We start from the raw sequence: 110,511 nt of genomic DNA on the forward strand, positions 1-110,511 counted from the left end.
GTGAACGGCAAGACCATCACCTTCCGCAGCGGCTCGGCTCCGGCCTCGTCCGCGGTTGCGGCCGGTTCGGGCGTCAGCGGCAACCTCGTCACCGACGGCAACGGCAACACCACCGTCTATCTCGGCACGGCGGGCACCCCGGCTGCGACTGTCAGCGATCTGTTGACCGCGGTCGATCTGGCCAGCGGCGTCAAGACGGTATCGATCAGCGCCGGTGCTGCGACGATCGCGACCAGCTTCAACCAGACTGCTTCGAGCGTTGGCGGCGGTGCCGTCACGTTGAAGAGCTCGACGGGTGCGGATCTGAGCGTCACCGGCAAGGCCGACCTGCTCAAGTCGCTCGGCCTGACGACGTCAACCGGTGCCGGCAACGCCACCGTCAATGTCAACCGGACCACAAGCGCGGCCTCGCTCGGTGCGACGATTGCGGACGGTTCGACGCTGAACGTCGACGGTCACGTCATCACCTTCAAGAACGCGCCGATCCCGGGTTCGACCGGTGCTCCGAGCGTTCCGAGCGGGTATGGTGCCAGCGGCAACGTCCTCACCGACGGCAACGGCAACTCGACGGTCTATCTGCAGGCCGGCACGGTCAACGACGTGCTGAAGGCGATCGACCTTGCCACCGGCGTGCAGACCGCCACGATCAACGCCAACGGCACCGCGACGCTTGCGACGGCCACCGGCCAGTCGAACTCGACGATCAATACGTCCGGTCAGCTCAAGCTCTCGACCGGTGTCAACGCCGATCTGTCGATCACCGGCACCGGCAACGCGCTGAACGTGTTCGGTCTCGCCGGCAACACCGGCAACGCGACCGCCTTCACCGCGGCCCGCACCTCCGGCATCGGCGGCATCGCCGGCAAGACCTTGACCTTCACCTCCTTCAACGGCGGCACGGCGGTCAATGTCACCTTCGGCGACGGCACCAACGGCACGGTCAAGACGCTCGATCAGCTCAACACCAAGCTTCAGGCCAACAACCTGTCTGCAACGATCGACGCCAACGGCCTGCTGACCATCACCGCGTCCAACGACTACGCGTCCTCGACGCTCGGATCGACGGCGGCGGGCGGTGCGATCGGCGGCACGCTCACTTCGGCGCTGACCTTCTCGACGGCTTCCACCCCCGTCCAGGATGGCGTCGCCCAGACCGCGCGTGCCAATCTGGTGTCGCAGTTCAACAACATCCTGAACCAGATCGACACGACCTCGCAGGACTCCTCGTTCAACGGCGTCAACCTCCTGAACGGCGATCAGCTCAAGCTGGTGTTCGACGAGACCGGCAAGTCGAGCCTGAACATCACCGGCGTCACCTACAACTCCAAGGGTCTGGGCCTCGCCTCGCTGACCGTCGGCGTCGACTTCATCGACAACGCCGCCGCCAACAGGGTGCTGACCAACCTCAACGCCGCCTCGAGCACGCTGCGCTCGGAGGCCTCCAGCCTCGGCTCGAACCTCTCGGTGGTGCAGATCCGTCAGGACTTCAACAAGAACCTGATCAACGTGCTGCAGACCGGCTCGTCCAACCTGACCCTGGCCGACACCAACGTCGAGGCGGCCAACAGCCAGGCGCTGTCGACCCGCCAGTCCATCGCGGTCTCCGCGCTGTCCCTGGCCAACCAGTCGCAGCAGAGCGTGCTCCAGCTGCTCCGCTAACAAGCGACTGAAATTACTGAATAAAGTCGAGCGGCGGGGCCCTTTGCCCCGCCGCTCTTTTCTGCGTCCGGAGGCGGGCGGGGGTGTTCATCCGGCATTAACCCTATCGCTTAAGCCGGCGTTAACCATACTTTAAAGGACACCTCCTAAAACTGGACGAAAGCCCGCTTTGCAGACCCGAGCGGCCGATTCGTATCCGGTTCAAGAGGAAGACTCGCCAATGTCCAACATCGTTCTCTCGGCGTCCGTTCGCCAGAACCTGTTGTCGCTGCAGTCGACGGCTGACTTGCTGGCCACGACGCAGGAGCGGCTGTCGACCGGCAAGAAGGTCAACACGGCGCTCGACAATCCCACCAACTTCTTCACCGCGCAGGGGCTGGACAACCGGGCGAGCGACATCAGCAACCTGCTCGACGGCATCAACAACGGCGTCCAGGTGCTGCAGGCCGCCAACACCGGCATCACCTCGCTGCAGAAGCTGATCGACAGCGCGAAATCGATCGCCAACCAGGCGCTGCAGACCACGGTCGGCTACTCCACCAAGTCGAACGTCTCCACCACCATTCCCGGCGCGACGCCGGCCGACCTGCGCGGCACGACCTCCTATGCGAGCGCGACCGCCAAGAGCAACGTGCTCTATACCGGCGCCGCCGGTGGCGTGACCCCGGTGACGGGAACCGCCGCTCTCGGCGCCTCGCTGGGCTCGAGCGCCGGCACCTTTACCGGCACGGCAGCGCTCGCCGCCGACGGCACGACCGCGCTGTCCGGCACTGCGACGCTGCTCGGCACCACGGCCTCCACCACGTTCAGCACGCCGCCCGCGGACGGCGACACCATCACGGTGAACGGCAAGACCATTACCTTCCGCACCGGCGTCGCGCCGGCCACGCAGCCGACCGGCTGGGGTCTGGACGCCAGCGGCCATATCGCCACCGACGGCAATGGCAATTCGATCGTCTATGAGGGAACGGCGGCTGCGCCAGGGGCGACGATCAACGACGTTCTCACGGCGATCGATCTCGCCAGCGCCGTCAAGACCGCGACCATCAGCGCAGGCGCGGCGACCATCGCGGTGAGCGGCGCGGCCGGTCCCGTCGGTACGCTTCAGGTGGCATCCTCCATCACGGCCGGCGCCGTGACCTTGAAGAGCTCGACCGGTGCTAACCTCAGCGTGACGGGCAAGGCCGATTTCCTCAACAAGCTCGGTCTGACATCCGCGACCGGCGCGGGCAACGCCAACGTGACCGCGAACCGTTCGACGACCGCCGGCTCGCTCGGCACTCTCGTTCAAGACGGCTCGACGCTGAACATCGACGGTCACACCATCACCTTCAAGAACGCCCAGACTCCCCAGTCGGCGGCCAGCGTGACCTCCGGTGGCGTCAGCGGCAATATCGTCACCGACGGCAACGGCAACTCGACGGTCTATCTCCAGAGCGCGACGTTGACCGACCTGCTCAACTCGATCGACCTTGCCACCGGCGTGAAGACCGCCAGCATCTTCAACGGCGCGGCGACCCTCTCGACCACGTCGGGCCAGATTCCCTCGTCGGTGAATTCCAGCGGCCAGCTGTCGCTCTCGACCGGCGTCAACGCCGACCTCTCGATCACCGGCACCGGCAACGCCCTCAGCGCGTTCGGACTCAGCGGCAACACGGGAACGGCGACCGCCTTCACCGCGGCGCGCGCCGCGGGCGCCGGCGGCATCAGCGGCAAGACGCTGACCTTCACCTCGTTCAATGGCGGTACGCCCGTGAACGTCACCTTCGGCGACGGCACCAACGGCACGGTCAAGACGCTCGACCAGCTCAACGCGCAGCTTCAGGCCAACCACCTGACCGCGACGATCGACGCCAACGGCGTGCTCACGGTCACCACCGTCAACGAATACGCCTCCTCGACGCTGGGGTCGACCACCGCGGGCGGCACGGTCGGCGGCACCATCACCGGTGTGCTTGCCTTCACCACCGCGCAGCCGCCAGTCCAGGATCCCGTCGCGCAGACCGCACGCTCCAACCTGGTCAACCAGTTCAACAACATCCTGGCCCAGATCGACACCACCTCGCAGGACTCCTCCTTCAACGGCGTCAACCTGCTCAACGGCGACACGCTGAAGCTTGTCTTCAACGAGACCGGCAGCTCGACGCTCAGCATCAACGGCGTGGTGTTCAATGCGGCCGGCCTCGGCCTCAGCAACCTCGTCAACGGCGTCGACTTCATAGACAACGGCGCCACCAACAGGGTGCTGGCCAGCCTCAACGCCGCCTCGAGCACGCTGCGCTCGGAGGGCTCGTCGCTCGGTTCGAATCTCTCGATCGTGCAGGTGCGCCAGGACTTCTCCAAGAACCTGATCAACGTGCTGCAGACCGGCTCGTCAAACCTGACGCTCGCCGACACCAACGAGGAGGCGGCCAACAGCCAGGCGCTGTCGACCCGCCAGTCGATCGCGGTCTCCGCGCTGTCGCTGGCCAACCAGTCGCAGCAGAGCGTGCTGCAGCTGCTTCGCTAATTCGAGCGCGCAAGCTCGCTACTCGAGATTTCGCGGCGGGGCTAAGGCTCCGCCGTTCTTTTGAGGGAGATCGCTAAGACAGGATTAGCTGAGATCGGCGCGCATCACGCGAAGCGAGTTTACATCGTGCGTGCGTGGATCTAGTTGCGCTGACGAAGAGCTCCGCGACCCGTAATTATCCGGAGTGCTTCCAAGCACGCACGTAAGCAAATCTTAAGCGGTGCTGCCTAGGGTTGGGAAAGAAATCCTTAAGCGCTTACAACGCGCTAGGTAACCTCCAGGGTGTGATTGATGTCGAATTCCGCTGCCTCGGCTTATGCGCGTGTTGCAACGACCACCGCATCTCCTCGCGACATCGAGGCGCAGACTCTGCTCAAGGCCGCGAACAAGCTCCAGGACGCCGTGAACAACGCCGATCCGCTCAGCGAGCAGACTATGCAGGCCCTGATGTTCAACCGCAAACTCTGGACCATCTTCCTGAGCGAGGCGATGCGCGATAACAACCCGCAGCCGATCGACGTCAGGCAGAAGATCGCCAACATCAGCGTGTTCGTGCTGAGCCAGACCGCCGCGCTCCAGATGAGCCCGCAATTCGATCACTTCCGTCCGCTGATCGAGATCAACCGCAATATCGCTGCGGGTCTGTCCGGGCGGCCGTGACGGGAGCTCGTGATGGCCGACATCGCGGGCATTCTTGCGCCCACTATCGGGGCGGGTGACGATCAAGACGCGCAGTTGTGCTTCGGCAATACGAATTTCACGCTGACCGGTGCCGGTCAGACGCGGAGCAGAACTTCGTCACCGATCCCGCGATCTCGACACGCGATCGTCAGGCGCTGACGTCCGTGCTGAGCGGACGCGAGGGCTCGGACTTCATATCCAATGCATGGAAATAGGCCCGCCGGCGCAACATCGCTTCGTCGGGGAACTGGTTGACCACCGCGTCGGTCCTGTCGTTGACGACCTGGAAGACGAAGGATGCGGCCGCCTGGTCGAACACGACCTGGCGCGAGATGTTCTCGTGGTTCGACAGATCATTGCGCACGGGGGCGCTCGTATCCGCCGCGGCGACCGTCTGGCTCACCGGAAGATCGGTTTGCACAGCCTCGTTCGCCGCCACGCTGGACGTCGCTACGATCTGCACGGGGGCCGGGATCCCCACCGGCCTGATGCTGAAATCTGTACTCATGGCAGCCTCCTGGTTGCCTTGATTGAGTCAAATCCCAACCCCTCTCGTAACGCAACCATGGAACGTCAGGACTGAAGACCCGGTCAACAAACGTGCCTAACCGCGCGACGAAATCGCCGCGCGGTTTTTCGTAAAATTGTCGGTTGTTTTCGTGCGCGCTCAGAGCGAGCGGCTGACCGCGAGCGGGGTGATGTGGCGCGGGCCCGGAGCTGCACGCCGCCCGGCGGCCGTATAGGTGTTCGGCACGTTGCGCTTCTGGATCTCGGCATTGACGCCGCGCACGACGCTTTCGGAAACAGCGTGCGCGGTCGCGAGCACGGTGAGATTGACCTGAAGCATGGCGCGGAATGCATCGTGGTGGCGGTGCAGCGTCGAGAGCAGCTCCGGGGCGGATTTCGCGAGCTGCGCCTGGTTCGCCTTCAACTGGCTGACGGCACCGACATAGTTTCGCGACAGCTCCTGCTTCTTGCTCTCGAGCGTCATCGCCTCGCGGACCTTGCCGGCGCGAACGAGCTCGGTCTCGCGCTCGATCAGTCCGAGCAGGGCGCTCATCGCGTCCATCAGGTCTTCGGCGAGCTTGCGCGCCTCGGCGCTGCCCGGCGCAATGTTCGGGCGTTGGGTCTGCATCGGCTGACGTGAGGCGTTGAAGTGGTTCATCTCGTTTGACCTTATGCCGTGCGGATCGTTTTCGCCTGCTGCATGATGAGGGTGCGATAGACCTCGCTGGCGACGCCGACGCCGCCGGCGTTGGCGAAGTTCTTGGAATATTGCTCGGTCAGCATCGAGCGCCACACGCCGGTGCCGGGCGTGTCGCCGAACGGGCCTTCGCCCTTCAGGCCCGAGGTCATCTGCGAGAACATGCTGTTGAGGAACATCGCCTCGAAATCGGTGGCGGTCTTCTGCGCCCTGGCCTGCTGTTTCGGCGAGACCTTCTGCAGGGCGCTGGCGAGGTCGAAATCGGGCCGGCCGTTGCGGCTCTCGACCGAAAAGGCCGAGGAGTTGGCGAGGCGCGGCGTGTTGATCGTGCTGGTCTGCATCACATCACCTCGATGTCGGCTTCGATCGCGCCGGCGGCCTTGATCGCCTGGAGGATGCTGATCATGTCGCGCGGACCGATGCCGAGGCCGTTGAGGCCGTCGACCAGTTGCTGGAGCGAGACGCCGTCCTTGACGACGGCCAGCTTCTTGCCGTCCTCGGTGACGGTGACGGCGCTGCGCGGTGCGACCACGGTGCGGCCGCGCGAGAGCGGGTTGGGCTGGCTCACCTGCGGACTCTCGGAGATGGTGACGGTGAGGTTGCCCTGCGCCACCGCGACGGTGGCGACGCGAACGTCGCGGCCCATCACGATGATGCCGCTGCGCTCGTCGATGACGATCTTGGCGGCCAGATCGGGGTCGACCTGCAGCTGCTCGATCTCGGTGAGGAATGCAACGACGTTGCCTTTGAACTCCGGCGGGATCGAGAGCTGCACTGTCGAGGGATCGATCGGCTCGGCGGTCTTGACGCCGAGATAGTCGTTGACGGCGGCTGCGATGCGTTTGGCGGTGGTGAAGTCGGCGTTGCGCAGCGCCAGGCGCACGTTCGGCAGGCGATTGAGCGCGAACTCGATCTCGCGCTCGATGATGGCGCCGTTGGCGATGCGTCCCACGGTCGGAACGCCGCGCACGATCTTGGCCGCCTCGCCCTCGGCCTGGAAGCCGGAGATCGCGAGCGAGCCCTGCGCCACCGCGTAGACATTGCCGTCGGCGCCGAGCAGGGGGGTGACGAGCAGGGTGCCGCCCTGCAGGTTCTTGGCATCGCCGAGCGCGGAGACGGTGACGTCCATGCGCGTGCCCTGGGTGGCAAAGGCCGGCAGATTGCCTGTCACCATCACGGCGGCGACGTTGCCGGTGCGGATGGTGGCGCCGCGAATGTTGACGCCCATGCGCTCGAGCATCGCCTGCAGCGATTGCTTGGTGAAGGGGATGTTGTTGAGCGTGTCGCCGGTGCCGTTGAGGCCGACGACGAGGCCATAGCCGATCAGCTGGTTCTGCCGCACGCCTTCGATGTTGGCGAGATCCTTGATGCGCGAGGTCGCAGCCGCCGGCGCGACCGACATCGCCAGCGCCGACAGCGCCGCGCAGGCCACCCCGACAATCCTCACCCAACGAACGCCTGGCATCCTCTGCTCCCCGAGGCCCCTCAAATCGGAAAGACCTGCACGACACTCCCATGACGAGCTGGTCCGACGCTGTCCTTGCGAGGGCTGTGCCAAGCCGGTGCAGCAGGGTTAGGTGGCTGAATAGGTTGAATAAATCTGTTTCAACCGGTGTCAGCCGGCGTTGTCCCTGAGGAGCGAAACTGCCGCCCGTCGGCAGATTTTGCCGGGCTGTTTACGCCCCGTTAACCATAAGACGGCGAAGGTGACGGCATCGATCACCCGGATTCCCTCCGATGCGCATCTACGGACCGAACGGCACCACGCTTGGAACGCCGGCCAGCCAGGCCAGGCGGACCGGCTCCGGCACCTTCGTGCTGCCCGACACCTCGTCGGCGCAGGAGACCCGGAGCGCTGCCGCACCGAAGGCCGCCGCCAACATCGATGGGCTGCTGGCCCTGCAAGGTGTCGCGGAGGATCCGATCGAGCGCCGCAAGCGCTCGGTCGCGCGCGGCAGGACTGCGCTCGACGTGCTCGACGATCTCAAGATGGGCCTCTTGTCCGGCAATCTCGACGCCTCGACCGTGATGCGGCTGCGGGATGCCGCAGCGAACCTGAAATCGTCCTCGGGCGATGCCGGTCTCGATGCGGTGCTGGCCGAGATCGAGCTCCGCGTCGAGGTCGAGCTGGCGAAGGCCGGGCAGGCGTAGACGTTATCCGTCACCCTTGAGGTTGTCGCTTCTTCAGCGGCCCTCGAGCGGCGACGGCCCCGCTGCATCTCCGTCCATCCTTCGAGGCTCACGGCGCGATGCTCTTGCATCGCGCCACTCGCACCTCAGGATGACGGACTCCCATAGCGTTTTCTTCGTGGCCCTACGCCGCTTCCTCGTTCTGCCGCGCGTCGTAGCGGCGCTGGGCGGCAAGAACGTCTTTGAGATTTTGCTCGGCCCAATCGCGCAGCGGATCGACCGCGCCGGCAAGCGTCAGCCCGAGCTGCGTGATCGAATACTCGACCGTCACGGGCACGGTCGCGATGGCATGGCGCCTGAGCAGGCCGTCGCGTTCGAGCGATTTGAGAACCTGGCTCAGCATCTTCTGCGAAATGCCTTCGATCGTGCGGCGCAGCTGATTGAAGCGCATCGGCTGCTCGCGCAGCAGCAAGAGGATCAGCACCGCCCATTTGTCGCCGACGCGGTCGAGGATTTGGCGGGTGGGGCAGTTCGCCGCATAGACGTCGGGTTTCATCGTCGGTCCTCGGAGTTGGTTCGGTCGTCGCTTGCGGTTCGGGTGTCGGTCGGCGGACTGGGTTACGCCCTCCGGGTTACCCTCGCGTAATCAGGTAAGCACAAAGTGCTCTCTTAACACCAGCGTTCTTTACGATATCTAGTCTCCATTAGTTACCACAGTAGCAAAGGAGCCTTCCAATGAAAATCGCAGTCGCTGGCGCCTCGGGCCGGGCCGGGTCGGAGATCACCAAGGAACTGTCCCGCCGCGGCCACGCGGTCACCGCCATCGCCCGGAATCCGGAGAAGATCGCGGCCCTGCCGAATGTCACGCCGACCAAGGGGGACGTGCTCGACCAGGCCGGCCTTGCCAGGCTGTGGGCCGGCCACGACGTCGCCGTGAGTTCCGTGCACTTTCTGGCCAGCGACGCGCACAAGCTGATCGGCGCGGCAAAGGACGCCAAGGTTGGCCGTTACCTCGTGGTCGGCGGCGCCGGCAGCCTCGAGGTCGCGCCGGGCGTGAAGCTGGTCACGACTCCCAATTTTCCGGCCCAGTACAAGGCGGAAGCCGAGGCAGGCGCGGCCTTCCTCGACCTGTTGCGGCAGGAGAAGGAGCTGAACTGGACCTTCATTTCGCCGTCCGCGCTGTTCGTCGAGGGGGAGCGCACAGGCAAGTTCCGGCTCGGGACCGATCAGCTTCTCGCAGATGCGAACGGCAAGAGCTGGATCACCTTCGCTGACTACGCCATTGCGCTTGCGGACGAGATCGAGCGCCCGGCCCATCCGAGGCAGCGCTTCACGGTCGGCTACTAGGCCTTCGGCCGCCCCCGAGCCCTCCAGGATAAACCTTCCTGTGCAAGGACTTGGGGGTGCCGGCCAGACTTTCAGGGAAATATTGTCTGTCACATGAGGCCACTATATAAGGCGCGGTTCAACGGACCCTGTTTCCGTTGCGAGTCGTTGCTTAGACAGATAGGCCGCCCTTGGAAAAGTTGAAAAACTACCGACCGACCGAAAAAGAGCCTTTCATGAACGACCGGCAGAAGGAGTACTTCCGTTTGAAGCTCCTCGCCTGGAAGGATGAGATCCTCAAAGAGTCCAAGCTGACGCTGCAAGCTTTGCAGGAGGAGAACGTCAACCACCCCGATCTTGCCGATCGGGCATCGTCCGAAACCGACCGTGCCATCGAGCTGCGTGCCCGCGACCGCCAGCGCAAGTTGATTGCCAAGATCGACGCCGCGCTCCAGCGCATCGAGGACAACACCTACGGCTATTGCGAGGAAACCGGCGAGCCGATCTCGTTGAAGCGGCTCGAGGCCCGGCCCATCGCGACGCTGTCGGTGGAAGCGCAGGAGCGCCACGAGAAACGCGAGAAGGTTTATCGCGACGAATAGAGACGGAGCCGCAGAGATGCGGCTCTCTTGTTTTGTGGCGGAAGGTGCGCGGTTTCGCACCGCGTCCGGCGTTTGCCTGCCGCTTGAATGTTGCCTGTCCGGCGCGTAGATTCGCGCCGCCATGATGATTTGCACCTCCAACATCGCATCGGTCTTCTTCCTGGGTTGAGCGCAGGCGCCTCCGCCGCGGAGGCATTGCGTCCCGCGAGCGCGACTTGCGGATTCCCCAGCGATCGACCCAGCCGGTTCCGCTGTGAGCGGACGACGCGGGCTGGGCGAGACATCGAGAGATCATCATGACGGCCAATCCCCGCGCGTTGGACGACGCGCAGATCGACCAATTCATTCGTGACGGCTTCATTCGGATCGACAACGCCTTTCCGCCCGACCTGGCCGAGGCGGCGCGTGCCATCATGTGGCGCGATCTGCCATGCAGCGAGCACGACCCCGCAAGCTGGACCCGGCCCGTGGTGCGGTTGCCGTACTATAGCGACCCACCGTTCCGGGATGCCATCAACACCGCAGTGCTGCATGCCGCGTTCGACCAGCTCGTCGGGCAGGGACGATGGCGGCCGCGACGCGATATCGGCAGCTTTCCGGTGCGCTTTCCCCATCCGGACGATCCGGGCGACGATGGCTGGCACGTCGATCTCAGCTTTCCCGGCGAGGGCTGCAGCCCGGACGAGGCGCAGGATTTCTCGGCCTGGCGCGTCAACGTCACCTCGCGGGGGCGGGCGCTGCTGCTGCTGTTCCTGTTCTCCGATGTCGGTGACGATGATGCGCCGACGCGGATCCGGGTCGGTTCGCATCTGCCGATGGCGCGTTATCTGGCGCCCGCCGGCGATGCGGGTCGGGCGCACATGATGCTGGAGCGGATGGGAGCCGATTGTCCGGTTGCGGTTGCGACCGGCGCGGCCGGGACGGTCTATCTCTGTCATCCCTTCCTGGTTCATGCCGCGCAGAAGCATCGGGGAACGCGACCGCGCTTCCTGGCGCAGCCGCCGCTGCATCTCGCCGAGCCATACCGGCTGGAGCGGAGGGAGGGCGATTACTCGCCGGTCGAGGTCGCCATCCGCATCGCGCTTGGACGCAATTAACGGACGCGATGCCGTTGCACTCGGCGTTGTGGCGCGTTCCTGCGCCACAACGCGATTGTCGTGCGAGACCGATTGCAGGGATCGCGAAAAATGAATCGCGATCAATGGGCTAGAGTCGAATCCTCCGTGCTCACGTGAATTCGCATGAGAAGCAGCCTTCACTTCAGGTGCGGGACGTTTTGCGAGTCGCATCAAGGAGATCGGCCGGCATCCTGAGACGGCGGCGCAGCGGCTTCACGCATCGCTGCAATCAGGGTCTCGTCCGCGCGGGCGCGTGGGGCTTGCGCGTGGCTCCATAAATACCGGACCAACTCAATATTTCCTTAAGCGGCGGGAGCATCCCGTAATCGACCCGGACGAGCGCCGACCGGCGCTTGTCACGCCCGGGCGGGAATGCTGAAGTGCCGCCCTTGAATGCGTAGCGTGGGAGGCGGCGCCGATGGACAAGATTCTCGAAGCCGCGAAGGCGATCGCGCTGGCGCGCCGCAACCACGCGCCGCTCGCGGCGCTGGAGCGTCCGCCCATGGATGAGGCCGAGGGCTATCAGGTCCAGCGCGCGCTGCACGATCTGCTGCTGGCGCATGCCGGGCCACTGGTCGGCTACAAGATCGGCTGCACCAGCCAGGTGATGCAGGACTATATCGGTATCCCGCATCCTTGCGGCGGCGGCGTGTTCCAGAAGGGCGTGCATGACAGCGGCGCCAAGCTGGCCGCCTCCAACTATGTCCGGGTCGGGGTCGAATGCGAGATCGCGGTGCGGCTTAAGCGCGACCTCGCCGCCGGCGAGGCGCCGTTCACCGCCGAATGGGTCGGTGAGGCGGTCGAGGCCTATCATCCCGCGATCGAGATCGTCGACGACCGCTACGTGAAGTGGGAGACGATGGGCGCCCCGACGCTGATCGCGGACGATTTCTTCGCGGCCGGCTGCGTGCTGGGGCCGTCCGTGCCCCGCTCGTCGGTGCCGGATCTGAAAGCGGTCAAGGGCCGTGCGATCGTCAACGGCGAGGAGGTCAGCCAGGGCACCGGCGCCGACGTGCTCGGTCACCCCCACAACGCGCTCGCCTGGCTCGCCAACCATCTCGCCGCCGAAGGCAAGGGTCTTCATGCGGGGCAGCTCGTGCTGACGGGCAGCCTGGTCAAGACGCTGTGGCTCAAGGCCGGCGACAAGGTGCGGATGGAGCTGGACGGGCTGGGCGTGGTGGAGGTGGAGTTTACGTGAGCTCTCGCCGGCATTGGCGATCTCGTGCCCCGGACGCAGCGCAGCGCCGGGGCCCATGCAGCAGTGTGTTGCTTGGCCTCCTGGGTCCCAGCTCTGCGCCGCACCGCTGACGCGCTGCGACTTGTTCGGGGCACGAGACAGGCGGGGTCCGGCGGACATCAATTTCGTTCTTCATCGCAATCGACACGCCGTCACATCCTCGCGGAAGAAGTTCGCGCCGTCGCGGATGCAGCGATCTCGCTGCAATGACACGACCTGACTCGCGGCCGCTATGGCACACCGCTCAAAATACATGCGGCCTCCGGCAGGGGAGCTACCGGAGGCCGCGTCGTACATCGTCGTTCGCGCCTAGGTTCGCGAACACGATGTGGGAGCTCGGGAGAGACTTAGAAGGGCAGCAGCACGTCCATGACCTGCTGGCCGTAGCGGGGCTGCTGCACGTCCATGATCTGGCCGCGGCCGCCATAGGCGATGCGGGCCTGGGCAATCTTGGTGGAGTCGATGGTGTTGTCGCTCTGGATGTCCTCAGGGCGCACGATGCCGGCCACGATCAGCTCGCGAATTTCGAAGTTGACGCGGATCTCCTGCTTGCCTTCGACGACCAGGTTGCCGTTCGGCAGCACCTGGGTGACCACGGCGGCGACGTTGGTTTGCAGGGCTTCCTTGCGGTCGACGCTGCCCTTGCCCTCGCTGGACGAGGTCGAGTCGGCGGTGAGGATGCGGCCGGGCAGGATCTTGTTGGCCTGGGTGATCGTCTTCGCACCGATAAAGTCGGTGATTCCCGAATCTTCCTTGTTGGTGCGGCTGCGCGAGGTGTCGTTCTCGATGTTGGCCTTGTCCGTGATGTTCACGGTCACGGTCAGGAGGTCGCCGACCTGGCGGGCGCGCTGGTCCTTGAAGAAGGCGCGGCTGCCGTTGCGCCACAGCGAGTTGGGATTGTAGGAGGCGACTTCCGGCTTCGGCATCGGCATCTGCACCGGCTTGTAGCCGGGCTGTGCCGTCGGATTCTCGATGGCCGACAGCTTCGGTTGCTCGCCGATCTGCGACAGGCGGTCGATCGAGGAGCAGCCGCCCAGCGCGCAAGAGCCCAGCAGCAGGGCAGAGATCGCGATGCGACGAAGGTGGAAAGCCGGACTGAACGTGGACATGATTTACTCTGACTTGGCTGGAGCCTGCGAGAGGCGAACTTGCGGAAGCTGGGCTTGGTTGATCTGGGCTTGATTCACCTGGACTTGGGCGATCTGGGCCGGCGAAGTCGGCGCCTCGACCAGGCTCCGGGCGAGGGCCGCGGCCGCAGCCGCGGGGGCGGGCGTTTCGCGCTGGAGCGAGGAGGTCTGCTCGACCGCGGGGGTCATCGGCGCGGACTGGCTCGCGCCCTGGATCGTCACCTGGCCGCGGCCGGTGACTACCCCGGTCAGCGTGCGCTTGGAATGCAGATTGAGCACGCTGACGGTGTCGCCTTCGGCGCCGCTCTCGATCGCCTTGCCGCGCGTGGTGAGATAGAGGCCGGGCGCCTGGTAGATGATGGTCACGCTCTGGTCGCGCACCACGAAGTCGGGCTTGACGATGTCGGCGGCACGGAGCGGCATGCCTGCCCGCATCGCCCGACGCAGCTGCATGCCGACGCTGCGCTCGCGCGAGGCGGGCTCGCCGGTGACCTCGGCCTTCGGCCGGCGCTCCAGCGCGACGTCGGAGGACTTCAGCGTGTCGGCACGGTCGATGTCGCGCGTCAGCACGGCCACTTCGACCGTCTCGATCGCGGTACCGGCGAAGCGCAGCTTGGTCGGAGTCGGATTGTTGTCGTTGGCGATCTCGAAGGCGACGTCGAAGCGGCCGCTGCGGGCATCGTAGCGGGTTGCGACCGGCTGCAGCGCGCCGCTGTTGGCGGCGTCCAACCGCATTTCGGTAACGCCGCGGTCGAACGTGACGGTGATGTTGGCGGCATCGCCGAGGCCGAAGCGGCGCTCGAGCGCCGAGGCGACGGCGTTCTCCAGATCCTTGCCCGCGAGCGTACGGGCGAGGCGGGTGACCTGGACCTCCTTGATGTCGCCGGTCGTCACGCCGATCACCTGCTTGGCGCGGAGCACCGACAGCACCTGCGCGACCGGCAGCGCGCCGGTGGTTCCGAGATCGGGCGAGCGGTAGACCGGGATCGGCGCGGCCGATCCGGCATTGTCGATGAGATCGCCGACCCGCACCACGTCCGAGGTCACGGTGACGCTTGCGCGCAGCGCCGGGGCGGCGATGAAATCGTCCGCCGCCGCGGCCGGCAAGGCCAGCGCGAGCAGGGCGGAGATGGTGGCGAGAGTGGCGCGGATCATCGTCATTGCCTCAGCGGAACAGCGCCGTGGTCGATTGCATCATCTGGTCGGCGGCGCTGATCACCTTGGCGTTCATCTCGTAGGCGCGCTGGGCGGCGATCAGGTCGCTCATCTCCGAGACGACGTCGACATTGGCCTGCTCGAGGCTGCCTTGCGTGATCTTGCCGTAACCCTCGCCGTTCGCGGTGCCGTCCTGCGGCGGGCCGGACGAGGGGGTCTCGGTGAACTGGTTGCTGCCGACGGGCTGCAGGCCCGCTTTGTTGATGAAGCGGGTCACGCCGATCTGGCCGACGATCGAGGAGGTCGAGGAGCCCGGCAGCGTCACCGAGACCTGGCCCTGCTCGCTCACACTGATGCCGGAAGCGTTGTTCGGGATCGTGATGGTCGGCTGCACCGGGTTGCCCTGGGCGGTGACGACGCGGCCCTGATTGTCCATCTGGAAAGTGCCGTCGCGGGTGTACTGGTAGGTGCCGTCGGGCATCAGGATCTTGAAGAAGCCTTCGCCGGAGATCGCGAGGTCGAGATCGTTGCCGGTCTGCGACAGCGTGCCCTGCGTCATGCTGCGCGGCGTGCCGACGGTCTTGACGCCGCCGCCGATGTCGACGCCGACGGGCAGGATGGTGCCCTGGTCCGAGGCTTGCGCGCCGACTCGGCGCACGTGCTCGTAGATCAGATCCTGGAACGCCGCGGTCTGCTTCTTGAAGCCGGTGGTGCGCAGGTTGGCGATGTTGTTGGAGATCACCTGAACGTTGAGTTCCTGTGCCGCCATTCCGGTCGCTGCGGTGTGAAGTGCCTGCATCTCAGTTCTCCCTCAATCAGGCCGGAACGTCGGCGAGCTTCTCGATCGCCGATTTGTGAAGGTCGCTCTGCTGCTGGAGCAGGTTGGCGATGGCGGTGTAGCTGCGCATGACTTCGACCATGCGGGTCATCTCGCCGACCGAATTCACGTTCGACTTCTCGATGTAGCCCTGCTCCACGGTGGACTTGGTGGCGGGCAGCGGGGTCGCGGAGCCGGTGTCATAGAGATTGGCGCCGAGCTTGGTCAGCTTGGCCGGATCGTCGAACGAGACCATGCGGATCTTGCCGCGGATCGAATCGGTCTTGGCGGTGCCCTCGAGCACCGTGATGGTGCCGTCCGGCGCGATGTTGATGTCGTGGTCGGTCGGCTGGAAGGTGATCGGGCCGCCGGTGCCGAGCACGAGGTTGCCGTCGGAGGTGACGAGCTGGCCGGTAGAGTTGAGCGAGAACTTGCCGTCGCGGGTGTAGCGCTCGCCGCCATTGACCTGCACGGCGAAATAGGCGTCGCCGCTGATCGCCATGTCGAGCGGGTTCTTGGTCATCTCCATCGGCCCCGGGCCGACATCGCGGAAGGTGCCGCGGTCCTGCACATAGGAGACACGGCGGTCGGCGCCGATGAAATTGTCCTCACGCGCGTTCGAGTTGAGGAACTCCTCGAACAGCGAATGGTCGGCCTTGAAGCCGTTGGTGTTGGCATTGGCGACGTTGTTGGCGATGACATCCATCTGCCGTTCCAACGTCATCTGCCGTGACAGGCCGATCAGAAGCGCGTTCTGCATCGGAAATCTCCCCTGAGGGGGATCTGCCATTTCGCTCTCCCAAGCGCCTTGGCGGACCCCGTGAACGAGACCTTCAGGTTCTCCCAAACCGGTGGGTCTCGGCCCTCACTCAGCGAAAGCCGTGCCAACCTGGAAAGATTCGCGATTTCAATGTGTTGGCGACTTTCGAGCGGCGCGGGAGGGCGGCAGAAAGGTTCTGTTAGCCATGTCTGCCCGGCAGATTTTTCCTAGCGGAAGCCCGATCGAAAGATTCCGTTAACCATTATTACCGTAGCGTTTGCCATGAAAAGGAGCGCATTGCGCCGGGGCATTTGTATCGCGTCACTGTCTTGAGCCTTCGCTCTTTCGACCCCTTTGAGAGATCCGGGCGCGGCGACCATGGCAGAGAATGAAGCGGAAGGCGGCGCAGCCACCGAGGGCGCGGAAGGCGCTCCGCCGAAGAACAAGCTAAAGCTCATCATCATGGCCGTCGGCCTGCTCGCCATCCTCGGCGGCGGTGCTGCGACCTGGTTCTTCTTCTTCCGCCACGGCGACGACGAGCGTCATGCCGAGGTCGCGCCGCCGCCGAAGCCGCCGGCCTTCGTCGACGTCCCCGACATGATGGTCAACCTCGCCGGCGCGCCGGGCGAGCGCGTGCAATATCTGCGGCTGAAGATCGTGCTGGAGCTGAAGGAAGAGAAGCAGATCGAGGCGATCAAGCCGACGATGCCGCGCGTCACCGACATCTTCCAGACCTATGTGCGCGAGCTGCGCCCCACCGACCTCAACGGGTCCGCCGGCATCTTCCGCCTCAAGGAGGAGCTGACCAAGCGCGTCAACGCGGCGGTCGCCCCGATCCAGGTCAGCGCGGTGCTGTTCAAGGAAGTCGTGGTCCAGTGATGGCGCTGCGGAAGGCAACGGGCTAGCGCCATGGCCGGCAACGAGCAAATGGACCAGGATGCGATTGCCGCCCAATGGGAGGCGTCGCTCGATTCCGAGGATCCCGCGGAGGCCGCAAAGGCTGCCGCCGAAAACGAGCTGTCGGAGACCATGGCCCTGCAATGGGCGGCCATGGTCGAGGACGGCAGCCGCGATCTCGGAAGCGGCAAGAACTCCGGCGAGCGGGTGCTGTCGCAGGAGGAGATCGACAATCTCCTCGGCTTCACCGTCGGCGACGTCACGCTCGACGACCATTCCGGCATTCGCGCCATCATCGACTCGGCGATGGTCTCCTACGAGCGTCTGCCGATGCTCGAAATCGTCTTCGACCGCCTGGTGCGGTTGATGACGACGTCCTTGCGCAATTTCACCTCCGACAACGTCGAAGTCTCGCTCGACCGCATCACCTCGGTGCGCTTCGGCGACTACATGAACTCGATCCCGCTGCCCGCCGTCCTCACCGTCTTCAAGGCCGAGGAGTGGGAAAACTTCGGCATGGCGACGGTCGATTCCAACCTGATCTATTCGATGATCGACGTGCTGCTCGGCGGCCGCCGCGGCACCAGCCAGCTCCGCATCGAGGGCCGGCCCTACACCACGATCGAGACCGAGCTGGTCAAGCGGCTGGTCGAGGTGGTGCTGGCCGACGCCGAGCAGGCGTTCCGGCCGCTGTCGCCGGTGACCTTCACGATCGACCGGCTCGAGACCAACCCGCGTTTCGCCGCGATCAGCCGTCCGGCCAATGCCGCGATCCTGGTGCGCCTGCGCATCGACATGGAAGACCGCGGCGGCAACATCGAGCTGCTGCTGCCTTATGCGACCATCGAGCCGATCCGGGGCGTCCTGCTCCAGATGTTCATGGGCGAAAAATTCGGCCGCGACCCGGTCTGGGAAGGCCATTTCGCCACCGAGATCGTGCAGGCCGAGATCGCCGTCGATGCCGTGCTCTACGAGGCCGAGATCCCGCTCAAGCAGCTGATGCGGCTCAAGGTCGGCGACACGCTGCCGCTGGACATGCGCGCCGACGCCAACGTCACCGTGCGCTGCGGCGACGTCACGCTGACCGAGGGCCGGATGGGCCGGGTCGGCGACCGCGTCGCGATCCGCGTGACGAAACCCTTGCGCAAGCCAAGTACGACACTTGCGATGTTCGAGAAGGTGGACGAGCAGAACAAGATGATGGAGGCCCCATGAACCACTCCCTGGGAATGGCGATCGAGACGCTGGTGGCTATCCTGCTGATGCTGACGATCGTCTACTGCGTCATGCTCAACAAGAGGCTGACGCGGCTGAAGGCGGACGAGCATTCGCTGAAGGCGGTGATCGGCGAGCTGATCACCGCGACCGAGATCGCCGAGCGCGCGATCGGCGGGCTGAAGCTCGCCGTGCGCGACGTCAACGAAAATCTCGGCAGCCAGCTCGCCGCGGCGACGCAGATGTCGGACCAGCTCTACAAGCAGCTCGGCGAAGCCGACAACGTGGTGCGGCGCCTGTCCAAGATCGCGATCGCCGCGCGCCCCGTCACCAATCCGGAAGCGGTTGCCGCGCCCATCGCCAAGCCCTCGACCGCGAAGGCGGTGGCGGCGGCGGCCGAAGCCTTCTCCGAGCGCCGACGGTCCAACGGTCTTGCCGCATGAAGTCAGGGTATGAAATCCTTTCGTAACATCCGCGTCATCCCGGTCGTCCTGGTTGCCGTCGCGGGCCTCGCCACGCTGAAGGTGGCGGGCCTCGCGATCAATGGCGGCTATGTGTTCGACTACAAGCCGAACCAGACCAAGAAATCCTGGGCGCAGGAGAATCTGAACTTCCCGACCGGCCGCGAGGAACCGGAGATCATCACCGGCTCGACCCATGGCGCGCCGAAGGAGGCGCCCAAGCCGGCCGCGCCCGAGACCAAGCCGGAAGGCACCGTGGTCAAGGTCGACGAAGCCCAGCCGCAGGTCTCGGCCTCCGAGCGCGCGATCCTTGAGCGGTTGCAGGCGCGCCGTCAGGAGATCGAGGCTCGCCAGCGCGAGATCGACATTCGCGAAAGCCTGCTCAAGTCGGCCGAGAAGCGCATCGAAGGCAAGGTCGAGGAGATGAAGGCGGTGGAAACCCGCATCTCCGCGACGCAGGCCGAGCAGAAGGCCGCCGAAGCCCAGCGCATGAAGGGCCTCGTCACCATGTACGAGGGCATGAAGCCGAAGGACGCCGCACGGGTGTTCGACCGGCTGGAGATGGGCGTGCTGATCGAGATCGCCTCGGCGATCGCGCCGCGGAAGATGTCGGACATCCTCGGACTGATGTCGTCGGAGGCCGCCGAGAAGCTGACGGTCGAGATGGCGCGCCGCGCCAATGGCGGCGGCGGCGATCAATCGGCCTCGGCGGCGGAACTGCCCAAGATCGACGGCAAGCCGACGCAAAAGCCGAATTGAGGGCGCGAGGCGAACAGTGCTATCGCGGCCGGACGCGTTGTGGCGTGGTCGTTCGACCGAATCCCAGCGGGACGCCTTGCGTGCCTAATTCACGAAGACCTGTTGCACCCTCCGAGCAGGCTGGCGCCACTGCTTCTCCACCCGAGGAAGAATATCTACCTGCTGCTTGATCGGCGGCGCCTCCGTGACGCGAGTCACGAGCTGCAGCGTGCTATGGCAACAGGAGCACTCGAATGTTTTCAGGGCATATCCTCTGGCAATCGGAACGATCGCGACGACGGTTCTTGCCCTGCTACACACAATGCAACCGGCTTCTCCGTTCATTGATTACCCCCGAAGCTAACCAATCCGACTTGCATCGCCGAGGTCACATCTGATTCAGAGTCGCGCGCGGACCGCAACGTCCCGTAGGTTGTGAGAGCGTGCGCCCAGCAACTCGTCAGCCGACAGATCGAATTCCCGCGGCGGATGCAGTCGAACCAGGGGGCACCCTCTGAGACTGCGATGAGTTGACGCGCGCAGGTGTGAACTGGCGTACAGTGGCGCTCAAGGCGCGGTCCTACGCTTCGGCCATTGGCAATCGGCGGCGCAGGAGAAGGCCATGAACTACTCGTCCGCAGCAGAGCGCGTCATTGAGGCCATCAACCGGCTGCTCATAGCGGCGATGACATCCGCGTGGACATCCGCCCTGAGCCATCAGCATTCAGCTCCGCCAGAAGTTGACGACGGCTACGATGAAGACTCGTCTCTCGACGAACAGAGCTCCTCGGCGCCGGAAGGCGCCGACAAGCAACACTGAAGACGCAATCGACTTGAGCGTCATAGGATTAGATCGTGCAACACATGGCCGTGAACCGTTCCTGCCCCGTGAGGTGGGTCAGCATCGGATGGCGACGTTTCAGGCATGAACGCCAGCTCGGAGCCATGGAATCCCTCAGCCTGCCCGTGCTGACCGACGAAGTCCGAGGGATGCTCCAACACTGCGCTGTGCAGCGAGCCCGGCGAAGCGTCATCTGTAAACTGGAACGAGCCGCCGGGCTGCGGCGGATTGGCGGGCTTGGAGCCGGACGCTCCCTGGGACGGGTTGTGCTGCTCCGCCTCGCTTGACGGCAAATGGTTGGCGCCGCCGCTCGCTGACTTCAGGAGGCTTGGGTTGGGCGTCGTGTCTGCGGCTTCATCGCTGGTATGATCATGGGCATGAGCCGCCTTGGCGGCGCTTCCCGGTGGCAACGTGCCGTCGTCAGCAAACCTGCCCCCGGCGTGGTGTTCGGCAGCGTCATGGACAGAATTCAGCATGGCGACCGGAATGTCGGGCACCTGGCCGCTCGCGGCAATCGCGCCGCTTTTGCCAGCCATTGAGGCCGCGTCGAGCCCGGTCAGGTTGTCGAATATAAAGCTGGTCTCCGTGTGTGTGAGGATGTGCTGCACGATCACCGCCAGTGCGCCGGCTGAGGGAGGTGCCGCGTCGCTGCGCAGCGGCTCGATCGCGAGCGTTTGCACTTCGTCTGAACTGGAGAAGCTGGAATATTCGGTCCGTCCGATCTGGTCCCAGCTCGAATCGAGGCTGTAGACCGGCTCGGTCGATTGGATCGTCGAACTCTCCACCGCGAGAAGCGTGCCGTCGATGCTGCCGAAATCGGACGAGACTCCGGAAGCGGTCGTCGCCACGGCGCTTGCGTCACTCTGCGCGGTTGCGGTGAGGTCGAGCAGTTCGCCGGAAGCCGCCATCACAGGTGCCGCTGCTGGCGCCATGATGAAGTCCGACGCGTCGATCGTTGCAATCCCCTGCAAATGAATTTCGAGCAGAGCGGAATCGCCAACGTGCAGGGTCTGGTCGGTTGGATTTACGTACACGATCGTTTCATTCGCCGCGCTGTCATAGAGCCAGGCGATCGTATGTGGCGGCACGGCCGTGCTGGTTGAGCTCAAGGCCAATATGACAAACCCAAGCGCGCCGAGAGCAGTCAAGTCGATCTTGTCGGCCCCCGAGGCGAAGTCGGTGATGGTGTCGAACTGGCTTGCGTTGGAATCGGCTACGAACAAATAAGCGAAGCGGTCGTTCCCATTGCTGCCGGTGAGTTGATCCGCGCCAAATCCACCGGTTATGGTGTCGCTGCCGTTATTGCCGTTGATTGTATCGCTGCCCGAGCCGCCGTAGATGGTGTCATCCCCATCATTGCCTTTGATCGTGTCATTTCCCGAGCCGCCGTAGAGAACGTCGGCTTTGCCGGTCCCGTTGACGGTGTCGCTGCTGGCCCCTGCGTAGATGATCTGACCTGTACTGCCGCCGCCGGCAATGGTTTCGCTCTCCGGCGTTCCATACACGTTGGGTGGATCGGAGATCACTGCAGATCCGGTGGCCAGGTTATCAAAATCGTTGGGGTCAGCGTCACTGGCGCCATCAATGGCGACGGTCACCGTCTGCGTCGTACCGTCGATGGCAGTTACCGTGAATGTGTCGGTCAACATGTCGCCGACGTCGAGCGCCTGAACCACGCTGTTGTTATTATCAAGAGTGTAAGTCCATACGCCGGCCGCGGTCATCGTGAAGGTACCGTATCCGCCGTCACTTGCTCTCGAAGAGACTGCGGTGAACGTGTTCGGCGCGTTGTCGACGTCTGTATCGGTGAGCGTGCCCGTCGCGATCGGAGCGCCAGATGAGAAGGTTCCTGCCTCGGTCACTGAGCCGGTCGTGGAGCCAAGAATGAGGGCCGCGTCGTTGCTGCCCTGAATGGTGATCGTCACCACCTGCGGCGTGCCGTCGAGGGTCGTGACCGTGAAACTGTCGGTGAGCGTGCCGCCGACATTGAGCGCCTGCACCGCGCCATTGGCGTTGTCGAGCGTGTAGGTCCACACGCCGGCGGCGGTTAACGTAAAAGTGCCATAACCATTCGTGCTTGCCCTGGGTGAACTCACCGCCGTGAAGGTGTTAGGCGCATTGTCGAGGTCGGCGGCAGAGAGCGTGCCAGTTGCGCTCGGGCTGCCGGGTGACGCATTGGCAATGCCGCCCGCCTCAGTCACCGAGCCGGCCGTGGTTCCTGAAACGATGGCCGCATCGTTGGTGCCATGGATGGTGACCGTCACGACTTGGGCAGTTCCGTCCAGAGTGGTGACTGTGAACGTGTCGGTCAGTGTCTCGCCGGTATTGAGCGCCTGCACCGCGGCGTTGGCATTGTCGAGCGTGTAGGTCCAAGCGCCGGCGGCCGTCATGGTGAAGGTGCCATAGCCGGCGGTGCTCGCCGTTGGCGAGGCGACTGCCGTGAAAGCATTTGCAGTCGTGTCGACGTCGGTGTCGGTGAGGATGCCGGTCGCGGTGGGCGTGCCAGGGTTTGCATTGGCGAGACCGCCAGCCTCGATCACTGCACCGGTCGTCGCGCCGGAGATGATGGCGGCATCACTGGCTCCGTGGATCGTGATCGTCACCACTTGGGCGGTGCCGCCGATCGTGGTCACCGTAAAGTTGTCGGTGAGCGTGTCGCCGGCGTTGAGCCGCTGCACCGCGAGATCGGCATTGTCCAAAGTGTATGTCCACACGCCGGACGTTGTCATCGTGAAGGTGCCATAGCCACCGGTGCTCGTGGTTGGCGAACTCACTGCCGTGAATGTATTGGGCGGATCGTCGACGTCGGTATCAGAAAGGGTGCCGGTCGCAATCGGCGTGCCGAGCGCGGCATTGTCTATGCCGCCGGCCTCGACGATCGAACCGGTCGTATTGCCAGAGATGATTGCAGCGTCGTTGACACCGTTGACGGCGATTGTGAACGTCTTGCTCGCGGAGGTGAGGCCGTCGGAAACCGTGATAACGAAACCGTCGGTCGAGGGCGATTTCAGCGCGTTGATCGCGACGCTGTTGGGCACGAACGTGTAGGCGCCGCTCGTACTGTTGACGTAGAGCGTCCCGTACGGACCTGGCTTTGACAGATCGTATGTCACTCCTTCGAGGATCGTCTCGTTTGCGGCCGCCCCAATGACACCAAAGGTCAGCTTGGCGCCGCTGCTGGTGCTGCTGGCGGCGAAAACTCCGCTCGTCGGAGTGAATGTATCAAACACCACCGTATCGAGCTCGGTTGGCCCCGCTCCGGTGCTGAGCGTCGGCGGCACAGGGTCGAGAATGGGAATAACGAATGGTGACACTGGGGCCAGCAGGTTCTGCGGCGCGGGCGCATCGGATGGAATGAAATTGATTGGCTGCAGCGACAGGGATTTGACAAAGGGTGGTGTGCTCGATCCGCGTGGACCTTGCCCGTCTGTGAGATTGGCGAGCACGTCCTGCTGAGCGGCGCGCAATTCGTCCATGCGAGCGGCCGTGTTCGTGACTTGGTTGACACTGATGGTGGATCCCACCTTCTTGAGGACGATCGTCTCGCCGGGATCTTCGACGATGATGTGTCGCGGGATCCGCTCCTTGGTCACGAGCTCGAATGCGCCGTGGGCAAGGTCCTTGTAGGTAATGGAATCGTCATCCAGGAAAGTGACATCCGGATCCGCGGCTTCGGCATCTTGCGCGGTCGAGAAAGTCAATGCTGCCAGCGTCAGCATCCCGAAACCGCCCGCGTGGCTCCGGGCGCGAATGCCTGCAATGGGCGTATTCACCTGGAGCGCCCCGCCTTTTGCCAGTCGGCCCGGTACGAAACTGAAGCTCCCTCGGGTCACGTCGAACAGGGCCGCAAGCGGCATGCCGCCGACGTCGAAGACGAACTCGCTCAGCTCAACGTGAGTGCCGCAGGCGATGTTGAAAAAAGTGCCGTCGACGAAGCGAATTGTGATCTGTCCGTCGGCATCGCTCTCCAGCACGTCGCCCCTGTAGATCGGCGCACCAGCTACCGCTTGTGTGGCGATGCCGCTTGCTCGCGTAAGCGTACAGCGACCGATCACCGTATGAATATGGCCGATGAATTCGGCGGGCAGGGCCATGGTGGCCCCGTTGTCAACCTGGATGCCGGAAGCAACTGACATGGCTCGCCCTCGCCTGGGTGATCGTTTCAGGCTCGGCGTGCCGCCTTGCTCGGGGTCCTCGCCAAGGCACAAAATTTCCTAGCGCTGGCAGCCCCGAAGGCTTGCCCGCCGAAAAATCAAGTCTGAGAGGGAGATGCATTGCGCCGGGGACAACGAAGCGTACCGCTATTCCCCGCCGTGCCCCTCCCGCCAATGTGATTAAATTGACAAACGAGATGTATTTAATTTGTGGCGCTCGCTTGGCGCTGGATATAAAGTAGTCCGGTTAATAAGATTAAACAATAATTATATTCATTGTAGCGGCGTTGCGCGGTTCAAAAAATGGACCGCCGATAGCGGCAAGATCTTCTCAGAAAGGGGGGATCATGTGCAGACCTGCGATAGCCGCTCTTGCGACCCTCCTTGTTGTGGCGCTTGGCTGTTTCTTGCCGAGTGCGGCTCGAGCGCAAATCGATTCCGCCAAGCCCGCCGTCGCTACCGCGTCACCGAAACCGATTGGGAAGGTGGTAACGGCCGCAGGCTCGGTCACCATCGAACATGCGGGCGCAGTGATCGTTCAGGCGAATGTGGCGAGTGACCCCGGCCGGGCCAACGCCGGTGACCCCGTATATCTTGGTGATGTGGTGCAGACCGGGGCCGACGGCCGAGTCGGCATCAATTTTACCGACGGCAGCTCGTTCAATTTATCGAGCAACGCCCGTATGGTGCTGGATCATTATGTATATGAACCGGCCGGCAAGTCCAATGCGAGCCTATTCAATCTCGCCAAGGGAACGTTCACTTTTGTTGCAGGCAGCGTCGCAAAGACAGGCGACATGAAGGTCGATACCCCTGTCGCCACGCTCGGGATCCGGGGCACGACGCCGCATATCGAGATTTCGGATGATGGGTCGGTCAGATTCTCTACCTTGATCGAAGAGGGCAACAGCAAGCTCCTGAAGAAGCCGCCGACATCCGCGGCGCCGGAGCCCGATCGAAGCGGCAATCGCAGGCTCAACATCTGTCGGGGATGCTGAGAAACCGGCCTGGCCCGAAGGCCGTCTTGATGCCGCAGCGCCGGCCGGGCAGAAATCAAGATTGGTGCTTCGCTCGCTGTCGGAGTGGGACGTTTGGTGTGGCAATGACCGCAAGAGCCGGTTTCATCAACGCGGTGATGCTCGTTCTTATTATTGTGCTGTCCAGTTCGTCTGGCTGGGCGCAGAAGCCGAAGAAGGGCAGCTCCCTCACGAGCATTGAACTGTGTAACAGCTCAGACCGCGTGTCACCCGAAGTTCGGATCGATGGCTGCACGGCGTTCATCGAAGCGGGCGAGGGAACGGTGAACGGCTTCGTTATCGCCTACAACAACAGGGGGAATGCCTATAGCGCTAAAGCCGACTACGAACGCGCGATCAAGGATTTCCTCGAGGCGACGAGGCTTGACCCGAACTATGCGAAAGCCTTCAACAACCTCGGCGTAGCCTATCTGAGAGCTGGCGCGAACGATCTAGCGATCGGCGCTCTTGAGGAGGCGCTCAAGCTCAACCCGAACTATGGCGCTGCCTATGCTAACCGCGCGGCAGCCTACTTGAAGACGAGCGCGTTCGACCGCGCAGCGCGGGACTATGACGAGGCAATTCGCCTTGATCCGAAGCTGGAGGCGGCGCGGAGCGGCCGCTGTTGGACCCGAGCCGTCCTTGGCGCTTTACAGGCTGCGCTGGAAGACTGCGATATTGTGCTTCGATCGGAAACAAACAACGCGGCAGCATACGACTCGCGAGCTCTTATAAATCTGAAAATGGGGCAATTCTCCGCGGCTATAGATGACTACAACTCAGCGCTGCGACTCGTGCCCAAGCTTGCCAGCGCGCTGTACGGCCGAGGGCTTGCCCGATTCAAGCTCGGCGACACAGACGGTGGCCATAGCGACATCTCCGCGGCTAAGAGGATCGATGCCGCAATTGACGAAGCCTTTGTCCGCTATGGGGTACCGTGAAGGGACTGACCATGCGCGACAGCACCGTCGTGCCGGCCTTAACAAGTCCTTAACCATCGGCGTCTCAAATTCAAATCCAGCGGATCCGTCGACGCTCGATGCGGCACGGCGTGCAGCCCCCAGAGCAAATCAAGATTTAGCATTAACAAGTCCTTAATTGGCGAGACCTACAGTCGAGGGCAGGGGCCGGCGCCAGGACCGGCGTCGACCGTCGAAACGGAAGAAATGCCGCCAATGGCGCGAGAGGCTGCCGCTGGATTTGTGTCGCGAGCCCGCGCTTTCGCGCCGGGCCTGTCGCGTCATGTCCGCGCGGCGGGCATGCTGGCGGTCTGCCTGCTGATCGGCCTCGGTGCGCCGGTCCGGGCGGCCGATCCCGTCAGGGGCGAGGCGACGTTTTCGGCCGGCGGCGGCTTTGCCCGCCTCGTCATCAAGCTCGGCGAGGACGTTCCCTCCGAGGTGGCGACCGCGGGCTCCATCCTCATCATCCGCTTCGACCGGCCCGTCGACGTTCCCGTCGACCGCGTGCCCGAAGGCGCCCCCGATTACATCAATTCCGCGCGCCGCGATCCCGATGGCACCGCCATCCGCCTGTCGCTGGCGCGGCGCGTCACGGTCAACACCATGAACGCCGGCGAGCGCACCTTCATCGACCTCTTGCCCGAGGGCTGGAAGGGGCCGCCGCCGAGCCTGCCGATGGACGTCGTCAAGGAACTCGCCGAGCGTGCGCGCATCGCCGAGCGCGCGCTGCGCGCCCAGCGCGCCGCGGCTGAGACCAAGAAGCGTCCGGCGATCCGCGTGCGTGCCTCGGTGCAGCCGACCTTCGTACGCTTCGTGTTCGAGATGCCCGACGGTGTCGGCGTCTCCTCCGTGCTCAACGAGCAGAAGCTCACGCTGGCTTTCAATGCCAACCTCAATTTCGATCTGGCGGACGCGGTCGTCGCGGCGCCGCCAAACGTTGCCTCGATCAAGCAGAAGGCCGACATCGACCAGACCCATGTCGAGATCGCGCTGATCGGCGATTCCGACGTGCATTCGTTCCGCGACGAGAAGAACTACATCGTCGACGTGTCTTTCCAGCCCGACAAGGGCAAGATTGCCGCGACGCCCGAGGCGGCGCTCACACAGATGAAGCCTGCAGGTCACGGACCTCAGCCGTCGCCCGACAAGCCGGCGGCCGAGAGGCCCAAGGACGCCCATCGCGAGATCGTGCCGCCGACCTCCGAGACGATCGCGCGCGAAGCCAAGATCGACGTGAAGCCGGAAGCGCCGGCGGCGACGCCGTCAGCCGAAGCGCCGAAACCGGCGCCGGCTCCCGCGACCGAGGCGGCGCGCGCTCCTGAGGCGGCCAAGGAGGTCGCGAAGGAAATTGCGAAACCGGTGCCCCCAGCTGCCGAAGCTGCGACCGTACCGGCCAGGCCCGCGCCGGCCGACGAGGCCGCAAAGGAGCCGGTCAAGGAAGCCGCCAAAGAAACTGTCAAGGAAACTGTCAAGCCTGCGCCGCAGCCCACGGTCGCCGGCGTCGATGCGCGTCGCGACAGCGACGGCTTGCGCGTGACGTTCCCGATTCAGGTTGCAACGGCCGCGGCCGCGTTCCGCCGCGGCGATACCGTCTGGCTGGTGTTCGATACGCTGAAGCCGATCGACGTCGAGGCGATCCGCGCCAAGGGCGGCGCGATGATCGGCGAGGTCGGGCGCGTCCCTCTCGACAAGGGGCAGGCGGTGCGCATTCGTCTCACCCGTCCGCTGGTCTACTCGCTGGCGAGCGAGGAGGTCGGCAAGGAGACCAACTGGCTCCTGACGCTGGCCGACAAGATCCAGTCGACGCCGCTGCCGCTGATGATATCGCGCAACATCACCGACCCCGCGCTTGCCAACATCGCGATCCCCTTCGCCAACCCGGGCCAGTTGCACAAGCTTACCGACCCCGACGCCGGCGACACGCTCTATGTCGTCACCGCGCAGCGGCCGGTGCGCGGCTTCATCAAGCGGCAGGACCTCGTCGATCTCTCGCTGCTGGAATCCGCGCACGGCATCGCGATCCGGCCGAACTCCGACGAGATCGGCGTCGAGGTCGGCGCCGACAAGGTGATTCTCGGCAAGAAGGGCGGATTGACGCTGTCGCCGGTCGACATCGCGGCCGAGCGGGCGCCGACCGCGGTGCGCCCGGTCTTCAGTCCCGAAGGCTGGCGCAGGGGCCAGTCGGAAAACTTCATGGCGCGCCAGAGCGAGCTGATGACGGCGATCGCGGCGGTCGAGCCGGCGCTACGCTCGCTGCCGCGGCTCGACCTCGCGCAGTTCTACATGTCGCGTGCGATGTATTACGAAGCCAAGGCCGTCACCGACGTCATGCTGGCCGATCCCCTCAACAAGGAGGAGAGCGGCGCGCTGATCATGCATGCGATCGCCAGCATCCTGATCGGCCGGCCGGCGCAGGGCCTGAAGGACCTCGCCAATCCCGTGATCGGCAACAGCCACGATTCCCAGCTCTGGAAGGCGCTCGCCTTCGCGCGCCAGGGCAAATGGGCGGACGCGCGCGAGAAGTTCAAGAACGTCGAATTCGCCATCGCCTCGCTGCCGCTCGACATCCAGCGCATCGTGACAATGGACGCGATGCGCGCGTCCCTCGAGGTGAAGGATTACGCCGGCGCTTCCAAGCGCCGCAGCGAGCTCGAAGTGGTCGGCGTCTCGCCCGAGGCCGCGCCCGGCTTCGCCGTGTTGCGCGGCCGGCTCGCCGAGGCGCTCGGCCACGACAAGGACGCGCTCGACGACTACAAGTTCGCAGCCGCCTCGGCCGACCGGCCGGCGGCGGCGGAAGCCAAGCAGCTCGAGATCGCGCTGCGGCAGAAGCGCGACGAGATCGGCAAGGAAGACGCGCTGCGCGAGCTCGAGACTCTGTCCATGACCTGGCGCGGCGACTCGATCGAGGTCAAGACGCTCCAGATGCTGTCGCGGATGTATGCCGAGAGCGGTCGCTACCGCGACGCGCTCACCGCGGCGCGCACCGCGACGAGGCTCCAGCCCAACGCGGAAGCCTCCCGCCAGGCGCAGGACCTCGCCTCCGAGCTGTTCACGCAGATCTTCCTGGGACCGAAAGGCGACGAGCTGCCGCCGGTCGAAGCGCTCGGCATGTTCTACGAGTTCCGCGAGCTGACGCCGATCGGCCGCCGCGGCGACGAGCTGATCCGCCGGCTCGCCGACCGTCTCGCCTCGATCGATCTGCTCGACCAGGCCGCCGAGCTCCTGCAATACCAGGTCGACCATCGCCTCGAAGGCGCCGCGCGTGCCCAGGTCGCCGCGCGCCTGGCCATGATCTATCTCGCCAACCGCAAGCCCGACATGGCGATCACCGCACTGCGTGCAAGCCGCATCAGCGATCTCTCCGGCGAACTCAGGCAGCAGCGCCTGCTGCTGGAAGCGCGCGCGCAGAGCGACGTCGGTCGTCACGATCTCGCGCTCGACATCGTCTCCAACGTCGCCGGGCGCGAAGTGCTCCGCCTGCGCTCCGACATTTTCTGGGCGGCCCGGCGCTGGCGCGAGGCCGCCGAGCAGATCGAGCTCTATTACGGCGAGCGCTTCCGCGACTTCAAGCCGCTCAACGCGGTGGAGAAGAGCGACATCATCCGCGCCGCCGTCGGCTATGCGCTCGCCGACGACTCGATCGGCCTGTCGCGCTTCCGCGAGAAATACGCGCCGCTTATGAGCGAGAGCGCCGACCGTCTCGCCTTCGACATCGCCAGCAAGCCGGCCGCGGCCTCCAGCGCCGAATTCGCCGAGATCGCCAAGCTCGCCGCCAGCGTCGACACGCTCGACGGCTTCCTGCGCGAGATGAAGCAGCGCTTCCCCGACGCCTCCGCCCGCGCACCAGCCCCACCCCACGCCAAGGACGAAGCCGAGCACACCGGCTCACTGCCCACGATTCCCGTGGTGCGGCAGATCAAGATGACGCGGTAGGCGCCCTCCGCGCGAAGCGCGGCCCGTGACGGCTCGACATTCTCCGCCATTGCGAGCGAGGCGAAGCAAGGGCTCCTCGCAATGACGCGGAGGGGCCGGAAGTGAATCCCGGTGGCGGAGAGGTTGCGGCGGCGACGTGGTGCCGAGCTCGCCGTCACCCCCCGTAGCTCTGCACCAGGCTTCCCGCCACCAGCGACCAGCCGTCGACCAGCACGAAGAAGATCAGCTTGAACGGCAGTGAGATCGTTGCCGGCGGCAGCATCATCATGCCCATCGACATCAGCACCGAGGCGACGACGAGGTCGATGATCAGGAAGGGCAGGAACAACAGGAAGCCGATCTCGAAGGCGCGCTTCAGCTCGGAGATCATGAAGGCGGGGACGAGGATGCGAAGCGCGAGGTCGTCGGGGGTGGCCGGCGCCGGTTCGCCCGACAGATCCAGAAACAGCCTGAGGTCCTTCTCCCGCACGTTCTTCTGCATGAAGCCGCGCAGCGGGACGGAGGCGCGCTGCAGCGCGTCCTCGACGCCGATCTGGTTGGCGACGAGCGGGCGGATGCCGTCGTCGTAGGATTTCTGCAGCACCGGGCCCATCACGAAGAAGGTGAGGAACATGGCCAGCGCGATGATCACCGAGTTCGGCGGCGCGGTCGCCGTACCCATCGCGGTGCGCAGCAGCGACAGCACGACCACGATGCGCGTGAACGACGTCATCATGATCAGGATCGACGGTGCGATCGACAGCACGGTGAGCAGCGCGATGAGCTGGATCGCGCGCTCGGTGACGCCGCCACCGCCAGCGCCGCCGCCGAGATTGATGCTGATGTCCTGCGCATGCGCAAGGCCTGCGAGCGAGGCCGCGACTAACAGGACAGAAAGGAAAACAACTCTACGCGGGAGGGACGGCAGCCTCACGAAGACGGCTTCGGACGGCCGAGCAGCGAGGCCATCTCGTCTTCGAGATTTTCAAAGCTGGTCTTTTCCGCAGCCGGCTTCGGCGGCGGGGCCGGCGGCGCCGCCGGCTCGCTGCGAGCCGCCCGCGGGGGAGCGGCCGGCGGCTCCGGCGCGACGGGCGGCGCGACCGTTTCGCCGGCGGGTCGGCGCAGCGCGGCCTCTAGCCGCTGTGCCATTTCCGCAAGGTTCTGCTCGGCGCTGGACGGGCCCGCGGCGGGTGCCGGCGGCGGAACGGGCGGAGCCGGCGGAGGAGGAGGCGGCGGTGCAGCGGCGCGCTCGGCCCGCACGGGCGGCATTTTCATCGGCTCGCTCTGGCGCGGCGGCCTCGGCATCAGCGGCGGCTCGCTGCGCGGAACGCGCGGCGGCAGCGGCTCGGGCCGCGGTTCGCGCTCGGGGCGCGGCGCGATCGCATCGGCCGTGAAGCCGGCCAGGGGATCGCTGCGGCGTTCGGCCAGCGCGGGGGCGGGCCGGCGCACCTCGTCGGCGAAGGACGGGCGCGAAGGCCGCGGCGGCGGCTCGGGCATTTGCGGCTCGGGATGATCGAGCAGCTCGGGCCGCGGCGCCTCGTCGGCCCAGCCGCCGGAATCCGGCATCGGGGCAAGGCGCGGCGGCTCGGCGGCGTTGGGACGCTGGGGGAGCTGATCGCGGCCATGTGCGGCACGAACGATGTTGGGCTCGACCACGATGTCGGTGGGACCGCCGATCATCAGGAGGTGCTCGACATTGTCACGCCGGACCAGCACCAGGCGGCGCCGGCCGTCGACCGCGGCGGCATCGATCACGGCAAGCCGGGGCATCCTGCCGCGCTGGGTGTTGGCGCCGAGCCGGCTGGTGGCGAATCGGCGAACCAGCCAGGCAGCGACGCCGATCAACGCCAGAACGACGATGAACGCGACGATGAAGGTGATAGGGCTGCCTTGCATACTAGTCCCCGACAAATGGCGCTGCTCTCGTGCCCATGGTCGGATACGCCAACCACCGGCCTACGATGCCCCAAACTGCGATTTCTTAACGTCCCACGGCAAGTTTTGCCGTCCCCAACTCTTAATAACCCATGAATCGCTCGATCCAAAACGACTTCTTGGGCTGTGCACGGCCCGCCAAACGGTTGGGTTAATGCTACTTTTGGCGGCGTCGGATCACGGGAGCGACGGAATCGTGTCCCGCTCGGGGACATCCGTCGAGGGTCCCTTAACCAGCTGTTAACCATACAGGCGGCAAATTCTGCCTAGCTGCGGACCTCGAGGTCCGTACCAGGCGGAAGGAGCCGCGACGATGTCCATCAACGACCTCCCGGTACTGTCGGCGCTTCGCACCAAGATGCAGTGGCACCAGGAACGCCAGCGCGTCCTGTCCGAGAACGTCTCCAATTCCGACACGCCCAAATTCCGGCCGCGCGACCTGGTCGAGCCGAAGCTCGACAAGAGCGGGGCCGTCACGGGCTCGATGGGCCCCCTCGCGCTGACCCGCACCAGTGGCTCGCACATGACGCCGTCAGGCGCAGCGTCCGGATTCGACCAGAACAAGAACGCGGGCTTCGAAACCCGCCCTGCCGGCAACGCCGTCAATCTCGAAGAGGAGATGATGAAGGCCGCCAGCAACCAGATGGACTACGCGGCGGCGACCTCGCTCTATTCGAAGAGCCTGCATCTGCTCAAGACCGCGATCGGCAAGGGCTAGCGGCATGATCCGGGAACAGAACAGCTAGGGGAAGCGCATCATGGCCAATGACAGCAGTGACTTTGCCCGCTCGATGGCGATCGCGACCTCCGGTCTGCGGGCGCAAGCCGGCCGCATGCGGGTGATCTCGGAAAACATCGCGAATGCGGATTCGACCGCGCAGACCCCCGGCGGCGACCCCTACCGGCGCAAGGTTCCGACCTTCTCCTCCGCGCTCGACCGCACGCTCGACGCGCAGGTCGTCACCCTCGGCAGGATCAAGCCCGACCAGTCGAACTTCCGCGTCAAATACGAGCCGAACAATCCGGTCGCGGACGCCAGCGGCAACGTCAAATACCCCAATGTGAACTCGGTGGTCGAGATGACCGACATGCGCGACGCGCAGCGGTCCTACGAGGCCAATCTCAACATCATCAGTGCGACGCGCCGGATGATCCAGCGCACGCTCGACATCCTCAAGAGCTGAACAGGACAATTGAGCCATGGCATCACCGACAATCGCCGCCAATGCTTACGCCAACCTCGCCCGGGTGCTCGAAAACAGCGGCGCCGGTGCCGGCAAAGGCAGCGAGGCCAGCGGGCAATCCTTTGCCTCGCTGCTGAAGGACGCCGTCGGCAGCGTCATGGAATCCGGCCGCAAGTCGGATGCGCAGACGGTCGCGATGGCCTCCGGCAAGGCCAACGTGATGGACGTGGTGACCGCGGTCGCCGACACCGACGTCGCGGTGTCCACGCTGGTGTCGGTCCGCGACCGCGTGATCGCGGCCTACGAAGACATCATGAAGATGCCGATCTGATTTGGGGGCAGGGTGCCCGCCAAGCGTCATTGCGAGCGCAGCGAAGCAATCCAGAATCTTTCCGTCGCACCACGCTGGATTGCTTCGTCGCAAGGGCTCCTCGCAATGACGGGGAGGGCCGGACAATCCTCTCCGGGACGGTGGGGATGAAACTTGAATAAGGAATTCTGCAAATGACCGGCCCCGAAACCCTCGACGTCGCGCGCGATGCCATCTGGACGATCGTGATTGTGTCCTCCCCCCTGATGGTGGTCGGTCTCGTGGTCGGCGTCATCGTGTCGCTGTTCCAGGCGCTGACGCAGATCCAGGAGCAGACCCTGATCTACGTGCCGAAGATCCTGGCCATCTTTGCCACGATGCTGCTGGCGCTGCCGTTCATGGCCGACGCGCTTCATTCCCACATGCTGCGGATCTCGTCGCGAATCATCGGCGGCTGAGGCAAGATGCAGCAATTATGCGCATCGACGTCTCGCTGCTGCCGGCGCTCGCCGCTTCCTTCATGCTCGCCTTCGCCCGGGTCGGCGCGATGGTGATGCTGCTGCCGGGGCTGGGCGAGACCAATATTCCGACGCGGATCAAATTGTCGATCGCGCTGCTGCTCACGCTGATCATCCTGCCGCTGCATCGCAACGCCTACCAGGTCGACATGGGCTCGCTGGCGCCGCTCCTGGTCCTGATGCTGCATGAGATCGCGATCGGCATCGTGCTGGGCGCGACGGCGCGCGTGACGCTGTCGGCGCTGCAGGTCGCAGGATCGGTGATCGCGCAGCAGATGGGGCTCGGTTTCGTCACCTCGGTCGATCCGACCCAGGGGCAGCAGGGCGTGCTGGTCGGCAACTTCCTGACCATGCTGGGGGTGACGCTGCTGTTTGCCACCGACAGCCATCACCTGGTGATCGCGGCGCTGAACGAAAGCTATACCATCTTCTCGCCGGGCGAGACCGTGTCGAGCGGCGACGTCGCCTCGCTGGCCACGCGTGCCTTTGCCGCCGCGTTTCGCCTGGGCTTGCAGCTCTCGGGGCCGTTTCTGGTGTTCGGCCTCGTCTTCAACATCGGCCTCGGCGTGCTGGCGCGGCTGATGCCGCAGATGCAGGTCTATTTCGTCGGCGTGCCGCTCTCGATCTTCGCGGGCTTCCTGGTGCTCGCCGTGGTGCTCACGGCGATGATGGGCACCTTTCTGGATTACTTCATCGGTGTCATGCACCAATTGATGCCGCTCAGGTCGCGATAGATCGATGGCAGAAGACAGCGATCCAGAGAGTCAAACAGAAGACCCGACGCAAAAACGTCTGGACGATGCGCTCGAGCGCGGCGACGTCGCCAAGAGCCAGGAGATCAACACCTGGTTCATGATGGCGGGCGGCACGCTCGTGGTGTCGACCTTCTCGGGCTCGGTGGGCAGCGGCTTGCTGACGCCGATGCGCAATTTGCTCGCCAATTCCTGGATGATCAAGACCGACGGCAAGGCCCTGCTCGCGCTGATGCAGCAGATCGAATTCGCCTTGCTGGCGGCGGTCGGCGTACCCCTGCTGATGCTGGTGCTGGCGGCGATCGCCGGCAACATGCTCCAGCACCGCCTGGTGTGGTCGGCCGAATCCCTCAAACCCAAATTCAGCAAGATCTCGCCCGGCGCCGGCTTCAAGCGCATCTTCGGCAAGCAGGCGGCGGCGAATTTCCTGAAAGGTCTCGGCAAGCTGATCGCGCTCGGCGTCGTCATGACCATGATCCTGTGGCCGGAGCGGCATCGCATGGAGGCGATGGTGAAGCTCGATCCGGCCGCCATGCTCGGCGCCAGCACCAGCATGACCATTCATCTGCTCGGCGCGGTGGTCGCAGCGCTCGCGGTCATCGCCATCGCCGATTATTTCTTCCAGTATCGCAGCTGGTTCCAGCGGCAGAAGATGTCGCTCCAGGAGATCAAGGAAGAGTTCAAGCAGTCCGAAGGCGATCCGCACATCAAGGGCAAGATCCGGCAATTGCGGCAGCAGCGCGCCAAGAAGCGCATGATGGCGGCGGTTCCCAAGGCCTCGGTGATCATCACCAACCCGACCCACTATTCGGTGGCGCTGTCCTACGAGCGCGGCATGTCGGCGCCGATCTGCGTCGCCAAGGGCGTCGACAACCTCGCCTTCAAGATCCGGGAGATCGCGCGCGAGCACGACATTCCGATCGTGGAGAACGTGCCGCTGGCCCGCGCGCTCTACGCCACCGTCGAGATCGACCAGGAAATCCCGACCGAGCACTACCACGCGGTAGCCGAAGTGATCGGCTACGTCATGCGGCTGAAACGCGGATTTGGCGCGGGGCGGGGATAAAACACCCGAAAAGTACCGGAAGTGGCCGTAATCTGGGAATCAGCGTACCTTTCGGCGCTGCTGCCCTTGCACCTCAGGGTCCGATTCAGGCAGGGAGGACCCCACGCGCCCGTGGCGCGTTGATTCTCTGCCGACAGGCCGCGCCAGCTTGAGATGACCGCCGAGACCGACCACGACCTCACACGCGAGCCCGTTGCGGCGCACGAGCCGTCGCCGCGGTCGGGCAGCATTGCGCTGGTGCTGCTGGTGGCCGCCGGCCTCGTCGCCGTCGCCGTCGGACTGATGACGCTCGGACGGGTGCAGGCGCAGCCCTATATCCTCGGTGTCCTCGCCGTGCTGGCGATGGTCGGCCTGTTCAACCTGTTCGCCTTCGCCGCCGGCATCGTCCGCTTCGCCGACCGCAATCTCGACGATCCCATCATTCGCCGCATCTCCGATCATGCCTTCGACGGGCTCGCGGTCACCGATGCCCGCGGCCACGTGGTCTATTCCAATGCCGCCTATCTGACGCTGACCGGTGCCAGCGGCCCGCAGGACGTGCGCCCGGTGGAACGCGTCTTCATCGGCAATCCCGATGTCTCCGAGGCCGTGTTCCGGCTGCTGAAGGCCGCGCGCGAGGGCAAGCGCCAGCAGGAGGAGGTGCGCATCTCCGGCCATGACGGCAGCCAGGGCCGCTGGCTGCGCATGCGCGTTCGCCCGCTCGGCACTGAAAAGCGCGAGGCCAAATACGCGGTATGGTCGATCGCCGACATCACCCGCGACCGCGAGCGCCAGGAGGACGTGTTCCAGGAGCTCCAGCACGCCATCGAATATCTCGATCACGCGCCGTGTGGCTTCTTCTCGGTCAATCCGGCCGGCGAGCTCGCTTATGTCAACGCGACGCTGGCGAACTGGCTCGACTACGACCTCGCCGAGATCGGTTCGGGCGGCCTCAAGCTGACCGATATCGTCTCCGGCGACGGCGCCTCGCTGCTGACGTCGATCGTGGCGGTGCCGGGCGAGGTGAAGACGGAAGTCTTCGACATCGACCTGCGCATGCGCACCGGCAAGACCATGCCGGTGCGGCTCTATCACAAGCTCGCCTTCGGCGCCGACGGCGCGCCGGGGCCCTCCCGCACGCTCGTCATCAGCCGCGCCCGCGACGAGCGCAGCGATCCCGACCGCGCCGCCGAAGTGCGCTTCATGCGCTTCTTCGACCATACGCCGATGGCGATCGCGACCGTCGACCGCGCCGGCAACGTCGTGCGCGCCAATGCCCGCTACGCCAAGCTCGGTCAGGCGCTGGGGCTCGACAGCGCCTCCAAGTCGATCTTCCGCGCGGTCAATGCGCGCGACCGCCACCTCCTGATCGCGGCCATCAACCAGGCCGCCGAAGGCCAGGCCGACATCGCGCCGGTCGAGGTGGCGCTGGAAGGGACCAAGGAACGCTGGGGCCAGTTCTTCGTCACGCCGGTCGATTCGGCCGAGAACGACGCGGAAACCGCCATCGTGCACATGCTCGAGACCACCGAGCGGCGCGCGCTGGAGAACCAGATCAACCAGTCGCAGAAGATGGAGACGGTCGGCCAGCTCGCCGGCGGCATCGCCCACGACTTCAACAACGTGCTGTCCGCCATCATGATGGCGAACGACTTCCTGCTGAACGCGCACAAGCCGACCGACCCGTCGTTCCAGGACATCATGCAGATCAAGCAGAACGCGACGCGTGCCGCGACCCTGGTGCGGCAGCTGCTCGCGTTCTCGCGGCGGCAGACGCTGCGGCCGCAGGTGCTCGATCTCGGCGACGCCTTGAGCGATCTCACCATGCTGCTGCGCCGGCTGATCGGCGAGAAGGTCAAGCTCGACCTCGTCCACGGCCGCGATCTCTGGCCGGTGAAGGTCGACGTCTCCCAGTTCGAGCAGGTGATCGTGAACCTCGCGGTGAACGCACGCGACGCCATGCCCGACGGCGGCAAGCTGATCATCCGTACCGCCAACGTCACCACCGAGGACGCGGGCAAGCTTGCCTACAAGGGCATGCCGGCGGCGGATTATGTCCGGATCGAGGTTGCCGACACCGGCACCGGCATCCCCGCCGACATCCGCGACAAGATCTTCGAGCCGTTCTTCTCGACCAAGGAAGTGGGCAAAGGCACCGGCCTCGGCCTGTCGACGGTCTACGGCATCGTCAAGCAGACCGGCGGCTTCATCTACGTGGACTCCGAGCCGGGGCAGGGCACCTCGTTCCACATCTTCCTGCCGCGCCATCATGCCGAGCCGGAGGTGCAGGTCGAGCAGCCGGCTGTCGCCAGCGCGACCAATGGCGCCGCGAAGGAAGCCGCCGCCGTCGAGGCCAAGCCGCGCACCGATCTTACGGGACAGGGCACCATCCTGCTGGTCGAGGACGAAGAGGGCCTGCGCGCGCTGAACGCCCGTGGCTTGCGCTCGCGCGGCTATACCGTGGTCGAGGCCGAGAACGGCGTCGAAGCCATGGAGATGCTGGAGGAGCAGAGCGGGGCGATCGATCTCGTCGTCTCCGACGTCGTCATGCCCGAGATGGACGGCCCGACGCTGCTGAAGGCGATGCGGGAGAAGAACCCCGACATCAAGTTCATCTTCGTCTCCGGCTACGCCGAGGACGCCTTCGAGAAGAGCCTGCCCGAAGGCCAGCAGTTCGACTTCCTGCCGAAACCGTTCACGCTCAGCCAGCTCGTGGCGGCGGTGAAGGAGACCATGACGAAGCAGGGGTGAGGGCGCGCTCTCGGCGCGCATCCCCACCCCCGCCGGTAACTGGTGACCACGGTTCCCTTCCACGGCCAAATCCCCGTCCAATATGGGCTTTTGCCACATCCCCGCGACTGAGGGCCGCAGCCACAAGTTCCGAAACCGGCTTCACTTTTCGGCAAGTCTGCCCATCTTAAGCGCACGTCCCCATGCCGGGGATTTGGGAAACGAACATGAATTTCTCGCTACGCTCCCGCAGTCTCTTCAAGACGATCGCTGTCGTGCTGGCGCTTGCGCTGCCGACTGCACTGGCGATCTCGTCCGCCGACGCGCGCGTCGGCGGCGGCTCCTCGTCGGGGTCACGCGGCTCGCGCACCTATTCCGCTCCGCCCTCGACCTCGACGGCGCCGGGCTCGGCCTCGCAGTTCAACCGGACCTACACCCAGCCGGGCGCAGGCATGAACTCGGCTGCTGCCGCACCCGCGCGCGGCGGCCTGTTCGGCCGCGCCGGCGGCTTCATGGGCGGCCTTGCGGCCGGCTTCCTCGGCGCCGGCCTGCTCGGCATGCTGTTCGGCGGCGGCCTGTTCGGCGGCCTCGGCGGTCTGTCCTCGATCCTCGGCCTGATCATCCAGATCGTGCTCGTGGTGCTGGTGGTGCGGCTGGCGATGTCCTGGTGGCAGCGCCGTCACTCGCCGCAGGCGGCCTATGCCAATGCCGATGCGGGCGCAGCTCCCGGACCGCAGCCGAACCAGCGCAGCGGCCTTGGTGGCTTCGGTTTCGGCGCCAATGCCAACAATGCGCCGCTCGAGATCAAGCCGGACGATTACGAGGCGTTCGAGCGCTTGCTCGGCGAGGTTCAGACGGCCTGGTCGAACGAGGACGTGGCCAAGCTGCACACGCTCGCGACGCCTGAGATGGTCTCCTATTTCGAGCAGGACCTCGCCCAGAACCGTGCGCGCAACGTCGTCAACAAGGTCACCAACGTCAAGCTGCTGCAGGGCGACCTCGCCGAAGCCTGGCGCGAAGGCGAGACCGACTACGCCACGGTGGCGCTGCGCTTCGCGCTCACCGACAAGACGCTGGACCGCAACAGCGGCACGCTCGTCACCGGCAGCGAGCAGCCGGGCGAAGTCACCGAGGTCTGGACGTTCGCCCGCCGGCCCGGCAGCGGCTGGGAATTGTCGGCGATCCAGCAGACCAACTGATCGCAATGCGATTGAAGACAAGGGCGTCGTGCTTCGGCACGGCGCCTTTTCTTTTGCGCTCCTGCATCGCGGCATCGGAATAAGTGGGGGCGCACCGGGTTGAAATCTGGCGGCCAACGACAAACAGAACGGACAAACAGAACGGGAGGACAAGATGATCCGTATCAAGAGATCCCTGGCGATTTCCGCGCTCGCCGCGGTCCCGCTTGCATGGCTTGCGGCACCGTCGGCGCAGGCGCAGTCGGCCGACATGACCTTCTTCGTGACCTCCAGCGGCCCGGGCAAGGGCGCCGATCTCGGCGGCCTGGAGGGAGCCGACGCGCAGTGCCAGAAGCTGGCTCAGGCCTCCGGCGCCGGCGCCAAGCCCTGGCGCGCCTATCTTTCGACGCAGGCCGCCGACGGCAAGCCGGCCGTCAACGCGCGCGACCGCATCGGCAAGGGACCGTGGCAGAATGCCAAGGGTGCCGTGATTGCCAAGGACGTCGCCGAGCTGCACGGTCCCGCCAACAACCTCACCAAGCAGACGGCCCTCAGCGAGAAGGGTGAAGTCATCAACGGCAGCGGCGACACGCCGAACCGGCACGACATCCTGACGGGGACGCAACCCGACGGCACCGCGTTCGCCGCCGGCGACGACAAGACGTGCAAGAACTGGACGTCGAGCACGCAAGGTGTGGCGGTGGTCGGTCACGCCGATCGCAAGGGCCTGCGCGACGACGAACCGTCAAAGTCCTGGAACAGCTCGCACCCCTCGCGCGGTCCCGATGGTGGCTGCTCGCAGGCCGATCTGAAGAGCACCGGCGGCGACGGGCTGCTGTATTGTTTCGCTGCGAATTGAACTGACGGGCGGAGCTCTTTCCTCCGTCATTGCGAGGCGCTCGCGACAAAATTGCGTAGCAATTTTGCGCTGATACGACGAGGCAATCCAGAGTCTTTCCGCGAGACAATCTGGATTGCTTCCGCCTTCGCCAAGGCTTCGGCGGACAAGTCGCCACGCGCAAATGACGGAGGATGTCGTACATCCGTCTCGCCCTGACGGAACCTCCGGCTGCATGTTACATTGGTCCGATCGCTCCCACGCTCACGGACCCCTCCCATGAAATACGAGCTCTACTACTGGCCCGAGATCCAGGGCCGCGGCGAATATGTGCGGCTGGCGCTGGAGGAGGCGGGCGCGGCTTACGTCGATGTCGCGCGCGGAGCGCGCGGGACGGCGGCGATGATGAAGATGATGGACGCGCAGAAGGGCACGCCGCCCTTTGCGCCGCCGTTCCTGAAAGCGGGCAAGCTCGTCATCGGCCAGACCGCCAACATCCTGCTCTATCTCGGCAGCCGCCATGGACTCGCGCCGAAGACGGAGGCCGGAAAGCTCTGGGTGCACCAGCTCCAGCTCACCATCACCGACTTCGTGGTCGAGATCCACGACACTCATCATCCGCTCGGACCCTCGCTCTATTATGAGGACCAGAAGGCACCGGCGAAAAAGCGCACGGCCGACTTCTGGGACGAGCGGGTGCCGAAATATCTCGGCTATTTCGAGCGGCTTCTCGACGCGAATGGCGGCGTCTATGTCACGGGCCGCCGGCTCACCTATGTCGATCTCTCGCTGTTCCAGCTCGTCGCGGGGCTGCGCTATGCCTTTCCCAAGCGCATGAAGGCGTTCGAGACGGACATTCCGGGCCTCGCCGGCCTGCACGATCGGGTCGCTGCGCGGCCGAACATCAAGGCCTATCTCGCAAGCCCGCGCCGCATTCCCTTCAACGAGCAGGGCATCTTCCGCCGCTACCGCGAGCTGGACGGTTAGCGGTTCGGACGGGAAAAGGATCAGCCCTCACCAGACGCCGGGCACGAGGCGATAGCGCACCCGCGCCGCGTATTCGGTATAGCCCGGCAGGCCCGCGCGCAGCGTGCGCTCTTCGATGGAGATGCGGACTGCGAACAAGGCGACGAAGAGTGGCAGCATCGCAAGTCCCCACCACGACCCCAGCAGCAGCGGGAGGCCTGCGAAGAACAGCACCATGCCGCTGTACATGGGGTGGCGGACATGGGCATAGGGACCGGTCGAGATCACGTGCTGCGCACGCTCGGTCTGCAGCTTCACCACGGGGGCGGCGAATGAGTTCTCGCGGAAGACCCACATGGTGAACAGTGTCGAGGCCAGGAACAGCACGAGGCCGAGCGTCTGCAACGCAGTCGGCATGTCGGAAGATTGAAAGCGCCGGTCAAGCCCCATCACGACCAGCCAGGCCAGCATCACGAAGACGAAGGCCGTCATGAACATCTTGTCGGCGGCGGGCTGATCCTTTTGCAGCACCGGGCGCAAACGTTCGGCCAGCAACGCCGGATCGATCCGGTAGAGCCACCAGCCGCAGAGCGGGCCGAGGAGCGCGGAGGTGGCGAGGGACGTCCAGGCCGACGGCCACTGCAGTGTTCCCGCGGATGCGAACAGCACCGCGCCCATGGCGACGACGAAGACCGTGTTCTGCAACAGCAGGCGTGCGATCATGCGCAGGTCCCGGGTGAGCGGCGCACGATATTGGTGCAGCTATCCGGCAAAGATGCGGCCGGACGCGCGAAAGGCCCGATCGACCGGATCGGGCCCCTCCGTGGCAAGCCTGCTCAGGCCAGCTGATCGATCCGCGTGCCCTGACCCGGTGGCAGCGGCACGGGCGGCTGCGGCTTGTAGGTCGGGTCGGCGTCCTTGGTCTTGGTCTGATCGTCCTGCTGCTTGGTCGTGTCGTAGCTGGGAACCACGATCGCGATCGGCGGCGGTGCTACGGTAGAAACCTTCATCCGCAAATCCTCACACATGGAAACAATTGAGCCTGCCCTGCGAGGCGCGAAAATTCCTTCAAGGCAATCGTTAAAATGCGAGGGAGTTGGTGGTGAGACGGCTATTTTTGGGCTTCATCCACGCTGAGCGAGAGCGATGACAATTCTCTCCTCGTCATTGCGAGGAGCTCGCGACAAAATTGCGTAGCAATTTTGCGCTGATGCGACGAAGCAATCCAGGCTGTCACGGTGGAAAGATTCTGGATCGCTTCGCTGCGCTCGCAATGACGACGGTCGGATGCACGAAGCCCGTGCGGCGAGTTTGTAGCAAGCGAGAGGTTGAGCCGCCGCCTATTCGTCCTTGCCGCGCGTGATCGCGATCGACGCGTCCGTCTTGGTGCGCGTGCATTCCATGTTGAGGCGCCGGTAGCGCATCGTGATCTTGTCGCCGCGGAGCAGGCCCATGCGCTTCAGGCAGCGTGTCGCGCCGGTCGTGGTGTCGTCCTTGGTCACGGTGAAGACGATCGCCGCCATCGACCCCACCAGCCCGTAGAATTCCGGCTTGGGCTTGCGATCGCCCTTGGCATAGAGCTCGATCGAATATTTGTCGCCGCGGCAGGCGACCGACAGCTCCTTGGCCGCCGGGTGCGAGAGGTAAACGACGTTGCGTGCCCGGAAATTCACCTTCAGGCGGTCGACCTGGTTGGCCAGCTCCTTGGCGCTGTCATCGCAGCGGTCGGCCCGGGCCGGCGAGGTGAGGGTCACAAGGCCGGTGATGGCGGCGGCGACCAGGATCGCGCCGCGGACGTTTAGTTTCAATGTCATGATGAAAAGCCCCTTAGGGCGCGCATTCAAGCGTCGGCGGACGCGAAGCGCAAGGGTGGGGTCCGGCCTTTCCACGTGCTGCGCCACGCCTTCCCAAATGCCCGCGCCGCCCTCTCTCATGCGTCCCGGTCCCTTCCTTTTCCGTCCAAAATGGGCTTAGAACGCTTCTATGCGAGGGCCCGCGCGTGGCCCCAAACCCCGGATTCGCCCATGAACGCCCCGACCGCCTTCCCCGACCAGTCCAAGCCCGTTCCCCCCTACAAGCACACCCCCCTGTTCCCGCTGGGCAAGGACGAAACCCCCTACAAGAAGATTTCGTCCGAGGGCGTCCGGGTGGAGAAGGTCCTGGGGAAAGACATGCTGGTGGTGTCGCGCGAGGCGCTGCGGGCGCTGTCGGAGGCGGCTTTCGGCGACATCAACCATTATTTGCGCCCCGGCCATCTGAAGCAGCTCCGTGCCATCCTGGAGGACAATGAGGCCAGCCCCAACGACAAGTTCGTCGCGCTGGACTTCCTGAAGAATGCCAATATCGCGGCCGGCGGCGTGCTGCCGATGTGTCAGGACACCGGCACCGCGATCATCATGGGCAAGAAGGGCTGCAACGTCATCACCGACGGCGATGACGAGGCGGCGCTGTCGGAAGGCGCGCGCGATGCGTACCTGCGCCGCAATCTGCGCTACTCGCAGGTCGCGCCGCTCTCGATGTACGAGGAGAAGAACACCGCCAACAACATGCCGGCGCAGTGCGAGATCTATGCCGAGGGCGACGATGCCTACAAGTTCATGTTCATGGCGAAGGGCGGCGGCTCCGCCAACAAGAGCTTTTTGTTCCAGGCAACGCCCTCGGTGCTGACCAAGGACCGGCTGCTCGCGTTCCTGAAGGAAAAGATCCTGACCCTCGGCACCGCTGCATGCCCGCCCTATCACCTCGCCATCGTGATCGGCGGCACTTCGGCCGAGCTCTGCATGAAGACGGTGAAGCTTGCCTCGGCGCGCTATCTCGATGCGCTGCCGACCCACGGCTCGCCTGACGGCAACGCCTTCCGAGACGTCGAGATGGAGAAGGAAATCCACAAGATGACGCAGTCGCTCGGCGTCGGCGCGCAGTTCGGCGGGAAATATTTCTGCCACGACGTGCGCGTGATCCGCATGCCGCGTCACGGCGCATCGCTTCCCATCGGGCTCGGCGTGTCCTGCTCGGCCGACCGCCAGGTGCTCGGCAAGATCACCAGGGACGGCATCTATCTCGAGGAGCTCGAGCACAACCCGGCGCAATATCTGCCGCAGGTCGAGCAGTCGCTCGGCGGCGAGGTGGTCAAGATCGACCTCAACCAGCCGATGAAGGACATTCTGGCGACGTTCTCGAAATATCCGATCAAGACCCGCGTCTCGATGACCGGCACCATGATCGTCGCGCGCGATAGCGCCCATGCCAAGCTGCGTGAGCGGCTGGAGAAGGGCGAGCCGCTGCCGGATTACTTCAAGAACCATCCGGTCTATTACGCCGGGCCCGCCAAGACGCCCGAAGGCTACGCCTCCGGCGCGTTCGGTCCGACCACCGCCGGCCGCATGGATTCCTTCGTCGACCAGTTCCAGGCCGCCGGCGGCTCGATGGTGATGGTGGCCAAGGGCAACCGCGCCCCCGCCGTGCGCGAGGCCTGCAAGAAGTATGGCGGCTTCTATCTCGGCTCGATCGGCGGCGCCGCGGCCAATCTCGCCGAACACTGCATCAAGAAGGTCGAGGTGCTCGAATATCCCGAGCTCGGCATGGAAGCGATCTGGCGCATCGAGGTCGTCGACTTCCCCGCCTTCATCATCATCGACGACAAGGGCAACGACTTTTTCAAAGAGTTGAATTTGGGCTGAGGCTAGTTCACCTCGCCCCGCTTGCGGGGAGAGGTCGGACTTTGCGCGTGGCGCAAAGTCCGGGTGAGGGGGACTCTCCACGAGTCCAACTGTCGCCGTCCTTGCGGAGACTCCCCCTCACCCCAACCCTCTCCCCGCAAGCGGGGAGAGGGAGAATACTCAACTGCAATTTGTGACCTGGTTGGAGCACAGCGCGCGCCACCAGCCGCGCACGCCGTCGTGACTCTCGACCAGCCCCCAGAAGCCGCTGCAGGCCAAGAGGCGCTTCGGCCCGCCGTCGCCGTCGATCGGGCCGCCGAGCTCGCGCTGCGCCGGCATCCATTTAGCGTCGACGAAGGGCGCCTGGAACAGTCCGCCCGCGCGCGTGTAGCCATTGGCGTAATTGGCGCCGACCTTGTTGGAGGCGACCCAGCCACGCCCGGCATAGGGCTTTGGCGCGTTGCGCGGATATCGCTTCTCGTCCTCGTAATCCTTGCCCGGCGGCTTGGCCCCTTCGATCAGGAACCAGCCGTTCTTGAAGCCGATGATGCGGAATTCGGTGAGCCAGCCGCCGTCGGGCGTATTCTCGGCGCCGCCGAGCTTGAGCCGGTAAGGCGGCGGCAGCGTGCCGAGCACGCGCCCTTGCACCGACGGTTCGGCGCGCACGTTGAGGCCTTTGGGATCCTGGTCGATGGACCAGGCGCCGAGAGCGCAGGGCTCGGCGCCCTCGGGCAGCGATGAGCGCTTTTCGGCGAGCTCGGCGTGCAGCTTGGCGAAATCGCTGTCGTCGTCATCGCGATCGTTGCGCGGCTTCAATTCGGCTGAGACCGCGCGCGTCGCGTCCGGCGTCAGCGTGACGACGAGGCTCTGACGCGCGGCGAACACGCTGGCCGGCGTCTTCGGATCGTTCGATGTCGCGGGATAGACGGCGAGATAGCCGGTCGCACCTTCCGTGCGATAGGCGAGGCCGGCGACGTAGCCCGCCGGCACCAGGGCGAGCGCCCTTGCGCGCCACGCCGGTTCGGTGTCGTCCGCGCGCGCCGCTTGGATCGCGACGCACAGCGTCGTCGCCGCGATGAGACGGAGCATGCGCATGATCGCTGCGCGGCCTTACGCGCGCGCGCCCGTGAACGGGAAGCTGCCCATCGGGCCGATGCCCATCTCGCCGCTCATGCCGTCGCCGGAGACGGTGCCGGTGAATTCCAGCGTGAGCGGCATCGGTTTGTCGATCGAGACCTTCCAGGACACATTGTCGCCGGAGACGGTGCCGTCGAAAATCTCGGCGGTATTGCCTTCCGCGCCCTGCGTGCCCGTGAGCGTGCCGCCCGCGGCCTTCAGGCTCAGCGTCGCCTGGCGTTCGCCCATCGGCGTCGTCATGGTCAGATTCCAGTTGCCGTCTACGGCCATTCCCGTCTCCCGAACAAATCCCGGCGGACCGCGACGATCCGCGGTCAGTCCCGAGCGAGCCTATAACCCAACTCGCAGCTCCTGCCTAACGCCCGAATAGGGCATTTAGGCGCGGGCGGCGGCGCGCCGGCGGCTGGTGACGATGAGCCTGAGAACGACGTATTGCAGGGCAAAGGCCAGGATCTTGGCGCCGCCGGCGACGACCGTGAGGTAGAACGCCCAAAGCTTCAGATCGCCGGTGGAGGCGACGACGATCATGCCGGCGCCGAGCACGAACATCAGCGCGGCCCAGGCATAGCCCGCAGCCGTCACATATTCCGGAACGGTCTCGACGACCATCGGCGGCATGTAGCGCAGCATCCAGCCGCGCTTGAGCATGATGAGGCCGATCGCGAAATGCGCGATCGAAGGCTTGGCCATCATGAAGCGGGGATCGTTGGTCAGCAGCGTGATCGTGCCGAGGCCGACGACGAGCGCGAGGCTCGCATACGTCATGTAATTGAGTTGCTGCCCCTTGATGCGCGCGTGGATCACCTGCGCGACCGCGCCGGCGATCGCCACCGACGTCGCCAGGATGACGTTGTCGGTGACGAGATAGATGACCAGGAAGAGGATGGCGGAGAAGAGATCGGAGGCGAGGCGGGCGAATACGTCCTTCATCGTCAATCCTGTTCAGCGGGCGTTCGGCAATGCGCGGGCCGGCGTACCGTACTTGATCTGGCGATACTCGGGATACCATTTTGTGAAGTAAACCGCGCTGTTCCGAGCGGCGAAGGCGACGGCAAGGCTCGACCAGAGCGGTAGGCCGGGGACGTAGATCAGCACGAGATTGGCGGCCGCCATCAACAGCACGGCGACGGTCCAGGCGCCGGTGATGACGTAATTGGCATGGAGAAAGCCGGGCATCGCCGCGGTCTCGGCCGGCACCGCTTCCAGCGCATATTGCAGCGTGAAAGGACGGCGGACCAGCATCGAGCCGAGCGAGATGACGAAGATGCCGATGTCAACCGCCAGCTTGACGCCGAGCGTGCCGAACTGCGGATCGAGTAGCGCGAGGTAGAGCCCGATGGCGGCGAACACGACCGCCGAGCCCGCGGGCAGGGTCTTCACCGAGCGGCCGCGCACGACATCGATCGCGACGGTTGCGAGGCAGATCGCGGAGGCCGCGAACACGCTCCAGGCGGCTGACGTCACCATCATCAGAAAGGTGAAAACGCCGTAGGGCGCGAGGATCAGGAAGATCGCCATGGGCCGCCTCGGTCAGGAAAATCTTTACGATGTAAAGATCGATAGTTCAGGAGCGCCGCCGGGTCAAGTGAAATCTTTACAGTGTCAAAATAACGTAGGCGGCGTGTAAAAGCTGAATGGCCGCAGTCGCTTGGTCGGACACCTCTGCGGCGATTTCGGCCCACGGCAGGTGCGACAAAACGGGCAGCGCGCAGGCGATCGCGAGGCCGAGGGCGAGCAGGATGCCGCCGTTGAAGATGACCTGGCCGCTCCGCCACAGCCGGATCATATGGAGGGCAGCCACGGCGCAGAGCAGTGCGAGGACGGCAAGGAGGTCGGGGGTAATTGCGGGCATCTGCATGCGGTGCCTCCTTGGTGACACGTCCGTGCTGCGGCTTCGGGGCGCCCCGGAATGACGGGCGCTACTGCGCGCCCACCCAATTGCCGTGAAAGCCATCGGGCACGCGGTGGCCGAGCTGCACCAGCGCGACGGGACCCGCCTCGACATCGGTGGCGTTGAACACCGCGAGGTCGCTGCGGTTCTCTCGCGCCCGCCAGATCACTGCGAGCAGCCAGCCGTCGCCCTCGGTCGCATCCTTCGATCGCTCGACGAACACAGGCTCGGAGATGGTGTCGCCGGCGGGCAGCAGATAATGGCCGAGCCGCCTTCCGTTGCCGTCGACATGGACGACGCCGGAGAGCGCGCCGAACATCGGCAGTTTCGGATTGGCGCAGGCGTACCAGCCGTGACGGTTCTTCAGCCCGGCGCGGCGGTCGTCGATGCGGGGGAATTCGCCGGTGAGATCGTCAAGGTAGGTCTGCTGGAAGCGGTCGGTATTGCCTGAGAGGTCGAACGTCCAGCGGCAGTGCCGGGCGCGCGACTTCTCCGGATCGGTCGGCCGACCGTCGGGATGCGGAAACAGCGGCGCTTCCTCGAACTGCATGACGTCCGCGACGATGCGATTGTCGTCCTCCCACGCGTTCATGACGTGGAAGACGTAGCAGGCTTCGGCACGGAACCAGACGATGTCCTTTGCCGCGCCGCTGCGCTTCATCACGCCGACATAGGCGCCCTTGTCCGGCTCCCAGGCGTAGGGCGGCCGCCCGCTCATTGCGCGCTCCATGCTGCCGGTAATGGGGAGGATCGGAAACAGCACATGGTTCGCGGTGACGATGAAGTCGTGCACCATGCTGGCATAGGGCGCCTCGAACCGCTCGAAGCGAGTCGCCTTGCCGGAGGCATCGATCGAGCCGTAGGAGAGGGCAGAGGTCAACGGCCCGGCGGCGTTGTAGCCGAAGAACACGAGCTCGCCGGTGATGGGATCGATCTTCGGATGCGCGGTGAAACTGCCGGCGACGCGGCCCTGATAATTGTGATAGCCGCGCGTCGCCAGCGTGCCCGGCTCGATCTCGGTCGGTAGATGCGCCTCTTCCAGCGCGAGCAGCTTGCCGGCATGGAAGATGATATTGGTGTTGGCGACGCCGCCGTCGGTGAGATCAGCCGGCGCATCCGGCAGCTTGCGGCCGAAGCCGCCGAACAAAGCGCGGCCGGCGTCGTGCTCGGCAAGCCATTTCGGCGTGCGGACCCAGCGGTTGCGGTAGCTGGCGCGGCCGTTCTCGAGGTGGAAGGCGTGCAGCATGCCGTCGCCGACGAACCAATGCGCGCCGGGCGAAGAGAACTGCGGATTGGGACCGTTGCGATAGAGCGTGCCGTTCAGATCCTGCGGCAATTCGCCGATGATCGTCAGGAATGGCGCGTCCGCCTCGAACGGGATCGGCGCGATATTGTTCCGGCGCTCGGCGATGGCGTCGTGCTGCACGGGCATATCCTCCGTATCTTTACATCGTAAAGATCAAATAGCGTCGATTGCCAATCCGGTCAAGCGAAATCTTTACACTGTCAATATTGCGTCATATAGCTTGCAAATGATCAAGACCGACACCAAGAGCGAAGCCGCACGAAGGCCGCGTGCCTCCAGAAAAACGACGTCGACCGCGGCATCGCGTCCGGCACGCCGGACCACGAACGCGAAGACTGAGGCGCCATACCATCACGGCGCCTTGCGCGAGGCGCTGCTCCAGGCCGCCGAACGGGTGCTGGAACGCGACGGGCTCGCGGGCCTCACACTACGCGCGGTGGCACGCGAGGCGGGCGTTTCGCACGCCGCGCCCACCCATCATTTCGGCGATCTCACCGGGCTTCTGAGCGAGCTTGCGGCGGTCGGCTTCTGCCAGTTCAACGCAGCGATGGCCGCGTCCTGCGATGCCGCCACCACGCCTCTCGAAGCCGCGCTGGCGCGCCCGAAGGCCTATGTCGCCTATGCGCAGGCCCATCCCGGGATGTACGGCATCATGTTTCGCACCGAGCGGCTGGATTATTCCAGGCCCGCACTGCACGAGGCGGCAGAGGCCTCTTTTGCCGGGCTTGCCAATGCCGTCGGCATGATGCGGCAGGAGCAAATCAGCGGCGACGCGCTGACGCTGAACCAGGGCGCCGCCATCGCACGCGCCTGGTCGATGGTGCACGGCTTCACCATGCTGCTGCTCGACGGACGTCTCGAGGACATCCTCGAGCGGTTGCCCGAGGGGACCACGGCCGAACGCCTGCTTGAGGCGATGCTGACCGCGCCCGTGTCCCCGAAGCATCCCGTATAGCGCCGTTTGGGGTGCCTAGCGCATCGTCGCAAGCTCGACGGCGCGGCCGCGCGTGCCGATGATCTTCACCTCGTCCTTGCCGCAGGCGAAGCCACGGGCGAAATCGTCCGCGGCCTTGCGCGCAAGCTCATTGGCAGTGGGATTGGCGATCGCATCGACATAGGCGACGTGGCAGACCGGGCCGGGCGGCAGCCGGGTCACGACCAGCATGGCTTTGGTATTCGGCCGTCCCTGCTTGTCGGGATCGCTGTTGTCGGCAATGTGCCAGCGCTGGATGATCGCAAACGGCTTTGCGCCCACCGCGCGCCATTCGATCGTGGTCTCCGACGAATTGAACGGCGCGAACCGGGCCTTGGCCGCCGGTTCCTCGGCGGCTTGCTTGCGATTGCGGCCGACCGAGACGATTTCGCGAAGATCGTCCTCGGCAATCAGCACCAGGAGGCCGTTCATGCCCGGACATGCCCGCGCGGTACTGCCGTCGAGCTCGCTGGCTCTACCGATCTGGCTGCAATCTTTCGGCGCCGTCGAGGTGTAGATGCTGCCCACGGATTGGGCCTCGGCGCTGTTCAGGCCGATGCAGGTCATCAAGACGGCAAGACCTGTGCTGGCGTGGTTCATCATGAGGCCTCGAGGGAGTGGGAACTTCGTCCCATCAGACGTCTTGATTGTGGGCAAGGTTCAAACTGCGACGGGATATACCTGACAGCGCCGCGGAATCGTTCTAGAAGAGCGGCTTCGCTTGGGCTTCTCCCGCCTCGTTCGCGTCCTCATTCTCTCGATCATGCCAGCCATCTCGAACAAACCTTATCGTGTCGGCCGCTCCAAGACCGGACTCGGCCTCTTCGCCACCAAGCCGATCAAGAAAGGCACAAGGATCATCCGCTATTTCGGACCGATCCTGGATTCGCGGATTCCAGCGCACGACGAGATCGAGAACAAGTACCTGTTCGAGCTCAACGGCCGCTGGACCATCGACGGGTCGGTGCGCAAGAATCTCGCCCGCTACATCAATCATTCCTGCCGGCCCAACGCCGAGTCCGACGTCCGGCCGCGCGAGCGCAAGGTGTTCATCCGCGCCATCAAGAACATCGAGCCGGGCGACGAGATCAACTACGATTACGGCACCGATTATTTCAAAGCCTATCTGAAGCCGATCGGCTGCAAGTGCGATTCCTGCGAGAAGAAGCGCAAGAAGCTGCGCGCCGAGGCGCGGGCCGAACGTGCCAAGGTGAAGGCGCGCAGCGAGCGCAAGGCCGAGAAGGCGGGCGCGAAGGGCCTTGAGAACAAGGCCGCCAAAAAGAAGAAGCTCAACGGTCACGCCGTCGGCAAGGCCGGTGCGCGGGCGTAGCCTGCGCTTCCAGCTCCGCTGGTATGCTAAGAAGGAGCGCATCGTCAGGTGTCATTCCGGAGCGATGCGCAGCATCGAGCCCGGAATCTCGAGATTCCGGGCTGGTGCGCGAGCACCAGACCCGGAATGACGGTGACTTGACGGTGACTTGGCCTCACGCCGCCGCCACGCTCCCGCTCCTCCGCAATCCCACATATTGCAACTCTGCGAACACGCCCGTGGCGATCGCCTGCGCAACGACCATGAGCTGGCCGGCGAGGTTCGGCGACACCGCGCCGGAGAGCAGTAGCGCGATGCTGCCGACGGTCCAGGCCGCGTTGCCGACCACGACCAGCAGCACGAGCGCCTTCGCCACGGCGGCGCGCGAAGCGAGCCAGCCGACCAGCGCGGCGTAGGCGATCAGGAACAGGCCGGTCTCGCGCAGCAGCGCCTCGGGCAGGTTGAACAGCGCAGCGAACGTGCTCGCGCCGAAGGCGAAGCCGAGGGCGGCGACGCCGCTGAAGACGGCATCGGCCAGCAGGGCGCGGCGGAGGAAAGTGGATGCAACGATCATGGTCGGTCTCCTTGCTTGGGGGGTGAGGTCGAGTTCACTGCCGTCCGCGCCACCAGGCGCGGAGCCGGCGGGCGAGACGGTAGGGGCAGAGGCTTCTGCCGACGCCGTGCTCGAAGGCGATGACCTGTGCGACCACGTAATCGCCGGTCGAATGCACCAGCGGCTCGGGCATGTTGAGGCTGCGCGCCAGCATGCGGGTCGCGAGCGCCATGGCCCAGGGAACAAGGTGGTCGGCGATGGTCCGGTAGAGCAGCAGCGCGATCATGGTCATCTCCTATTGAACCGAAGATGCACGCGCCGGCTCCCCAATTCGATTACCTCGGTGGTAATGGAAGCACCGAAATTCGCATGCTAGATTTTCGGTCATGAACGCACATGCATCCACGGCACGTACCGAACGCAGCCAACCGGTCCATATCGGCGACCATTTGCGCGAATGGCGGCAGCGCCGCCGCATGAGCCAGCTCGATCTCGCGGGCGAAGCCGAAATTTCGGCGCGTCACTTAAGCTTCGTCGAGACCGGCCGCGCCGCGCCCTCGCGCGACATGGTGCTGAGGCTCGCCGAACGCCTCGACGTGCCCCTGCGCGAGCGCAACGTGCTGCTGGTCGCGGCCGGCTATGCGCCGGCATTCCAGCAGCGGCCCCTGGAGGATCCTGCCTTGAAATCAGCCCGCCAGGCCATCGATCTCGTGCTCAAAGCCCATGAGCCCAATCCCGCGCTCGCAGTGGACCGGCACTGGAACCTGGTGTCGGCCAACCGCATGGTGGCGCCGCTGCTCGACGGCATTCCCCAGCGGCTGCTCGGCCAGCCCGTCAACGTGCTGCGCCTCGCCTTCCATCCCGAGGCGCTGGCGCCGCGCACGGTCAACCTCGCGGAGTGGTGCGGGCACCTCCTGGAGCGGCTGCACCGGCAATGCGAGGCGACCGCGGACCCCGAGCTGATCAAGCTCTACAACGACCTCAAGAGCTATCCGATTCCGGCGCGCGCGGGGCCACTGTCGAGCGACAATGTCGCGATCCCCTTCAAGCTGCGCCACGAGGGCGAGATCCTGAGCTTCTTCTCCACCACCATGGTTTTCGGCACGCCGGTCGACATCACGCTGTCGGAGCTGGCGCTGGAAACCTTCTTCCCGGCGGACGAGCGCACCGCCGAACGGCTCAAGCAGATGGCGGCCAGGCTGTCATAGCGGCGTTTACAGACGGTAGCCGCCCCCACATAATCCTCGGGATGGATACACGCGCGTTCCGGCGCTTGCGGCCGGCCAACCCTGTCGGCGATCTCCTGCGCGGCTGGCGCACGCGACGCAGCTTGAGCCAGGCGGACTTGGCGTTCGAGGCCGGCATCTCGATCAAGCATCTGAGCTATGTCGAGACCGGCAAGGCGGCAGCAAGCCGGGACATTCTGCTGCAGCTTGCATCCGCTCTCGATTTGTCGCTGCGCGACCGCAATGCCCTGCTCGAGGCCGGCGGCTTCGCCCGGCAATTTGGCGAGCGCGATCTCGCCGCGCCCGAGCTTGCCGACGCGCGACGTGCCATCGATCTTCTGCTCCGGCGGCACGAGCCGTTTCCCGCGATCGTTACCGATCGGCGCTGGAACGTGAAGCAGGCCAATGCCGCCGCAACGCGCCTGATGACCATGCTGCTTGGCGCTGAGCGCATGCAGCGGCCGCTCAACCACATGCGGATGTTCCTCGCGCCGAACGAGCTCAAGCCGTTCGTCGAGAACTGGCCGGGCGTCGCGGCGGCGCTGCTGGCGCGGGCGCGCCATGAAGCGATGGCCGCGCCGCTCGACGAGGCCTTGCAATCGACCTGGCGTGAATTGATGCGGCTGCCGGAGCTCCCCGCGGTCGGGATCGGCGATCACGCCGTTCCAGGGCCGCTCTGCGAGGTGCGCCTGCGCAAGGGCGATGTCGGCATCGGCCTGATCGGCGCGGTCCTGACGCTCGGCACGCCGCAGGACGTGACGCTGCAGGAGCTTCGCGTCGAGATGTTCATGCCGGCGGACGCCGCGTCCGAGGCCGCCCTGGTCGCGCTTGCGGCTCAGGACGCCTGAGCTTGCGCGGCGTCGCGCCGCTCGAAGCTCATGGCCTGCATCACCTCGGCAAACGGGCCCTTGCGGTCGCTCAATGTCGCCGAGGTGAGGCCGGCACCGTTGGCGCCGACGCGCGTGGCGGCGCGGATCAGGATCCATTCGCCCTCCGGCGGGCGGAAGAAATAGAGGCTGATCTCGGGGTTGATGAAGGTCCAGTCGCGCATGTCGACGATCTGAGCGACGCCGCTGGAAAAGTCCGCGGCCTGCACCGCCTGCAGCAGCGGCGTGTTCGGCTCGCCCTCGACCAGCGGCGCATCGAGCCGCATCCAGGCAGCCGCCGGTCCCGGCTTCTCCAGCGCGCCCTCGATCAGCCGGACCGTGACGTTCTGGAAATAGCGGCTCCATTTCTGTGCGAAGGCCGGCGGCGGCACACCCGCCTCGGGCGCCTTGTCGGCCGCCGCGGCCCTTGCGAAAGGATCGGCGGGCGATTCTCCGCTCGGCGCGGTCAGCAGCGCCGTACAGCGGCCGATCTCGGTTTCGCCGTCCATCAGCCGCACCTGCAAGGTCTTCGCCTTGCGGCCGTCGCGCAGCAATTCGGCGACGGTCGTGAAGGCACGCAGGCCCGCCGGTCGCCACAAATCGAAGGTCAGGCGCCGCACCGCAAAGCCGGAATCGACGGCAAGACGCTCGACCTCGCGGGCCATCAGGGCAGTCGTGGCGCTACCCTGCAACATGTCCGGCGACCACGGCCCGCCGGCATGCTCCGTGGCCCGGAACTGATGGCCTTCCGGCTTGAAAATGGCGCTCATCGCGGTCTCCCTTCCTGATCCCAGGCTTGATCGTGGCCGCGAGTATCCCGGCGGGCCGGAGCCGTCACAATAACCGCAGAGGTGCAGTCGTGAGCCATGCAGGAGGGGTGCCTTGCGCCGTCCCCGGTTCGGCTTATCTTCCGGCGAACCCGTGACCCCGCCCGAAGGAGGCGCCTGACATGAGCACGCTGAAACCGCTCCAGATCGACGTCGTCTCCGACGTGGTGTGCCCCTGGTGCTATATCGGCAAGCACCGGATCGAGAGCGCGCTGGCGCTCGTTCCTGATGTCCCGGTCAAGCTCAATTTCCGTCCCTTCTTCCTCAATCCCTGGGTGCCGCGCGAGGGCATCAGCCGCGAGGCCTATCTCACCCAGAAGTTCGGCTCGGTCGAGGCCTATAAGGGCATCGCGGGGCGCGTCGTTGCGGCCGCCAGCGAGGAGGGCCTCGTCTACAAGCCCGAGCTGGTCGCGCGTCAACCCAACACCACCGACTGCCATCGTCTCATCCTGTGGGCGGAAGCGATTGGCAAGGCGCCGGAGATGAAGCAGCGCCTGATGGAGCTGTATTTCCGCGACGGCGGCGATCTCACCGATGTGAACGTGCTGGTGCAGGCGGCCGCCGATATCGGCCTCGATGCCGACGACGTGCGCAGGCGCCTTGCCACCGACGAGGACGTCGCGCGCGTCTCGGCGGACGCCCAGGAGGCCGCCGAGAAGGGCATCTCCGGCGTGCCGACCTATGTCTTCGCGCAGAAATACGCGGTCTCCGGCGCGCAGGATCCGAACCTGCTCGCGCGCGCCATCCGCCAGGTCTCGGCGGAGATCAACGCGCAGGCGGCGGAATAGTCTTCGCTTATTTGCGCAGGCGGCGGATTAGGCCTCGCGCGGTCACATACGCGGCGTTGCGGCCGAGCAACGCTCCGTGAATGAGCGCCACGACCGGATCGTGCCGCCGCAGCGGGACCAGCACGTCGCCGACTGCGAAACGTCCCCGCCAGATCGGGTTGATCATGGGATGATCGGCGCTCGCGGTGGAATCGGCGCTGGCGATGGCGGGATCGGCGCAGAGATGACGGGTGAGCTCGAGCGTGAGCTGCACGCCCGGTGAATATCTGGCAAAGCGCTCGTCGATGCCGAGCTTGAAGAAGAAGGCGCGATCCTGGTGGCGCAGCACGATGCCGGCCGCCACCGGTGTCGTGCCGGCGCGAAGCGTGATGATCTCGCACTGCGCGGTTTCCGCCAGCGCCGGCACGGCGTGGCGGATGAAGGCCGCATCGCCGGCATGCTGGACCAGCGCGGTGCCGCGCTTGCCTTTCCAGCCGCTGGCCTCGAGCTGCAGGAACGTTTCAAGCGCGGGCCCGATCTCGTCGGGCCGGCGTGCGACGTCGAACGTGACGGGGCCGTGCTCTTCGAGGCGATGGCGCAGGCGGCGCTGCTCCTTGAGCTTCTTGCTGCCGAGCGCCTCGCGCAGCAGCGTTTCGTCGTCCTGCGTCGCGTCGAGGCTGGCGCGGAGGTAGGAGGACAGGATGCGCGGCTTCAGTCCGTCGCGGCTCAAGGCCTGCTTGAGCGCATTCATCGCAGCGCCGTCGAGCGCGACATCGTTCAGCACGAGCGCATGCGCGCCGGCCTTGCGCGCCTGCTGCAACACATGCGTGGCTGCCTCGATCGGAGCGTCGCGATCGATCAGCGGGCTGCACAACGTGCCGTAGGGGTGCGCGCTCACCAGCGCGGGCAGAGGAATCTTGCACGCCCGCCACAGCGAGATCACCGGCATCAGTCCGATCAGCCGCGACGAAGTCTTGGCGAATGCAGGCAATGCAGAGGCGTTGGTGCGGCTCCGCGCGGTGGCGCTGACGGCAAGCGCCCAGGCGGGCAGGTAATACCCGTTCGGCTCGATCGCCCGCTGCGCGAGGGCGCGCCACTGGCCGGGGTCGATCGCCGTGAGCGGGACGCGCGCGGTCGCGGCGTCTTTTGCAGATGCCGGATGGAGCGCTGCCTGCTGCGCGATGTCGACCACGTCCCCTCGTCCCGTTCACGCGGGCAAAGCCTGCGTCACGGGGCCATGCTTAGCGCAAAGATTGGAAAATACCGTTGGCGCGCCGTCTCAATTCGAACGGTAATGTTAACGTCTCATTGAGCATACGTTGCCGGATGCTCAATGCGGACCCTACTTGTCGCCGGGCAAGAAATGGTCGCGGGCGCTCGCCCGGCCACCGCTGGCGGTATCGGTGATCGTGACCTCGAGATCGCGCGAGGTCTTCGGCAGGTCGGCGGGCCCGACCTGCACCGACAGCCGGACCTCGCGGGTCTGGTCCTGCCCGACCTCGACGACGGGCTTGCCATCGGGCGCGGCCTCGATGCCGGCAACGCGAATGGCTGCGCCGGGCAGCCCGGAGACCTCGATCGCGAACGATCGCTGTGCGCCCTTGTTGAGAATGCGCACGGTGTAATCGTTGCGGACCCCGCCATCCGACAGCTGGACGAACAACGGATTGCGCTCGTGCAGCACGTTGACGTCCATGGTCGCGCGCGTGGCGAGCGTGTACAGCATGATGCTGCCGACGATGGCGATCGCCGCGGCGTAGATCACCGTCCGCGCGCGGACGATGCGATAGATCGGCGGCTTGCCCTCGCGCCGGCGCTGCATGTTGATGTCGGTGTCATAGCCGATCAGACCCTTGGGCCGGCCGATCTCGCTCATGACGTTGTCGCAGGCGTCGATGCATAGGCCGCACTGGATGCAGCCGAGCTGGATGCCGTGTCGGATGTCGACGCCCGTCGGGCAGACATTGATGCACTGGTGGCAATCGACGCAATCGCCGGCGAAATCGCCATGGGCGCGGGCAGCCTCTGCCTTCTTCACCGACATGCGCGGCTCGCCGCGGTCGCGGCGATAGGTGACGTTGAGTGCCCATTCGTCGGTCAAGGCCGCCTGGATGCGCGGCCACGGGCACATGTAGATGCACATCTGCTCACGGGCGTGGCCGGCGAAGACGTAGGTCGTTGCCGTCAGGATGCCGATCCAGAGATAGGCGATGAACGGAGCCTGGAAGGTCGCGAGCTCCTTCACCAGCGTCGGCGCATCGTCGAAATAGAGCACCCAGGCGCCGCCGGTCCACCAGGCGATCATGATCCAGAGGAAATGCTTCAGCGCGACCTTTCGGATGTGGTCGAACGTCCAGTAGCGCTTGTCGCCCTGCATGCGCTCGCGCCGGTCGCCCTCGACCCAGCGCTCGACCGCATAGAACAGGTCGGTCCACACCGTCTGTGGGCACAGATAACCGCACCACAATCGCCCCGCGACCGCGTTCATCAGAAACAGCATCATCGCCGCGAGGATGAGCAGGCCGGTGAAATAATACACCTCCTGCGGCCACAGCTCGATGAAGAAGAAATAGAAGCGGCGATGCGGCAGATCGATCAGCACGGCCTGATCGGGCAGGCCGGGGCCGCGATTCCAGCGCACGAACGGCAGGAGATAATAGATCCCGAGCGTGACGCAGAGGATCGCCCATTTGATGCGGCGGAACGGCCCGTGGACCGACTGCGGATAGACCTTTCTACGCTTCTCGTAGAGAGGCCCCTCGATGAAGGTGTCGTCGGTCATGGCAAATTCCCCCGCATCACAGGCTGTATCTGCGCGTTCAGGAGAACGCGCAGCCGCTGCTCAGGCCCAGCTTCCTGAATACGATCGCCGCCGGGCAGAAGCCGGTGAACGAGGCCTGCAACATGTTCAGCCCGGCAAACGCCGTCAGCAGATACCAATACGCATTCACATAGGTGCCCAGTGCGAGACCGAGCAGGACGACGAATCCCGCAAACGCGAGGACGGCTTTATCGACATTCATGGCAGGCTCCTTTTTTGATCTTGCGACGTTACGAACGGGTCAGATTGGCTTCGGTCCAGGCAACGATGCTGCGCGCATCCATCGCGCCGGAATGGCGGGCGATCTCGCGGCCGCCGCGCATCAGCAGCAGCGTCGGAATGCCGCTGACGCTCAGCCGCGACGACAAGGCGGGTGCGTTGTCTGAATTCAGCTTCAACAGCCGCACGCCGGGCTCGAGCTGTTGCGCCGCGCGCGCGAACATCGGGGCCATGGCACGGCAGGGCCCGCACCATGGCGCCCAGACGTCGACGAGCACGGGAATGTCGTTGCTGGCGACATGACGGCCGAAAGCGGCTTCGTCCACCTCGATCGGCTGGCCGGTGAACATCGGCTGGTGACAGGCGCCGCAGCGCGCACTGTCCGGTGCGCGCTCGGCGGGCAGGCGGTTGATGCGCCCGCAATGTCCGCAGACGATCTGGCGTGTCGTGCTCATGTGCCGGTTCGGACCTCCTTGATCTTGGCGATGTTCAGCCTGTCGAGCAGGAAGCGCTCGTAGAACGGCTCGCTCTCGCCGCGCCGCATCTTGCGCAGGAAGTATTTCTCGAAGGCGACCTTGGCGAAGTGCACCCATTCGCCCTTGGAGGACCAATTGACGTTGCGCGGCGGGATCTGCGGCTGCGCGAGGAAGGCGACGCCGGAATCGCCGAAGTCGGCGAGGCAGATCGCGTTCCAGGTTGGCTGCGCCGTCGGTACCTTGCCGCGGAGCAGGGCGCCGATGTTGATCGCGGTCGCCGTCACCATGGATTCGATCATGAAGCCGGTCTTGGGCACGCCCACCGGCACGGGCGTCGCGCCGACCGGCGCGATCGCAACGCAGACGCCGACTGCAAAGATATTGGGAAAGGCCGGGTTCTGCTGATGCTTGTCGACGATGACGAAGCCGCGCGGATTGGTCAGCTTCTCGATGCCGCGCACCGCTTCGACGCCGCGAAAGGCGGGCAGCATCATCGAATAGGCGAATGGCAGCTCATGAGCCTTGCGAGACGTGCCGTCGTCGGCAAATTCCTCCACCGACATCACGCCGGGGGCGACATTGTCGACGCGGGCGTTGGTGATCCATTTGATGTGCTTCTCGCGCATCTCGCTTTCCAGGAGACCCTTGGTGTCACCGACGCCATCGAGACCGAGATGGCCGATATACGGCTCCGAGGTGACGAACGTCATCGGCACCCGGTCGCGCAGCTTCCGCCGGCGCAGTTCGGTCTCGAGGATGAAGAGAAACTCGTAGGCCGGGCCGAAGCAGGAGGCGCCCTGGACAGCGCCGATCACGACCGGGCCAGGATTGGCCGCGAGCTTCTCGAGGGCGTCACGGGCATGCGCGGCGTGATCGACGTGGCAGATCGACTGGGTATGGCCCTGCGGCCCGAGACCCGGAATCTCGTCGAACGCCAGCTCGGGACCGGTCGCGACGACCAGATAATCATAGTCGATCGACGTGCCGTCACCGAGCTCGACACGGTTCTCCTCGGGGTGGACGCGCTTTGCGCCCTGCGTCAGCAGCCGCACGCCCTTGCGTTTCATGACATCGGCGAGATCGATCTCGATCTCTTCGCGCTTGCGCCAGCCGACGGCCACCCACGGATTCGAGGGCACGAAATGATAGACCGCGCCTTGCGAGATGACGCTGAGGCGGTCCTCCTTTCGCAACTGGGGCAGCAATTCATAGGCCATCAGCGTTCCGCTCAGACCGGCTCCGATTACGACAACTTCCGCCATGGGTATCCTCCGTTGGACCAGGCCGCTCCGCCGGTTAAGTTCCGGCCGTCATGCAGCGCTTGACGATATATTCGTAATTGCGTATATACGCAAGTATGAAAATAAATAGTCAGGTCATGGAGCGGGCGGCGGATCAGGCGAGCGAGTTGCTCAAGGCGCTGTCGAACCGTCACCGTCTGCTGATCATCTGCCAGCTGATTGACGGCGAGCGGTCGGTCGGCGAGCTGGCCGAGTTCCTCAGCCTGCGCGACTCCACGGTCTCCCAGCATCTTGCGCTCCTTCGCAAGGATGGCCTGGTCGCATCCAGGCGCGATGCGCAGACGATATTCTATTCGATCGCCAGCGAGCCGGCGCGCGAGATCCTGAAGACGCTTTACCAGGTGTTTTGCGCGCCGAAGTCCAAAAGGACGAAGTGAAGCCTAGGAGAATGCGGGCAGGTGCGCCTTGCGCGAGATCAACGCGCCTTCGCCCGACGTCGATGAAATGAGAGGGCACCGCGGCGCGGTGTGATGAACCCGATGACGACACGGATGTGTCCCTTGCAATATCTGACGCGCCTGGGACTTATCGCCGCGTGGGCGGCGATCGGAGTACCGGTGGGGCACGCTGCCGCTGCGGGAACGCTCTCCGTTGCGCAGCAGACCGTCGCCGACGAGAAGGCCGTCTTCGCGACCGTCGAGAGCATCAGCGTGGTTCCCGCCCGCGGCCGCATCGGTGGAACCGTCGTTCAACTTGAGGTGCGGGAAGGCGATCGCGTCACCGCCGGCCAGGTCATCGCGGCCATCGGCGACGAGAAGCTCGTTCTTCAGATGAAATCGCTGGACGCCCAGATCGAGGCGCTGCAGGCGCAGGCCAACCAGGCGCAACTCGACTTCACCCGAACCGAGGGGCTGGTCGAGCGCGGTATCCTGCCGCGGATCAAGCTGGACGAGCAGCGCACGGCGCTCAACGTCGCCGACAACGGCCTGCGCGCCAGGACCGCGGAGCGTGCCGTCATCAACGAGCAGCTCAACCAGGGACAGGTGCTCGCGCCGGCAGACGGTCGTGTGCTGAAGAGGCTGATCACCGTGGGATCCGTTGTGCTCGCGGGCGATCCGATCGTGACCGTCGCCCAGCAGAATTTCAAGCTGCGGCTGCGCGTGCCGGAGCGCCACGCGCGCTTCCTCAAGGCCGGCGACAAGGTCCGCGTCGATGGCGCGGAGCTGGCGGGAGAGGCCTCGAAATGGGGCGTGATCGACCTCGTCTATCCTCAGATCGAGGAGGGGCGCGTCATCGCGGATGCGACGGTCGAGGGGCTCGGCGAATATTTCGTCGGCGACCGCTTGCGGGTCTGGGTCGCCGCGGGAACGCGAACGGCTTTCGTCATCCCTTCGGGCTATGTGACGACGCGGTTCGGCATCGACTATGTCCGGCTCCGGAAAGGCGACGAGACGGTCGACGTGCCGGTGCAGCGCGGCCGCGACATGCCGACGCCTTCGCTTCCCGACGGCCTCGAAATCCTGTCGGGCATCCAGGCCGGCGACCAATTGGTGCAGCCGTGAATCTCGGACTGTCAGGACGGTTGACCCGGTCGACCATCGCATCGCCGCTGACCCCGCTGTTCCTGATCGGGGCGCTGGTCGTGGGGCTGATCGCCGTCGTGGCGATCCCACGCGAGGAGGAGCCGCAGATCAGCGTTCCCATGGTGGATATCCGCGTCAATGCCGACGGCCTGCGCGCGCCCGACGCGGTGGAGCTGGTGAGCAAGCCGCTGGAATCGATCGTCAAGGGCATCGACGGCGTCGAGCACGTCTACAGCCAGACCGAGGACGATCGCGTGATGGTCACCGCGCGCTTCCTGGTCGGCACCAAGTTCGAGGATGCCATCCTGCGGGTGCACGAGAAGATCCGCGCCAACCTCGACCGCATTCCCGTCGGCATCCCAGAACCGCTGATCGTCGGGCGGGGCATCAATGACGTCGCGGTGACGGTGTTGACGCTGTCGCCGAAGCCGGAGGTTGCCAGCCGCTGGACCGACAAGGATCTGTACGAGCTCGCCGACAAGCTGCGCGCGGAGCTGATGAAGGTCGACGATATCGGTCTGACCTACATATCCGGCGGCGCCGCGCAACAGATCCGGGTCGAGCCCGATCCGGAGAAGCTGTCGCTGTTCGGCGTCACGCTTCAGCAGCTCGTGGCCAAGGTCAAGGACGCCAACCGCTCGTTCCTGGCTGGGCAGGTTCGCGATGCCGGCATCGTGCGAGGCGTCGCGGCGGGGCAGACGCTATCCGGCATTCCCGACATCGGACTATTGCTGATCACGAGCCGCGACGGCCGGCCAGTCTATGTCAAGGACGTCGCCTCCGTCGTCGTCGGTCCGAGCACCATCGAGCATCGCGTCTGGACGGATTCGCGCGGGGCCGCCGGGCAGTGGGCGCGCACGCCCGCCGTCAGCCTCGCGCTGGCCAAGCGGGCCGGCGCCAATGCGGTCGTCGTGTCCGAGAATATCGCGGGGCGCCTCGAAGGATTGAAGTCGCGCCTGATCCCCGAGGACGTCCAGGTGACGGTGACGCGCGATTACGGCGAGACCGCCAACGAGAAGGCCAACGAGCTGCTGTTCCACCTCGGCCTTGCGACCGTCTCGATCGTCGTCCTGATCGCGATCGCGATCGGCTGGCGCGAGGCGCTGGTGACGTTCGTCGTGATTCCCACGACAATCCTGTTGACGATGTTCGCCGCCAATTTGATGGGCTACACGATCAACCGCGTCAGCCTGTTCGCGCTGATCTTCTCCATAGGCATTCTCGTCGACGACGCCATCGTCGTCGTCGAGAACATCGCGCGGCACTGGGGCATGCGCGACGGCCGGCCGCGCCTGCAGGCCACCATCGAGGCGGTGGCGGAGGTCGGCAACCCCACCATCGTCGCGACGCTGACCGTGGTCGCCGCGCTGCTGCCGATGTTGTTCGTGTCGGGCCTGATGGGCCCCTATATGGCGCCGATCCCGGCCAACGCGTCGGCCGCCATGCTGTTCTCGTTCTTCGTCGCGATGGTGGTCGCGCCCTGGCTGATGCTCAAGCTCGCGCCGAGGGGCGAGGTTGCCTCAGCGCACGCGGAGCACGACGAAGGCCGGCTCGGCCGGCTCTACCGGCGTTTCGCCACGCCGATCGTGCGGAGCAAGCGGTCGGCCTGGATCTTCCTGCTCGGCGTCGGCATCGCGACGCTGCTGTCGATGACGCTGTTTGCGACCAAGTCGGTGACGGTCAAGCTTCTGCCGTTCGACAACAAGTCCGAGATCGCCGTGGTCGTCGACCTGCCGGAAGGCGCGAGCCTGGAGGCGACCGAGCGTACGCTGTTCGGCGCGGCCGCGATCGCGCGGCAATTGCCGGAGGTCACCTCGCTGCAATCCTATGCCGGCACGCCGGCGCCGTTCAATTTCAACGGCCTGGTGCGGCACTATTATTTGCGCCAGAGGCCCGAGCTCGGCGAAGTGCAGGTCAATCTGGCTGCGCGCGGCGAGCGCAAGCGCGCCAGCCATGAGATCGCGCTCGAGCTGCGCGAGAAGCTGAAGGCGCTTGATCCACCCGCGGGCACCAGCATCAAGGTGGTCGAAGTGCCGCCCGGGCCGCCGGTGCTGTCGACGCTGCTCGTCGAGGTCTACGGTCCCGATGCGACCACGCGCCGTGCGGTCGCGGCGGAGCTCAAGAAGGTCTTCGCGGAAGTGCCTTTCATCGTCGACATCGACGATTCCATCGGCGAGAAGCGGCCACGGCTGCGGCTCTCGATCGACCAGGACCGGCTCGAATTCTTCGGCGTCGAGCAGCGCGACGTCTACGACACGATCCAGGCGCTGTTCGGCGGCACCTCGATCGGCTATTCGCATCGCGGCGAGGACCGTAACCCGATCGAGATCGCGGTGCATCTCGGAAAGCGCGATCTGGTCTGGGACGAGGCGCTGGCCTCGACGCCGGTGCCGGCCAACACCTTGCCCGGCAGCAAGACGGTGGTCGAGCTCGGTCAGGTCGTCAAGGCGACCATGGAGGAGGGCTCGCCGACCATCTTCCGCCGCGACGGCCGCTTCGCCGACATGGTGATGGCCGAGCTCGCCGGGCGCTTCGAGGCGCCGCTCTACGGCATGCTCGCGGTTGCCGATCGTGTGGATGCCCATGACTGGGGCAAGCTGCCGAAGCCGGCGATCAGCCTGCACGGCCAGCCATCGGACGAGTCGCGCCCCACGCTGCTGTGGGACGGCGAATGGGAGATCACCTGGGTGACCTTCCGCGACATGGGTGCCGCCTTCGGCGCGGCCATCCTCGGCATCTACGTGCTGGTCGTCGCCCAGTTCGGGAGCTTCCGTCTGCCGCTCGTCATCCTGACGCCGATTCCGCTGACGCTGATCGGCATCCTGATCGGGCACTGGCTGCTGGGTGCGCCGTTCACCGCGACCTCGATGATCGGCTTCATCGCGCTCGCCGGCATCATCGTGCGCAACTCGATCCTGCTGGTCGACTTCATCAGGCACAGCGGCGGGGACGGCAAGTCGCTGCGCGAGGTGGTGCTGGAGGCCGGCGCGGTCCGCTTCAAGCCGATCCTGCTCACCGCGCTTGCGGCCATGATCGGGGCCGCGACCATCCTGCTCGATCCGATCTTCCAGGGATTGGCGATCTCGCTGCTGTTCGGGCTGGCCTCGTCAACGCTGCTCACCGTGCTGGTGATTCCCGCGATCTACATCGCCTTGCGCGCGCCGCGTGAGGCTCCGACCACCGCCAAATCCAGCTAACGAGGGTCCAATGGACAAGAACTACGTCGACATCACGAGGAACATCTCGGCCAACCTGAAGAAGCTGCGGAGCGACATTCCCGACACCATGAAGGGATTTGCCTTACTCGCTCAGGCCGCCACGCGCGACGGCGCGCTGGACAAGAAGACCAAGGAACTGATGGCGCTGGCGCTCGGCGTCGCCGCACATTGCGACGGCTGCATCGGCTTTCACGTCGAGGCGCTCGTCAAGCTCGGCGCGAGCCGCGAAGAGATCGAGGAGACGCTCGGCATGGCCGTCTACATGGGCGGGGGCCCCTCGCTGATGTACGCTGCGGATGCGATCGCGGCGTACGAGCAGTTCCAGCAGCAATCGACCGCCGCATGACGTCGGTCGCCTCGTAGTCGGGGGCATACGAACGGGACCGGGCGAATAGTCTCGTCCGGTCCCGAACCATCAAGCCTTCGCGGATTACCAGCGGTCGTCGACGCCCACGCCGACGCTGACGCCAGGCGCGCGAATGCCGACGCCGGCGCGCGGCCCGTCATCCCAATCGCGATGATAGGTGCGGCGCTCGTAATAGCGTTCGCGCGGCATGTAGTTGTAGGAATCCCGCACGATCACGCGCGAACCGCTGCGCGTGCGATAGCAACGGCCGGCGTCATCGCAGACGAGCCGCACCTGCTGAACGAGATCCGGATTGGTGTACTCGCTGGTCGTGTAGATATCGGAAGCCTTCGCCCCCGTGACGGCTGCCAAGGCGCCCACGCCCGCCAACAGCGCAATCGTAAATGTCTTCATCATGTCCTCCTCGAAACTGCCCTCGGCGGTAACAAGAAGGGGAGGCGGCGATCGTTCCCCGCCGCGATGCGCGTTTTTCCCGGAACCGGCGGGTCGCGACGGTTCCTAAAGCGCGATGCATTAGGATGATTCGTCGTCGCGCCTTAGGTTGTTGTTTAGGCATGATCTTTTCGGAAAACCGCTGCGCACTTTTCCGGATCATGTTTTAGGCCGGCTCGTATGTCTCGGTCCCGCAGATGTCGTCGGCTTCCGCCCGCCGGCGGTCCACGACCTTCCCGCCGTTGATCGTCACGATGTAGGTCTGGGCGCCCAGCGAGGTGCCGGTTGCGGAGGTGAGCTGCGCGCGGACGCAGGCGGTCCAGCCCGGTCCGCGCAGCTCGCGATGGGGCGGGGCGACGTGCACCTCGCGCGGATAGGAGGTGGCGAGGAAAACCACATCGATCTGCTCGCGCACCACACGCTTGACGTCGGGAGGCGCTTCGGGCGGCGGTTGCTCGGCCTCCTTCATGCGCATGAACTCAGGCACCGGCGCGCGGCTGTCGGCAAAGCCGCAGGCACCGAGCGCGAGCGCGCCGGCGAGCAGCGCCGCATGAGCAATGATCCGTAACATCCGTGAAAGTCCCCTGCGGGCCAACAGATAGGCACGAATGCGGTCCGCCGAAGTCCTTGCCGATCAAGATTTGCTGAGGCCTCCACAAGCCCTAGAACCCGCGGCATTTGCTATTCCGCGATTGCGGGCTAGTTTGTGCCGCGCAATCATCATCGCCTTGTGGATGCGATGCGAACGCTCGTTCACATCGCGCGCGCTATTGCACAAAGGCGAGGCCGACGCGCTTGTCACTGCGCCAAACTGTGCGACAATTCCGTACGAACTCGTCGCGCGCGATCGAGAGCGTGAACGATTGCGGCAACGTGACGGGAGCGTCGAGGTCGATCGCCGCGCCGCCGGCCGACATGTTCCGCACCGTGCAGGCGATGCCGTTGTTTTCGAAGGTGATCGTTCCACCCTTGAAAACACGGTGACGCTGCGCTGTACGTTTCTCGATCATCGGCGTCGGTCCATCACGATGATTATGGAGTAATGCATAGAGATTATGGAGTAATGCATAGAAATTACGTTGAACTAAACTCAATATCGGCGCTGCTCGCACGGCGCTTCAGACTTCGTTTACGACGTTCGAGCGGAGAGCCTCTCCGCCGATTTCCCTGCAAGCCTTTCTTTTATGGCGTTACGGCGCCGATGGAGATTCCGATGAAGACCACGCTTTCGCTTCTGTTCGCCGTTGCGCTCTCGCTGTCGTCGATGCCCGCCCACGCCGTCAAATGGGACCTTTCGACCATGAGCTGCAAGCAGTTCCTCGAGAGCGGCGAAGACAATATCCAGGTCGTGCTGACCTGGATGGATGGCTGGTACAAGGGCGACGAGGACAACGCGATCATCGACACCGACGTGTTCATCGCGAACGCCAAGAAGTTTGGTGCCTATTGCGGAAAGAATCCGACAGCCAGCATCGTCACGGCGGCTGACGAAGTGCTCGGCAAGTAACGCGATGCGCGCGGACCGAAGCGCGATTGCGGTCGCGCCTGGGTCTCCTGCCTCGATGTCTCCTACCTCGATGTCTGCTGCCTCGATGCGATCGTGATGGAGAGCCGCGCTGCGCTTTGCGCTCACGCGGCTCTCGCTTTTTCGATCAGCCCGGCAACATCGCGAAAGCGCTGGACACCATCGCGGCCGGCTTGTTGTCGGTCGCCGAGAGCAGCGTGACGCGGCCAAAGCTCATGGTGCGCCCGAGCCGCACCACGCGCGCGTCCGCCAGTACGTCCGACGAGGACACCGCGCGCATGAAATGCGTGGTCTGGTCGACCGTCGTCATCGGACGATAGCCGCGATTGGCCGCAAGGATCGCGATCACCATCGCGGTGTCGGCAAGCGCCATCAGGGCCTGGCCGCAGACCACGCCGCCGTTGCGGCACAATCGCTCCGAAAACGGCATGCGCAGGAGTGCGCCCGGCTGCCAGTCCGGCTGGTCCGCCGGCTGCGCGTGCTCGAGGCGCTCGACCGCGAGGTTGAGATCCTGGACCCAGGGCGCAAAAACCTCGCCGAGGATGCGTCTGGCGTCGGGGAGGCCGAATTCGGCGTCTGGCTGCCTTTGCATTGCTGTCGCGCTCTCCTGTATTGCCGGATGTTTCGTCCCATTGTGAGCGCATCGGCGCAGCAAAGTCACCCGGTCTCGCGGCGGTCCCGTCGGCTTGAAAATGCCTGACTTGGCCCGGTATGATGCCTCGCTTGGGAACGGGTGGATGATGTTGCGTCGGTGTGTCCTCGTCTTTGGTATGATCGCGCTCGGCCTCGCGCTGAGCGGGTGCACCAGATGTGGCCCGATCTGGGACGATTGGCTGCATGGGCCCAAATCGTGCCGGTCGGATCGGCTCTAGCGGCACCGAACGGCCCCGGCGCGGGCGATCCCTGCCTCATGGATGATCAAGGAGTAGACGATGAAGCTTTTCCGTATGGCGGCGGTGCTGCTGGCAGCGCTGGCGGGACCTGCCTATGCGCAATTGCCCAATATCAATTTGATGCAGGACGGCCCGAGCAAGACGCCGGAGGAGAAGGCGGTCGAGGCCGAGCGCGAGAAGGCCTACAAGGAAACGCTGAAGAAGATCCCGGATTCCAAGTCGTCCAGTGATCCCTGGGGCGGCATGCGCGCCGATCCGCCGAAGCAGCCGGCGGCGCCGAAGGCATCGGCCGCAACCAGCGCGCCGAAGAAGACCAAGAGCGGCACGGCCGCCAACTGACGACAGCTTCGTCCGGGGGCGGCACAGGCCTTCGGACAGGACTCCTCTTCGGCCGGCCCACGCCCTACATTTACCTCTGAGCGTAGTGCGTAGAGGAGGACAGGACATGGCCGATCGTCCGCGGGATCTCGCCGAGCGGATGGCGCGCCGGCGCAAGGCGCCTGGCAAGCCCGGCCAAACGATCGGCGACGGCTTTCTGCGCGAGACCTTCACGCTGCCGCGCGCGGCGGCGCGGGAACGGGCCCAGGCCTTCTTCGCCCGCTATCCCAAGGCCGGCTATATGAGCGCGGTCGAGACCTGGCGCGAACTGCCCGGCGGCGACATCGAATTCACCATGCGGCGGCTGCCCAGCGCGGACTGAAGCCTGCCTGCTCGAGGGGCTCTTGCTAGTCGAGGGTTTCGGCGACGATGCGGATCCGGAATACCGGCTCCTTGGCCTCGTCCAGCAGCTCCATGTGCCATTCGGAATTTTCCTGGAGCTTGCGGGCAATGCCGGCGGTCATGTCGGCGCAGACATTGGTCATCTCTTTCCAGGCCGAATCGCGATCGGCGAATTCCGTCGCCTGGTCGGCGCAGCCGGAATAACGGCCATTCCGGATACGAAAGAAATAGAGCGGCATGGCTGGCACCGATCGCGCGTGACGGCCTCGCCCCCAAGGCCACGGGCGCGCGCAGTCCAATCCCAAACCAGCGTCAGATCAATTCCGGGCGGCTACGGATGATGCCGCCGCGAGGGGCCTGCCAGCCGCGCCGGTGCGGTGCACACGCCCCCGCGCGATCAGCGAGGCGCTATCCGGCCGGTTCAGGCCGTTGCCCCGCCGATCGCTTCAGCTCCCGATCGATCCGCAGCTGCACGCGCCGGATCGCGAGCAGATCGATTTTCGTCTCGGTCTTGCCCGTCTTGATCTGATCGCCGATGCGGAACTGCCATTGCCAGATTCCGGGAATCGCCGTCTTGGCGACGGTGAATTCGATGCCCCTGTGATTCATGGTGACCTCCCACGATTCACTTCCAAGATCGCAAACAAGTTGGCCGTCCTCATATTCCCACGGCAAGGAAAATCTGTTGGTTGACGGACAGTTACCCCGTGGTTCTCCGACCAAGAACAGAGTTCCTGGGCTGCATCCGTTTGCGGGTGTTGCGCCGCGCGATACGCGACGCAGGCCGGCTCCTGCCAACGTTGCCGATGCGCGCGGCGGCATGTGCCTTGCTTGCCCTGATGACGGCAAGCAACATGGGTCCGTCATGCTCGGCATTCCCCGCCGCTACAGTCATTTCGTCTTCGGGATCATCCAGTCCGGACTGACTTCGCTGATCGCGGCCGGGATCGCCAGCTGGCCCGCGGGCAGCGCGGCGATCTTCGTCGGTCACTGGATGGCGTCGTGGCTGATCGCCTGGGCCGCGATGCTGCCGATCGTGGTCCTGGCGGCGCCCGCGATCCGCGCCTTCGCGCTGCGTCTGACCCGCGAGGAGAGGGATCCGCGAGCCGGCAGCCAGGCATGAAAAAGCCCCGCTTGGGGAGAGCCAAGCGGGGCAGCGAGTTGTTGGAGGCTGAGGTGCTGGGCTGCAACACCATAGCCGCGTCATCCTAGCCGGCTCCGCTTACGGCAGCCTGACAGGCGGCAGGTTTCCACGCCCCGTGGCTGAGGCCGCAGACTGGCCCCGCACCGGTCCCAATTTCGACATCCGTTCGCACAACTGCGGTCACACAGGTCGGCAAGATTCCAGACCGTTCGGCGCGGCCATGGGGGAAACGTGGCACGCCGACTACGGGGTGGCATCATGGATAACGTAGAGCGGTCGTTCGCCGCCGCGACAGCGGCTGGCTTCGTGGTGCTGGTGATCGGCCTCGTGCTGCTGGCGCTGCTGTAAGCCAGGCACTGCCGGCACTCGTGCCTGCCGCGATCGCGGGCACGGCATGCCGCCACTCTCAAAACTGGAAAACAACCCCATGCACAGTAGGCCGCATGGAAATTCTGTTGTTCTTTCAGTGGCCTGATGGAGGTGTTTAGATACCTCTATAGCTCGCGACTCGCCCGGAGGCCATGCGGGACCCGTCCCCCCCGCGATGTCGCGCCGTCGCGGGTCAGTCGATCCCGACCGGCGGCCAAAGAGAGCGCCGGCGGATCGTTGTCGGTTCCAAAGCCGGCCCCTGCGCTGGCCCTAATGGATCTTGATTTCATTCAGGGGAAGATGGAGCTCGCTGGCGCGCTCTTCGCGGTCCTTCTTGCGGAACTCGTTTTCCTTGCGCTCGAACTTCATCATCTCCTCATGCGCCGTCTCCGGCAGAGGTTTGCGCCCGATCGTTTCGCGGTGCTTGTTGTCCGTCATGACAGAGATCCCCAGAGTTGCGGTCTCATCCTGGAGAAGGCCTGAGACCGCGAAAAGGTTCGGTGCCGCAGGATTGCGGAATTATGACGACCAGGCATGCATCTTCGACGCGCGTCAGCTTCGGTCGGGGAGGGATATTGCGGCCGCGCCGCTATTTCGGCGGTTCCAGCCCGGGGGATTTGACCCAGTCGTGCAGATGATTTGCCAACTCAGCCTGGCGCGCCTTCTTGAGGAGGGCGTCCCGTTCGGGGCCGGGAGGCAGGCTGGCGGCGTCCTCCTTGACCTGCTTCACCCATGCGGAGAGCCGGTCTTGAAGGGTCAATTGTTGCTTGAAACGTCGCCGCTTGAGCATGGCACGATCCTGTCCGTGCGCGGAAGGCGGGAGCGCAATCGGGGTTCTCATCATCGATCGTCGCCGCGGTCCCGCGCGGGGTGATGATGGATTAGGATCCATAAACGGAACGGCGTCTGTTCAGTTGTGCGCACAAGGCGCGCGGCGGAGCCGGCTGATCGACCAGGATCGGGCCGCAACCGCGCCCGCGGAACGTTCACCATTTCCGGCCAGAATGCTGGATCTACGTTGTGGGGCTGCTGGCTTACGACGAGCCACCTCACCGGGAATTAGGACGTCCCGAATTCAACCCGGGGTAGGGCAGAAACGCGGCCAGCGGCCAAATTCCAAAAAGAACATATTGCGAACCTGGAACAAATAGGGTACATTGCTTTTATCGCCGCGCCGCCTCGCAACTGTTTGTCCCTCACGCGAATCCTCGCCATAAGGAGCACGACCCAATGTCCGCCACTGCCCTGCGTATCGTCGAAGGATCTTCCATGGACAAGAGTAAAGCTCTGGCCGCCGCGCTCTCCCAGATCGAGCGCCAGTTTGGCAAGGGCTCGGTGATGAAGCTCGGCAAGAACGACCGGTCCATGGACATCGAGGCGGTGTCGTCGGGCTCGCTCGGGCTCGATATTGCGCTTGGCATCGGCGGCCTGCCAAAGGGGCGCATCGTCGAGATCTACGGGCCGGAATCCTCGGGCAAGACCACGCTGGCGCTGCATACGGTCGCTGAAGCACAGAAGAAGGGCGGCATCTGCGCCTTCATCGACGCCGAGCACGCGCTCGACCCGGTCTATGCCCGCAAGCTCGGCGTCAACATCGACGAGCTCCTGATCTCGCAGCCCGACACCGGCGAGCAGGCGCTGGAGATCTGCGACACGCTGGTGCGCTCCGGTGCGGTGGACGTGCTGGTGATCGATTCGGTCGCGGCGCTGGTGCCGAAGGCCGAGCTCGAAGGCGAGATGGGCGATGCGCTGCCGGGCCTGCAGGCCCGTCTGATGAGCCAGGCGCTGCGCAAGCTCACGGCCTCGATCAACAAGTCCAACACCATGGTCATCTTCATCAACCAGATCCGCATGAAGATCGGTGTGATGTACGGCTCGCCCGAGACCACCACCGGCGGCAACGCGCTGAAATTCTACGCCTCCGTCCGCCTCGACATCCGCCGCATCGGCGCGATCAAGGAGCGCGACGAAGTGGTCGGCAACACCACGCGCGTCAAGGTGGTCAAGAACAAGCTGGCGCCCCCGTTCAAGCAGGTCGAGTTCGACATCATGTACGGCGAGGGCGTCTCCAAGATGGGCGAGATCCTCGACCTCGGCGTCAAGGCCGGCATCGTCGAGAAATCGGGCGCCTGGTTCTCCTATGACAGCCAGCGCCTCGGCCAGGGCCGCGAGAACTCGAAAGCGTTCTTGAAGGCCAACCCCGACATTACCGCCAAGATCGAAACCGCGATCCGCCAGAACTCCGGCCTGATCGCCGAGCAGATCCTGGCCGGCACGCCCGAGCGCGACGCCGACGGCGAGGAGCCGACGGACGAGTAAATCTTAAACAACCAGGTTTTTCGCGAGGAGCGGGCGCTGAAGACGTTGAGTTGCCGACGTCGTCAGTGCCCGTTTCGTTTTGTGGTAGAAGACATACCGGATCATTTTGTGATGCCGGGATCGTAGATCGTAGGGTGGGCAAAGGCGCGTAAGCGCCGTGCCCACCATCTTTCACCGCATACAAAGGTGGTGGGCACGCTTGCGCTTTGCCCACCCTACGAAGCTTACTCCGCGGCTTGCGCGTAGTCGCTCACCGGCGGGCAGGAGCACACCAGGTTGCGGTCGCCGTAGACGTTGTCGACGCGGCCCACCGGGCTCCAGTATTTGTCGGTGCGCGAGACGCCCTGGGGGAAGCAGCCTTCAGCGCGGGTGTAGGCGCGCTTCCAATCGTCATCCGCGATGTCGTGCACGGTGTGCGGGGCGTGACGCAAGGGCGAGGCTTCGATCTTGAAGCGGCCGGCCTCGACCTCGGCGATCTCCTTGCGGATCGCGATCATGGCATCGCAGAAGCGGTCCAGCTCGGCCTTCGATTCCGACTCGGTCGGCTCGATCATCAGCGTGCCCGGCACCGGGAAGCTCATGGTCGGGGCGTGGAAGCCGTAATCGATCAGGCGCTTTGCGATGTCGTCCACGGTGACGCCTGATGTCGCCTTCAGCGGGCGGGGATCGACGATGCACTCATGGGCGACACGGCCCTTGGCGTTCTTGTAGAGCACCGGGAAGTGCGGATCGAGGCGCGCTGCGATGTAGTTGGCGTTGAGGATCGCGATCTCGGTGGCGCGCTTCAGGCCTTCGCCGCCCATCATCAGGATGTAGATGTAGGAGATGGTCAGGATCGACGCCGAGCCGAACGGCGCGGCCGAGACCGGGCCGACAGGCGCTTCAGCATTCGTCGCGGGATGGCCGGGCAGGAACGGCGCAAGATGGGCCTTCACGCCGATCGGGCCCATGCCGGGGCCGCCGCCGCCATGCGGGATGCAGAAGGTCTTGTGTAGATTGAGATGGCTGACATCGGCGCCGTAATCGCCGGGCCTGGAGAGGCCGACCTGCGCGTTGAGGTTGGCGCCGTCCAGATACACCTGGCCGCCATGGGCGTGGACGATGTCGCAGATCTCGCGGATATGCTCCTCGAACACGCCATGGGTCGAGGGATAGGTGATCATGACCGCGGCGAGATCCTTGGAATGCTTCTCGGCCTTGGCGCGCAAGTCATTGACGTCGACGTCGCCGTTCTTCTCGCAAGACACAACCACCACGTCCATGCCAACCATCGCAGCCGAAGCCGGGTTGGTGCCGTGGGCGGAGGAGGGGATCAGGCAGATCTTGCGGTGCGTCTCTCCGCGCGCGGCATGGTAACCGCGGATCGCCAAAAGCCCGGCATATTCGCCTTGCGCGCCCGAGTTCGGCTGCAGCGAGATCGCGTCATAGCCGGTGATGTCGCACAGCCACTTCTCCAGCCGCGCGAACAGCGCGTGATAGCCGCTCGCCTGCTCGCGCGGCACGAACGGGTGCAGCGTCGCGAATTCCGGCCAGGTCAGCGGCATCATTTCGGTGGTCGCGTTCAGCTTCATGGTGCAGGAGCCGAGCGGGATCATGGCGCGGTCGAGCGCGAGGTCGCGATCGCTGAGCTTGCGCATGTAGCGCAGCATCTCGGTCTCGGAGCGATGCGCATGGAAGACCGGATGGGTGAGGAAAGCGGTGGTGCGCTTCAGCGCCTCCGGCAGCGCCTCGCGCGTGGTCGCGTCGATCTCGGCGTAGGCAAGCGTGCCGCCGAAGGCGCGCCAGACCGCTTCGACCGTCGCCGGCGTGGTGGTCTCGTCGAGCGCGATGCGCAAGGCGGTTTCACCGACGCCGAGATTGATCTTCTCGGCGGCCGCGCGCGCGACGATCTCGGCGCGCCTGGCGCCGGCATCGACGCTCACCGTGTCGAAGAAGGCCTCCGACTGCGGCGCAAAGCCGAGCTTGCGCAGACCGCTCGCCAGCACGGCGGCACGGCGGTGCACGTTGCGCGCGATCTGCGAGAGGCCCTCGGGGCCGTGATAGACCGCGTACATCGAGGCGATCACGGCGAGCAGCACCTGGGCGGTACAGATGTTGGAGGTCGCCTTCTCGCGGCGGATGTGCTGCTCGCGGGTCTGCAGCGCGAGGCGATAGGCCGGTGCCCCGCGCGAATCCACGGAGAGGCCGACGATGCGGCCGGGCAGCGAGCGCTTCAGCGCATCGCGCACCGCCATATAGGCCGCGTGCGGTCCGCCATAGCCCATCGGCACGCCAAAACGCTGCGCCGAGCCGATTGCGATGTCGGCCCCGAGCTCGCCGGGCGAGGCGATCAGCGTCAGTGCCAAGAGATCGGCGGCGAGAATCGCGAGCGCGCCCTTGGCCTTCAGCGCCGATATCGCGGGCCTGAGGTCGCGCAATGCGCCCGAGGAGCCCGGATATTGCAGCAGCGCGCCGAGCACGTCCGCCTTGTCGAGATCGGTGAGGGGATCGCCGACGATCAGGCTCCAGCCGAGCGGCTCGGCGCGGGTGCGCATCACCGCCAGCGTCTGCGGGTGCACGTCCTTGTCGACGAAGAACGCCTTTGCCTTGACCTGCGAGTGCCGCTCCGCCAGCGCCATGGCTTCGGCCGCCGCGGTCGCTTCGTCGAGCAGCGAGGCGTTGGCGACATCGAGCCCGGTGAGGTCGCAGATCATGGTCTGGAAGTTGAGCAGCGCTTCCAGCCGGCCCTGGCTGATCTCGGGCTGGTAGGGCGTGTAGGCGGTGTACCAGGCCGGATTTTCCAGAATGTTGCGCTGGATCACCGCGGGCAGGATCGTGCCGGAATAGCCCTGGCCGATCAGCGAGGTGAAGACCTGGTTCTGTCGCGCCAGCTCGGCCATATGCGCGATCGCTTCGGTCTCGCTGAGCGGCTTGCCGAGATCGAGCGGGGCGGCCTGCCGGATCGAGGCCGGCAGCGTTTCCGCCATCAGGGCGTCGACGCTCTTGGCGCTGACGGTTTCGAGCATGGCGGTGACGTCGCGCGCCGAGGGGCCGATATGGCGGCGAACGAAACTGGCGGCGGTGTCGCCGTTGGTCTTGCGGTGCGCGGTCATCATTGGGTCCTCGCTAGGAGTTGCTGTCATCGCCCGCCTAGTGCGCAATTGCGCACAGGGGCGGGCGATCCAGTACGCCGCGGCCTCTCGGCTCTAGCCGAAGCGGCTGCGTTTACTGGATGCCCCGCCTTCGCGGGGCATGACAGTGAGTATGTTGAGAGGGCTCGGCTCATATCGTCACGCCGTGTGGGCCGTGTAGGCGGCTTCGTCCATGAGGCCGCCGAGCTCGCTTTTGTCGGCGATCTTGATCTTGAAGAACCAGGCCTTGCCTTGCGCGTCCGAATTCACCAGCGCCGGCTCGGAAGCGAGCTCGGCATTGGTCTCGAGCACCTCGCCGGTCACAGGCGCATAGACGTCGGAGGCGGCCTTCACCGATTCCACCACGGCTGCGGCTTCCGCCTTCTTCAGCGCGCGGCCGATCTTGGGCAGCTCGACGAACACGACGTCGCCGAGCTGCTGCTGGGCATAGTCGGTGATGCCGACGGTGGCGACATCGCCGTCGATCGCCAGCCATTCGTGGTCGGGGGTGTACAGCGTCGTGGTCATTTCGAGTCCTCAGCGTTTGTAGGTGTTTTTCACGAAGGGCATGGCGGCGACGGCGAGCGGCAGTCGCTGGCCGCGCACCTCGGCGAACAGCTTGGTGCCGAGCGCGCTCAGCTTGGTGGGCACGTAGCCCATTGCCACCGGCGCATTCAGGCTCGGGCCGAAGCCGCCCGATGTGACTTGTCCGATCGGCTCGCCCGCATCGGCGCCGGCAAAAAGCAGCGCGCCCTCGCGCACCGGCGCACGGCCCTCGGCACGCAGGCCGACGCGGCGGCGGGTCGCGCCGTTGTCGAAATGCGCCAGGATTTTCTCAGCGCCGGGAAAGCCGCCGGCGCGCGCGCCGCCGCTGCGGCGGCTCTTCTGCACCGACCATTCCAGGGCGGCCTCGACCGGCGTGGTCGCGGTGTCGATGTCGTGGCCGTAGAGGCAGAGACCGGCTTCCAGCCGCAGGCTGTCGCGGGCGCCGAGGCCGATCGGCAGCACGTCGGGATTGTCCAGCAGCATCTTGGCGAGGCGTTCGGCATCGCTGGCGGGAGCCGAGATCTCGAACCCGTCCTCGCCGGTATAGCCGGAGCGCGAGACGAAGCACTTGATGCCGGCGACCTCATGCGGACCGGCGTCCATGAACTTCATGGACGGCGCCGTTGCACACAATGTCGCCAGCACCGTTTCGGCCTTCGGGCCCTGCAGCGCGATCAGGGCACGGTCGGCGAGGGGATCGATGACGCAGTCGCCCGAGAGATTCGCGCGCAGATGCGCCTCGTCCGCGTCCTTGCAGGCGGCATTGACGACCAGGAACAGGTGATCGCCGAAATTGGCGACCATGAGATCGTCGAGGATGCCGCCGTCTTTATTGGTGAACTGGGCGTAGCGCTGCCGGTTGGGCGCGATCGCCACGATGTCCTGCGGCACCAGCCGCTCCAGCGCGCGGGCGGCGTCCTCGACCTTGCCCGACTTCGGCCGGAGCGCGATCTGGCCCATATGGGAGACGTCGAACAGGCCGGCCGCGGCGCGCGTATGGAGGTGCTCCTTCAGCACGCCCGCAGGGTACTGTACGGGCATGTCATAGCCAGCGAACGGCACCATCTTGCCGCCGAGGGACACATGCAGGGCGTGGAGGGGCGTATGTCGGAGAGATTTCTGGTCGTCGGGTACTGGCATCACAGGGGTCCTCGGCGGTTCCCCGGGGACGATTCCCCGGGCCAACCTGTCGAGCCCCATCTGTCGCTGTGCCTGAGAGTATTATCCCGTCGGCGGGCGCAGTCCGGGTCTAGACCCGTCGGCGCCTCTTTCCAGATGCTGTCAAAGCCACGCGGTCCTTTTGCCTGAGAGTTTCCGGGGCGGTTGCTCCTTCGGCGCCGGCTGCCTAAAGCCGGTCTCTCCCGACGTGGCCGTAGATACAGATGGGTACAGACCACAGGGCGGCCAAGCCTGTCAACGCGTCCGCATGTCCTATCAACGGGATTGCAACGGGAATTGAGCGGATGCGGCAACCCTCTGATCTGCCTGCACAGTTTCTGGACAGGGAAGCTGGCCTTGTCTAAAAGCGCTTTGGCCCGCAGATATCAGCCTTAACGTTACGGTTTGGATGGCGAGAAGCGGGTCCAAGCACACCCGATTGGATGAACATGAGCGGCGTCAACGAGATCAGGTCGACCTTTCTGAACTTCTTTGCCGAGAACGGCCACGAGATCGTGGCGTCCTCGCCACTCGTGCCGCGCAACGATCCGACGTTGATGTTCACCAATGCCGGCATGGTGCAGTTCAAGAACGTCTTCACCGGCGTCGAGAAGCGGCCTTACCAGCGCGCCACGACCTCGCAGAAATGCGTGCGCGCCGGCGGCAAGCACAACGACCTCGACAATGTCGGCTACACCGCGCGCCATCTCACCTTCTTCGAGATGCTCGGCAACTTCTCCTTCGGCGACTACTTCAAGGAGCGGGCGATCGAGCTCGCCTGGAAGCTGATCACCAAGGAGTTCGGGCTCAAGAAGGACAAGCTGCTCGTCACCGTCTACCACACAGACGACGAGGCGGCGGGCCTGTGGAAGAAGATCGCCGGCTTCTCCGACGACCGCATCATCCGCATCCCGACCTCGGACAATTTCTGGGCGATGGGCGATACCGGCCCGTGCGGTCCGTGCTCGGAGATCTTCATCGATCGCGGCGAGCACATCTGGGGCGGGCCGCCGGGCTCGCCTGAGGAGGACGGCGATCGCTTCCTCGAGTTCTGGAACCTCGTGTTCATGCAATACGAGCAGGTGACGAAGGAGGAGCGGGTCGGCTTGCCGCGTCCCTCGATCGACACCGGCATGGGCCTGGAGCGCATGGCCTGCATCCTGCAGGGCGTCGAGAGCGTTTTCGAGACGGACCTGTTCCGCCATCTGGTCGACGCGACCTCGTCCGCGCTCGGCAGCGGGCCGACCGAGCAGAATGTCGCCTCGTTCCGCGTCATCGCCGACCATCTGCGGTCCTCGGCCTTCCTGGTCGCGGACGGCGTGCTGCCCTCGAACGAGGGCCGCGGCTACGTGCTGCGCCGGATCATGCGCCGCGCGATGCGCCATGCGCAGCTGCTGGGTGCGAAAGAGCCGCTGATGCATCGGCTGGTCTGGGCGCTGGTGCGCGAGATGGGCCAGGCCTATCCCGACCTGATGCGCGCGGAGAATCTGATCGAGGAAACGCTGCGGCTGGAAGAAACCCGCTTCCGCAAGACTCTTTCGCGCGGCCTCGCCATCCTCGACGAGAAGAGCGCGGGCCTGAAGAAGGGCGACATGTTCGACGGCGACGTCGCCTTCACGCTGTACGACACCTACGGCTTCCCGCTCGACCTGACGCAGGACGCGCTGAAATCGCGCGGCATCGGCGTCGACCAGGCCGCGTTCACCGATGCGATGGAGCGCCAGAAGGCCAAGGCGCGCGAGTCCTGGAAGGGCTCGGGCGAAGCGGCTTCCGAGGCGATCTGGTTCCCGCTGCGCGAGAAGCTCGGGGCCACCGAATTCCTGGGCTACGAGACCGAGAGCGCCGAGGGCGTGGTGTCGGCGCTGGTCAAGGACGGCGCCGAGGTCACCAGCCTGAAGGCCGGCGAGACGGGCGCGATCGTGCTGAACCAGACGCCGTTCTACGCGGAGTCAGGCGGCCAGGTCGGCGACACCGGCGTGCTGACGGGCGAGGGCGGCATCAAGTTCCGCGTCACCGACACGCAGAAGAAGCTCGGCGATTTCTTCGTCCATATCGGCAAGGTCGAGCAGGGCGAAGTGAAGCTCGGCACCGCGCTGCAGCTCGAGGTCGATCATTCGCGCCGCTCCTCGATCCGCGCGCATCACTCGGCGACGCATCTCATTCACGAGGCGCTGCGCCAGGTGCTCGGCGACCACATCGCCCAGCGCGGCTCGATGGTCGCGCCGGACCGCCTGCGCTTCGACTTCGTGCATCCGAAGCCGATCACGGCGGAGGAGCTAGCGCGTGTCGAGGACATCGCCAACGAGGTGGTGCTGGAGAACGACGAGGTCACCACGCGCGTGATGGGCGTCGACGAAGCGCGCGAGGCCGGCGCCCGCGCCCTGTTCGGCGAGAAATACGGCGACGAGGTCCGCGTCGTCTCGATGGGCAGGACGGCGCGCGAGCGCGGCGCCAACGCGCTCGGCTGGTCGGTCGAGCTCTGCGGCGGCACCCATGTCAAGCGCACCGGCGACATCGGCCTGATCACGCTGACGAGCGAGAGCGCGGTCGCGTCCGGCGTGCGCCGCATCGAGGCGCTGACCGGCAATTATGCGCGCAGGCATGCCAACGACACCATGGCGCTGGCGAAGAGTGCGGCGAACGAGCTGCGCACCTCCCTCGACGACGTGCCGGCGCGCATCGCTGCGTTGATGGATGAGCGCAAGAAGCTCGAGCGCGAGCTGTCGGATGCGCGCAAGAAGCTGGCGATGGGCGGCGGGGCATCCACCGGCAGCAATGGCGCGGCTTCGGGCGTGCGCGAGGTCGGCGACGTCAAGCTGATGGCCCGCGCGGTCGAGGGCATCGAGATGAAGGATCTCAAGAGCCTTGCCGACGACGGCAAGAAGCAGATCGGCTCCGGCGTCGTCGCGATCGTCGGCGTCACCGAGGACGGCAAGGCCGGTGTGGTGGTCGGCGTCACCCAAGACCTCACCGCGCGCTTCAACGCCGTCAACCTGGTGCGCGTCGCCTCCGAGGCACTCGGCGGCAAGGGCGGCGGCGGCCGGCCCGACATGGCGCAGGCCGGCGGCCCCGACGGCGCCAAGGCGACCGAGGCGCTGGCGGCCATCGAAAAAGCGATGGCAGGCGCGTGAAGCCATGAGCCCCGTTCCGCGAGGACGTGGGCTTCGCGATCCCGACATGAGGGATCGCCTCTACGAATTGCTGGAGCACGACCCGCTGGCCTATTCGGCCGGGTCGCGCTTCATCCAGATCATCATCGGCGTCATCGTGCTCAATGTGATCGCGATGGTCCTCGCCTCGGTGCCGGAGCTGGACGCGCGGTTCGGCACGCTGTTCGAAGCCATCACCATCCTGTCCGTGATCGTGTTCGCGCTGGAATATGCCGCGCGGATGTGGACCGTGGCCGGCCATACCCAGCGCAAGGGGTCCGCGCTGTCCGACCGGCTTGGCTATGCCTTCTCGGCGCTCGGCATCATCGACCTCATGGCGTTCCTGCCTGCGGCCATCGTGATGGCCACCGGCCGGCACGCGACGCTGGCGGCGCTCGGCGTGCTGCCGTTCTTCAAGCTGGTCCGCTATTCGCCGGCGATGCGCTCGCTGCTCGCCGCCGTGCATGCCGAGCGGCGGGCGCTGGTCGGCTGCGTCGTGATCCTGATCGGCGCGGTCTTGACCTTCGCCTCGCTGCTCTACGCCATCGAGCGCGACGTGCAGCCGGACAAGCTCGGCACCATCCCGCAGGCGATGTGGTGGGCGATCGTGACGCTCGGCACCGTCGGCTATGGCGACGTCGTGCCGGTGACGCCGCTCGGCAAGTTCGTCTCCACCTTCGCCATCATCAGCGGCTTCGCCATGATCGCGCTGCCGGTCGCGATCATCTCCACCGCCTTCGCCGAGGAGGTGAAGCGGCGCGACTTCGTCGTCACCTGGGGCATGCTGGCGCGGGTGCCGCTGTTCTCGCATCTGTCGGCCGCGGAGATCGCCGACATCATGCGGCTGCTCCGCGCGCGCACCGTCGAGCAGGGCGAGGTCCTGGTGCGGCGGGGCGACGCGGCGTCGTCGATGTATTTCATCACCGCCGGCGAGGTCGAGATCGTGCTGCCGAGCCAGCATGTGCGGCTCAGCGACGGCACTTTCTTCGGCGAGATCGCGCTATTGCACAAGACCAAGCGCAGCGGCACGGTGACGGCGACCCGCAAGACGCGCCTGCTGGTGCTCGACGCCCAGGATTTCCACGCGCTAATCGCGCGCATGCCGACGCTCGCCGACCACGTCCACACCACCGCCAAGGCCAGGCTCGCCGACACCGGCGATCTCGCGCAGGCGGAGCTGGCGCAGGCGGAGCAGGAAGACACGGACCGCTGAGCGGCCAACGTCTTCCGAAGGAGCTGAGGACAGCCAACTCCACCTCCGGTGTCGTCGCCCGGCTCGACCGGGCGACCCAGTATTCCAGAGAAAGCACTAATTCAGCCGAGAAGCCTCGGCGTACTGGATGCCCCGGTCAAGCCGGGGGCATGACAGTTGAGCTTACGCCGCCAGCTCTTTCGCGAGGTTCTCGGCGACCTTGTCGAGGAAGCCGGTGGTCGAGAGCCAGCGCTGGTCGGCGCCGACCAGGAGCGCGAGGTCCTTGGTCATGTAGCCGGCCTCGACGGTGTCGACGCAGACCTTCTCCAGCGTGTTGGCGAACTTGGCGAGTTCGGCATTGTTGTCGAGCTTGGCGCGGTGGGCGAGGCCGCGCGTCCATGCGAAGATCGAGGCGATGGAGTTGGTCGAGGTCTCCTTGCCCTTCTGGTGCTCGCGGTAGTGCCGGGTCACCGTGCCGTGGGCGGCTTCGGCCTCAACGGTCTTGCCGTCGGGGGTGAGCAGCACCGAGGTCATCAGGCCGAGCGAGCCGTAGCCCTGCGCGACCGTGTCGGACTGCACGTCGCCGTCGTAGTTCTTACAGGCCCAGACATAGCCGCCGGACCATTTCAGCGCCGAGGCCACCATGTCGTCGATCAGGCGGTGCTCGTAGGTCAGGCCCTTGGCGTCGAACTCCTTCTTGAACTCGCGGTCGAAGATGTCCTGGAAGATGTCCTTGAAGCGGCCGTCATAGACCTTCAGAATCGTGTTCTTGGTCGACAGGTAGACTGGGTAGCCGCGCAGCAGGCCGTAGTTGAAGGAGGCGCGGGCGAAGTCGATGATGGAGTCGTCGAGATTGTACATCTCCATGGCGACGCCGGCGCCGGGGGCCTTGAACACTTCCTTCTCGATCACGGTGCCGTCCTCGCCGACGAACTTCATCGAGAGGGTGCCCTTGCCCGGGAACTTGATGTCGGTGGCGCGGTACTGGTCGCCATAGGCGTGGCGGCCGATGATGATCGGCTTGGTCCAGCCGGGAACCAGGCGCGGCACGTTCTTGCAGATGATCGGCTCGCGGAAGATCACGCCGCCGAGGATGTTGCGGATGGTGCCGTTCGGCGACTTCCACATCTGCTTGAGGTTGAACTCCTTCACCCGGGCTTCATCGGGGGTGATGGTGGCGCACTTGACGCCGACGCCGACCTTCTTGATGGCCTCGGCCGCGTCGATGGTGACCTGATCGTTGGTGTGGTCGCGGTATTCCATCCCCAGGTCGAAATAGAGCAGCTCGACATCCAGGAACGGGTTGATCAGCTTGTCCTTGATGTACTGCCAGATGATCCGGGTCATCTCGTCGCCATCGAGCTCGACGACGGGATTGGATACCTTGATTTTTGCCATGATCGGGGAAGCCCTCTTGGGAACGGCGCCGTCGGCGCCAACGTGAATATCCGCCGCCTCTTAGCACCGGACCGCGACGGGCGAAAGCCAAGGGATTATGCACTTTTAGCCGATCCGGCCCCCACAGATGGGGAGCGCGCCGGGCCGCGTCGCAACGGGCAGGGGTGAGGTTTCAGGCGAGATTCAAAAGTCGAATCCAACCCGTTATTTCCCTTGAGAATTTTGCCAGGACAGGCAAACGACAGGCGGACAACCCGGCCGGCCCAACGCGAGCCTGAAAGGCCGGCTTGAATCAATTCCTGAGAGCGCCTTGCCAAGGCCTTGAGACCAAGAGTGAAAGCGAAGCGAGATGTCGGGGACTGACAAGAGCAAGGCGGGACTTTCCCTCGACGGGCCCATCGTGATCCTGGTCGAGCCGCAGCTCGGCGAAAACATCGGCATGGCCGCGCGCGCCATGGGCAATTTTGCCCTGAGCCGCCTGCGCATCGTCAACCCCAGGGACGGCTGGCCCAATATCGCCGCCCAGCGCGCCGCCGCCGGCGCCGACCACATTCTGGAGAAGGTCGAAATGTTCGGCACGGTGGAGGAGGCGGTCGCCGACCTCGATCTGCTGTTCGCCACCACCGCGCGCCCCCACGACCAGGCCAAGCCCGTGGTCGGGCCGGAAGCGGCAGCCGCCGAAATATCCGGGCACATCGCCACGGGAGGCAAGGCCGGTATCCTGTTCGGCCGCGAGCGCTGGGGGCTGACCAACGAGGAGGTCGGGCTCTCCAACCGTATCATCACCTTCCCGGTCAATCCGGGCTTCGCCTCGCTCAACCTCGCCCAGGCCGTGCTGCTGGTCGGCTATGAATGGTTCAAGCGGATAACGTCGGGCGAGCTGCCGCACGCCATGCCGGAGCGCTCCGAGCGCGCCTCGCAGCACCAGATGCAGGCGTTCTTCGACAACCTCGTGCGCGAGCTCGACAAGGTGGAGTTTTTGCGCCCGGCCGAGAAGCGCGACACCATGCTGGTCAACCTGCGCAACATCTTCACCCGGATGGAGCCGACCAAGCAGGACATGCACACCCTCCACGGCGTGGTGATGGCGATCGCGGAGGGGCGCAAGGGCCCGGCCAAGGGCGGCGTGCTCGACGGCGAGCAGGCGACGCGTCTGCGCGCGCTTCTCGCCGAGCACGGGCAGGGCGGCGGCGTCTCCGACAGCGGCTCGACCGTGCGCGGCCTTGCCCGCCTGCTCCGCCGCAATCCGACCGACGCCGAACGCCTGCTCTGGCAGGCGCTGACCCGCGACCGCCGCTTCGCGGGTGGGTTCAAGCGCCAGACCCCGGTCGGACGCCACATCCCGGACTTCGTCTCCTTCCCGCACCGGATCGCGATCGAGCTGGTCAACCCGGGCGAGGGCGAGGCGATCGCGGCCGACCGCGCGGGACGGCGGGCCTGGCTGGAGGCGCGGGACTATCGCGTGCTGGAGATTCGCGCGGCCGATGTGGAGCGGGATCTCGAGGCGGAGCTGGTGCGGCTTGCGGGGATGATGGCGGAGAGCGCGTAGGTTCGTCGCGCGAAGGTCTCGTAGGGTGGGCAAAGCGGAGCGTGCCCACGATCTCTATCCGTCACGGAGGAATGGTGGGCACGGCGCTACGCGCCTTTGCCCACCCTACGAAATCTCGGTGGCCGGAGCGAGTGGGCACAATCGGACTCCCGTATTCCGCTGCGCTTCTTGCGGGCTGAGCGGCGATCACACCGCCTCTAGCTGATCCGCCGCGCGCTTCTTCTTCGGCTTGGACTGGCCAAGCAGCGGGCCTGCCGTGAGCGCCGCCGTATCGGCCACGCCCGGATCGCGCGAGATCATCGCCGCGACGATCGCGCCATCGATCAGGAGGCCGAGCTGATGGGCCAGCACGGCGGGCTCGCTCGAGCCGAGCTCGGCGGCGAGCTTCTCGATGTGGCCGAGCACGATCTTCTTGTGCTTCAGCGCGATGTTGCGGAACTGCTTGGCGTCCTTGTCGTGCTCGCCGACCGCGTTGATGAAGGGGCAGCCGTAGAAGCGCTCTTCGGCGAACCAGCTCTTCAGCGCCGGAAAGATGCGCGTCAGCTTGGCCTGCGCGTCGCCGCCGCCTTCCTCCATGGCGGCGATGAACCATTCGCGCCACTGCTTGCCTTCGCTCTCCAGCACCGCGTTGACGAGATTGGTCTTGGAGCCGAACAGCTTGTAGAGCGTGGTCTTCGCGGTGCCGGCCTCCTCGATGATCGCATCGATGCCGGTGGCGTTGATGCCGTTCTTGCAGAACAGATGCGTCGCGGCACTGAGCAGGCGCCCACGCGCGGATTCGTCGTCGCCTGCGCCGGCGTGCGGCGAGTTCGCGTTCTTCTTCGATGACGTCTTTGCCATAGTCTGCAACTTAATCGCAGCTGCATCACATCAGCAAGCCGCATCTGTCCCGCGCTGAAAAGATTCGCATCCGCTCAGTCATCTGCTCCGCCTTTGAGCAGGAGGGGGCTGACCACTCCGCAGGCAGCGACGCTTAAGCGGCTCCAATGCCTCGCATTTCGCTTTTGGCCGCCTTTGGCACGGCCTATGCAAGAAAACAGACCGTTCGGTATCCTACCGATTTCCACTTCTGCCAGGGAGAAGCTGATGACTGCCGTCGTTCAAAAGACAGTGCTGACGGGGTGCCTTGCGCCCATCGACAAGAATGGCCTCGAGCAACTGATTGCGAGCGGCAAGGCCAACCCGAAGGTCGTCAAGACCTTGAAATGCAAGACGGTCGCCGAAGGAAAATTCCGCCACGCCAACTACATCCGCAACCTGCCGCCCTACATCGTCGACGAGCCGCCGGGGCTGCTCGGCGACGACACCGCGCCCAATCCGTCGGAAGCCTCGCTCGCCGCGCTCGGCTCCTGCCTTGCCGTCGGCCTGCACGCCAACGCCGTGCACCGCGGCTGGATCGTCAACAAGCTCGAGCTCGAGCTCGAAGGCGACCTCAACATCACCGCGGTCTGGGGCACCGGCGACACCTCCGACAAGCCGGTCGGCTTCACCGACGTGCGCGTCAAGGTCGACATGGAATGCGAGGGCATCGCGCAGGACGAGATCAACGCCCTGGTCGCCCATGTGAAGAAATGGTCGCCGGTCGCCAACACCTTCACCCGGCCGGTCAATCTCGAGGTCGGCATCTAGCAGGCGGCAATCAGGACAAGGTGCGGGAGACGATCATGGGTTCACTGGCTTTATCGCGGGTCGACGTTCTGGATCAGCCCGCACCGTCCATTGCAGGTGAGGTGGCGCGGATCGCGCGGGAGCAGCTCGCCCCGCTTGTCGCCGGCATCGACGACGGTTCGGTCTATCCGGTCGAGGTGCTGCGCAAGTTCGGCGAGGTCGGCGCCTGGGGCAGTCACGTGCCCCACGAAGGTCCTGCCGATCTGCGCTGCGCCATCCAGGCGATGGCGGCGATCGGCGAGGTCTGCGGGGCGACCGCCTTCATGGCCTGGTGCCAGAACACGTTGGTCTGGTACGCCGCCAACTCGACCAATATGAAATTGGCGAAACGCTTCGGCGATGCCTTCTCGACCGGCCGCGTCCTCGGCGGCACCGGGCTCTCCAACCCGATGAAGAGCTTCTTCGGCATCGAGAAGCTCAAGCTGAAGGGGCGCAAGGTCGAGGGCGGCTACATCGTGCGCGGTGCGCTGCCCTGGGTCTCCAACCTCGGCCCGGACCATTATTTCGGCACCATCTTCGAGCGTGAGGACGACCAGGGCACAGCAAACGGCGAGCCCGCCACTGTGATGTTTCTCGCGGATTGCGCGGACCCTGCGATCACCCTGACGCCGTGCAAGCCGTTCCTCGCCATGGATGGCACCGGCACCTATGGCGTCCAGTTCCGCGACGTCTTCGTGCCGGACGAGCTGATTCTCGCCGATCCCGCCGGGCCGTTCGTCAAGAAGATCCGCGCCGGCTTCATCCTGCTGCAGGCCGGCATGGCGCTCGGCCTCATCAAGGACTGCATCAACATCATGGGCGAGGTTGATGGTCCCCTCGGCCATATCAACCGTTATCTGCCGCAGCAGCCGGTGCATTTCGGCGATCTCGCCGCCGAGATCGAGGCCGAGACCATGGCGCTGGCTCGCGATCCCTACAACGAGGAGGAGACCTACTGGCGCAAGGTGATCGCGCTGCGCTTGCGCGCCGGCGAAGCCAGCGTCGCGGCGGCGCATGCGGCGATGCTGCATTGTGGCGCGCGCGGCTATTTGAAGAGCCACCGCGCGCAGCGGCGCCTGCGCGAGGCCTATTTCGTCGCGATCGTCACGCCGGCCACCAAGCAGCTGCGCAAGATGCTCGCTGATTCCTGAGCTTCACGAGTCCACCCCAGAAGACCACTTAACCTCAACGGAGAGGCTGCCAATGACGGACGTTCTGATCTCTGCCAGCGAACTTGCCGATCTCTTGAAGACGGAGCCGTGTGTCGTGATCGACACCCGCAATCCCGATGCCTATGCCGCCGGGCACCTGCCGGGTGCCGTGAACGTGCATGAGATTTTCACCTTTCTTGCGACTTCGACGCCCGAGGGCATCAGCGAGCTGAAGACCAAATTCGCCGACGCCTTCGGTGCCGCCGGCCTCTCCGGCAAGGAGACGGCCGTGATCTACGAGCAGTCGATGAATTCCGGCTTCGGCCAGTCCTGCCGCGGCTACTATCTGCTCACCATGCTCGGCTATCCCAAGGTCAAGGTGCTGCACGGCGGCTTCGACGCGTGGGCCGCCGCGGGTCTACCGGTGACGAAGGAAGTGCCGGCGCCGGCGAAGGCCTCGTTCGCGATCGTGCCGGAGGCCGGCGATATCCTGATCGACGCCAAGACCATGCTCGCCGCGGTCGGCAAGCCCGGCATCGCCATCCTCGACGTGCGCGACGTCGACGAATGGATCGGCGACAGCTCGTCTCCGTACGGCAAGGATTTCTGCCCGCGCAAGGGCCGCATCCCCGGCGCAGTGTGGCTGGAATGGTACCGCATGATGAAGCCGACCGCGGAAGGCCCGCGCTTCAAGTCCAAGGACGAGATCCTGGCGGAATGTGCCACAGTCGGCATCACGCCGGCGACACCGGTCTACCTCTACTGCTTCAAGGGGGCGCGTGCCTCGAACACGTTCCTCGCACTGAAGAACGCGGGAGTGAACGACGTGCGGATGTATTTCGGCTCCTGGAACGAATGGTCGCGCGATCCGTCGCTGCCGATCGAGCAGGGCTTGCCGATTGCATCCGGCGTCACCACCAAGGCGGCCTGAGCGCGCGCCTCGTCCTTCGAGACGACCGCTTCGCGGTCTCCTCGGGATGAGGCTAAGTGGCATCGGTGTCTGTTGCTTCCGTTGCCGCGCACGCTGCCCTCATCCTGAGGCGCCCGCCTAAGGCGGGCGTCTCGAAGGATGGGCCGCATGCGGCGGACGAGGCGCGATCCCAAGCGCCTTGATCCGCGAGGCCAGCGTCGTCGGTTTGATATCCAGCATCTCCGCCGCCCCGCCGGGGCCGAACACTTTGCCGGCGGAGGCATCGAGCGCGGCCAGAATGTTGGCGCGTTCGTGATCGCGCATTTCGGACGAGGTCATGACCGCGGGGCGCGCATCGGTCGTCTGGCGTGCCGCGCCGGTCCGAGGCTGCGCGCCGGCGGAGTCCGGCAGATCGATTCGCAAGCGGCCGTTCTGCGACAGGATCGCGGCGCGCTCGATCACGTTCTGCAATTCGCGGACGTTGCCGGGCCAGTCGTAGCGCATCAGGCGGCGCGCATCGCCTTCCGACAGGCGCAGGTTGGATTTCAATGCCTTGCTCTCGCGCGTCAGGAAATGCTGGGCGAGCAGGGGAATGTCCTCGCGCCGTTCGCGCAACGGCACCGTCTCGATCGGGAACACGTTGAGGCGGAAATAGAGGTCCTCGCGGAAGCGGCCGCGCTGCACCTCCTGCTTGAGGTCCCGGTTGGTCGCGGCGATGACGCGGACGTCGACGGCGCGCGTGCGCTCCTGGCCGACACGCTCGAAATGGCCCTCCTGCAGCACGCGCAGCAGCTTGCCCTGCAATTCGAGCGGGATCTCGCCGACCTCGTCGAGGAACAGCGTGCCGCCGTCGGCGAGCTCGAACCGGCCGATGCGATCGCGCGTCGCGCCGGTGAAGGCGCCGCGGACATGGCCGAAGAACTCGCTCTCGAACAATTCGCGCGGGATCGCGGCGCAATTGACCCGGATCAGCGGCCGGTCGCTGCGACCCGAGGCCTCGTGGATGGCGCGCGCGATCAGCTCCTTGCCGGTGCCGGACTCGCCGGTGATCATCACCGCCGCCGTGGTCGGCGCCACCAGCTTGACCTGGCGCAGCGTCTTCTGGATCGCCTCGCTTCCACCGATGATGCCGCGGGGATTGGTCTCGATTCGGATTTCCTCCTGGAGATAGGCATTTTCCAGCTCGAGCCGCTCGCGCAGGCGATCGACCTCCGCAAGGGCTGCGTGCAGCTTCTCGTCGGACTCGCGCCGCTGGCTGACATCGCGAAACACGACGACGGCGCCGACCACGACGCCGCGATCGCGGATCGGGGTCGAGGTGTATTCGACCCAGGCCGGCGAGCCGTCCTTGCGCCAAAACACCTCGCCGTCGACCTGATGCACGGCGCCGTCGCGGAACGCCGCGTAGATCGGGCAGTCATGGTTGTGATAGTGCCGGCCGTCGTGATGGGTATGGTGCACGATCGGGTGGATTTCCTTGCCGACCAGCTCCTCGGCGGTCCAGCCCAGCATCCGCTCGGCCGCCGGGTTCACGAAGGTGGTCTTGCCTTCCGCGTTCACGCCATAGATGCCTTCGCCCGCGGCGCGCAGGATCAGCTGGTTCTCGCGCTCGATGTCCTGGAACACCCGCTCGACCCGCTGCCAGGTGGTGATCCCGCCGCGCATGTGGTCTTCGGCCGCGGCATCGACATTGCGGCGGCGGCGCGCTTCGAGATCGGTCAGGGTGAGCAGCACCAGCGTGCGGTCGCCATGGCTGACGAGGCAACCTGAATATTCGAGGCGGAGCTCCTGGCCCGTGGCGTGACGCGGCGTCAGCGCGGTGGTCCAGTAGGCGCGCTTGTGCAGCACGGCCTGGGTGAACACGGTGAGTGCGGGAAGGTGGCCGGCGTGCAGGGCGCTGGCCTTGGTCTGTCGCAACAGGACGCGGTCATAACCGAGCAGGGTGCAGGCAGCCGGATTGGCGTCAACGATAAGGTCATCATAGGGATCGACCAGAAGCGTGGCCTCGACCGAGGATTCGAAGGCCGCCACGCGCGGATCGAGGGCCTCGGCGGTATCGTCATGGGCCGGCATTGGCGTCGTTGCCATTGCGAAATCTCGTAATTGAACTACGAAATCTCGTTTATCACGAGTTTTCGTAGCGGCCAAGCGCGACTGAAAATGCTGCGTCCTCAAGGCACTGGCCGTTGTGACGGCCGTGGCATGCTCCTTGCGTAATTACTCCTGCAACGACGCGCAGGAGGGCCGATGTCCACGTTCGACAATCCGTTTGATCCCGATCGCAACCTTCGAGCCGGCTGCGCCTGCGGCCAGCATCGTTCTGCTGCAGAGCACGAGCAGGCGGCAGCGCTACGCTGCGAGCCGGTGGAGAGCGAGGAAAAGCGCTACGAGGGCGTGGTCGCCTCCGCCGTGATGCGCGCGATGTTTCCGCAGGACGTGGCGCGGCGTGCTTTCCTGAAGTCGGTCGGCGCATCGACTGCGCTCGCGGCACTGTCGCAGTTCTTCCCGCTCAAGACGGCGACCGAGGTGTTTGCGCAAGGAGGCGCCCCCGAGAAGAAGGATCTCAAGGTCGGCTTCATCCCGATCACCTGCGCCACGCCCATCATCATGGCGGCGCCGCTGGGCTTCTATTCCAAGCACGGTCTCAACGTCGAAGTGGTCAAGACCGCCGGCTGGGCCGTGATCCGCGACAAGACCATCAACAAGGAATACGACGCCGCCCACATGCTGGCGCCGATGCCGATCGCGATCTCGCTCGGCCTGGGCGCCAACGCCATTCCGTTCGCTGTGCCTGCGATCGAGAACATCAACGGGCAGGGCATCGTGCTCGCGACCAAGCACAAGGACAAGCGCGATCCGAAGGACTGGAAGGGCATGAAGTTCGCCATCCCCTTCGACTATTCCATGCACAATTACCTCTTGCGCTATTATCTCGCCGAACACGGTCTCGACCCCGATACCGACGTGCAGCTGCGCTCGGTGCCGCCGCCGGAGATGGTGGCGAATTTGCGCGCCGACAACATCGACGGCTTCCTCGCGCCCGACAACATCTGCCAGCGCGCGATCTACGACGGCGTCGGCTTCATGCACCTGTTGTCCAAGGAGATCTGGGACGGTCATCCCTGCTGCAGCTTCGCCGCCAGCCGCGAATTCATCACGACAGCGCCGAACAGCTTTGCGGCGCTGACGCGGGCCATCGTCGATGCCACGGCCTTCGCGTCGAAGGCGGAGAACCGCAAGCAGATCGCGGAAGCGATCGCGCCGGCCAATTACATCAACGCGCCGGTCACGGTGCTGGAGCAGGTCCTGACCGGCACTTACGCTGACGGCCTCGGCGGGGTGAAGACCGACGCCAAGCGCGTCGATTTCGATCCGTTCCCCTGGCAGTCCTTTGCGGTCTGGATGCTGACGCAGATGAAGCGCTGGGGTCAGATCAAGGGCGACGTCGACTACAAGGCCGTGGCCGAGCAGGTGTATCTGGCAACCGATACCAAGAAGCTGATGACCGAGATGGGTCTGTCGCCACCGGCGAGCGCCTACAAATCGTTCGCGGTGATGGGCAAGACTTTCGATCCGGCCAAGCCGGAGGATTACGTGGCGAGCTTCAAGATCAGGAAGGCGTCGTGATGGCGAGCGCTCTCTCGCCGTCGTCGTCCCGGCGAACGCCGGGACCCATACCGCGGAATCCATCGATCCTGATCGGTGGGAGCACCGAGCAACGAGTCTTCGCCAAACTTCTCCCTGGGGTTATGGGTCCCGGCGTTCGCCGGGACGACATGTGACATGTGGAGAGGTCTCGCACGATGACATCCTCCCTCCGTCTCCGCGCCGGCCTCGTCTCGATCGCGCTGCTCGCCGCGTTTCTCGGCGTCTGGCATCTCGCCACGCGCTCGACCGGCACCGCGGCGACGATGAGCCCGGAATATGCCAAGCTGATGGGGCTGACCGCGACGCAAGGCAAGTCCGCCATGCCCGGGCCGCTCGATGTCGGCGCCAAGCTCTGGGAGCATCTGAAGCGGCCGTTCTACGACAACGGACCGAACGACAAGGGCCTCGGCATCCAGCTCGCTTATTCCATCGCGCGCGTCGGCACCGGCTATCTGCTGGCGGTGCTGGTCGCGATCCCGCTCGGTTTCCTGATCGGCATGTCGCCGCTGCTCAGCAAGGCGCTCGATCCCTTCATCCAGGTGCTGAAGCCGATCTCGCCGCTGGCCTGGATGCCGCTCGCGCTCTACACCATCAAGGATTCCTCGATCTCCGCGATCTTCGTCATCTTCATCTGCTCGATCTGGCCGATGCTGCTCAACACCGTGTTCGGCGTCGCCAGCGTGCGCAAGGAATGGATCAACGTCGCGCGCACGCTCGAGGTCGGCACCGTCAGGCGCGCCTTCACCGTGATCCTGCCCGCAGCCGCGCCGACGATCCTGACCGGCATGCGCATCTCGATCGGCATCGCCTGGCTCGTCATCGTCGCCGCCGAGATGCTCGTCGGCGGCACCGGCATCGGCTATTTCGTCTGGAACGAGTGGAATAACCTCTCGATCACCAACGTCATCATCGCGATCCTCCTGATCGGGATCGTCGGCATGCTGCTCGACCAGATCCTCGCGCGCTTCACGCGCATGGTCACGTTTCCGGAGTAGGCGCGGTGTCCGACAAGTTCATCTCCATCGAAGCGATCGCAAAGCGCTATCCCGGCGCAGGCGGCGCCACGACCACCGTGTTCGAAAATCTGTGGCTGTCGATGGCGCGCGGCGAGTTCGCTTGCGTGATCGGGCATTCCGGCTGCGGCAAGACCACGGTGCTCAACATCCTCGCCGGCCTCGATGCGCCGAGCGAGGGCGCGGTCATCGTCGACGGCCAGGCGATCTCCGGCACCAGCCTCGACCGCGCCGTGATCTTCCAGAGCCATGCGCTGTTGCCCTGGCGCACCGTGCTCGGCAACGTCGCCTACGCCGTCAGCTCAAAATGGCGGAGCTGGGACCGTGCCAAGGTCAAGGCGCACGCGCAGAGCTTCATCGATCTCGTCGGTCTCACCGGCTCCGAGCACAAGCGGCCCTCGGAACTGTCGGGTGGCATGAAGCAGCGCGTCGGCATCGCGCGGGCGCTGTCGATCACGCCGAAGATGATGCTGATGGACGAGCCGTTCTCGGCGCTCGACGCGTTGACGCGCGGCACGCTGCAGGACGAGGTCCGGCGCATTTGCCTGGAGACCGGGCAGACCGCGTTCATGATCACTCACGACGTCGACGAGGCGATCTATCTCGCCGACAAGATCTTCCTGATGACCAATGGGCCCGGCGCGGTGCTCGCTGAGGTGGTCCAGAACCCGCTGCCGCGGGATCGCGGCCGCACCGATCTGCACCGCCATCCGCTCTACTACGCGCTGCGCAACCACATCATCGATTTCCTGGTGACGCGCAGCAAGACCTTTACGGCCGAGACACCCGATCACGATCCGCGCAACGTGCCGGTGGTGCACATCGGCAAGCCCGGGCTGACGATCGCCTCGAACGGCGAGGAGCAAAGACAGACCTGGATACCCGGGCCCAGTCCCGGACTCACCGCCTAACAGGAGACCCAGACATGAAACGCGAAGACCTCACCGAGAAGCTGCTCGACATCAAGCGCGAGAAGGGCTGGAGCTGGAAGCACATCTGCGAGAAGATCGGCGGCTATTCCGAGGTGTTGATCGTCGGCGCGATCATGGGCCAGATGAAGCTGACCAAGCCGCAGGCGGCCAATGCCGGCGAGCTGTTCGGCCTGTCGAAGGCCGAAGTCGCGATGCTGAACGAGGTGCCGATGCGCGGCACCGGCACGCCGATGCCGCCGACCGATCCGCTGATCTACCGCTTCTACGAGATGGTGATGGTGAACGGCCCGGCCTGGAAGGCGCTGATCGAGGAGGAGTTCGGCGACGGCATCATGTCGGCGATCGACTTCGACATGGGGATCGAGCGCGTCGCCAACCCGAAGGGCGACCGCGTCAAGATCACCATGAGCGGCAAATTCCTGCCGTACAAATATTACGGCGCCAGCGGAAACGTGCCGGAGTACGGCTTCAAGGAAGAGTGAGGTTGGGGGTCATTCCGGACGCCGCGTCAGCGGCGATCCGGAATCTCCAGATTCCGGGTTCGGCTCTGCGAGCCGCCCCGGAATGACGGTGTGTGTAGGGGATGCGCGGGCGCTTATTTCCCCGCCTTCACCTCGCCGGCCGCAACCGCGAGCAGCTCGCTCATCTTGGCCCGAATCGCCTGCTCGGTGACGGCGACGTTCTTGGCGGCGAAATCGGCCGTCAGCTTGCGCAGGACGTCGGCATCGCCGGCCTCCTCGAAGTCGGCCGCGACGACCTCCTTGGCATAGGCGGTGGCGGCATCGCCGGACATGCCGAGCTTTTCGGCCGCCCACAGCCCGAGCAGCCGGTTGCGGCGGGCCTCCGCCTTGAACTTCTGCTCCTCGTCGAGGGCGTATTTCTTCTCGAAACCTTCCTGGCGCTTGTCGAACTCGCTCATGCCTTGTTCCAAATCCCCTGCTGAATGGCGCGGAGCCTTCCGTTGCGGCGCCCCGGCTGCATGCCTACATAGATAGCACGAATCGGCAAAACAACGGGCCGTTAAGCCGCAGGCAAGACGGTATAAGTTGGCGCCGGACGGCCGGATCGATTGTGCTCGGACAGCCAATCGGATAGGTTGCCTGAAGTCTTGGTTCCCGTTCTGTTTCCAAGGGTTTATGAATGGGTTCCGGGCCGTTCACGGCAGCTCCGCTGTGGGTCATAAATCCTGGTAATCGGAGCACACCAAATACATGGATTTCAACAAAACACGGTACATCCCCATGAGCCGTCGGCGTCGCATTTACGAAGGCAAGGCAAAGGTTCTCTATGAAGGCCCGGAGCCCGGTACCCTGATCCAGCACTTCAAGGACGACGCCACCGCGTTCAATGCGAAAAAGCATCAGGTGATCGAGGGCAAGGGTGTCCTCAACAACCGGATCTCGGAGTACCTGTTTCAGCACCTCAACGACATCGGGGTGCCGACCCATTTCATCCGTCGCCTCAACATGCGCGAGCAGTTGATTCGCGAGGTCGAGATCGTGCCGCTCGAGGTGGTGGTGCGGAACGTCGCCGCCGGCTCGCTGTCGCAGCGTCTCGGCATCGAGGAGGGCACCCAGCTGCCCCGTTCGATCATCGAATTCTATTACAAGAACGACCAGCTCAACGACCCCATGGTGTCGGAAGAGCACATCACCGCCTTCGGCTGGGCGACGCCGCAGGAGATCGACGACATCATGGCGCTCGCCATCCGCGTCAACGACTTCCTCACCGGTCTCTTCCTCGGCATCGGCATCCGCCTCGTCGACTTCAAGATGGAGTGCGGCCGCCTGTTCGAGAACGAGATGATGCGCATCATCGTCGCCGATGAGATCTCGCCGGACAGCTGCCGGCTGTGGGACATCAAGTCGAACGAGAAGCTCGACAAGGACCGCTTCCGCCGCGACCTCGGTGGTCTACTGGAAGCCTATACGGAAGTTGCAAAACGCCTCGGCATCCTCATGGAGAACGAGCGTCCGCAGGGCTCCGGCCCGGTGCTGGTGAAGAGCTGAAGAGGATCTTGACGTGAAGGCACGTGTCACCGTTACCCTGAAGACGGGCATCCTCGATCCGCAGGGCAAGGCCATCGAAGGCGCGCTGAAGTCGCTCGGCGTCGACGGCGTCGCCAGCGTCCGCCAGGGCAAGGTGTTCGACATCGAGCTCGCCGGCGCCGACAAGGCCAAGGCGGAAGCCGCGCTGAAGGACGCCGCGGACAAGCTGCTGGCGAACACCGTGATCGAGAACTATCGGGTGGAACTGCTCGGGTGAGCAGGATGGCTCACAGCCATCCGACGCTGCGAAAACGCAAGTACAGCGTGGTGCATGCCGTCAGCATCACGCCGAGCAGCATGAAGTAGCCGTACTCCCAATCCAGCTCCGGCATGTGCTTGAAGTTCATGCCGTAGATGCCGGCGAGCGCGGTCGGGATGGCGATGATCGCGAGCCAGGAGGCGAGCTTCTTGGACACCGCTGTCTCCTGCGCCTGGCCGACGAGCAGGCTCGCCTCGAAGGCGAAGGCCAGCACCTCGCGCATGGAATCGATGCGCTCCTGAATGTTGCGGACGTGGTCGGTGACGTCGCGGAACAGCGGCTGCATGGCCTGCCGCACCATCGCCAGCTCGTCGTGCTCCAGCCGGCGGCAGACCTCCACCAATGGTCCGATCGCGTTACGCAGCCGCAGCAGGTCGCGGCGCAGCATGTAGAGCCGCTCGATCTGCGCCTTGCTGAGCGGCTTGGACAGCACGTCATCCTCGATGCCCTCGACCTCGTCGTGAATGCTCTCGAGCACGGGCGAGTAATTGTCGACGATGAAATCGAGGATGGCGTAGAGGATGTAGTCCTCGCCGCGGGCCAGCGCCCGCGGGCAGCTCTCGCAGCGCTCGCGCACCGGCGTGTACGACGTCGAAGCGCCGTGGCGCACCGAGACCAGATAGCCTTCGCCGACGAAGATATGGGTCTCGCCGAAGGCGATGCGGCCCTCGATCAATTGCGCGGTGCGCGCCACGATGAACAGGGCTTCGCCATATTGCTCGATCTTCGGCCGCTGATGGGCGTGGTTGGCGTCCTCGATCGCGAGCTCGTGCAGGTCGAACTGCTTCTGCACCGCGCTGAGCAGCGCCATGTCCGGCTCATGCAGACCGATCCAGACCACATGGCCGGGCTTTCCCCGCCAGCTCGAGGCCTCGCTGATCGCGATATTGGCAACGCGCCGGCCGTCGACATAGGCGCCGGCCGCGACGACGCCCTCGGCGGAGACCGGCTCGGCGGGGGAGGTGGGCAGCGACGGGACGTTCATGGCTTCAATCCCGGGCGATTGATCGGCCGAACGGCGTGTCGCCGACCGATGTGCATGGCCTGTGTACAAGGCCCTCTGCCGAGGCTAGCACTGGTAAAATCCCCGTCAAATGGTTATGTCTCTTCACGAAAAGGCCTGTTGGCCTGCCCGATTCCCGCCACCGTCGGAACCTCTGCCATGAAAGCCGCTATCCTCGTCTTTCCCGGAATCAACCGCGAGCGCGACATGGCGCGTGCGCTGAGGCTGATCTCCGGCACCGAGCCGGCGATGGTGTGGCATGCCGAGACGTCGCTGCCTCCTGGCACCGATCTCGTGGTGGTGCCCGGCGGCTTCTCCTACGGCGATTATTTACGCTGTGGCGCCATCGCGGCACGGGCGCCGGTGATGGACGCGGTGCGTGACTATGCGGCCAAGGGCGGCCTCGTGCTCGGCGTCTGCAACGGTTTTCAGATCCTCTGCGAGTCCGGCCTGCTGCCGGGTGTCCTGATGCGCAACGCGCGGCTGAAATTCATCTGCCGCGACGTCCACCTGCGCGTCGAGCGCTCCGATACGCCGTTCACCCGCGGCTACAATGCCGGGCAGGTGATCCGCGTGCCGGTCGCCCATGGCGAGGGCAATTACGAGGCGGACGAGGAGACCATCAAGCGGCTCGAGGGCGAGGGGCGGGTGCTCTATCGCTATTGCTCCGCCGCCGGCGAAGTCGACGATTTCAACAACATCAACGGCGCGGCGCATTCGATCGCCGGCATCGTCAATGACAAGGGCAACGTGCTCGGCATGATGCCGCATCCGGAAAATCACGTCGAAGACATCATGGGCTGCACCGACGGCCGCGGCCTGTTCGCCGGCCTCGTCCAGCATCTGGAACAGGCCGCGTGATTTCGCTCATGTTGAAGCGTCTCTCGGTCGCTGTCGCCGCCGTTGCTTTTGCGACGGCCGCGTTCGCCCAGGACTATCCCAAGCGTCCGATCACCATGATCGTGCCGTTCGCGGCCGGCGGCACCTCGGACGTGATCGCGCGGGCGGTGGCCGAGCAGATGGGCATCGCGCTGGGTCAGACCATCGTGATCGAGAACGTTGCGGGAGCCGGCGGCTCGACCGCGCTGGCGCGCGCCTCGCGCGCCGAGCCCGATGGCTATACCATCGCGATCGGCAATGCCGGCACCAATGCCGCGAGCTACACGATCTATCCGAAGCTGCCGTTCACGCCTGAATCGTTCGTGCCGATCGCCATGGTGGCGAAGACGTTCGGCATCATCGCGCTGCGCAAGGACTTTCCGGCCAAGGACCTGAAAGAGTTCATCGCCTATGCCAAGGCCAATCCCGGCAAGATCAATCTCGGCCATGCCGGCGTCGGCTCGTCGAACTATCTGATCTGCAAGAGCTTCGTCACCTCAGCCGGGATCGACGCGACGCTGGTCGGCTATCGCGGCGCCGCGCCCGCGCTGACCGACGCCGTGGGCAGCCAGATCGACGGCGTCTGCGATGCGGCCGCCTCGGTCTCGCAAGCGATCAACGAGAAACTGGTGAAGGGCCTCGTGGTCGGCTCGACCGTGCGGCTCGCCACGCTGCCGGACCTGCCGACCTCCGCGGAAGCCGGCCTGCCCGAATTCGAGGCGCAGGGCTGGAACGGCCTGTTCGCGCCCAAGGGCACGCCGCCGGCCGTGATCGCCAAGCTGAACGCCGCCGCGCGCACGGCCGTCGAGACCGACGCGGTGAAGAAGCGCTTTGCCGACCTGTCGACCGTCGCGCCCGATGCCAACGAGCACGCGCCGGAGCTGCTGCAGCAGCTCGTGACGCGCGACGTGGAAAAGTACCGGAAGATGCTGGCGGACGACGCCAAGCAGTAGATGCATTCGGCTGCAATCCCATGAACCTGCATCGCGTTTCGGACGACTGACTCCTCGTTGCCGTCATGGCGCGCGGCGTGCGGTTCGCTGATTTTGGAGGGTGAAGGCAACTCAAAGTTGTTTCATCGCTTCAGTTGCGATATCAGGAGGCCGACGCTTTCGTTGTGCTCGTGGATGTCACATGCCCGTCGCTTTGGTCGTTCTGCTGCTCGATATCAGTCTGATCTATCACGCCTCGCGGACCGGACGTTTGCGGCCCTGGGCCTTCATCATCCTGATGGTGCCTCTGATGGGTGCGCTGGCCTATATCGCGGTCGAGCTCATTCCCGAATGGTTCTCCAGCCCCGGCGCGCGCCAGGCGCGCCAGCGTGTCGCCAATCGTCTCGATCCCGAGAAGCGCTATCGCGAGTTGTCCGACCGGCTGACCGGCGCCGACACCATCGCCAATCGCGCGGCGCTGGCCGAGGAGTGCGCAAATGTCGGCCGGTTCGCCGAAGCGGAAGCGCATTATGATCACATCCTGAAGCTGCCGATGGGCCACGATCCGGCCTATGCGCTCCGCAAGGCGCAGACCGAGTTTGCCGCCAAGCGCCCCGCCGATGCGCTCGCGACGCTCGACGAGCTCCAGAAGCAGTGGCCGGATTTCGATTCCGCCGACGCGCATCTGCTCTACGCCCGCGCGCTCACGGAGGTCGGGCGTCTCGACGAGGCCCTCGAGGAATATCACGCTCTCGCCGGCTATTTTCCCGGCGCCGAAGCGCGGGTGCGTTACGGCCTGCTGCTGCAAACGGTTGGCCGCAGTGCCGAGGCGCGGATGGTCTTCAACGAGCTGCTGATCCAGATGCGCCGCGCGCCGAACTATCTCCGCAAGGCGCAGGCCGAGTGGCTGTCGATTGCCGAGAAGCAGCTCTCGACATGAGCGGTGGCGGGACTCGCCTCGCTCTTCCGCTTGAGGGAGAGGTGCATCGGATTTCAACCGCTCCGCCGGCACCGTCATGACCGCAACGCCGGCCATGACGAGCAGCAGCCCCAGCGGATGCTCGCGGACGACGCCAAGCCATAGGCGCGCCTCGCGACGCGCCCGCTATGGCGCCGCAAATGCTTGCCCGGTCACGGGATCCGGGCGATCACCTTGATCTCGAAGTCAAAGCCGGCCAGCCAGTTCACGCCGACCGCCGTCCAGTTTGGATAGGGCGGGTCACCGATCTCCTTGCCGCGAACCGCCATCACCTTCTCGATCTGCGTCGCCGGATCGGTGTGGAACGTGGTGACGTCGATGACGTCGTCCAACGCGCAGCCCGCAGCTGCGAGCACGGCGCGCAAATTTGCAAAGGCGCGCCGGACCTGGTCCTCGAACACCGGCTCGGGTGAGCCGTCCTCACGACTGCCAACCTGGCCTGAGACGAAGAGCAGGTCACCGGAGCGGATCGCTGCAGAATAACGATGCGCTTCATAGAGCGCATGGCGGTTGACGGGGAAGATTGCCTCGCGCTGGGGCATGTACTTGATCCTTTCAATCGAGCAGGGAAACGGGCGGACGCAGGCAAGCCCGACGCCTGGCGTTTTGTGCGTCGTTCATATACGGTGCGTATGTGAGTTGTATCGCTCAGATACGAGGCGTATGTCAATGGGGAAAGACGGGGCCGGCATGGCAAAAGGGAAACGCGCGGCCGGCATGGCTGAAAACCGGGCCAAGCTGATCCGCGCAGCTCGCGCGGCATTTGCCACCCAAGGTTATGCAGCCGCGTCGATGGATGAACTGACGGCTTCGGTCGGGCTGACGCGCGGGGCGCTCTATCACAGCTTCGAAGACAAGAAGGGACTGCTCTGGGCCGTCGTCGAGCAGATCGACGGCGAAATGGCGGAACGGCTCCGCGCAATTCGCGAGCAGGCGCCCACGCTGTGGCAGGGCCTGCTCGCAGAGGGCTGTGCCTATATCGAGATGGCGCTCGATCCTGAGATTCAGCGCATCATGCTGCTGGACGGGCCTGCCGTCCTCGGCGATCCATCCAAGTGGCCGGGCGAGAATGCCTGCCTCGACATCACGATGCGAACGATCCGGTCGCTGATCGAAGCAGGGGTCGTGAAGCCGGTTGATGTCGAAGCGGCGGGACGGCTGCTGAACGGCGCTGCGCTCAGCGCCGCACTATGGGTCGCCGCAGCCGACGATCCGAAAGAGGTCCTGAACAAGGCGGTCGACGCGTTTCGACAATTGGCGAGCGGATTGCTCCGCCAGCCGGTTTGACCGTGCGTCATGCAAATGTGCCGATGACCCGCGCTACCACAGCTTCAGCCGCTCCGCCGGCACCGTCATGGCCGCAACGCCGGCCATGACGAGCAGCAGCCCCAGCGCCAGGTTCGACGGCACGCTCTCGCCGAGCAGCAGCACGGAGAGGCCGACGCCGATCGGGATGCGCAAATAGCCTTGCGCGTTCGTGGTCAGCGTGCCGAGGCGGCCGAGGCAAACGTAGAACAGCATCAATCCCAGCGCGCTCGAGACGATGCCCATGACGATGGTGGCGACGATCGCCGTCGGGGTCGGGTGCAGCGTCCAGGGCTGGTCGATGATCAGCGAGGGCGGCAGCAGGATGAGGCCGCCGAACAGCAGCGAGCCGGCCGCCACCACCATCGGGTCGTAGTCGGACAGGCGCAGGCCAAAGATCGTCGCGCAGGCAAAGGAGATGGTGGCGAGCAGGATCGCGATCTCCGCGACGATCTCGCTGCCAAAGCCACGCAGTGCGTCGAGCCCGACGATGAGAACCGTGCCGGCAAGGCCGAGGATGGCACCCGCGAGCTTCAGCAGCGTCGCCGGCTCGTGCCGCGTGATCAGCGAGGTGATCAGGAAAGCGAAGATCGGCGTCGTCGACGCCAGCACCACGGTGTTCGACGCCGGCACATATTGCTGCGACCAGGTGATGATCAGGAACGGGAAGGTCGAGTTGATCAATTGCTGGGTGGCAAACAGCTTCCACGCCTTGGCGTCGGTCGGCACTTTGATGCCGCGCATGCACAGGATCGCGAAAAGGAAGGCAGCCGCGATCAGCGAGCGCGCCGAGATGAAGGTGATGGGCGGGATGGTGGGAAGCGCCAGTTTCGCCAGCGGATAGGTCGAGCTCCAGCAGCAGGCGAGCGCGAGCAGCAGCGCATAGTCGCGCCAGTTACGCGCGCCGGTGGCGACGGTTGGCAACGGCGTTGATGCGGACGCCGCCGTGCGCCCCGCCTCCGATGTGCTCTCCGGCACCTTGTTCTCGCTCCCCGGCGCGACAGCGCTTGCCGGAAGTCTGGGCGAGGGCGCCCGAAAAGGGAAGGCGCCGAGCTATGCGTTTGGCTGAGGGAGCGCCTTCCGCTTCATCCGCTTGATCGTGCCGGAAAAGGTCAGCAGCAACCGCTCCCCGGACATCATCTTGCCGCGCAGGAAGATCAGCGAGCCGCCGGCGCGGGTCACCTCGCCGGTGCATTCGATCAGCTCGCCCTCCCGTGCCGCGTCGAGGAATTCGCAGGCGAAGTTGGTCGTTACCGCCCGGCTGTCCAGGACATGGGTGGCGATCGCAAACAGGGAATAGTCGGCAAAGGCCATGTAGCAGCCGCCATGGACGTTCCCGGAGCCGTTGAGATGCTTCTTCTCGACCCGGAAGGCACTGCGGACGGTGCCGTCCGCCTCGATCCGATGCCAGAAGGGGCCGACATGGGCCTCAAAACTGTCGCGAATCCAGGTCCGCCAGCCCACAAACTCGCCTTCGGTGGCGATGTGGAGGTCGGGGCGGCGGGGCGGGGGCGCTTTGGTCAATTCGTGCAAGGAAATGGGCCTTCAATTGCGGGTCTTTAGCCCTTAAATCCGATCCGTCCGCGCCGTGCAATTCCTGTTCCCGCCGTCCGTGCCTGCAAAACGTGGGACAGCGGGAAAATGCGCCATAAAGGGCTTTTCCCGGCCCTCCGATCTTCCTAAGAACGGCCAAACGCCGCCGAAAGCCCCGAATCCATGAAGAATGAACCCAAGATCACCCCCGAACTGGTTGCCGCCCACGGGCTCAAGCCCGACGAGTACGAGCGCATCCTGAAGCTGATCGGGCGGGAGCCGACCTTCACCGAGCTCGGCATCTTCTCGGCGATGTGGAACGAGCACTGCTCGTACAAATCCTCGCGCATCCATCTGCGCGGCCTGCCGACGAAAGCACCCTGGGTGATCCAGGGCCCGGGCGAGAATGCCGGCGTGATCGACATCGGCGACGGCCAGGCGGTGGTCTTCAAGATGGAGAGCCACAACCACCCGAGCTACATCGAGCCGTATCAGGGCGCGACCACCGGCGTCGGCGGCATTTTGCGCGACGTCTTCACCATGGGCGCGCGCCCGATCGCGTGCCTCAATGCGCTGAGCTTCGGTGCGCCGGAGCATGCCAAGACGCGGCACCTCGTCTCCGGCGTGGTTGCAGGCGTCGGCGGCTACGGCAATTCCTTTGGCGTGCCGACGGTCGGTGGCCAGGTGCGTTTCCACACCCGCTATGACGGCAACATCCTTGTCAATGCGATGGCGGTCGGCCTCGCCGATTCCGACAAGATCTTCTATGCGGCGGCCTCCGGCGTGAACATGCCGATCGTGTATCTGGGCTCCAAGACCGGGCGCGACGGCATCCACGGCGCCTCGATGGCGTCGGCCGAGTTCGACGACAAGTCCGAGGAGAAGCGTCCGACCGTGCAGGTCGGCGATCCCTTCGCCGAAAAACTGCTGCTGGAGGCCTGCCTCGAGATCATGGAGAAGGGCTGCGTCATCGCGATCCAGGACATGGGCGCGGCCGGCCTCACCTGCTCGGCGGTCGAGATGGGCGCCAAGGGCGACCTCGGCGTCGATCTCGATCTCGACGCGGTGCCGACCCGCGAGACCGGCATGAGCGCCTACGAGATGATGCTCTCGGAGAGCCAGGAGCGCATGCTCATGGTGCTCAAGCCCGAGAAGGAAAAGGAAGCCGAGGCGATCTTCAAGAAATGGGGCCTCGACTTCGCCGTGGTCGGCTACACCACGCCGAGCAAGCGTTTCGTGGTCAAGCATGGCGGCGACGTCATGGCCGATCTGCCGATCAAGGAGCTCGGCGACGAGGCGCCGGTCTATGATCGCCCGCACGTCCCGTCTGCCGCGCTGCCGATCGTGCATGCGCGCGAGGTGCCGGCGCCGATGGGCCTCGGCGCTGCGCTGGAGAAACTGATCGGCACGCCCGACATGTGCTCCAAGCGCTGGGTCTGGGAGCAGTACGACCACGTCATCCTCGGCAACACCATGCAGCGCCCCGGCGGCGATGCCGCCGTGGTGCGCGTGCAGGACGGGCCGAAGGGCCTGGCGCTGACCGTCGACGTGACGCCGCGCTATTGCGAGGCCGACCCGTTCGAGGGCGGCAAGCAAGCGGTGGCGGAAGCCTGGCGCAACATCACCGCGGTCGGCGGCAAGCCGCTCGCGATCACCGACAATCTCAATTTCGGCAATCCTGAGCGGCCCGAGATCATGGGTCAGTTCGTCGGCTGCCTGAAGGGCATCTCGGAAGCCTGCCGCACGCTGGACTTCCCGGTCGTGTCCGGCAACGTCTCGCTCTACAACGAGACCAATGGCCGTGCGATCCTGCCGACGCCCTCGATCGGCGGCGTCGGCCTGCTCGACGATTTCACAAAATCCGCCTCGCTGGCCTTCAAGGCCGAGGGCGAAGCGATTCTCCTGGTCGGCGAGACCCATGGCTGGCTCGGCCAGTCGGTGTACCTGCGCGACATATGCGGCCGCGAGGAGGGCGCACCACCGCCGGTCGATCTCGCCGCCGAGAAGCGCAACGGCGATTGCGTGCGCGGCATGATCCATGCGGGCACCGCGACCGCGGTGCACGACCTCTCCGATGGCGGTCTCCTGGTCGCGCTGGCCGAGATGGCGATGGCGGGCGGTATCGGGGCGAAGCTGCTTGCGGCGCCGACCGCGCTGGTGCCGCAGGCCTATTGGTTCGGCGAGGACCAGGCGCGCTATCTCGTCACCGTGCCGGAAACGGAAGCCGGCCTCGTGCTGGCCAAGATGCGCGGCTGCGAAGTGCCGTGCGTGCGGATCGGCACCACCGGGGGCGATGCGATCGCCATCGCGGGCGAGGCGCCTGTGGCGATCGACACGCTGCGCGCCTCGTTCGAGCGCTGGCTGCCGGAATACATGGGCGGGAAGGCGGCGTAAGGCGCTGCCGCGAACTCAGACCTGTAGCCCGGATGGAGCGTAAGCGTCATCCGAGACCACTATCACTTGTGGCAAGGCCCCGGATTGCGCTGCGCTCCATCCGGGCTACGGACTTCACAGTGACGAGAGGCCATGCCTCACAACACCTTCGACGCGCCCGGGATCTGCCGCAACGCTCGCGTCAGGGCCCAGCTCGCTGCGACAGTCAGTACAAACCCGATCGTGGCCTTGACGATCGCCGGCAGGTCATAGTCGAACAGCCAGTATTGCAGCCACAATGCGATCGGATAGTGCACCAGGAACATGCCGAACGCGTCGCCCTGCATTGGATCGAGCAGCCTGGCTGAGCCTGATTGCTTGAATCTCTGGAAAATGGCCAGGATCAGAAACATGATGGCCACGCTGAAGACAGTGAAGCAGATGGCATAGAGCGCTTCATACCAGTCCGGCAACGGCCACGGGTTGCCCAATATTTCGCGCTTGATGAAGATCAGCCCCCACAAGAGGCAATACGGAACGATCGCCAGGACCATCCAGTCCCAGCTGACCTTTGCCATGCGGCCGTCGACAGAGAGCAGCCCGCGATCCATTTGCGCAACGCCAATGCCGGCACCGAAAAAGAAATAGGTCGCGTAAAGCATCACGCGCCCGTGCTGGACCGAGAACGGCCCGAACTCGAACCAATTGCTTGCTCCAAAGTGAACCCGCCCGGGAATGTAAAACGCGGCAGTGACGGCCAGCATGACCGCGAAGAACATGGCGGGTCGACGCCGACCATGTAGCGAGAGGCGATTGATCGGATCGAGCAGATTGGGTGAGAGCCGGTACAAAAGGCAGGCAACCAGGTCGAAGGCGAACAAGACCCAAAGGAACCAAATCGGCCCGCTCGGCCACGGGCCCTTCGTGACCGTATTCCACCAGAATTCCGCAAAACCGATCTCAGGATGCTCCCGCAGGGAGATCGCGTAGTAGGCGAGCGGAATGACCGTAAGGGCGCAGATCGCGAAGGGTAAGCCAAGCCGAAGCAGGCGATCTGCCATATAGCTCCGGACTCCCTTCCGGGCGATGCCAGACCAGGCGAACAGCCCCGACAGGAAGAAGAACATCGCCATGAAGAAACTGTCGGTGGCGAGCACGATCATGTCGAAGCCGAAGAAATAACTCGGATCGGTATGACCGAAATAGGTATAGGGGATCACGGCGTGATGCAGCAGCACCACGAGAGTGAGGAAGGTGCGGGCGCGATCAATCGCCATATTGCGCACCTTGCTCGTGGGCGCGGCATGCACCTCCGCGCCGATCGTCGCTGAATGTGACATCGTGATCATGGCCGCCCCGCGCTCCTGCTCTCCGCTGGACTTTGCCGTCGGCAACCGTTTTCAGCAAGCCACGTTTCAGCAGGCCTCTCGGCCCAGAGCAGCATTAGGAACCAGTTCTGCTCCGCGAAGTTAGCGTCTGCGAACAAGGCGTGGAGGGGCCGCAGGCGAGCGGCCGCCGATTGCGGAGCTGGTGATGACGATCCTGAAATGGGCGCTGATCTTCCTGCTGATCTCGATCGTGGCCGGCGTGCTCGGCTTCACCGGCATCTCGGCCGCCTCCGCCGATGTCGCCCGCTTCCTGTTCTACGTCTTCGTCGTGATCTTCCTGGTGCTGCTGATCCTTGGGCTGACGATCTTCAGGGCGTAGCGGAGCTGTCATCAAATCAGAACAACCGCCCTCAATTGCGTGCGAATCGTCTTACGCGGTTCATCAGCTCCGCCAGAAACTCAGCGGGATGGTTGAACGGGATGAAATGATCGCCGCCGCGAATCCAGACAAATTCCTTATGCGGGGCACTGATCTGGTTGAAATATTGCTCGACGGGCCCCCCCCGGTGTCACGCCATCGGCATCGCCCTCGATGAAGAACATCGGAATCGAATACTCGAAACCGATCGAGGCTATGTCGTGCCGAAACATCGGACCGTCCCTCCCGGTGAGATACTTTGTCGAGAAGGCGGCGCCTTTGCGCCAGTTGTACCAATCGAGCAGGGAGAAATCCGGCATGAAGAGAGGCGGGATCGGACCGGCCGGCTGGAGGCTATCCGCGGGAGGCAAGGCAAACGCGCTGCTCCACTTTTCAACGATTAGGCGATTCTCCGGGGTGATGGTCGGCCGTGCGGCGACCGATGCCAGTTCCGCCAGCGCCTCGGTGTTTCCAGCGGTCGCCGCCCGCGTTTGCAAGCGCCCGATCGTGAGTTCGAAAGCCTTCTCGAAGGTAGCCCTGCCAACAACCTGACCTGTGCCGACATAGGCATAGAACAGATCCGGACGTTGCTTCGCCATGTGAATTCCCAGGAATGAGCCCCAGGAATGCCCGACCAGGACGATCCTGTCCTTGTGCAAATGCGTCCGCAAATACTCAGTCAGCTCAATGCCATCCTGCGTCATTCGCTCCAATGTCATGGTTGGAGCGAGCATGTCTCCAGCGGCGCCATACGTTCGGCCGGTGCCGCGCTGGTCCCACTGGACAACGGTGAAATGCTTTTCCCAGGGCCGCCAGGCCGACGAGATCGGCAAGGTGGTGCCTCCAGGCCCGCCGTGGACGAACAGGAGAACCGGATTGTCCCGATCCTCGCCGCGGATTTGAACCCATTGCTTGATGCCGCCGACCTCGACGAACCCTCCTTCCTGCACTCCTATGAGGGAATCGATGGAGAGAGTTTCCGCGGCAAGGTGCTGGCGATACGCACGAAACCCAAGGCCAGCGGCGACCACCGCGATGACCACGCCGGCTGCTCCGAGCAACGTGATCCCAATCAGTCTTCCGGCCTTGTGCGGCATCGGCGACCTGCATCGACCGAGGGGAGGCGATCCATGATCGCCCTGGCGTCACAGCGTCGTGAGACTACCCCACTTCCTCGATCTTCACCTTGTCCGGGTAGAAGGCGAGATGGCCCGAGATCTCCGTCATCGCGGGGAAGGGCGTCTCGTAGGTCCAGATCGCGTTCTCGAGCGTCTTGCCGTTGGCCTTGATGCTGTAATAATTGGCATCTCCCTTGTAGGGGCAATGGGTGGTGCGCTCGGTGCGCTCCAGCAGGGCCATGTTGGTGTCCTCCCGTGGCACATATTGCACCGCCGGATATCTGGCCTCCTTCAGCGTCAGCGCCTTGGCAGTCTCGGCGATCACGATGTCGCCCGCGGTCACGCGGACGCGCCGGGGATTTTGGCTGATGGTGATGGGGTGGTCGGGCCCTGGAAGCTTCATGATGTCACGCCTTTTCGATCGATCTGCCGCGCGCGGCACTTTGTCGTGCCTTTATCCTGATGGGATCAGGGATATAGTGCCGGAATGCGTGACCTAGAAGGCCGTTCACGCTAAGTTTGGTCCTGCCGGCGAGGGGACCCCCGGCAGCGATTCGAGCCGAGACCGACAGAAGCAAAGGAGCACCACCCGAATGCCCATGGACGCCCACGATATCGAGGCGATGATCAAGGCAGCGATCCCCGATGCCGAGGTGACCATCCGTGACCTCGCCGGCGACGGCGACCATTATGCCGCGACCGTGATCTCGGAATCCTTCCGCGGCAAGTCCCGCGTCCAGCAGCACCAGATCGTGTATCAGTCCCTGCGCGGCCAGATGGGCGGCGTCCTGCACGCGCTGGCGCTGCAAACCGGCGTACCCGGCACCTGATCTGGCGGGCCACCTGATCTGACCAGCGCCACGGGGGGACGGATGATGGCTGCGGACAATCCGCGCGGCGCGATGTTTCGTGTGATCACGCCGAACCAGCACAGCCGCGTCACCAATGCCGAGCTGTTCTTCGATCTCGTCTTCGTCTTCGCGGTCACGCAGGTGTCGCACACGCTGCTGCACCACTTTACGCCAATCGGCGCGGTGCATGTCGCCGTGCTGTTTCTGGCGGTGTGGTGGGTGTGGGTCTTCACTGCCTGGGTCACCAACTGGCTCGATCCCGAGTTG

Annotated in this window: 114 protein-coding genes and 1 riboswitch (1 of these 115 only partly in view); of the genes, 62 read left to right on the plus strand and 52 right to left on the minus strand. The window is 65.1% G+C overall.

Annotation, left to right across the window (positions count from 1 at the left end):
• The 4 genes from E4K64_RS07760 to E4K64_RS40195 form a co-directional block, all read left to right on the plus strand.
• On the plus strand, positions 1–1,659 hold a 1,659-nt coding region (locus E4K64_RS07760; RefSeq protein WP_135163001.1), incomplete at its 5' end, for a DUF1522 domain-containing protein.
• A gap of 220 nt (positions 1,660–1,879) precedes the next feature.
• A complete protein-coding gene (locus E4K64_RS07765) occupies positions 1,880–4,168 on the plus strand; it encodes a DUF1522 domain-containing protein (RefSeq protein WP_135163002.1) in 2,289 nt (762 codons plus the stop codon).
• A gap of 291 nt (positions 4,169–4,459) precedes the next feature.
• On the plus strand, positions 4,460–4,828 hold the full coding sequence (gene flaF / locus E4K64_RS07770; protein WP_008554779.1) for a flagellar biosynthesis regulator FlaF: 369 nt from the start codon (positions 4,460–4,462) through the stop codon (positions 4,826–4,828).
• Positions 4,829–4,840: 12 nt separating this feature from the next.
• Entirely contained in the window at positions 4,841–5,008 is a 168-nt protein-coding gene (locus E4K64_RS40195) for a hypothetical protein (RefSeq protein ID WP_167771872.1), read from the plus strand.
• On the opposite strand, the gene E4K64_RS07775 is transcribed toward E4K64_RS40195, so the two are convergent.
• The 4 genes from E4K64_RS07775 to E4K64_RS07790 form a co-directional block, all read right to left on the minus strand.
• On the minus strand, positions 4,998–5,357 hold the full coding sequence (locus E4K64_RS07775; RefSeq protein ID WP_135163003.1) for a hypothetical protein: 360 nt from the start codon (positions 5,355–5,357) through the stop codon (positions 4,998–5,000). The two genes, E4K64_RS40195 and E4K64_RS07775, sit on opposite strands and share 11 nt — an antisense overlap.
• Before the next feature lie 159 nt (positions 5,358–5,516).
• Positions 5,517–6,014, minus strand: a complete 498-nt coding sequence (locus E4K64_RS07780) for a hypothetical protein (protein ID WP_135163004.1) — start codon at positions 6,012–6,014, stop codon at positions 5,517–5,519.
• An 11-nt stretch (positions 6,015–6,025) separates the two neighbouring features.
• Complete coding sequence (gene flgJ, locus E4K64_RS07785; protein WP_167771873.1) at positions 6,026–6,394, minus strand: flagellar assembly peptidoglycan hydrolase FlgJ; 369 nt, start codon at positions 6,392–6,394, stop codon at positions 6,026–6,028.
• On the minus strand, positions 6,394–7,518 hold the full coding sequence (locus E4K64_RS07790; protein ID WP_135163006.1) for a flagellar basal body P-ring protein FlgI: 1,125 nt from the start codon (positions 7,516–7,518) through the stop codon (positions 6,394–6,396). The genes flgJ and E4K64_RS07790 overlap by 1 nt, the downstream gene beginning before the upstream one ends.
• A gap of 272 nt (positions 7,519–7,790) precedes the next feature.
• Between E4K64_RS07790 and E4K64_RS07795 the strand changes: the two genes are divergently transcribed.
• Positions 7,791–8,204, plus strand: a complete 414-nt coding sequence (locus E4K64_RS07795; protein WP_135163007.1) for a flagellar assembly protein FliX — start codon at positions 7,791–7,793, stop codon at positions 8,202–8,204.
• Between the two features lie 163 nt (positions 8,205–8,367).
• On the opposite strand, the gene E4K64_RS07800 is transcribed toward E4K64_RS07795, so the two are convergent.
• Positions 8,368–8,739 (minus strand): winged helix-turn-helix transcriptional regulator, encoded by a 372-nt coding sequence (locus E4K64_RS07800; RefSeq protein ID WP_126260763.1) that lies wholly within the window; start codon positions 8,737–8,739, stop codon positions 8,368–8,370.
• 179 nt (positions 8,740–8,918) lie between these two features.
• Here E4K64_RS07800 and E4K64_RS07805 point away from each other — a divergent pair, with 179 nt between their 5' ends.
• The 4 genes from E4K64_RS07805 to E4K64_RS07820 all read left to right on the plus strand — a co-directional run bounded on the left by E4K64_RS07805 (position 8,919) and on the right by E4K64_RS07820 (position 12,427).
• Positions 8,919–9,530: an NAD(P)-dependent oxidoreductase gene (locus tag E4K64_RS07805; protein ID WP_135163008.1), complete on the plus strand. Its 612-nt coding sequence runs from the start codon at positions 8,919–8,921 to the stop codon at positions 9,528–9,530.
• Between the two features lie 215 nt (positions 9,531–9,745).
• Positions 9,746–10,111, plus strand: coding sequence for an RNA polymerase-binding protein DksA (gene dksA, locus E4K64_RS07810; protein WP_085966600.1), 366 nt, complete (start codon positions 9,746–9,748; stop codon positions 10,109–10,111).
• 296 nt (positions 10,112–10,407) lie between these two features.
• Positions 10,408–11,208, plus strand: a complete 801-nt coding sequence (locus tag E4K64_RS07815) for a phytanoyl-CoA dioxygenase family protein (RefSeq protein ID WP_135163009.1) — start codon at positions 10,408–10,410, stop codon at positions 11,206–11,208.
• Positions 11,209–11,647: 439 nt separating this feature from the next.
• Positions 11,648–12,427: a 2-keto-4-pentenoate hydratase gene (locus E4K64_RS07820; RefSeq protein ID WP_135163010.1), complete on the plus strand. Its 780-nt coding sequence runs from the start codon at positions 11,648–11,650 to the stop codon at positions 12,425–12,427.
• A 386-nt stretch (positions 12,428–12,813) separates the two neighbouring features.
• Here the strand turns inward: E4K64_RS07820 and flgH are convergent, their stop codons facing one another.
• Genes flgH through flgF form a run of 4 tightly spaced genes read right to left on the minus strand, consistent with a single transcriptional unit; the run spans position 12,814 to position 16,325 of the window.
• A complete protein-coding gene (gene flgH / locus E4K64_RS07825; RefSeq protein WP_135163011.1) occupies positions 12,814–13,575 on the minus strand; it encodes a flagellar basal body L-ring protein FlgH in 762 nt (253 codons plus the stop codon).
• A gap of 3 nt (positions 13,576–13,578) precedes the next feature.
• A complete protein-coding gene (gene flgA, locus E4K64_RS07830; protein ID WP_167771874.1) occupies positions 13,579–14,748 on the minus strand; it encodes a flagellar basal body P-ring formation chaperone FlgA in 1,170 nt (389 codons plus the stop codon).
• A gap of 10 nt (positions 14,749–14,758) precedes the next feature.
• A complete protein-coding gene (gene flgG / locus E4K64_RS07835) occupies positions 14,759–15,547 on the minus strand; it encodes a flagellar basal-body rod protein FlgG (RefSeq protein ID WP_126260769.1) in 789 nt (262 codons plus the stop codon).
• Between the two features lie 16 nt (positions 15,548–15,563).
• Positions 15,564–16,325, minus strand: coding sequence for a flagellar basal-body rod protein FlgF (gene flgF, locus E4K64_RS07840; RefSeq protein WP_135163013.1), 762 nt, complete (start codon positions 16,323–16,325; stop codon positions 15,564–15,566).
• A gap of 378 nt (positions 16,326–16,703) precedes the next feature.
• Here flgF and fliL point away from each other — a divergent pair, with 378 nt between their 5' ends.
• From fliL to E4K64_RS07870, 5 genes are all read left to right on the plus strand, one after another.
• A complete protein-coding gene (gene fliL / locus E4K64_RS07845; protein WP_135163014.1) occupies positions 16,704–17,204 on the plus strand; it encodes a flagellar basal body-associated protein FliL in 501 nt (166 codons plus the stop codon).
• Between the two features lie 30 nt (positions 17,205–17,234).
• Positions 17,235–18,437, plus strand: coding sequence for a flagellar motor switch protein FliM (gene fliM / locus E4K64_RS07850; protein WP_135163015.1), 1,203 nt, complete (start codon positions 17,235–17,237; stop codon positions 18,435–18,437).
• Positions 18,434–18,880 carry a DUF6468 domain-containing protein gene (locus E4K64_RS07855; protein WP_126260773.1) on the plus strand — a complete coding sequence of 149 codons (447 nt, stop codon included), beginning with the start codon at positions 18,434–18,436 and terminating at the stop codon, positions 18,878–18,880. The genes fliM and E4K64_RS07855 overlap by 4 nt, the downstream gene beginning before the upstream one ends.
• Positions 18,881–18,889: 9 nt before the next feature.
• Positions 18,890–19,657, plus strand: coding sequence for a MotE family protein (locus E4K64_RS07860; RefSeq protein WP_135163016.1), 768 nt, complete (start codon positions 18,890–18,892; stop codon positions 19,655–19,657).
• A 601-nt stretch (positions 19,658–20,258) separates the two neighbouring features.
• Positions 20,259–20,456: a hypothetical protein gene (locus E4K64_RS07870; RefSeq protein WP_135163017.1), complete on the plus strand. Its 198-nt coding sequence runs from the start codon at positions 20,259–20,261 to the stop codon at positions 20,454–20,456.
• A 20-nt stretch (positions 20,457–20,476) separates the two neighbouring features.
• Here the strand turns inward: E4K64_RS07870 and E4K64_RS07875 are convergent, their stop codons facing one another.
• The gene (locus E4K64_RS07875) at positions 20,477–24,613 is read right to left on the minus strand and encodes a VCBS domain-containing protein (RefSeq protein WP_235884578.1); all 4,137 of its coding nucleotides are present in this window, start codon (positions 24,611–24,613) and stop codon (positions 20,477–20,479) included.
• A 503-nt stretch (positions 24,614–25,116) separates the two neighbouring features.
• Between E4K64_RS07875 and E4K64_RS07880 the strand changes: the two genes are divergently transcribed.
• The 3 genes from E4K64_RS07880 to E4K64_RS07890 all read left to right on the plus strand — a co-directional run bounded on the left by E4K64_RS07880 (position 25,117) and on the right by E4K64_RS07890 (position 30,539).
• Positions 25,117–25,629 carry a FecR family protein gene (locus tag E4K64_RS07880; RefSeq protein ID WP_235884584.1) on the plus strand — a complete coding sequence of 171 codons (513 nt, stop codon included), beginning with the start codon at positions 25,117–25,119 and terminating at the stop codon, positions 25,627–25,629.
• Between the two features lie 104 nt (positions 25,630–25,733).
• Positions 25,734–26,588: a tetratricopeptide repeat protein gene (locus tag E4K64_RS07885; RefSeq protein WP_235884639.1), complete on the plus strand. Its 855-nt coding sequence runs from the start codon at positions 25,734–25,736 to the stop codon at positions 26,586–26,588.
• Positions 26,589–26,822: 234 nt separating this feature from the next.
• On the plus strand, positions 26,823–30,539 hold the full coding sequence (locus E4K64_RS07890) for a tetratricopeptide repeat protein (protein WP_167771875.1): 3,717 nt from the start codon (positions 26,823–26,825) through the stop codon (positions 30,537–30,539).
• Positions 30,540–30,693: 154 nt separating this feature from the next.
• Here E4K64_RS07890 and fliP read toward each other — a convergent pair whose 3' ends face one another.
• On the minus strand, positions 30,694–31,452 hold the full coding sequence (gene fliP / locus E4K64_RS07895; RefSeq protein WP_135163021.1) for a flagellar type III secretion system pore protein FliP: 759 nt from the start codon (positions 31,450–31,452) through the stop codon (positions 30,694–30,696).
• On the minus strand, positions 31,449–32,414 hold the full coding sequence (locus tag E4K64_RS07900) for a flagellar biosynthetic protein FliO (protein WP_135163022.1): 966 nt from the start codon (positions 32,412–32,414) through the stop codon (positions 31,449–31,451). The genes fliP and E4K64_RS07900 overlap by 4 nt, the downstream gene beginning before the upstream one ends.
• A 352-nt stretch (positions 32,415–32,766) precedes the next feature.
• Here E4K64_RS07900 and flgB point away from each other — a divergent pair, with 352 nt between their 5' ends.
• From flgB to E4K64_RS07950, 10 genes are all read left to right on the plus strand, one after another.
• Positions 32,767–33,171 (plus strand): flagellar basal body rod protein FlgB, encoded by a 405-nt coding sequence (gene flgB, locus E4K64_RS07905; RefSeq protein WP_135163023.1) that lies wholly within the window; start codon positions 32,767–32,769, stop codon positions 33,169–33,171.
• Between the two features lie 40 nt (positions 33,172–33,211).
• Positions 33,212–33,637: a flagellar basal body rod protein FlgC gene (gene flgC / locus E4K64_RS07910; protein ID WP_126260781.1), complete on the plus strand. Its 426-nt coding sequence runs from the start codon at positions 33,212–33,214 to the stop codon at positions 33,635–33,637.
• A 16-nt stretch (positions 33,638–33,653) separates the two neighbouring features.
• Positions 33,654–33,968, plus strand: coding sequence for a flagellar hook-basal body complex protein FliE (gene fliE / locus E4K64_RS07915; RefSeq protein WP_097658032.1), 315 nt, complete (start codon positions 33,654–33,656; stop codon positions 33,966–33,968).
• A gap of 173 nt (positions 33,969–34,141) precedes the next feature.
• On the plus strand, positions 34,142–34,405 hold the full coding sequence (gene fliQ, locus E4K64_RS07920; protein ID WP_015684971.1) for a flagellar biosynthesis protein FliQ: 264 nt from the start codon (positions 34,142–34,144) through the stop codon (positions 34,403–34,405).
• Positions 34,406–34,422: 17 nt separating this feature from the next.
• On the plus strand, positions 34,423–35,199 hold the full coding sequence (gene fliR / locus E4K64_RS07925) for a flagellar biosynthetic protein FliR (RefSeq protein WP_135163024.1): 777 nt from the start codon (positions 34,423–34,425) through the stop codon (positions 35,197–35,199).
• 4 nt (positions 35,200–35,203) lie between these two features.
• Positions 35,204–36,283 (plus strand): flagellar biosynthesis protein FlhB, encoded by a 1,080-nt coding sequence (gene flhB / locus E4K64_RS07930; RefSeq protein ID WP_135163025.1) that lies wholly within the window; start codon positions 35,204–35,206, stop codon positions 36,281–36,283.
• Positions 36,284–36,436: 153 nt separating this feature from the next.
• The gene (gene cckA, locus E4K64_RS07935) at positions 36,437–39,013 is read left to right on the plus strand and encodes a cell cycle histidine kinase CckA (protein WP_135163026.1); all 2,577 of its coding nucleotides are present in this window, start codon (positions 36,437–36,439) and stop codon (positions 39,011–39,013) included.
• Between the two features lie 182 nt (positions 39,014–39,195).
• Entirely contained in the window at positions 39,196–40,191 is a 996-nt protein-coding gene (locus tag E4K64_RS07940; protein ID WP_135163027.1) for a Tim44 domain-containing protein, read from the plus strand.
• Positions 40,192–40,345: 154 nt separating this feature from the next.
• Positions 40,346–41,029 (plus strand): lectin, encoded by a 684-nt coding sequence (locus tag E4K64_RS07945; RefSeq protein ID WP_135163028.1) that lies wholly within the window; start codon positions 40,346–40,348, stop codon positions 41,027–41,029.
• A 258-nt stretch (positions 41,030–41,287) separates the two neighbouring features.
• Positions 41,288–41,995 (plus strand): glutathione S-transferase, encoded by a 708-nt coding sequence (locus E4K64_RS07950; RefSeq protein ID WP_135163029.1) that lies wholly within the window; start codon positions 41,288–41,290, stop codon positions 41,993–41,995.
• A gap of 27 nt (positions 41,996–42,022) precedes the next feature.
• Here E4K64_RS07950 and E4K64_RS07955 read toward each other — a convergent pair whose 3' ends face one another.
• From E4K64_RS07955 to E4K64_RS07965, 3 genes are all read right to left on the minus strand, one after another.
• Positions 42,023–42,697: a methyltransferase family protein gene (locus tag E4K64_RS07955; protein WP_135163030.1), complete on the minus strand. Its 675-nt coding sequence runs from the start codon at positions 42,695–42,697 to the stop codon at positions 42,023–42,025.
• A 113-nt stretch (positions 42,698–42,810) separates the two neighbouring features.
• Complete coding sequence (locus E4K64_RS40200; RefSeq protein WP_167771876.1) at positions 42,811–42,984, minus strand: hypothetical protein; 174 nt, start codon at positions 42,982–42,984, stop codon at positions 42,811–42,813.
• A 330-nt stretch (positions 42,985–43,314) separates the two neighbouring features.
• Positions 43,315–43,788, minus strand: coding sequence for a hypothetical protein (locus tag E4K64_RS07965; RefSeq protein ID WP_135163032.1), 474 nt, complete (start codon positions 43,786–43,788; stop codon positions 43,315–43,317).
• A 210-nt stretch (positions 43,789–43,998) separates the two neighbouring features.
• On the opposite strand from E4K64_RS07965, the gene E4K64_RS07970 reads away from it, so the two are divergent.
• Positions 43,999–45,654: a fumarate hydratase gene (locus tag E4K64_RS07970; RefSeq protein ID WP_135163033.1), complete on the plus strand. Its 1,656-nt coding sequence runs from the start codon at positions 43,999–44,001 to the stop codon at positions 45,652–45,654.
• Between the two features lie 159 nt (positions 45,655–45,813).
• Here the strand turns inward: E4K64_RS07970 and E4K64_RS07975 are convergent, their stop codons facing one another.
• From E4K64_RS07975 to E4K64_RS08000, 6 genes are all read right to left on the minus strand, one after another.
• A complete protein-coding gene (locus tag E4K64_RS07975; RefSeq protein ID WP_135163034.1) occupies positions 45,814–46,728 on the minus strand; it encodes an SH3 domain-containing protein in 915 nt (304 codons plus the stop codon).
• A gap of 15 nt (positions 46,729–46,743) precedes the next feature.
• The gene (locus E4K64_RS07980; protein ID WP_135163035.1) at positions 46,744–47,040 is read right to left on the minus strand and encodes a hypothetical protein; all 297 of its coding nucleotides are present in this window, start codon (positions 47,038–47,040) and stop codon (positions 46,744–46,746) included.
• A gap of 105 nt (positions 47,041–47,145) precedes the next feature.
• Complete coding sequence (locus E4K64_RS07985; RefSeq protein ID WP_135163036.1) at positions 47,146–47,700, minus strand: inner membrane-spanning protein YciB; 555 nt, start codon at positions 47,698–47,700, stop codon at positions 47,146–47,148.
• Positions 47,701–47,712: 12 nt separating this feature from the next.
• Positions 47,713–48,288, minus strand: coding sequence for a hypothetical protein (locus tag E4K64_RS07990; protein ID WP_135163037.1), 576 nt, complete (start codon positions 48,286–48,288; stop codon positions 47,713–47,715).
• A gap of 76 nt (positions 48,289–48,364) precedes the next feature.
• Positions 48,365–48,628, minus strand: coding sequence for a hypothetical protein (locus tag E4K64_RS07995; protein WP_135163038.1), 264 nt, complete (start codon positions 48,626–48,628; stop codon positions 48,365–48,367).
• A 61-nt stretch (positions 48,629–48,689) separates the two neighbouring features.
• Positions 48,690–50,087, minus strand: coding sequence for a carotenoid oxygenase family protein (locus tag E4K64_RS08000; RefSeq protein ID WP_135163039.1), 1,398 nt, complete (start codon positions 50,085–50,087; stop codon positions 48,690–48,692).
• Positions 50,088–50,193: 106 nt separating this feature from the next.
• On the opposite strand from E4K64_RS08000, the gene E4K64_RS08005 reads away from it, so the two are divergent.
• Entirely contained in the window at positions 50,194–50,922 is a 729-nt protein-coding gene (locus E4K64_RS08005; RefSeq protein ID WP_135163040.1) for a TetR/AcrR family transcriptional regulator, read from the plus strand.
• Positions 50,923–50,937: 15 nt separating this feature from the next.
• Here the strand turns inward: E4K64_RS08005 and E4K64_RS08010 are convergent, their stop codons facing one another.
• On the minus strand, positions 50,938–51,540 hold the full coding sequence (locus tag E4K64_RS08010) for a hypothetical protein (protein ID WP_167771877.1): 603 nt from the start codon (positions 51,538–51,540) through the stop codon (positions 50,938–50,940).
• Positions 51,541–51,703: 163 nt separating this feature from the next.
• On the opposite strand from E4K64_RS08010, the gene E4K64_RS08015 reads away from it, so the two are divergent.
• Positions 51,704–52,270, plus strand: coding sequence for an SET domain-containing protein (locus E4K64_RS08015; RefSeq protein ID WP_135163316.1), 567 nt, complete (start codon positions 51,704–51,706; stop codon positions 52,268–52,270).
• A 154-nt stretch (positions 52,271–52,424) separates the two neighbouring features.
• Here E4K64_RS08015 and E4K64_RS08020 read toward each other — a convergent pair whose 3' ends face one another.
• Both E4K64_RS08020 and E4K64_RS08025 read right to left on the minus strand, forming a co-directional pair.
• Positions 52,425–52,823, minus strand: coding sequence for a hypothetical protein (locus tag E4K64_RS08020; protein ID WP_135163042.1), 399 nt, complete (start codon positions 52,821–52,823; stop codon positions 52,425–52,427).
• A gap of 34 nt (positions 52,824–52,857) precedes the next feature.
• Positions 52,858–53,088: a hypothetical protein gene (locus tag E4K64_RS08025; RefSeq protein WP_209311949.1), complete on the minus strand. Its 231-nt coding sequence runs from the start codon at positions 53,086–53,088 to the stop codon at positions 52,858–52,860.
• A 100-nt stretch (positions 53,089–53,188) separates the two neighbouring features.
• Here E4K64_RS08025 and E4K64_RS08030 point away from each other — a divergent pair, with 100 nt between their 5' ends.
• Together E4K64_RS08030 and E4K64_RS08035 are read left to right on the plus strand one after the other, a co-directional pair.
• Positions 53,189–54,010, plus strand: a complete 822-nt coding sequence (locus E4K64_RS08030) for a helix-turn-helix domain-containing protein (protein WP_135163044.1) — start codon at positions 53,189–53,191, stop codon at positions 54,008–54,010.
• 41 nt (positions 54,011–54,051) lie between these two features.
• Positions 54,052–54,876, plus strand: coding sequence for a helix-turn-helix domain-containing protein (locus tag E4K64_RS08035; RefSeq protein WP_135163045.1), 825 nt, complete (start codon positions 54,052–54,054; stop codon positions 54,874–54,876).
• On the opposite strand, the gene E4K64_RS08040 is transcribed toward E4K64_RS08035, so the two are convergent.
• Positions 54,864–55,664 (minus strand): thioesterase family protein, encoded by an 801-nt coding sequence (locus tag E4K64_RS08040; RefSeq protein ID WP_135163046.1) that lies wholly within the window; start codon positions 55,662–55,664, stop codon positions 54,864–54,866. The two genes, E4K64_RS08035 and E4K64_RS08040, sit on opposite strands and share 13 nt — an antisense overlap.
• A 179-nt stretch (positions 55,665–55,843) precedes the next feature.
• On the opposite strand from E4K64_RS08040, the gene E4K64_RS08045 reads away from it, so the two are divergent.
• A complete protein-coding gene (locus E4K64_RS08045; RefSeq protein WP_135163047.1) occupies positions 55,844–56,509 on the plus strand; it encodes a DsbA family oxidoreductase in 666 nt (221 codons plus the stop codon).
• A 7-nt stretch (positions 56,510–56,516) separates the two neighbouring features.
• Here E4K64_RS08045 and E4K64_RS08050 read toward each other — a convergent pair whose 3' ends face one another.
• The 5 genes from E4K64_RS08050 to E4K64_RS08070 all read right to left on the minus strand — a co-directional run bounded on the left by E4K64_RS08050 (position 56,517) and on the right by E4K64_RS08070 (position 61,266).
• Entirely contained in the window at positions 56,517–57,680 is a 1,164-nt protein-coding gene (locus E4K64_RS08050; RefSeq protein ID WP_135163048.1) for a GNAT family N-acetyltransferase, read from the minus strand.
• A 150-nt stretch (positions 57,681–57,830) separates the two neighbouring features.
• Positions 57,831–59,270 carry a cytochrome c oxidase accessory protein CcoG gene (ccoG, locus tag E4K64_RS08055; protein ID WP_135163049.1) on the minus strand — a complete coding sequence of 480 codons (1,440 nt, stop codon included), beginning with the start codon at positions 59,268–59,270 and terminating at the stop codon, positions 57,831–57,833.
• Positions 59,271–59,307: 37 nt separating this feature from the next.
• On the minus strand, positions 59,308–59,511 hold the full coding sequence (locus E4K64_RS08060) for a YgaP family membrane protein (RefSeq protein ID WP_028181089.1): 204 nt from the start codon (positions 59,509–59,511) through the stop codon (positions 59,308–59,310).
• 28 nt (positions 59,512–59,539) lie between these two features.
• On the minus strand, positions 59,540–59,983 hold the full coding sequence (gene trxC / locus E4K64_RS08065; RefSeq protein ID WP_135163050.1) for a thioredoxin TrxC: 444 nt from the start codon (positions 59,981–59,983) through the stop codon (positions 59,540–59,542).
• Positions 59,980–61,266: an NAD(P)/FAD-dependent oxidoreductase gene (locus tag E4K64_RS08070; protein ID WP_135163051.1), complete on the minus strand. Its 1,287-nt coding sequence runs from the start codon at positions 61,264–61,266 to the stop codon at positions 59,980–59,982. Before E4K64_RS08070 ends, trxC begins: the two co-directional genes overlap by 4 nt.
• A 95-nt stretch (positions 61,267–61,361) precedes the next feature.
• Between E4K64_RS08070 and E4K64_RS08075 the strand changes: the two genes are divergently transcribed.
• From E4K64_RS08075 to E4K64_RS08090, 4 genes are all read left to right on the plus strand, one after another.
• Complete coding sequence (locus E4K64_RS08075) at positions 61,362–61,682, plus strand: ArsR/SmtB family transcription factor (RefSeq protein ID WP_135163052.1); 321 nt, start codon at positions 61,362–61,364, stop codon at positions 61,680–61,682.
• A 114-nt stretch (positions 61,683–61,796) separates the two neighbouring features.
• Entirely contained in the window at positions 61,797–62,807 is a 1,011-nt protein-coding gene (locus E4K64_RS08080) for an efflux RND transporter periplasmic adaptor subunit (protein WP_135163317.1), read from the plus strand.
• Complete coding sequence (locus E4K64_RS08085) at positions 62,804–66,025, plus strand: efflux RND transporter permease subunit (protein WP_135163053.1); 3,222 nt, start codon at positions 62,804–62,806, stop codon at positions 66,023–66,025. The genes E4K64_RS08080 and E4K64_RS08085 overlap by 4 nt, the downstream gene beginning before the upstream one ends.
• Positions 66,026–66,035: 10 nt before the next feature.
• On the plus strand, positions 66,036–66,392 hold the full coding sequence (locus E4K64_RS08090; RefSeq protein ID WP_135163054.1) for a carboxymuconolactone decarboxylase family protein: 357 nt from the start codon (positions 66,036–66,038) through the stop codon (positions 66,390–66,392).
• A gap of 84 nt (positions 66,393–66,476) precedes the next feature.
• Here the strand turns inward: E4K64_RS08090 and E4K64_RS08095 are convergent, their stop codons facing one another.
• The 3 genes from E4K64_RS08095 to E4K64_RS08105 form a co-directional block, all read right to left on the minus strand.
• Positions 66,477–66,809 carry a hypothetical protein gene (locus E4K64_RS08095; protein WP_135163055.1) on the minus strand — a complete coding sequence of 111 codons (333 nt, stop codon included), beginning with the start codon at positions 66,807–66,809 and terminating at the stop codon, positions 66,477–66,479.
• Between the two features lie 202 nt (positions 66,810–67,011).
• On the minus strand, positions 67,012–67,416 hold the full coding sequence (locus tag E4K64_RS08100) for a hypothetical protein (protein ID WP_135163056.1): 405 nt from the start codon (positions 67,414–67,416) through the stop codon (positions 67,012–67,014).
• Between the two features lie 196 nt (positions 67,417–67,612).
• Entirely contained in the window at positions 67,613–67,939 is a 327-nt protein-coding gene (locus tag E4K64_RS08105) for a PilZ domain-containing protein (RefSeq protein WP_235884600.1), read from the minus strand.
• Positions 67,940–68,058: 119 nt separating this feature from the next.
• Here E4K64_RS08105 and E4K64_RS08110 point away from each other — a divergent pair, with 119 nt between their 5' ends.
• Complete coding sequence (locus E4K64_RS08110) at positions 68,059–68,352, plus strand: HdeA family protein (protein WP_167771878.1); 294 nt, start codon at positions 68,059–68,061, stop codon at positions 68,350–68,352.
• A 145-nt stretch (positions 68,353–68,497) separates the two neighbouring features.
• On the opposite strand, the gene E4K64_RS08115 is transcribed toward E4K64_RS08110, so the two are convergent.
• The gene (locus E4K64_RS08115; protein ID WP_126260830.1) at positions 68,498–68,962 is read right to left on the minus strand and encodes a PaaI family thioesterase; all 465 of its coding nucleotides are present in this window, start codon (positions 68,960–68,962) and stop codon (positions 68,498–68,500) included.
• Positions 68,963–69,302: 340 nt separating this feature from the next.
• Here E4K64_RS08115 and E4K64_RS08125 point away from each other — a divergent pair, with 340 nt between their 5' ends.
• On the plus strand, positions 69,303–69,602 hold the full coding sequence (locus E4K64_RS08125) for a hypothetical protein (RefSeq protein ID WP_135163059.1): 300 nt from the start codon (positions 69,303–69,305) through the stop codon (positions 69,600–69,602).
• Positions 69,603–69,708: 106 nt separating this feature from the next.
• On the plus strand, positions 69,709–69,963 hold the full coding sequence (locus E4K64_RS08130) for a hypothetical protein (RefSeq protein WP_135163060.1): 255 nt from the start codon (positions 69,709–69,711) through the stop codon (positions 69,961–69,963).
• 25 nt (positions 69,964–69,988) lie between these two features.
• On the opposite strand, the gene E4K64_RS08135 is transcribed toward E4K64_RS08130, so the two are convergent.
• Both E4K64_RS08135 and E4K64_RS08140 read right to left on the minus strand, forming a co-directional pair.
• Positions 69,989–70,222 carry a DUF6894 family protein gene (locus E4K64_RS08135; protein WP_018316629.1) on the minus strand — a complete coding sequence of 78 codons (234 nt, stop codon included), beginning with the start codon at positions 70,220–70,222 and terminating at the stop codon, positions 69,989–69,991.
• A 169-nt stretch (positions 70,223–70,391) separates the two neighbouring features.
• Positions 70,392–70,592 carry a hypothetical protein gene (locus E4K64_RS08140; protein ID WP_126260947.1) on the minus strand — a complete coding sequence of 67 codons (201 nt, stop codon included), beginning with the start codon at positions 70,590–70,592 and terminating at the stop codon, positions 70,392–70,394.
• A 256-nt stretch (positions 70,593–70,848) separates the two neighbouring features.
• Between E4K64_RS08140 and E4K64_RS08145 the strand changes: the two genes are divergently transcribed.
• On the plus strand, positions 70,849–71,106 hold the full coding sequence (locus E4K64_RS08145; RefSeq protein WP_167771879.1) for a DUF2798 domain-containing protein: 258 nt from the start codon (positions 70,849–70,851) through the stop codon (positions 71,104–71,106).
• Positions 71,107–71,766: 660 nt separating this feature from the next.
• On the opposite strand, the gene E4K64_RS40205 is transcribed toward E4K64_RS08145, so the two are convergent.
• Positions 71,767–71,934, minus strand: coding sequence for a hypothetical protein (locus tag E4K64_RS40205; RefSeq protein ID WP_167771880.1), 168 nt, complete (start codon positions 71,932–71,934; stop codon positions 71,767–71,769).
• A gap of 151 nt (positions 71,935–72,085) precedes the next feature.
• Positions 72,086–72,286: a hypothetical protein gene (locus E4K64_RS08150; protein WP_135163062.1), complete on the minus strand. Its 201-nt coding sequence runs from the start codon at positions 72,284–72,286 to the stop codon at positions 72,086–72,088.
• A gap of 440 nt (positions 72,287–72,726) precedes the next feature.
• Between E4K64_RS08150 and recA the strand changes: the two genes are divergently transcribed.
• Positions 72,727–73,815, plus strand: coding sequence for a recombinase RecA (gene recA / locus E4K64_RS08155; protein WP_126260835.1), 1,089 nt, complete (start codon positions 72,727–72,729; stop codon positions 73,813–73,815).
• 224 nt (positions 73,816–74,039) lie between these two features.
• Here recA and gcvP read toward each other — a convergent pair whose 3' ends face one another.
• The 3 genes from gcvP to gcvT all read right to left on the minus strand — a co-directional run bounded on the left by gcvP (position 74,040) and on the right by gcvT (position 78,611).
• The gene (gene gcvP / locus E4K64_RS08160; RefSeq protein ID WP_167771915.1) at positions 74,040–76,907 is read right to left on the minus strand and encodes an aminomethyl-transferring glycine dehydrogenase; all 2,868 of its coding nucleotides are present in this window, start codon (positions 76,905–76,907) and stop codon (positions 74,040–74,042) included.
• Positions 76,908–77,084: 177 nt separating this feature from the next.
• Positions 77,085–77,453: a glycine cleavage system protein GcvH gene (gcvH, locus tag E4K64_RS08165; RefSeq protein WP_135163064.1), complete on the minus strand. Its 369-nt coding sequence runs from the start codon at positions 77,451–77,453 to the stop codon at positions 77,085–77,087.
• Between the two features lie 9 nt (positions 77,454–77,462).
• Positions 77,463–78,611 (minus strand): glycine cleavage system aminomethyltransferase GcvT, encoded by a 1,149-nt coding sequence (gcvT, locus tag E4K64_RS08170; protein ID WP_135163065.1) that lies wholly within the window; start codon positions 78,609–78,611, stop codon positions 77,463–77,465.
• 143 nt (positions 78,612–78,754) lie between these two features.
• Positions 78,755–78,845: riboswitch (glycine riboswitch) on the minus strand.
• Positions 78,846–79,078: 233 nt separating this feature from the next.
• Between gcvT and alaS the strand changes: the two genes are divergently transcribed.
• The gene (alaS, locus tag E4K64_RS08175) at positions 79,079–81,760 is read left to right on the plus strand and encodes an alanine--tRNA ligase (RefSeq protein ID WP_167771881.1); all 2,682 of its coding nucleotides are present in this window, start codon (positions 79,079–79,081) and stop codon (positions 81,758–81,760) included.
• A gap of 4 nt (positions 81,761–81,764) precedes the next feature.
• Positions 81,765–82,991, plus strand: coding sequence for a cyclic nucleotide-gated ion channel (locus E4K64_RS08180; protein ID WP_135163067.1), 1,227 nt, complete (start codon positions 81,765–81,767; stop codon positions 82,989–82,991).
• A 162-nt stretch (positions 82,992–83,153) separates the two neighbouring features.
• Here the strand turns inward: E4K64_RS08180 and E4K64_RS08185 are convergent, their stop codons facing one another.
• Entirely contained in the window at positions 83,154–84,368 is a 1,215-nt protein-coding gene (locus E4K64_RS08185) for an NADP-dependent isocitrate dehydrogenase (protein ID WP_135163068.1), read from the minus strand.
• Positions 84,369–84,717: 349 nt separating this feature from the next.
• On the opposite strand from E4K64_RS08185, the gene E4K64_RS08190 reads away from it, so the two are divergent.
• Positions 84,718–85,917 (plus strand): TrmJ/YjtD family RNA methyltransferase, encoded by a 1,200-nt coding sequence (locus E4K64_RS08190; protein ID WP_135163069.1) that lies wholly within the window; start codon positions 84,718–84,720, stop codon positions 85,915–85,917.
• A 186-nt stretch (positions 85,918–86,103) separates the two neighbouring features.
• On the opposite strand, the gene E4K64_RS08195 is transcribed toward E4K64_RS08190, so the two are convergent.
• Positions 86,104–86,757, minus strand: coding sequence for a TetR/AcrR family transcriptional regulator (locus tag E4K64_RS08195; protein ID WP_135163070.1), 654 nt, complete (start codon positions 86,755–86,757; stop codon positions 86,104–86,106).
• A gap of 246 nt (positions 86,758–87,003) precedes the next feature.
• On the opposite strand from E4K64_RS08195, the gene E4K64_RS08200 reads away from it, so the two are divergent.
• Genes E4K64_RS08200 through E4K64_RS08210 form a run of 3 tightly spaced genes read left to right on the plus strand, consistent with a single transcriptional unit; the run spans position 87,004 to position 89,646 of the window.
• The gene (locus E4K64_RS08200) at positions 87,004–87,546 is read left to right on the plus strand and encodes an OsmC family protein (RefSeq protein ID WP_126260848.1); all 543 of its coding nucleotides are present in this window, start codon (positions 87,004–87,006) and stop codon (positions 87,544–87,546) included.
• A 35-nt stretch (positions 87,547–87,581) separates the two neighbouring features.
• Positions 87,582–88,715 carry an acyl-CoA dehydrogenase family protein gene (locus tag E4K64_RS08205; protein WP_167771882.1) on the plus strand — a complete coding sequence of 378 codons (1,134 nt, stop codon included), beginning with the start codon at positions 87,582–87,584 and terminating at the stop codon, positions 88,713–88,715.
• Between the two features lie 52 nt (positions 88,716–88,767).
• On the plus strand, positions 88,768–89,646 hold the full coding sequence (locus E4K64_RS08210) for a sulfurtransferase (RefSeq protein ID WP_135163072.1): 879 nt from the start codon (positions 88,768–88,770) through the stop codon (positions 89,644–89,646).
• Between the two features lie 117 nt (positions 89,647–89,763).
• Here E4K64_RS08210 and E4K64_RS08215 read toward each other — a convergent pair whose 3' ends face one another.
• Positions 89,764–91,713: a sigma 54-interacting transcriptional regulator gene (locus tag E4K64_RS08215; RefSeq protein WP_135163073.1), complete on the minus strand. Its 1,950-nt coding sequence runs from the start codon at positions 91,711–91,713 to the stop codon at positions 89,764–89,766.
• 159 nt (positions 91,714–91,872) lie between these two features.
• On the opposite strand from E4K64_RS08215, the gene E4K64_RS08220 reads away from it, so the two are divergent.
• From E4K64_RS08220 to cynS, 4 genes are all read left to right on the plus strand, one after another.
• Positions 91,873–93,252, plus strand: a complete 1,380-nt coding sequence (locus E4K64_RS08220) for a CmpA/NrtA family ABC transporter substrate-binding protein (protein ID WP_135163074.1) — start codon at positions 91,873–91,875, stop codon at positions 93,250–93,252.
• Between the two features lie 176 nt (positions 93,253–93,428).
• Complete coding sequence (gene ntrB, locus E4K64_RS08230; protein WP_135163075.1) at positions 93,429–94,268, plus strand: nitrate ABC transporter permease; 840 nt, start codon at positions 93,429–93,431, stop codon at positions 94,266–94,268.
• A gap of 5 nt (positions 94,269–94,273) precedes the next feature.
• Positions 94,274–95,197, plus strand: a complete 924-nt coding sequence (locus E4K64_RS08235) for an ABC transporter ATP-binding protein (RefSeq protein ID WP_135163076.1) — start codon at positions 94,274–94,276, stop codon at positions 95,195–95,197.
• Between the two features lie 14 nt (positions 95,198–95,211).
• A complete protein-coding gene (cynS, locus tag E4K64_RS08240) occupies positions 95,212–95,700 on the plus strand; it encodes a cyanase (RefSeq protein ID WP_025037304.1) in 489 nt (162 codons plus the stop codon).
• Positions 95,701–95,813: 113 nt separating this feature from the next.
• On the opposite strand, the gene E4K64_RS08245 is transcribed toward cynS, so the two are convergent.
• Positions 95,814–96,137 carry a DUF1476 domain-containing protein gene (locus E4K64_RS08245; protein WP_135163077.1) on the minus strand — a complete coding sequence of 108 codons (324 nt, stop codon included), beginning with the start codon at positions 96,135–96,137 and terminating at the stop codon, positions 95,814–95,816.
• Between the two features lie 322 nt (positions 96,138–96,459).
• On the opposite strand from E4K64_RS08245, the gene purC reads away from it, so the two are divergent.
• Positions 96,460–97,227 (plus strand): phosphoribosylaminoimidazolesuccinocarboxamide synthase, encoded by a 768-nt coding sequence (gene purC, locus E4K64_RS08250; protein WP_173015815.1) that lies wholly within the window; start codon positions 96,460–96,462, stop codon positions 97,225–97,227.
• Between the two features lie 13 nt (positions 97,228–97,240).
• The gene (purS, locus tag E4K64_RS08255; RefSeq protein WP_008135030.1) at positions 97,241–97,483 is read left to right on the plus strand and encodes a phosphoribosylformylglycinamidine synthase subunit PurS; all 243 of its coding nucleotides are present in this window, start codon (positions 97,241–97,243) and stop codon (positions 97,481–97,483) included.
• Between the two features lie 10 nt (positions 97,484–97,493).
• Here the strand turns inward: purS and E4K64_RS08260 are convergent, their stop codons facing one another.
• Positions 97,494–98,510, minus strand: a complete 1,017-nt coding sequence (locus tag E4K64_RS08260; protein ID WP_135163078.1) for a magnesium and cobalt transport protein CorA — start codon at positions 98,508–98,510, stop codon at positions 97,494–97,496.
• A gap of 177 nt (positions 98,511–98,687) precedes the next feature.
• On the opposite strand from E4K64_RS08260, the gene purQ reads away from it, so the two are divergent.
• The 3 genes from purQ to E4K64_RS08275 all read left to right on the plus strand — a co-directional run bounded on the left by purQ (position 98,688) and on the right by E4K64_RS08275 (position 101,279).
• Positions 98,688–99,389: a phosphoribosylformylglycinamidine synthase subunit PurQ gene (gene purQ, locus E4K64_RS08265; RefSeq protein WP_135163079.1), complete on the plus strand. Its 702-nt coding sequence runs from the start codon at positions 98,688–98,690 to the stop codon at positions 99,387–99,389.
• Positions 99,386–100,360, plus strand: coding sequence for a tripartite tricarboxylate transporter substrate binding protein BugD (locus E4K64_RS08270; protein WP_135163080.1), 975 nt, complete (start codon positions 99,386–99,388; stop codon positions 100,358–100,360). The genes purQ and E4K64_RS08270 overlap by 4 nt, the downstream gene beginning before the upstream one ends.
• A 181-nt stretch (positions 100,361–100,541) precedes the next feature.
• Positions 100,542–101,279, plus strand: a complete 738-nt coding sequence (locus E4K64_RS08275) for a tetratricopeptide repeat protein (protein WP_126260859.1) — start codon at positions 100,542–100,544, stop codon at positions 101,277–101,279.
• A gap of 191 nt (positions 101,280–101,470) precedes the next feature.
• Here the strand turns inward: E4K64_RS08275 and E4K64_RS08280 are convergent, their stop codons facing one another.
• Complete coding sequence (locus E4K64_RS08280) at positions 101,471–101,860, minus strand: RidA family protein (protein ID WP_135163081.1); 390 nt, start codon at positions 101,858–101,860, stop codon at positions 101,471–101,473.
• A gap of 148 nt (positions 101,861–102,008) precedes the next feature.
• Here E4K64_RS08280 and E4K64_RS08285 point away from each other — a divergent pair, with 148 nt between their 5' ends.
• Entirely contained in the window at positions 102,009–102,605 is a 597-nt protein-coding gene (locus E4K64_RS08285) for a TetR/AcrR family transcriptional regulator (RefSeq protein ID WP_126260949.1), read from the plus strand.
• Between the two features lie 33 nt (positions 102,606–102,638).
• On the opposite strand, the gene E4K64_RS08290 is transcribed toward E4K64_RS08285, so the two are convergent.
• Entirely contained in the window at positions 102,639–103,601 is a 963-nt protein-coding gene (locus tag E4K64_RS08290) for a DMT family transporter (RefSeq protein ID WP_135163082.1), read from the minus strand.
• A gap of 75 nt (positions 103,602–103,676) precedes the next feature.
• Positions 103,677–104,156, minus strand: a complete 480-nt coding sequence (locus E4K64_RS08295; RefSeq protein WP_167771883.1) for a PaaI family thioesterase — start codon at positions 104,154–104,156, stop codon at positions 103,677–103,679.
• Positions 104,157–104,339: 183 nt separating this feature from the next.
• Here E4K64_RS08295 and purL point away from each other — a divergent pair, with 183 nt between their 5' ends.
• Complete coding sequence (gene purL, locus E4K64_RS08300) at positions 104,340–106,550, plus strand: phosphoribosylformylglycinamidine synthase subunit PurL (protein ID WP_135163083.1); 2,211 nt, start codon at positions 104,340–104,342, stop codon at positions 106,548–106,550.
• A 137-nt stretch (positions 106,551–106,687) separates the two neighbouring features.
• Here the strand turns inward: purL and E4K64_RS08305 are convergent, their stop codons facing one another.
• The gene (locus E4K64_RS08305) at positions 106,688–107,878 is read right to left on the minus strand and encodes an acyltransferase family protein (protein WP_135163084.1); all 1,191 of its coding nucleotides are present in this window, start codon (positions 107,876–107,878) and stop codon (positions 106,688–106,690) included.
• A 184-nt stretch (positions 107,879–108,062) separates the two neighbouring features.
• Between E4K64_RS08305 and E4K64_RS08310 the strand changes: the two genes are divergently transcribed.
• Complete coding sequence (locus E4K64_RS08310; RefSeq protein WP_092228199.1) at positions 108,063–108,236, plus strand: DUF1328 domain-containing protein; 174 nt, start codon at positions 108,063–108,065, stop codon at positions 108,234–108,236.
• 137 nt (positions 108,237–108,373) lie between these two features.
• Here E4K64_RS08310 and E4K64_RS08315 read toward each other — a convergent pair whose 3' ends face one another.
• The gene (locus E4K64_RS08315; protein WP_235884602.1) at positions 108,374–109,372 is read right to left on the minus strand and encodes an alpha/beta fold hydrolase; all 999 of its coding nucleotides are present in this window, start codon (positions 109,370–109,372) and stop codon (positions 108,374–108,376) included.
• Between the two features lie 64 nt (positions 109,373–109,436).
• A complete protein-coding gene (locus tag E4K64_RS08320; protein WP_135163085.1) occupies positions 109,437–109,796 on the minus strand; it encodes a DUF427 domain-containing protein in 360 nt (119 codons plus the stop codon).
• A gap of 190 nt (positions 109,797–109,986) precedes the next feature.
• Between E4K64_RS08320 and E4K64_RS08325 the strand changes: the two genes are divergently transcribed.
• Positions 109,987–110,223, plus strand: coding sequence for a BolA family protein (locus E4K64_RS08325; RefSeq protein WP_011088461.1), 237 nt, complete (start codon positions 109,987–109,989; stop codon positions 110,221–110,223).
• A gap of 45 nt (positions 110,224–110,268) precedes the next feature.
• A protein-coding gene (locus tag E4K64_RS08330; protein WP_167771884.1) for a low temperature requirement protein A crosses the window boundary here: on the plus strand, positions 110,269–110,511 show its 5' end (the start). 939 nt of this gene lie beyond the right edge of the window; 243 of the gene's 1,182 nt are visible here — the first part of the coding sequence; the start codon lies at positions 110,269–110,271; its stop codon lies off the right edge, out of view.

Source organism: Bradyrhizobium frederickii, assembly GCF_004570865.1.
Classification (GTDB): domain Bacteria; phylum Pseudomonadota; class Alphaproteobacteria; order Rhizobiales; family Xanthobacteraceae; genus Bradyrhizobium; species Bradyrhizobium frederickii.

Excerpts from the sequence above, each read along its gene's own strand:
- E4K64_RS07870 (WP_135163017.1), top strand. The coding sequence starts at position 20,259 with ATGAACTACTCGTCCGCAGCAGAGCGCGTCATTGAGGCCATCAACCGG.
- fliM (WP_135163015.1), top strand. The coding sequence starts at position 17,235 with ATGGCCGGCAACGAGCAAATGGACCAGGATGCGATTGCCGCCCAATGG.
- E4K64_RS07995 (WP_135163038.1), bottom strand. The coding sequence starts at position 48,628 with ATGCAGATGCCCGCAATTACCCCCGACCTCCTTGCCGTCCTCGCACTG.
- cynS (WP_025037304.1), top strand. The coding sequence starts at position 95,212 with ATGAAACGCGAAGACCTCACCGAGAAGCTGCTCGACATCAAGCGCGAG.
- E4K64_RS08035 (WP_135163045.1), top strand. The coding sequence starts at position 54,052 with ATGGATACACGCGCGTTCCGGCGCTTGCGGCCGGCCAACCCTGTCGGC.
- recA (WP_126260835.1), top strand. The coding sequence starts at position 72,727 with ATGTCCGCCACTGCCCTGCGTATCGTCGAAGGATCTTCCATGGACAAG.
- flgG (WP_126260769.1), bottom strand. The coding sequence starts at position 15,547 with ATGCAGGCACTTCACACCGCAGCGACCGGAATGGCGGCACAGGAACTC.
- E4K64_RS08080 (WP_135163317.1), top strand. The coding sequence starts at position 61,797 with ATGTGTCCCTTGCAATATCTGACGCGCCTGGGACTTATCGCCGCGTGG.
- E4K64_RS08020 (WP_135163042.1), bottom strand. The coding sequence starts at position 52,823 with ATGATCGTTGCATCCACTTTCCTCCGCCGCGCCCTGCTGGCCGATGCC.
- E4K64_RS07945 (WP_135163028.1), top strand. The coding sequence starts at position 40,346 with ATGATCCGTATCAAGAGATCCCTGGCGATTTCCGCGCTCGCCGCGGTC.
- E4K64_RS08025 (WP_209311949.1), bottom strand. The coding sequence starts at position 53,088 with ATGATCGCGCTGCTGCTCTACCGGACCATCGCCGACCACCTTGTTCCC.
- flgH (WP_135163011.1), bottom strand. The coding sequence starts at position 13,575 with ATGTCCACGTTCAGTCCGGCTTTCCACCTTCGTCGCATCGCGATCTCT.
- E4K64_RS08190 (WP_135163069.1), top strand. The coding sequence starts at position 84,718 with ATGTCGGGGACTGACAAGAGCAAGGCGGGACTTTCCCTCGACGGGCCC.
- E4K64_RS08210 (WP_135163072.1), top strand. The coding sequence starts at position 88,768 with ATGACGGACGTTCTGATCTCTGCCAGCGAACTTGCCGATCTCTTGAAG.
- E4K64_RS08010 (WP_167771877.1), bottom strand. The coding sequence starts at position 51,540 with ATGAACCACGCCAGCACAGGTCTTGCCGTCTTGATGACCTGCATCGGC.
- E4K64_RS07765 (WP_135163002.1), top strand. The coding sequence starts at position 1,880 with ATGTCCAACATCGTTCTCTCGGCGTCCGTTCGCCAGAACCTGTTGTCG.
- E4K64_RS07775 (WP_135163003.1), bottom strand. The coding sequence starts at position 5,357 with ATGAGTACAGATTTCAGCATCAGGCCGGTGGGGATCCCGGCCCCCGTG.
- gcvH (WP_135163064.1), bottom strand. The coding sequence starts at position 77,453 with ATGACCACGACGCTGTACACCCCCGACCACGAATGGCTGGCGATCGAC.
- flgF (WP_135163013.1), bottom strand. The coding sequence starts at position 16,325 with ATGCAGAACGCGCTTCTGATCGGCCTGTCACGGCAGATGACGTTGGAA.
- E4K64_RS08070 (WP_135163051.1), bottom strand. The coding sequence starts at position 61,266 with ATGGCGGAAGTTGTCGTAATCGGAGCCGGTCTGAGCGGAACGCTGATG.
- E4K64_RS08150 (WP_135163062.1), bottom strand. The coding sequence starts at position 72,286 with ATGCTCAAGCGGCGACGTTTCAAGCAACAATTGACCCTTCAAGACCGG.
- E4K64_RS08005 (WP_135163040.1), top strand. The coding sequence starts at position 50,194 with ATGATCAAGACCGACACCAAGAGCGAAGCCGCACGAAGGCCGCGTGCC.
- E4K64_RS07940 (WP_135163027.1), top strand. The coding sequence starts at position 39,196 with ATGCCGGGGATTTGGGAAACGAACATGAATTTCTCGCTACGCTCCCGC.
- E4K64_RS08245 (WP_135163077.1), bottom strand. The coding sequence starts at position 96,137 with ATGAGCGAGTTCGACAAGCGCCAGGAAGGTTTCGAGAAGAAATACGCC.
- dksA (WP_085966600.1), top strand. The coding sequence starts at position 9,746 with ATGAACGACCGGCAGAAGGAGTACTTCCGTTTGAAGCTCCTCGCCTGG.
- ntrB (WP_135163075.1), top strand. The coding sequence starts at position 93,429 with ATGACATCCTCCCTCCGTCTCCGCGCCGGCCTCGTCTCGATCGCGCTG.
- purL (WP_135163083.1), top strand. The coding sequence starts at position 104,340 with ATGAAGAATGAACCCAAGATCACCCCCGAACTGGTTGCCGCCCACGGG.
- E4K64_RS08125 (WP_135163059.1), top strand. The coding sequence starts at position 69,303 with ATGAAGCTTTTCCGTATGGCGGCGGTGCTGCTGGCAGCGCTGGCGGGA.
- E4K64_RS08095 (WP_135163055.1), bottom strand. The coding sequence starts at position 66,809 with ATGATGAAGACATTTACGATTGCGCTGTTGGCGGGCGTGGGCGCCTTG.
- E4K64_RS07805 (WP_135163008.1), top strand. The coding sequence starts at position 8,919 with ATGAAAATCGCAGTCGCTGGCGCCTCGGGCCGGGCCGGGTCGGAGATC.
- E4K64_RS08275 (WP_126260859.1), top strand. The coding sequence starts at position 100,542 with ATGCCCGTCGCTTTGGTCGTTCTGCTGCTCGATATCAGTCTGATCTAT.
- E4K64_RS08115 (WP_126260830.1), bottom strand. The coding sequence starts at position 68,962 with ATGCAAAGGCAGCCAGACGCCGAATTCGGCCTCCCCGACGCCAGACGC.
- fliE (WP_097658032.1), top strand. The coding sequence starts at position 33,654 with ATGGCATCACCGACAATCGCCGCCAATGCTTACGCCAACCTCGCCCGG.
- E4K64_RS08310 (WP_092228199.1), top strand. The coding sequence starts at position 108,063 with ATGACGATCCTGAAATGGGCGCTGATCTTCCTGCTGATCTCGATCGTG.
- gcvP (WP_167771915.1), bottom strand. The coding sequence starts at position 76,907 with ATGACCGCGCACCGCAAGACCAACGGCGACACCGCCGCCAGTTTCGTT.
- ccoG (WP_135163049.1), bottom strand. The coding sequence starts at position 59,270 with ATGACCGACGACACCTTCATCGAGGGGCCTCTCTACGAGAAGCGTAGA.
- E4K64_RS07900 (WP_135163022.1), bottom strand. The coding sequence starts at position 32,414 with ATGCAAGGCAGCCCTATCACCTTCATCGTCGCGTTCATCGTCGTTCTG.
- E4K64_RS08205 (WP_167771882.1), top strand. The coding sequence starts at position 87,582 with ATGGGTTCACTGGCTTTATCGCGGGTCGACGTTCTGGATCAGCCCGCA.
- E4K64_RS08140 (WP_126260947.1), bottom strand. The coding sequence starts at position 70,592 with ATGAATCACAGGGGCATCGAATTCACCGTCGCCAAGACGGCGATTCCC.
- E4K64_RS08040 (WP_135163046.1), bottom strand. The coding sequence starts at position 55,664 with ATGAGCGCCATTTTCAAGCCGGAAGGCCATCAGTTCCGGGCCACGGAG.
- E4K64_RS08180 (WP_135163067.1), top strand. The coding sequence starts at position 81,765 with ATGAGCCCCGTTCCGCGAGGACGTGGGCTTCGCGATCCCGACATGAGG.
- flgC (WP_126260781.1), top strand. The coding sequence starts at position 33,212 with ATGGCCAATGACAGCAGTGACTTTGCCCGCTCGATGGCGATCGCGACC.
- E4K64_RS07970 (WP_135163033.1), top strand. The coding sequence starts at position 43,999 with ATGAACGCCCCGACCGCCTTCCCCGACCAGTCCAAGCCCGTTCCCCCC.
- E4K64_RS08030 (WP_135163044.1), top strand. The coding sequence starts at position 53,189 with ATGAACGCACATGCATCCACGGCACGTACCGAACGCAGCCAACCGGTC.
- E4K64_RS07820 (WP_135163010.1), top strand. The coding sequence starts at position 11,648 with ATGGACAAGATTCTCGAAGCCGCGAAGGCGATCGCGCTGGCGCGCCGC.
- E4K64_RS08260 (WP_135163078.1), bottom strand. The coding sequence starts at position 98,510 with ATGAACGTCCCGTCGCTGCCCACCTCCCCCGCCGAGCCGGTCTCCGCC.
- E4K64_RS08130 (WP_135163060.1), top strand. The coding sequence starts at position 69,709 with ATGGCCGATCGTCCGCGGGATCTCGCCGAGCGGATGGCGCGCCGGCGC.
- E4K64_RS07890 (WP_167771875.1), top strand. The coding sequence starts at position 26,823 with ATGGCGCGAGAGGCTGCCGCTGGATTTGTGTCGCGAGCCCGCGCTTTC.
- E4K64_RS07950 (WP_135163029.1), top strand. The coding sequence starts at position 41,288 with ATGAAATACGAGCTCTACTACTGGCCCGAGATCCAGGGCCGCGGCGAA.
- E4K64_RS07885 (WP_235884639.1), top strand. The coding sequence starts at position 25,734 with ATGACCGCAAGAGCCGGTTTCATCAACGCGGTGATGCTCGTTCTTATT.
- E4K64_RS07855 (WP_126260773.1), top strand. The coding sequence starts at position 18,434 with ATGAACCACTCCCTGGGAATGGCGATCGAGACGCTGGTGGCTATCCTG.
- E4K64_RS08060 (WP_028181089.1), bottom strand. The coding sequence starts at position 59,511 with ATGAATGTCGATAAAGCCGTCCTCGCGTTTGCGGGATTCGTCGTCCTG.
- fliL (WP_135163014.1), top strand. The coding sequence starts at position 16,704 with ATGGCAGAGAATGAAGCGGAAGGCGGCGCAGCCACCGAGGGCGCGGAA.
- E4K64_RS07815 (WP_135163009.1), top strand. The coding sequence starts at position 10,408 with ATGACGGCCAATCCCCGCGCGTTGGACGACGCGCAGATCGACCAATTC.
- E4K64_RS40195 (WP_167771872.1), top strand. The coding sequence starts at position 4,841 with ATGGCCGACATCGCGGGCATTCTTGCGCCCACTATCGGGGCGGGTGAC.
- E4K64_RS08220 (WP_135163074.1), top strand. The coding sequence starts at position 91,873 with ATGTCCACGTTCGACAATCCGTTTGATCCCGATCGCAACCTTCGAGCC.
- E4K64_RS08325 (WP_011088461.1), top strand. The coding sequence starts at position 109,987 with ATGCCCATGGACGCCCACGATATCGAGGCGATGATCAAGGCAGCGATC.
- E4K64_RS07860 (WP_135163016.1), top strand. The coding sequence starts at position 18,890 with ATGAAATCCTTTCGTAACATCCGCGTCATCCCGGTCGTCCTGGTTGCC.
- E4K64_RS08100 (WP_135163056.1), bottom strand. The coding sequence starts at position 67,416 with ATGTTACGGATCATTGCTCATGCGGCGCTGCTCGCCGGCGCGCTCGCG.
- E4K64_RS07990 (WP_135163037.1), bottom strand. The coding sequence starts at position 48,288 with ATGGCGATCTTCCTGATCCTCGCGCCCTACGGCGTTTTCACCTTTCTG.
- E4K64_RS08015 (WP_135163316.1), top strand. The coding sequence starts at position 51,704 with ATGCCAGCCATCTCGAACAAACCTTATCGTGTCGGCCGCTCCAAGACC.
- E4K64_RS08195 (WP_135163070.1), bottom strand. The coding sequence starts at position 86,757 with ATGGCAAAGACGTCATCGAAGAAGAACGCGAACTCGCCGCACGCCGGC.
- E4K64_RS07800 (WP_126260763.1), bottom strand. The coding sequence starts at position 8,739 with ATGAAACCCGACGTCTATGCGGCGAACTGCCCCACCCGCCAAATCCTC.
- E4K64_RS08135 (WP_018316629.1), bottom strand. The coding sequence starts at position 70,222 with ATGCCGCTCTATTTCTTTCGTATCCGGAATGGCCGTTATTCCGGCTGC.
- flgA (WP_167771874.1), bottom strand. The coding sequence starts at position 14,748 with ATGATCCGCGCCACTCTCGCCACCATCTCCGCCCTGCTCGCGCTGGCC.
- E4K64_RS07965 (WP_135163032.1), bottom strand. The coding sequence starts at position 43,788 with ATGACATTGAAACTAAACGTCCGCGGCGCGATCCTGGTCGCCGCCGCC.
- E4K64_RS08185 (WP_135163068.1), bottom strand. The coding sequence starts at position 84,368 with ATGGCAAAAATCAAGGTATCCAATCCCGTCGTCGAGCTCGATGGCGAC.
- E4K64_RS08110 (WP_167771878.1), top strand. The coding sequence starts at position 68,059 with ATGAAGACCACGCTTTCGCTTCTGTTCGCCGTTGCGCTCTCGCTGTCG.
- flgB (WP_135163023.1), top strand. The coding sequence starts at position 32,767 with ATGTCCATCAACGACCTCCCGGTACTGTCGGCGCTTCGCACCAAGATG.
- flhB (WP_135163025.1), top strand. The coding sequence starts at position 35,204 with ATGGCAGAAGACAGCGATCCAGAGAGTCAAACAGAAGACCCGACGCAA.
- purC (WP_173015815.1), top strand. The coding sequence starts at position 96,460 with ATGAGCCGTCGGCGTCGCATTTACGAAGGCAAGGCAAAGGTTCTCTAT.
- trxC (WP_135163050.1), bottom strand. The coding sequence starts at position 59,983 with ATGAGCACGACACGCCAGATCGTCTGCGGACATTGCGGGCGCATCAAC.
- E4K64_RS07875 (WP_235884578.1), bottom strand. The coding sequence starts at position 24,613 with ATGTCAGTTGCTTCCGGCATCCAGGTTGACAACGGGGCCACCATGGCC.
- E4K64_RS07795 (WP_135163007.1), top strand. The coding sequence starts at position 7,791 with ATGCGCATCTACGGACCGAACGGCACCACGCTTGGAACGCCGGCCAGC.
- flaF (WP_008554779.1), top strand. The coding sequence starts at position 4,460 with ATGTCGAATTCCGCTGCCTCGGCTTATGCGCGTGTTGCAACGACCACC.
- flgJ (WP_167771873.1), bottom strand. The coding sequence starts at position 6,394 with ATGCAGACCAGCACGATCAACACGCCGCGCCTCGCCAACTCCTCGGCC.
- E4K64_RS40205 (WP_167771880.1), bottom strand. The coding sequence starts at position 71,934 with ATGACGGACAACAAGCACCGCGAAACGATCGGGCGCAAACCTCTGCCG.
- E4K64_RS08305 (WP_135163084.1), bottom strand. The coding sequence starts at position 107,878 with ATGATCACGATGTCACATTCAGCGACGATCGGCGCGGAGGTGCATGCC.
- E4K64_RS08315 (WP_235884602.1), bottom strand. The coding sequence starts at position 109,372 with ATGCCGCACAAGGCCGGAAGACTGATTGGGATCACGTTGCTCGGAGCA.
- fliQ (WP_015684971.1), top strand. The coding sequence starts at position 34,142 with ATGACCGGCCCCGAAACCCTCGACGTCGCGCGCGATGCCATCTGGACG.
- E4K64_RS07955 (WP_135163030.1), bottom strand. The coding sequence starts at position 42,697 with ATGATCGCACGCCTGCTGTTGCAGAACACGGTCTTCGTCGTCGCCATG.
- E4K64_RS08145 (WP_167771879.1), top strand. The coding sequence starts at position 70,849 with ATGCTCGGCATTCCCCGCCGCTACAGTCATTTCGTCTTCGGGATCATC.
- E4K64_RS08045 (WP_135163047.1), top strand. The coding sequence starts at position 55,844 with ATGAGCACGCTGAAACCGCTCCAGATCGACGTCGTCTCCGACGTGGTG.
- E4K64_RS08280 (WP_135163081.1), bottom strand. The coding sequence starts at position 101,860 with ATGCCCCAGCGCGAGGCAATCTTCCCCGTCAACCGCCATGCGCTCTAT.
- E4K64_RS07975 (WP_135163034.1), bottom strand. The coding sequence starts at position 46,728 with ATGCGCATGCTCCGTCTCATCGCGGCGACGACGCTGTGCGTCGCGATC.
- E4K64_RS07985 (WP_135163036.1), bottom strand. The coding sequence starts at position 47,700 with ATGAAGGACGTATTCGCCCGCCTCGCCTCCGATCTCTTCTCCGCCATC.
- E4K64_RS08215 (WP_135163073.1), bottom strand. The coding sequence starts at position 91,713 with ATGGCAACGACGCCAATGCCGGCCCATGACGATACCGCCGAGGCCCTC.
- fliR (WP_135163024.1), top strand. The coding sequence starts at position 34,423 with ATGCGCATCGACGTCTCGCTGCTGCCGGCGCTCGCCGCTTCCTTCATG.
- E4K64_RS08075 (WP_135163052.1), top strand. The coding sequence starts at position 61,362 with ATGAAAATAAATAGTCAGGTCATGGAGCGGGCGGCGGATCAGGCGAGC.
- E4K64_RS08200 (WP_126260848.1), top strand. The coding sequence starts at position 87,004 with ATGACTGCCGTCGTTCAAAAGACAGTGCTGACGGGGTGCCTTGCGCCC.
- purQ (WP_135163079.1), top strand. The coding sequence starts at position 98,688 with ATGAAAGCCGCTATCCTCGTCTTTCCCGGAATCAACCGCGAGCGCGAC.
- E4K64_RS07980 (WP_135163035.1), bottom strand. The coding sequence starts at position 47,040 with ATGGCCGTAGACGGCAACTGGAATCTGACCATGACGACGCCGATGGGC.
- E4K64_RS08285 (WP_126260949.1), top strand. The coding sequence starts at position 102,009 with ATGGCAAAAGGGAAACGCGCGGCCGGCATGGCTGAAAACCGGGCCAAG.
- alaS (WP_167771881.1), top strand. The coding sequence starts at position 79,079 with ATGAGCGGCGTCAACGAGATCAGGTCGACCTTTCTGAACTTCTTTGCC.
- cckA (WP_135163026.1), top strand. The coding sequence starts at position 36,437 with ATGACCGCCGAGACCGACCACGACCTCACACGCGAGCCCGTTGCGGCG.
- E4K64_RS07780 (WP_135163004.1), bottom strand. The coding sequence starts at position 6,014 with ATGAACCACTTCAACGCCTCACGTCAGCCGATGCAGACCCAACGCCCG.
- E4K64_RS08090 (WP_135163054.1), top strand. The coding sequence starts at position 66,036 with ATGGACAAGAACTACGTCGACATCACGAGGAACATCTCGGCCAACCTG.
- gcvT (WP_135163065.1), bottom strand. The coding sequence starts at position 78,611 with ATGCCAGTACCCGACGACCAGAAATCTCTCCGACATACGCCCCTCCAC.
- E4K64_RS08320 (WP_135163085.1), bottom strand. The coding sequence starts at position 109,796 with ATGAAGCTTCCAGGGCCCGACCACCCCATCACCATCAGCCAAAATCCC.
- E4K64_RS07790 (WP_135163006.1), bottom strand. The coding sequence starts at position 7,518 with ATGCCAGGCGTTCGTTGGGTGAGGATTGTCGGGGTGGCCTGCGCGGCG.
- E4K64_RS40200 (WP_167771876.1), bottom strand. The coding sequence starts at position 42,984 with ATGAAGGTTTCTACCGTAGCACCGCCGCCGATCGCGATCGTGGTTCCC.